The sequence below is a fragment of the Mesorhizobium sp. B3-1-7 genome, from assembly GCF_006439385.1.
GTDB lineage: Bacteria > Pseudomonadota > Alphaproteobacteria > Rhizobiales > Rhizobiaceae > Mesorhizobium.
Genome location: NZ_VFTL01000005.1, coordinates 1 through 111,469, shown reverse-complemented (window position 1 = coordinate 111,469; position 111,469 = coordinate 1). Strand labels below are relative to the sequence as shown.

General features: G+C 63.4%; 107 protein-coding genes and 1 tRNA gene (1 of these 108 cut by a window edge). 58 read left to right on the top strand and 50 right to left on the bottom strand.

Going from position 1 to position 111,469, the window contains the following annotated elements; genetic code table 11:
- Positions 1 to 454: the 3' portion of a chloramphenicol phosphotransferase gene (locus tag FJ417_RS05865; RefSeq protein ID WP_140782813.1), read on the top strand. The gene continues 173 nt to the left of window position 1, outside the view; 454 of the gene's 627 nt are visible here — the last part of the coding sequence; the start codon falls outside the window, past its left edge; it ends in the stop codon at positions 452 to 454.
- A 12-nt stretch (positions 455 to 466) separates the two neighbouring features.
- Here FJ417_RS05865 and FJ417_RS05860 read toward each other — a convergent pair whose 3' ends face one another.
- From FJ417_RS05860 to FJ417_RS05850, 3 genes are all read right to left on the bottom strand, one after another.
- Entirely contained in the window at positions 467 to 895 is a 429-nt protein-coding gene (locus FJ417_RS05860) for an HIT family protein (protein ID WP_140653083.1), read from the bottom strand.
- A gap of 65 nt (positions 896 to 960) precedes the next feature.
- Positions 961 to 1,866 (bottom strand): sulfatase-like hydrolase/transferase, encoded by a 906-nt coding sequence (locus tag FJ417_RS05855; RefSeq protein WP_181183159.1) that lies wholly within the window; start codon positions 1,864 to 1,866, stop codon positions 961 to 963.
- A gap of 33 nt (positions 1,867 to 1,899) precedes the next feature.
- On the bottom strand, positions 1,900 to 2,634 hold the full coding sequence (locus FJ417_RS05850) for a hypothetical protein (protein ID WP_140782811.1): 735 nt from the start codon (positions 2,632 to 2,634) through the stop codon (positions 1,900 to 1,902).
- A 317-nt stretch (positions 2,635 to 2,951) separates the two neighbouring features.
- Here FJ417_RS05850 and FJ417_RS05845 point away from each other — a divergent pair, with 317 nt between their 5' ends.
- Positions 2,952 to 3,116: a cytochrome oxidase subunit III gene (locus FJ417_RS05845; protein ID WP_140708788.1), complete on the top strand. Its 165-nt coding sequence runs from the start codon at positions 2,952 to 2,954 to the stop codon at positions 3,114 to 3,116.
- A 10-nt stretch (positions 3,117 to 3,126) separates the two neighbouring features.
- Here FJ417_RS05845 and FJ417_RS05840 read toward each other — a convergent pair whose 3' ends face one another.
- The 3 genes from FJ417_RS05840 to FJ417_RS05830 all read right to left on the bottom strand — a co-directional run bounded on the left by FJ417_RS05840 (position 3,127) and on the right by FJ417_RS05830 (position 5,706).
- Positions 3,127 to 4,341: a GNAT family N-acetyltransferase gene (locus FJ417_RS05840; protein ID WP_140782810.1), complete on the bottom strand. Its 1,215-nt coding sequence runs from the start codon at positions 4,339 to 4,341 to the stop codon at positions 3,127 to 3,129.
- A gap of 163 nt (positions 4,342 to 4,504) precedes the next feature.
- The gene (locus tag FJ417_RS05835) at positions 4,505 to 5,233 is read right to left on the bottom strand and encodes a glycerophosphodiester phosphodiesterase (RefSeq protein ID WP_140782809.1); all 729 of its coding nucleotides are present in this window, start codon (positions 5,231 to 5,233) and stop codon (positions 4,505 to 4,507) included.
- Between the two features lie 8 nt (positions 5,234 to 5,241).
- Positions 5,242 to 5,706 carry a RidA family protein gene (locus tag FJ417_RS05830; RefSeq protein ID WP_140653090.1) on the bottom strand — a complete coding sequence of 155 codons (465 nt, stop codon included), beginning with the start codon at positions 5,704 to 5,706 and terminating at the stop codon, positions 5,242 to 5,244.
- A 140-nt stretch (positions 5,707 to 5,846) separates the two neighbouring features.
- On the opposite strand from FJ417_RS05830, the gene FJ417_RS05825 reads away from it, so the two are divergent.
- The 4 genes from FJ417_RS05825 (at position 5,847) to tsf (ending at position 9,059) form a co-directional block, all read left to right on the top strand.
- Positions 5,847 to 6,677: a cell envelope integrity EipB family protein gene (locus FJ417_RS05825; protein ID WP_140642714.1), complete on the top strand. Its 831-nt coding sequence runs from the start codon at positions 5,847 to 5,849 to the stop codon at positions 6,675 to 6,677.
- Positions 6,678 to 6,759: 82 nt separating this feature from the next.
- Entirely contained in the window at positions 6,760 to 7,038 is a 279-nt protein-coding gene (locus FJ417_RS05820) for a DUF4031 domain-containing protein (protein WP_140708794.1), read from the top strand.
- Between the two features lie 201 nt (positions 7,039 to 7,239).
- The gene (rpsB, locus tag FJ417_RS05815) at positions 7,240 to 8,019 is read left to right on the top strand and encodes a 30S ribosomal protein S2 (RefSeq protein WP_140653092.1); all 780 of its coding nucleotides are present in this window, start codon (positions 7,240 to 7,242) and stop codon (positions 8,017 to 8,019) included.
- A 119-nt stretch (positions 8,020 to 8,138) separates the two neighbouring features.
- A complete protein-coding gene (gene tsf / locus FJ417_RS05810) occupies positions 8,139 to 9,059 on the top strand; it encodes a translation elongation factor Ts (RefSeq protein WP_140708796.1) in 921 nt (306 codons plus the stop codon).
- A gap of 54 nt (positions 9,060 to 9,113) precedes the next feature.
- Here the strand turns inward: tsf and FJ417_RS05805 are convergent, their stop codons facing one another.
- Entirely contained in the window at positions 9,114 to 10,040 is a 927-nt protein-coding gene (locus tag FJ417_RS05805) for a LysR family transcriptional regulator (protein WP_140708798.1), read from the bottom strand.
- Between the two features lie 114 nt (positions 10,041 to 10,154).
- On the opposite strand from FJ417_RS05805, the gene FJ417_RS05800 reads away from it, so the two are divergent.
- From FJ417_RS05800 to lpxB, 13 genes are all read left to right on the top strand, one after another.
- Positions 10,155 to 10,682: a nuclear transport factor 2 family protein gene (locus FJ417_RS05800; RefSeq protein WP_140782808.1), complete on the top strand. Its 528-nt coding sequence runs from the start codon at positions 10,155 to 10,157 to the stop codon at positions 10,680 to 10,682.
- A 19-nt stretch (positions 10,683 to 10,701) separates the two neighbouring features.
- A complete protein-coding gene (locus FJ417_RS05795; RefSeq protein WP_140782807.1) occupies positions 10,702 to 11,811 on the top strand; it encodes an aldo/keto reductase in 1,110 nt (369 codons plus the stop codon).
- Between the two features lie 182 nt (positions 11,812 to 11,993).
- The gene (gene pyrH, locus FJ417_RS05790) at positions 11,994 to 12,716 is read left to right on the top strand and encodes a UMP kinase (protein WP_095765617.1); all 723 of its coding nucleotides are present in this window, start codon (positions 11,994 to 11,996) and stop codon (positions 12,714 to 12,716) included.
- Positions 12,717 to 12,800: 84 nt separating this feature from the next.
- Positions 12,801 to 13,355 carry a ribosome recycling factor gene (gene frr / locus FJ417_RS05785; RefSeq protein ID WP_140642694.1) on the top strand — a complete coding sequence of 185 codons (555 nt, stop codon included), beginning with the start codon at positions 12,801 to 12,803 and terminating at the stop codon, positions 13,353 to 13,355.
- A gap of 30 nt (positions 13,356 to 13,385) precedes the next feature.
- The gene (locus tag FJ417_RS05780; protein ID WP_140653097.1) at positions 13,386 to 14,105 is read left to right on the top strand and encodes an isoprenyl transferase; all 720 of its coding nucleotides are present in this window, start codon (positions 13,386 to 13,388) and stop codon (positions 14,103 to 14,105) included.
- Positions 14,106 to 14,117: 12 nt separating this feature from the next.
- Entirely contained in the window at positions 14,118 to 14,933 is an 816-nt protein-coding gene (locus tag FJ417_RS05775; RefSeq protein ID WP_140782806.1) for a phosphatidate cytidylyltransferase, read from the top strand.
- A gap of 104 nt (positions 14,934 to 15,037) precedes the next feature.
- Entirely contained in the window at positions 15,038 to 16,180 is a 1,143-nt protein-coding gene (rseP, locus tag FJ417_RS05770; protein WP_140782805.1) for an RIP metalloprotease RseP, read from the top strand.
- A gap of 218 nt (positions 16,181 to 16,398) precedes the next feature.
- Positions 16,399 to 18,762, top strand: coding sequence for an outer membrane protein assembly factor BamA (gene bamA / locus FJ417_RS05765; RefSeq protein ID WP_140782804.1), 2,364 nt, complete (start codon positions 16,399 to 16,401; stop codon positions 18,760 to 18,762).
- Between the two features lie 78 nt (positions 18,763 to 18,840).
- The gene (lpxD, locus tag FJ417_RS05760) at positions 18,841 to 19,896 is read left to right on the top strand and encodes a UDP-3-O-(3-hydroxymyristoyl)glucosamine N-acyltransferase (RefSeq protein WP_140782803.1); all 1,056 of its coding nucleotides are present in this window, start codon (positions 18,841 to 18,843) and stop codon (positions 19,894 to 19,896) included.
- The gene (gene fabZ / locus FJ417_RS05755) at positions 19,889 to 20,350 is read left to right on the top strand and encodes a 3-hydroxyacyl-ACP dehydratase FabZ (RefSeq protein WP_140642679.1); all 462 of its coding nucleotides are present in this window, start codon (positions 19,889 to 19,891) and stop codon (positions 20,348 to 20,350) included. The genes lpxD and fabZ overlap by 8 nt, the downstream gene beginning before the upstream one ends.
- Before the next feature lie 15 nt (positions 20,351 to 20,365).
- Entirely contained in the window at positions 20,366 to 21,202 is an 837-nt protein-coding gene (gene lpxA / locus FJ417_RS05750) for an acyl-ACP--UDP-N-acetylglucosamine O-acyltransferase (RefSeq protein WP_140782802.1), read from the top strand.
- Complete coding sequence (lpxI, locus tag FJ417_RS05745) at positions 21,189 to 22,106, top strand: UDP-2,3-diacylglucosamine diphosphatase LpxI (RefSeq protein ID WP_140782801.1); 918 nt, start codon at positions 21,189 to 21,191, stop codon at positions 22,104 to 22,106. Before lpxA ends, lpxI begins: the two co-directional genes overlap by 14 nt.
- Entirely contained in the window at positions 22,096 to 23,283 is a 1,188-nt protein-coding gene (gene lpxB, locus FJ417_RS05740) for a lipid-A-disaccharide synthase (RefSeq protein ID WP_140782800.1), read from the top strand. Before lpxI ends, lpxB begins: the two co-directional genes overlap by 11 nt.
- Before the next feature lie 53 nt (positions 23,284 to 23,336).
- On the opposite strand, the gene gltA is transcribed toward lpxB, so the two are convergent.
- Both gltA and gltX read right to left on the bottom strand, forming a co-directional pair.
- Positions 23,337 to 24,665 carry a citrate synthase gene (gene gltA / locus FJ417_RS05735; RefSeq protein ID WP_140653109.1) on the bottom strand — a complete coding sequence of 443 codons (1,329 nt, stop codon included), beginning with the start codon at positions 24,663 to 24,665 and terminating at the stop codon, positions 23,337 to 23,339.
- Between the two features lie 179 nt (positions 24,666 to 24,844).
- Entirely contained in the window at positions 24,845 to 26,269 is a 1,425-nt protein-coding gene (gene gltX / locus FJ417_RS05730) for a glutamate--tRNA ligase (RefSeq protein WP_140653111.1), read from the bottom strand.
- A gap of 103 nt (positions 26,270 to 26,372) precedes the next feature.
- Here gltX and FJ417_RS05725 point away from each other — a divergent pair, with 103 nt between their 5' ends.
- Positions 26,373 to 28,829: a ComEC/Rec2 family competence protein gene (locus FJ417_RS05725; RefSeq protein WP_140782799.1), complete on the top strand. Its 2,457-nt coding sequence runs from the start codon at positions 26,373 to 26,375 to the stop codon at positions 28,827 to 28,829.
- Between the two features lie 40 nt (positions 28,830 to 28,869).
- On the opposite strand, the gene lexA is transcribed toward FJ417_RS05725, so the two are convergent.
- Positions 28,870 to 29,604: a transcriptional repressor LexA gene (gene lexA, locus FJ417_RS05720; protein ID WP_140642666.1), complete on the bottom strand. Its 735-nt coding sequence runs from the start codon at positions 29,602 to 29,604 to the stop codon at positions 28,870 to 28,872.
- 449 nt (positions 29,605 to 30,053) lie between these two features.
- On the opposite strand from lexA, the gene kynU reads away from it, so the two are divergent.
- Together kynU and FJ417_RS05710 are read left to right on the top strand one after the other, a co-directional pair.
- Complete coding sequence (kynU, locus tag FJ417_RS05715; protein ID WP_140782888.1) at positions 30,054 to 31,301, top strand: kynureninase; 1,248 nt, start codon at positions 30,054 to 30,056, stop codon at positions 31,299 to 31,301.
- 54 nt (positions 31,302 to 31,355) lie between these two features.
- The gene (locus tag FJ417_RS05710) at positions 31,356 to 32,186 is read left to right on the top strand and encodes an alpha/beta hydrolase (protein WP_140782798.1); all 831 of its coding nucleotides are present in this window, start codon (positions 31,356 to 31,358) and stop codon (positions 32,184 to 32,186) included.
- A 63-nt stretch (positions 32,187 to 32,249) separates the two neighbouring features.
- Here the strand turns inward: FJ417_RS05710 and glp are convergent, their stop codons facing one another.
- From glp to FJ417_RS05685, 5 genes are read right to left on the bottom strand one after another with little or no spacing between them, the layout of a single operon-like run.
- On the bottom strand, positions 32,250 to 33,455 hold the full coding sequence (glp, locus tag FJ417_RS05705) for a gephyrin-like molybdotransferase Glp (RefSeq protein ID WP_140782797.1): 1,206 nt from the start codon (positions 33,453 to 33,455) through the stop codon (positions 32,250 to 32,252).
- The gene (gene moaC / locus FJ417_RS05700; RefSeq protein WP_140653117.1) at positions 33,455 to 33,931 is read right to left on the bottom strand and encodes a cyclic pyranopterin monophosphate synthase MoaC; all 477 of its coding nucleotides are present in this window, start codon (positions 33,929 to 33,931) and stop codon (positions 33,455 to 33,457) included. The genes glp and moaC overlap by 1 nt, the downstream gene beginning before the upstream one ends.
- Before the next feature lies 1 nt (position 33,932).
- The gene (trpC, locus tag FJ417_RS05695) at positions 33,933 to 34,745 is read right to left on the bottom strand and encodes an indole-3-glycerol phosphate synthase TrpC (protein WP_140782796.1); all 813 of its coding nucleotides are present in this window, start codon (positions 34,743 to 34,745) and stop codon (positions 33,933 to 33,935) included.
- 4 nt (positions 34,746 to 34,749) lie between these two features.
- Positions 34,750 to 35,760, bottom strand: coding sequence for an anthranilate phosphoribosyltransferase (gene trpD, locus FJ417_RS05690; RefSeq protein WP_140782795.1), 1,011 nt, complete (start codon positions 35,758 to 35,760; stop codon positions 34,750 to 34,752).
- Positions 35,757 to 37,652: a peptidylprolyl isomerase gene (locus FJ417_RS05685; RefSeq protein WP_140782794.1), complete on the bottom strand. Its 1,896-nt coding sequence runs from the start codon at positions 37,650 to 37,652 to the stop codon at positions 35,757 to 35,759. The genes trpD and FJ417_RS05685 overlap by 4 nt, the downstream gene beginning before the upstream one ends.
- 143 nt (positions 37,653 to 37,795) lie before the next feature.
- Here FJ417_RS05685 and tpiA point away from each other — a divergent pair, with 143 nt between their 5' ends.
- The 5 genes from tpiA (at position 37,796) to FJ417_RS05660 (ending at position 42,951) form a co-directional block, all read left to right on the top strand.
- Positions 37,796 to 38,563 carry a triose-phosphate isomerase gene (tpiA, locus tag FJ417_RS05680; RefSeq protein ID WP_140709754.1) on the top strand — a complete coding sequence of 256 codons (768 nt, stop codon included), beginning with the start codon at positions 37,796 to 37,798 and terminating at the stop codon, positions 38,561 to 38,563.
- A gap of 149 nt (positions 38,564 to 38,712) precedes the next feature.
- Positions 38,713 to 39,198, top strand: coding sequence for a preprotein translocase subunit SecG (secG, locus tag FJ417_RS05675; RefSeq protein ID WP_140782793.1), 486 nt, complete (start codon positions 38,713 to 38,715; stop codon positions 39,196 to 39,198).
- 212 nt (positions 39,199 to 39,410) lie between these two features.
- Entirely contained in the window at positions 39,411 to 40,538 is a 1,128-nt protein-coding gene (locus FJ417_RS05670) for a L,D-transpeptidase (RefSeq protein WP_140782792.1), read from the top strand.
- A 206-nt stretch (positions 40,539 to 40,744) separates the two neighbouring features.
- Positions 40,745 to 42,382 carry a CTP synthase gene (locus FJ417_RS05665; RefSeq protein ID WP_140642644.1) on the top strand — a complete coding sequence of 546 codons (1,638 nt, stop codon included), beginning with the start codon at positions 40,745 to 40,747 and terminating at the stop codon, positions 42,380 to 42,382.
- A 23-nt stretch (positions 42,383 to 42,405) separates the two neighbouring features.
- Positions 42,406 to 42,951, top strand: coding sequence for a DUF1697 domain-containing protein (locus FJ417_RS05660; RefSeq protein ID WP_140782791.1), 546 nt, complete (start codon positions 42,406 to 42,408; stop codon positions 42,949 to 42,951).
- A gap of 61 nt (positions 42,952 to 43,012) precedes the next feature.
- On the opposite strand, the gene FJ417_RS05655 is transcribed toward FJ417_RS05660, so the two are convergent.
- A complete protein-coding gene (locus FJ417_RS05655) occupies positions 43,013 to 44,470 on the bottom strand; it encodes an NCS1 family nucleobase:cation symporter-1 (RefSeq protein ID WP_140782790.1) in 1,458 nt (485 codons plus the stop codon).
- A 295-nt stretch (positions 44,471 to 44,765) separates the two neighbouring features.
- Between FJ417_RS05655 and FJ417_RS05650 the strand changes: the two genes are divergently transcribed.
- Positions 44,766 to 45,068 (top strand): DUF982 domain-containing protein, encoded by a 303-nt coding sequence (locus tag FJ417_RS05650; protein WP_073986813.1) that lies wholly within the window; start codon positions 44,766 to 44,768, stop codon positions 45,066 to 45,068.
- Between the two features lie 206 nt (positions 45,069 to 45,274).
- Entirely contained in the window at positions 45,275 to 46,282 is a 1,008-nt protein-coding gene (gene dusA, locus FJ417_RS05645) for a tRNA dihydrouridine(20/20a) synthase DusA (RefSeq protein ID WP_140782789.1), read from the top strand.
- An 87-nt stretch (positions 46,283 to 46,369) separates the two neighbouring features.
- Here the strand turns inward: dusA and FJ417_RS05640 are convergent, their stop codons facing one another.
- Positions 46,370 to 47,074 (bottom strand): TIGR02281 family clan AA aspartic protease, encoded by a 705-nt coding sequence (locus FJ417_RS05640; RefSeq protein ID WP_140782788.1) that lies wholly within the window; start codon positions 47,072 to 47,074, stop codon positions 46,370 to 46,372.
- A gap of 10 nt (positions 47,075 to 47,084) precedes the next feature.
- The gene (locus FJ417_RS05635) at positions 47,085 to 47,315 is read right to left on the bottom strand and encodes a DUF1289 domain-containing protein (protein ID WP_140642628.1); all 231 of its coding nucleotides are present in this window, start codon (positions 47,313 to 47,315) and stop codon (positions 47,085 to 47,087) included.
- A 165-nt stretch (positions 47,316 to 47,480) separates the two neighbouring features.
- Between FJ417_RS05635 and FJ417_RS05630 the strand changes: the two genes are divergently transcribed.
- Positions 47,481 to 48,476, top strand: a complete 996-nt coding sequence (locus FJ417_RS05630) for a nicotinate-nucleotide--dimethylbenzimidazole phosphoribosyltransferase (protein WP_140782787.1) — start codon at positions 47,481 to 47,483, stop codon at positions 48,474 to 48,476.
- Positions 48,477 to 48,493: 17 nt separating this feature from the next.
- Here FJ417_RS05630 and FJ417_RS05625 read toward each other — a convergent pair whose 3' ends face one another.
- Positions 48,494 to 50,017, bottom strand: coding sequence for a HAMP domain-containing sensor histidine kinase (locus tag FJ417_RS05625; protein ID WP_140782786.1), 1,524 nt, complete (start codon positions 50,015 to 50,017; stop codon positions 48,494 to 48,496).
- A 76-nt stretch (positions 50,018 to 50,093) separates the two neighbouring features.
- Here FJ417_RS05625 and FJ417_RS05620 point away from each other — a divergent pair, with 76 nt between their 5' ends.
- The 4 genes from FJ417_RS05620 to FJ417_RS05605 all read left to right on the top strand — a co-directional run bounded on the left by FJ417_RS05620 (position 50,094) and on the right by FJ417_RS05605 (position 52,618).
- Positions 50,094 to 50,717, top strand: coding sequence for a thermonuclease family protein (locus tag FJ417_RS05620; RefSeq protein ID WP_140782785.1), 624 nt, complete (start codon positions 50,094 to 50,096; stop codon positions 50,715 to 50,717).
- Between the two features lie 44 nt (positions 50,718 to 50,761).
- Entirely contained in the window at positions 50,762 to 51,373 is a 612-nt protein-coding gene (locus tag FJ417_RS05615) for a glutathione S-transferase (protein ID WP_140782784.1), read from the top strand.
- Positions 51,374 to 51,383: 10 nt separating this feature from the next.
- A complete protein-coding gene (locus tag FJ417_RS05610) occupies positions 51,384 to 52,019 on the top strand; it encodes a uracil-DNA glycosylase family protein (protein ID WP_246687399.1) in 636 nt (211 codons plus the stop codon).
- Between the two features lie 107 nt (positions 52,020 to 52,126).
- Positions 52,127 to 52,618, top strand: a complete 492-nt coding sequence (locus FJ417_RS05605) for an Lrp/AsnC family transcriptional regulator (protein WP_140642616.1) — start codon at positions 52,127 to 52,129, stop codon at positions 52,616 to 52,618.
- 45 nt (positions 52,619 to 52,663) lie between these two features.
- Here FJ417_RS05605 and FJ417_RS05600 read toward each other — a convergent pair whose 3' ends face one another.
- The 13 genes from FJ417_RS05600 to moaA form a co-directional block, all read right to left on the bottom strand.
- On the bottom strand, positions 52,664 to 53,236 hold the full coding sequence (locus FJ417_RS05600) for a DUF3299 domain-containing protein (RefSeq protein WP_140782783.1): 573 nt from the start codon (positions 53,234 to 53,236) through the stop codon (positions 52,664 to 52,666).
- A 64-nt stretch (positions 53,237 to 53,300) separates the two neighbouring features.
- A complete protein-coding gene (locus FJ417_RS05595) occupies positions 53,301 to 53,879 on the bottom strand; it encodes a GNAT family N-acetyltransferase (RefSeq protein ID WP_140782782.1) in 579 nt (192 codons plus the stop codon).
- Entirely contained in the window at positions 53,839 to 54,543 is a 705-nt protein-coding gene (locus FJ417_RS05590; RefSeq protein ID WP_140782781.1) for a DNA alkylation repair protein, read from the bottom strand. The genes FJ417_RS05595 and FJ417_RS05590 overlap by 41 nt, the downstream gene beginning before the upstream one ends.
- Before the next feature lie 8 nt (positions 54,544 to 54,551).
- The gene (locus tag FJ417_RS05585; protein ID WP_140782780.1) at positions 54,552 to 55,421 is read right to left on the bottom strand and encodes an NAD(P)-dependent oxidoreductase; all 870 of its coding nucleotides are present in this window, start codon (positions 55,419 to 55,421) and stop codon (positions 54,552 to 54,554) included.
- Between the two features lie 109 nt (positions 55,422 to 55,530).
- Positions 55,531 to 56,355: an ABC transporter permease gene (locus FJ417_RS05580; RefSeq protein WP_140782779.1), complete on the bottom strand. Its 825-nt coding sequence runs from the start codon at positions 56,353 to 56,355 to the stop codon at positions 55,531 to 55,533.
- Entirely contained in the window at positions 56,352 to 57,068 is a 717-nt protein-coding gene (locus FJ417_RS05575) for an ABC transporter permease (protein ID WP_140642603.1), read from the bottom strand. Before FJ417_RS05575 ends, FJ417_RS05580 begins: the two co-directional genes overlap by 4 nt.
- A gap of 78 nt (positions 57,069 to 57,146) precedes the next feature.
- On the bottom strand, positions 57,147 to 57,932 hold the full coding sequence (locus FJ417_RS05570) for an ABC transporter substrate-binding protein (RefSeq protein ID WP_140657866.1): 786 nt from the start codon (positions 57,930 to 57,932) through the stop codon (positions 57,147 to 57,149).
- 151 nt (positions 57,933 to 58,083) lie between these two features.
- Positions 58,084 to 58,599: a molybdopterin-guanine dinucleotide biosynthesis protein B gene (mobB, locus tag FJ417_RS05565; RefSeq protein WP_140782778.1), complete on the bottom strand. Its 516-nt coding sequence runs from the start codon at positions 58,597 to 58,599 to the stop codon at positions 58,084 to 58,086.
- Complete coding sequence (gene mobA, locus FJ417_RS05560; RefSeq protein WP_140782777.1) at positions 58,596 to 59,228, bottom strand: molybdenum cofactor guanylyltransferase MobA; 633 nt, start codon at positions 59,226 to 59,228, stop codon at positions 58,596 to 58,598. The genes mobB and mobA overlap by 4 nt, the downstream gene beginning before the upstream one ends.
- A 4-nt stretch (positions 59,229 to 59,232) precedes the next feature.
- The gene (locus FJ417_RS05555; RefSeq protein WP_140782776.1) at positions 59,233 to 60,153 is read right to left on the bottom strand and encodes a DMT family transporter; all 921 of its coding nucleotides are present in this window, start codon (positions 60,151 to 60,153) and stop codon (positions 59,233 to 59,235) included.
- 124 nt (positions 60,154 to 60,277) lie between these two features.
- Positions 60,278 to 60,634, bottom strand: coding sequence for a hypothetical protein (locus FJ417_RS05550; protein WP_140782775.1), 357 nt, complete (start codon positions 60,632 to 60,634; stop codon positions 60,278 to 60,280).
- Between the two features lie 113 nt (positions 60,635 to 60,747).
- On the bottom strand, positions 60,748 to 61,242 hold the full coding sequence (locus FJ417_RS05545) for a hypothetical protein (protein WP_140782774.1): 495 nt from the start codon (positions 61,240 to 61,242) through the stop codon (positions 60,748 to 60,750).
- Positions 61,243 to 61,297: 55 nt separating this feature from the next.
- A complete protein-coding gene (gene moaA, locus FJ417_RS05540; protein WP_140672919.1) occupies positions 61,298 to 62,293 on the bottom strand; it encodes a GTP 3',8-cyclase MoaA in 996 nt (331 codons plus the stop codon).
- 196 nt (positions 62,294 to 62,489) lie between these two features.
- On the opposite strand from moaA, the gene FJ417_RS05535 reads away from it, so the two are divergent.
- Positions 62,490 to 62,843 carry a DUF971 domain-containing protein gene (locus tag FJ417_RS05535; RefSeq protein ID WP_140782773.1) on the top strand — a complete coding sequence of 118 codons (354 nt, stop codon included), beginning with the start codon at positions 62,490 to 62,492 and terminating at the stop codon, positions 62,841 to 62,843.
- On the opposite strand, the gene FJ417_RS05530 is transcribed toward FJ417_RS05535, so the two are convergent.
- Positions 62,840 to 63,295: a nuclear transport factor 2 family protein gene (locus tag FJ417_RS05530; protein ID WP_140782772.1), complete on the bottom strand. Its 456-nt coding sequence runs from the start codon at positions 63,293 to 63,295 to the stop codon at positions 62,840 to 62,842. The two genes, FJ417_RS05535 and FJ417_RS05530, sit on opposite strands and share 4 nt — an antisense overlap.
- A gap of 147 nt (positions 63,296 to 63,442) precedes the next feature.
- On the opposite strand from FJ417_RS05530, the gene FJ417_RS05525 reads away from it, so the two are divergent.
- Positions 63,443 to 64,054 carry a pyridoxamine 5'-phosphate oxidase family protein gene (locus FJ417_RS05525; RefSeq protein WP_140782771.1) on the top strand — a complete coding sequence of 204 codons (612 nt, stop codon included), beginning with the start codon at positions 63,443 to 63,445 and terminating at the stop codon, positions 64,052 to 64,054.
- A gap of 12 nt (positions 64,055 to 64,066) precedes the next feature.
- Here FJ417_RS05525 and FJ417_RS05520 read toward each other — a convergent pair whose 3' ends face one another.
- Entirely contained in the window at positions 64,067 to 64,519 is a 453-nt protein-coding gene (locus FJ417_RS05520) for a MarR family transcriptional regulator (RefSeq protein ID WP_027169363.1), read from the bottom strand.
- A gap of 47 nt (positions 64,520 to 64,566) precedes the next feature.
- Between FJ417_RS05520 and FJ417_RS05515 the strand changes: the two genes are divergently transcribed.
- Positions 64,567 to 65,475, top strand: a complete 909-nt coding sequence (locus FJ417_RS05515; RefSeq protein ID WP_140672923.1) for an alpha/beta hydrolase — start codon at positions 64,567 to 64,569, stop codon at positions 65,473 to 65,475.
- A 100-nt stretch (positions 65,476 to 65,575) separates the two neighbouring features.
- Here FJ417_RS05515 and plsY read toward each other — a convergent pair whose 3' ends face one another.
- Positions 65,576 to 66,265 carry a glycerol-3-phosphate 1-O-acyltransferase PlsY gene (gene plsY / locus FJ417_RS05510; RefSeq protein ID WP_140782770.1) on the bottom strand — a complete coding sequence of 230 codons (690 nt, stop codon included), beginning with the start codon at positions 66,263 to 66,265 and terminating at the stop codon, positions 65,576 to 65,578.
- 37 nt (positions 66,266 to 66,302) lie between these two features.
- Positions 66,303 to 66,704, bottom strand: a complete 402-nt coding sequence (locus FJ417_RS05505; protein ID WP_140642578.1) for a rhodanese-like domain-containing protein — start codon at positions 66,702 to 66,704, stop codon at positions 66,303 to 66,305.
- A gap of 282 nt (positions 66,705 to 66,986) precedes the next feature.
- On the opposite strand from FJ417_RS05505, the gene FJ417_RS05500 reads away from it, so the two are divergent.
- Positions 66,987 to 68,873: a murein L,D-transpeptidase gene (locus FJ417_RS05500; protein ID WP_140782769.1), complete on the top strand. Its 1,887-nt coding sequence runs from the start codon at positions 66,987 to 66,989 to the stop codon at positions 68,871 to 68,873.
- Between the two features lie 64 nt (positions 68,874 to 68,937).
- Here the strand turns inward: FJ417_RS05500 and FJ417_RS05495 are convergent, their stop codons facing one another.
- The 3 genes from FJ417_RS05495 to FJ417_RS05485 form a co-directional block, all read right to left on the bottom strand.
- Positions 68,938 to 69,423 (bottom strand): hypothetical protein, encoded by a 486-nt coding sequence (locus tag FJ417_RS05495; RefSeq protein ID WP_140782768.1) that lies wholly within the window; start codon positions 69,421 to 69,423, stop codon positions 68,938 to 68,940.
- A 100-nt stretch (positions 69,424 to 69,523) separates the two neighbouring features.
- A complete protein-coding gene (locus FJ417_RS05490) occupies positions 69,524 to 70,108 on the bottom strand; it encodes a hypothetical protein (protein WP_246680745.1) in 585 nt (194 codons plus the stop codon).
- 234 nt (positions 70,109 to 70,342) lie between these two features.
- Positions 70,343 to 70,600, bottom strand: a complete 258-nt coding sequence (locus FJ417_RS05485; protein WP_140657845.1) for a PepSY domain-containing protein — start codon at positions 70,598 to 70,600, stop codon at positions 70,343 to 70,345.
- Between the two features lie 416 nt (positions 70,601 to 71,016).
- On the opposite strand from FJ417_RS05485, the gene FJ417_RS05480 reads away from it, so the two are divergent.
- Together FJ417_RS05480 and FJ417_RS05475 are read left to right on the top strand one after the other, a co-directional pair.
- Positions 71,017 to 72,798, top strand: a complete 1,782-nt coding sequence (locus FJ417_RS05480) for an adenylate/guanylate cyclase domain-containing protein (protein ID WP_140782766.1) — start codon at positions 71,017 to 71,019, stop codon at positions 72,796 to 72,798.
- Between the two features lie 117 nt (positions 72,799 to 72,915).
- On the top strand, positions 72,916 to 77,142 hold the full coding sequence (locus FJ417_RS05475; protein ID WP_140782765.1) for a cytochrome P450: 4,227 nt from the start codon (positions 72,916 to 72,918) through the stop codon (positions 77,140 to 77,142).
- A 120-nt stretch (positions 77,143 to 77,262) separates the two neighbouring features.
- On the opposite strand, the gene FJ417_RS05470 is transcribed toward FJ417_RS05475, so the two are convergent.
- Complete coding sequence (locus FJ417_RS05470; RefSeq protein ID WP_140657839.1) at positions 77,263 to 77,946, bottom strand: Crp/Fnr family transcriptional regulator; 684 nt, start codon at positions 77,944 to 77,946, stop codon at positions 77,263 to 77,265.
- A 589-nt stretch (positions 77,947 to 78,535) separates the two neighbouring features.
- On the opposite strand from FJ417_RS05470, the gene FJ417_RS05465 reads away from it, so the two are divergent.
- The 4 genes from FJ417_RS05465 (at position 78,536) to FJ417_RS05455 (ending at position 84,180) form a co-directional block, all read left to right on the top strand.
- Positions 78,536 to 82,213, top strand: a complete 3,678-nt coding sequence (locus FJ417_RS05465) for a S8 family serine peptidase (RefSeq protein ID WP_140782764.1) — start codon at positions 78,536 to 78,538, stop codon at positions 82,211 to 82,213.
- Positions 82,206 to 83,723 carry an MBL fold metallo-hydrolase gene (locus tag FJ417_RS05460; RefSeq protein ID WP_181183158.1) on the top strand — a complete coding sequence of 506 codons (1,518 nt, stop codon included), beginning with the start codon at positions 82,206 to 82,208 and terminating at the stop codon, positions 83,721 to 83,723. Before FJ417_RS05465 ends, FJ417_RS05460 begins: the two co-directional genes overlap by 8 nt.
- 99 nt (positions 83,724 to 83,822) lie before the next feature.
- Positions 83,823 to 83,993, top strand: coding sequence for a hypothetical protein (locus FJ417_RS33030; protein WP_181164840.1), 171 nt, complete (start codon positions 83,823 to 83,825; stop codon positions 83,991 to 83,993).
- A 112-nt stretch (positions 83,994 to 84,105) separates the two neighbouring features.
- Positions 84,106 to 84,180: transfer RNA gene (locus FJ417_RS05455), tRNA-Val, on the top strand.
- An 87-nt stretch (positions 84,181 to 84,267) separates the two neighbouring features.
- On the opposite strand, the gene FJ417_RS05450 is transcribed toward FJ417_RS05455, so the two are convergent.
- Positions 84,268 to 84,948: a phosphoglycolate phosphatase gene (locus tag FJ417_RS05450; protein WP_140657833.1), complete on the bottom strand. Its 681-nt coding sequence runs from the start codon at positions 84,946 to 84,948 to the stop codon at positions 84,268 to 84,270.
- 160 nt (positions 84,949 to 85,108) lie between these two features.
- On the opposite strand from FJ417_RS05450, the gene rpiA reads away from it, so the two are divergent.
- The 4 genes from rpiA to FJ417_RS05430 all read left to right on the top strand — a co-directional run bounded on the left by rpiA (position 85,109) and on the right by FJ417_RS05430 (position 89,136).
- Positions 85,109 to 85,804, top strand: coding sequence for a ribose-5-phosphate isomerase RpiA (gene rpiA / locus FJ417_RS05445; protein ID WP_140657831.1), 696 nt, complete (start codon positions 85,109 to 85,111; stop codon positions 85,802 to 85,804).
- Positions 85,805 to 85,825: 21 nt separating this feature from the next.
- On the top strand, positions 85,826 to 86,443 hold the full coding sequence (locus FJ417_RS05440; RefSeq protein ID WP_140782762.1) for a DUF2059 domain-containing protein: 618 nt from the start codon (positions 85,826 to 85,828) through the stop codon (positions 86,441 to 86,443).
- A 117-nt stretch (positions 86,444 to 86,560) separates the two neighbouring features.
- Positions 86,561 to 87,949, top strand: a complete 1,389-nt coding sequence (gor, locus tag FJ417_RS05435) for a glutathione-disulfide reductase (protein WP_140782761.1) — start codon at positions 86,561 to 86,563, stop codon at positions 87,947 to 87,949.
- Positions 87,950 to 87,975: 26 nt separating this feature from the next.
- Positions 87,976 to 89,136, top strand: coding sequence for a serine hydrolase domain-containing protein (locus tag FJ417_RS05430; RefSeq protein WP_140708963.1), 1,161 nt, complete (start codon positions 87,976 to 87,978; stop codon positions 89,134 to 89,136).
- Between the two features lie 152 nt (positions 89,137 to 89,288).
- On the opposite strand, the gene mgtE is transcribed toward FJ417_RS05430, so the two are convergent.
- The 5 genes from mgtE to FJ417_RS05400 all read right to left on the bottom strand — a co-directional run bounded on the left by mgtE (position 89,289) and on the right by FJ417_RS05400 (position 96,731).
- Positions 89,289 to 90,653 (bottom strand): magnesium transporter, encoded by a 1,365-nt coding sequence (gene mgtE / locus FJ417_RS05425; RefSeq protein ID WP_140657823.1) that lies wholly within the window; start codon positions 90,651 to 90,653, stop codon positions 89,289 to 89,291.
- A gap of 279 nt (positions 90,654 to 90,932) precedes the next feature.
- Entirely contained in the window at positions 90,933 to 92,825 is a 1,893-nt protein-coding gene (locus tag FJ417_RS05420; protein WP_181183157.1) for an ABC transporter ATP-binding protein/permease, read from the bottom strand.
- A 356-nt stretch (positions 92,826 to 93,181) separates the two neighbouring features.
- The gene (locus FJ417_RS05415) at positions 93,182 to 93,679 is read right to left on the bottom strand and encodes a DUF6252 family protein (RefSeq protein ID WP_140782759.1); all 498 of its coding nucleotides are present in this window, start codon (positions 93,677 to 93,679) and stop codon (positions 93,182 to 93,184) included.
- A 510-nt stretch (positions 93,680 to 94,189) separates the two neighbouring features.
- Complete coding sequence (locus FJ417_RS05405) at positions 94,190 to 94,870, bottom strand: DsbA family protein (RefSeq protein WP_140782758.1); 681 nt, start codon at positions 94,868 to 94,870, stop codon at positions 94,190 to 94,192.
- Positions 94,871 to 94,910: 40 nt separating this feature from the next.
- Complete coding sequence (locus FJ417_RS05400) at positions 94,911 to 96,731, bottom strand: extracellular solute-binding protein (protein WP_140782757.1); 1,821 nt, start codon at positions 96,729 to 96,731, stop codon at positions 94,911 to 94,913.
- A gap of 295 nt (positions 96,732 to 97,026) precedes the next feature.
- Between FJ417_RS05400 and FJ417_RS05395 the strand changes: the two genes are divergently transcribed.
- Positions 97,027 to 97,647: an invasion associated locus B family protein gene (locus FJ417_RS05395; protein WP_095765425.1), complete on the top strand. Its 621-nt coding sequence runs from the start codon at positions 97,027 to 97,029 to the stop codon at positions 97,645 to 97,647.
- A 97-nt stretch (positions 97,648 to 97,744) separates the two neighbouring features.
- On the opposite strand, the gene hspQ is transcribed toward FJ417_RS05395, so the two are convergent.
- Positions 97,745 to 98,068 carry a heat shock protein HspQ gene (hspQ, locus tag FJ417_RS05390; RefSeq protein WP_181182136.1) on the bottom strand — a complete coding sequence of 108 codons (324 nt, stop codon included), beginning with the start codon at positions 98,066 to 98,068 and terminating at the stop codon, positions 97,745 to 97,747.
- Positions 98,069 to 98,281: 213 nt separating this feature from the next.
- On the opposite strand from hspQ, the gene FJ417_RS05385 reads away from it, so the two are divergent.
- Positions 98,282 to 99,244, top strand: a complete 963-nt coding sequence (locus FJ417_RS05385; protein WP_140782756.1) for an AEC family transporter — start codon at positions 98,282 to 98,284, stop codon at positions 99,242 to 99,244.
- Here the strand turns inward: FJ417_RS05385 and FJ417_RS05380 are convergent.
- Entirely contained in the window at positions 99,221 to 100,432 is a 1,212-nt protein-coding gene (locus FJ417_RS05380) for a UbiH/UbiF family hydroxylase (protein WP_140782755.1), read from the bottom strand. The genes FJ417_RS05385 and FJ417_RS05380 overlap by 24 nt on opposite strands.
- A 101-nt stretch (positions 100,433 to 100,533) precedes the next feature.
- Here FJ417_RS05380 and FJ417_RS05375 point away from each other — a divergent pair, with 101 nt between their 5' ends.
- From FJ417_RS05375 to FJ417_RS05340, 8 genes are all read left to right on the top strand, one after another.
- A complete protein-coding gene (locus FJ417_RS05375; RefSeq protein WP_140782754.1) occupies positions 100,534 to 101,424 on the top strand; it encodes a DUF2182 domain-containing protein in 891 nt (296 codons plus the stop codon).
- A 13-nt stretch (positions 101,425 to 101,437) separates the two neighbouring features.
- Positions 101,438 to 102,052, top strand: a complete 615-nt coding sequence (locus FJ417_RS05370; protein ID WP_140782753.1) for a DUF1326 domain-containing protein — start codon at positions 101,438 to 101,440, stop codon at positions 102,050 to 102,052.
- Positions 102,049 to 102,867 (top strand): phosphatidylcholine synthase, encoded by an 819-nt coding sequence (pcsA, locus tag FJ417_RS05365; protein ID WP_181167066.1) that lies wholly within the window; start codon positions 102,049 to 102,051, stop codon positions 102,865 to 102,867. The genes FJ417_RS05370 and pcsA overlap by 4 nt, the downstream gene beginning before the upstream one ends.
- A 130-nt stretch (positions 102,868 to 102,997) precedes the next feature.
- Positions 102,998 to 103,975: a quinone oxidoreductase gene (locus tag FJ417_RS05360; protein WP_140782752.1), complete on the top strand. Its 978-nt coding sequence runs from the start codon at positions 102,998 to 103,000 to the stop codon at positions 103,973 to 103,975.
- A 244-nt stretch (positions 103,976 to 104,219) separates the two neighbouring features.
- Entirely contained in the window at positions 104,220 to 105,797 is a 1,578-nt protein-coding gene (locus tag FJ417_RS05355; protein ID WP_181182730.1) for an ABC transporter ATP-binding protein, read from the top strand.
- Positions 105,794 to 106,924 (top strand): ABC transporter permease, encoded by a 1,131-nt coding sequence (locus FJ417_RS05350; RefSeq protein ID WP_140782750.1) that lies wholly within the window; start codon positions 105,794 to 105,796, stop codon positions 106,922 to 106,924. Before FJ417_RS05355 ends, FJ417_RS05350 begins: the two co-directional genes overlap by 4 nt.
- On the top strand, positions 106,924 to 107,844 hold the full coding sequence (locus FJ417_RS05345; RefSeq protein WP_140782749.1) for an ABC transporter permease: 921 nt from the start codon (positions 106,924 to 106,926) through the stop codon (positions 107,842 to 107,844). The genes FJ417_RS05350 and FJ417_RS05345 overlap by 1 nt, the downstream gene beginning before the upstream one ends.
- Positions 107,845 to 107,895: 51 nt before the next feature.
- Entirely contained in the window at positions 107,896 to 108,963 is a 1,068-nt protein-coding gene (locus FJ417_RS05340; RefSeq protein WP_140782748.1) for a BMP family ABC transporter substrate-binding protein, read from the top strand.
- An 80-nt stretch (positions 108,964 to 109,043) separates the two neighbouring features.
- On the opposite strand, the gene rimO is transcribed toward FJ417_RS05340, so the two are convergent.
- Positions 109,044 to 110,357, bottom strand: coding sequence for a 30S ribosomal protein S12 methylthiotransferase RimO (gene rimO / locus FJ417_RS05335; protein ID WP_140782747.1), 1,314 nt, complete (start codon positions 110,355 to 110,357; stop codon positions 109,044 to 109,046).
- Between the two features lie 180 nt (positions 110,358 to 110,537).
- A complete protein-coding gene (locus tag FJ417_RS05330; protein ID WP_140782746.1) occupies positions 110,538 to 111,224 on the bottom strand; it encodes a TerC family protein in 687 nt (228 codons plus the stop codon).
- Positions 111,225 to 111,469 lie beyond the last annotated feature (245 nt).

Sequence of the window (111,469 nt, the reverse complement as noted above, 5' to 3'; positions counted from 1 at the left end):
CGAACGCCCCGACATCGAGGCTTTCGTGCCGCTGCTTTACGCCGCGCTTTACGATTCGATCGCCGCTCACAGCCGGCTGGGACTCAATGTCGTCGTCGATATCGGTCATCACGACGCCTATTCCAGATCGCTGAACATCCTTCCCCATTGTGCGCGACGCCTGGCCGGCCTGCCGGTGCTGGTCGTCGGCGTCCGCTGCCCGATCGACGAGGTGTTGCGAAGGCGCGCAGCAGGTGGGGAAGGTACGCCATATGTCATTGGAAGGGACGACGATCCCATACCGTTGCCCGTCCGCCGCTGGCAGGAAGAGGTGCACAAGCCCGGCCTCTACGACCTGGAAGTCGATACGTCGCTGCTCAGCCCGCGGGCATGCGCGGGGTCGATCCGCGAGAGGCTCATCGCGGGACCGGCGCCAATGGCTTTCCACACATTGGCGAATTTGCCGACCGCCTGAGCGCCGGTCCGTTCAGCTTCCCAGCGCTGCCCGGATCTTGCCGGCGTTCTCGGCCAACACCTCCGGCTTCTCCATCTGGCCCGAATGCGGCTTCAACGGTATGCCCTCGAAGCGCGGGACGACATGGACATGGAGATGATAGACGGTCTGCCCGGAGGCCGGCTCGTTGAACTGCATCAGAGTGACGCCGTCGGCGTTGAAGGCCTTTTTCACCGCGACCGCAACTTTCTGCGCCACGCCGAACAATGGGCCGAGCGTTGCCGGATCGGCGTCGAGCATGTTGCGCGACGGCGCCTTGGGCACCACCAGCGTGTGGCCCATGCCTTGCGGCATCACATCCATGAAGGCGACGACCGCGTCGTCCTCGTAGACGCGGTGCGAGGGAATCTCGCCGCGCAGGATTTTCGCGAAGATGTTGCCGGGATCATAGGCTTCGGCCATGGGGTGACACTCCCAATTGCATTCGCCGTCCGGTGTAGCGAAGCCGCCGATGGGCGGCAAGGCGCTCAGGCGAGATCGACCATGCCCGCTTCGACAAGAGCCCGGTGGAAGCGCTTCTTGCGCACGGACTCGCTTGCGAAATAGCGAGCGGCACAGTCAGCCAGAAGGGCCGTCCTGGTCGCGAATACCGGATCGAGCGGCAGACGCGCGGCGGACATGGTCAATGTCGACAGGAATGCCGCGTCGAGCATGGCGGGAGCGGCCAGGTCGGCGGGCAGAGCGCTGTTGATCGCCTCGATCGCGTAGAAGGTCTTGTGCAAAGCTCTGTCGGAAGGCGGCAGGCCGGTGAGGACGGCTGTGAATGACGGCTGGTGATCGCCATAACGCACGACGATGGCTGGCCGGCCATTCAGCGCGGTTTCGAGTTGTCCGCGAAACGCGGCATAGGCCTCGACGCTTTCTGCCAGCCGCACGGCATATTCGCCGTAATTCTCATTGCCGGTCAGCGCGACGGCTTCACGGCGGATATCGGCCTGAAGCTCGGGCGGGAAGATGCGGCGACGGTGATCGCCGTGGTTCATCAGCGTCATTATCGAGAGGAAACAGGGCCTCTCGCTTCCCAAGCGGTCCGCAATCCGGTTCAGAGCATGGCTGTAAAGCTGTTCGTCATGGCGCTCGCGACGCCAGCGCTCCAGATCGAAGGGCGGCGGCAAGGTCGCGGCATAGGCGACCTCCTCGAACCCGATCGATTTATAGAAGCGATCGCAATTGACGAAGTTGGGACGATCGCAGCTCACATGCGACACATGGTACCCCATGCCTGAAAGCACCGAGGGCAATGAGTGGCGCACCCGCCCAGCCAGCAGATGAAAGACGAAGCGGCTGTCGTTGCCGAAGGAAAGCGAGGACAGGCCGGTCAGCACCGAGAATTCGGTCTGCAGCGTGCTGCCGCCGAAAACATCGACATGCAAAGCCCCAGACAGACCGTTTGCGGGCGAGAAGAATTACTCGAAAGCACGGTTGATCGGCACGCCATGGTGCCTCGGATCAAATGTCGATTCGTGCAGGACCATGAAGATGTGCGGTCGAGCCTCGCCGTTATCCCGCTTAGCCGGCACAGGCGGCAGAAACGGCAGCGGATCGTGAGCGATGTCAACGAAGCCCGGCCGTTGCGAAGGTCCCGCGCCGAGCCACGACGCCACGAAGGCGGAGAGATGCGCGCGATCCCTGGTGAGCAGGTCGAAGCGGAAACGAGGCGCTCCGCCGCTCAACCGATAGACTGCCACGTAGATCAGCACGGCTACGGCGAAAATCGCGAGGCGCAGCGAGAGCGATGTCGCCTGTTCCACCAGAGTTATGTCGACAAGCATGGCGACCGCAACGATCGCCGCTCCGGCGAAGAGGGCCGGGATCGCCATTCGGGCATTGTCGACAAAGACGCTGCGCCAACTGCTCGCGGCCAGATGATAGAGATCTCCGGCCAGAAGATTGAAGCCGAGATAGCGGTATTTCAGCTTCGAGGCGATACCGATGATGGCCGTCAGCATGAGCGTCATCCAGAGCGCGACGATCGCGCCTGGAAAAAACAGGTGCAGGAAAGCAAAGAGAAGGAAGAAGGTGGAAAAGCCGAGAGGCCAGGTTCCCGGCTTGCCTTCGAGCCGGACGGTCAACAGCAGCGCGGCCGCAAGCCCCGCCACACCGAGCCATTGCCCGACGCCCCAAGATGCCCAAAACAGCATGCCAACCCCAAGGTGCTCGCGCACCAATGCCCCTGGCGATGACTTAGCGGATTCCACCAATCCGGTAAACAGCAGGCGTTGAGCCGGCTTCGTTGCTTAGCCAATATTATAGGCAGCTCTCGACGGCAGGCTCTGCTATTGCTTGAGAGCCGACATTTGTCGTCTGATGCGGCAATCTAGAGCGTTTCGCCGTTTCACGAAAACGGCGAAACGTCCCATCTCTTTGTTTTTACGCAATTCCGGGCGGGAGGTTACGGCGAAGGCGCCGAACTTAACCGCTCACACTTTTCCTGGAATTGCATTAGGACGGAGCAATCATGAAGTGGGTCGTCGCCGGTTGGCTGCTGTTCATCGTGTCGGCGCTGTTTTTCATCGCCGCGGCATGGCGCGCGGGCGATTTGCTGGCGCTTGCCGGCGCGGTGCTGTTCCTGGTCGCCTGCTTTTCGTTCCTGGTTCCGATCGCCGCCCGAAAGCCGCACTGACCGCGAGACCTTATTCTGCGAGGTCCTTGCGGAAGGGCGTGTGCTCTTCGAGATATTCGCCCATGCGTTCAACCTCGCGCCGCTCCCGCCTAAGATAGTCGGCGACGGCATTGCGCAGACCGGGATGCGAAATGTAGTGCGCCGAATGCATGGTCACGGGCCGGTAGCCGCGCGCCAGCTTGTGCTCGCCCTGTGCGCCGGCCTCCACCACCGTCAGCTTGCGCTCGATGGCGAAGTCGATTGCCTGATGATAGCAGACCTCGAAATGCAGGAAGGGGTGGTCCTCGATGCAGCCCCAGTTGCGCCCATAAAGCGCGTCGGAACCGATGAAGTTGATGGCGCCGGCAATGTAGCGGCCGTTGCGCTTGGCCATCACCAGAAGAATGTCATCGGCCATGCGCTCGCCGATCAGGGAGAAAAACTGCCGGTTGAGATAGGGCCGGCCCCATTTCCTGCCGCCGGTATCCGTGTAGAAGGCGAAGAAATCGTCCCAGGCGCTTTCGGTGATGTCCTTGCCGGTCAACCAGTCGATCGAGATGCCATCGGCAAGCGCCTCGCGACGCTCCTTCTTCATCGCCTTGCGTTTGCGCGAGGCAAGTGTGGCGAGGAAGTCATCATAGTTCGAAAAGCCTTCGTTGAAGAAATGGAACTGCTGGTCGGTGCGATGCAGGAAGCCCGCCGCTTCCAGCGTCGCGACATCAGGCTCGTTGGCGAAGGTGACATGCGCGGAAGAGACGCCGAGCTTGTCGGTCACGAGTTTCAGGCCTTCCGCCAGTCCGGCTCTCACGGCACCTACATTCTCGCCTTTGCCGACCAGAAGGCGAGGGCCGGTGACCGGCGTGAACGGCACCGAGCATTGCAGTTTGGGATAGTAGCGGCCACCGGCGCGCTCGAAGGCGTCCGACCAGCCATGGTCGAAGACATATTCGCCCTGGCTGTGTGATTTGAGATAACAGGGGACGGCGCCGAGAAGCCTGCCTTGCGCGGTTTCCAACCGCAGGTGATGGCCCTGCCAGCCGGTGCGCCGGATGGCGCAGCCGGAATCTTCCAATGCGCTTAGAAAAGCGAATGAAACCAGCGGGTTGTAGCCGTTTTCTTTGTCGCCGCGCGTGGTTCCGGCAAAGCCGTCCCACTCCTCGCAGGTGAAGGCGCCGATGCCCGCCGCGACGCGGATCGCATAATCCGCGTTCGCTGCCCGTCCATCGTCGTCGTCGCCCTGATCCATGGGGCTTATTTAAGCGTCCTCAGGGCTGCTACAAGTCACGTTTTCGGGCATTCCCGAGAGCATGATGCCGAAAAGTGTCAAGCGGTTTTCGGACGACATCATGCTTTCTCTTTAGATTGATTCGGATCGGATTTCAGGTCGTTTGACCTGAAATCATCCGGCTCTAGGCGACCTTGACCAGATCGGGTTCGAAACCCTCGAAGGTCATCTGATCGGCATATTTGAAGGTGAGGTCGACCGCCGGCTGGTCGTGCACGGTCCAGGTGATGACCGGCATTTTCAGCTTTTCGCGCACGAAGCTGACGAAGGGGTTGGGCAGGTCGCCAGCGGCGTAAGAGGTGAAGGCGAGGCCGTGCGCGAGCATGGCGAAATGCGCCTCGATCAACTGGTTGTCCCTGCCATAGGCGGTCAGCCCGCCGGGGATACCCGGCGCGTCCTTGGCGAAGTCGCGGATCAGCCAGTGATCGAACGACATGATCGCCACCTTGCCCTTGTAGCGCTTGAGCAGCCGACCGACGCTCGCCACCAGCCCGGCATCGTGGCCAGGAACGCCTTTCAGCTCGACCACCAGCGGCACGCGGCCGTCGATCAGGTCGAGCGCTTCCTTGAGCGTCGGCACGTGGTCCTTGGTGCCGCCGATCTTGAGCGTCGCCAGTTCGGCCGCGGTGCGCTGCCAGACGAAGCCGTCCTGGCCGGTCAGGCGTTTCAGATCGCCGTCGTGGATGATGACCGGGACGCCGTCCGACGAGATATGCACGTCGCATTCGATGGCATAGCCGCGCTCGGCCGCCGCGGCGAAGGCCGACAGCGTGTTTTCCCAGCGCGTCTTGTTCATGTCGTGGAAGCCGCGATGCGCGACAGGCTGCGCGATCAGCCAGGAAAGATCGGTCATCTTGAACCTCACTCGACTTCGAAGATCGCTTCGATCTCGACCGCGGCGTTGAGCGGCAGCGAGGCGGTGCCGACGGCGGAACGGGCGTGCTTGCCGCGCTCGCCGAGTACCGCGACCAGGAAGTCGGAGGCGCCGTTGGCGACAAGATGCTGTTCGACGAAATCCGGCGCGGAGGCGACGAAGACGGTGATCTTGACCAGGCGGCTAATTTTTTCGAGGTCGCCGAGTGCTGCCTTGGCCTGCGCCAGGATGTTGATGGCGCAGAATTTCGCGCCTTCCTTGCCGGCGGCCGTGTCGATGTCGCGGCCGAGCAACCCGCTTGCCTGCAACTTGCCGTCCTTCAGCGGCAGCTGGCCGGCGGTGAACAGCGTGTTGCCGGTGCGGCAATAGGGCACGTAGTTGGCGGCGGGCGCGGCGGCGGCCGGAAGGGTGACGCCAAGATCGCTTAGCCGCTTTTCGATTGTTTCGCTCATTGGTTTTCCCTATTGCTGGAAGACGCCGCGTTGGCGGGGGCCGAAATTGCTATTTTTGCCTCGCTTCCGCCACGACTTTTTTTAAGCTGGACCATCTTTCCCTGCGGCCTGCCCCCCGGCTGCGACGATCGGAGTAACGCATGCGCGCAACGCGCCTTTTCCTCGCCGCCGCCTGTTTTTCGGCGGCGCTTCCGATGGCGCCGGCCTTTGCGGTGCCCGCGCTGCAGGCGCATCGCGCCGTCTACGATCTCACGCTCAGCAAGGCCTCCGACCGTTCAGGCATTACCGGCATCACCGGCCGCATGGTCTACGAGTTCAACGGCTCGGCCTGCGAAGGTTATACGGTCAAGTTCCGCTTCGTCACGCAGATCGTCACCAACGACAACACCAGGCTGACCGACCAGCAGACGACGACTTTCGAGGACGCCGAAGGCAAGACCTTTTCCTTCGTGACGAAATCCTTTGTCGACCAGAACCTCGACAAGGAAGTCAAGGGCACGGCGACCAGGGAAGCGAAGGGCCTGAAGGTCGATATCGACAAGCCGGAGAAGAGCAGCCTCGATCTCGCGGCGACGCAGTTTCCGACCCAGCATCTGGTCGAGCTGATCGGCAAGGCCGAGAAGGGCGAGAATTTCTACCAGACCAATCTGTTCGACGGTTCAGAGGATGCCAACAAGGTGATGACCACCACCGTCATCGTCGGCAAGAAGACGGACGCAGAAAAGACGGATCCGGAAGCGCCGGCGCTGGCCAAGCTCGCCTCCGACAAATACTGGCCGGTCGACATTGCCTATTTCGACGATACCGACAAAAGCGGCGAGGAGGTGCCGGAGTACCGGATCAGCTTCAAGCTGCACGAGAACGGCATCACTCGCGACCTCGTCATGGACTATGGCGACTTCTCGATGACCGGCAAGCTGGTGAACCTGTCGTTGTTCGACCAGACCAAGCCTTGCCCGGCGTCGAAATAGCAGCGCTTCGACGGTAGCCGTCCAGCTTGCAGGCCTGGCTTGTGAACGCCATGTGTGAGGCTCACCAAATGCGGCGAGCCTGATGGCGGTCTATGTCGATGCGGCGATCTGGAAATGGGCCGGCCACCGCTGGTGTCATCTCCTTGCCGACGAGACGGACGAGCTGCATCGCTTCGCCACCGAACTCGGCCTCAAGCTTTCCTCCTATCAAGGGCCGCCCAAGACGTCGGCGCCGCATTACGACATCACCGGCTTCGAGCGCGATCGCGCGGTTCGGCTTGGCGCCATCGAATGCAGCCGCGAGGAAATCGTCGCGATCTTTCGCCGCGTCAGGGTGCCGAACGGCAAGGTAAAACGCTGAGATTTGGGCGGATCGCCGCAGGTAAGGGCGTTTTCCGGGACCCGGCTTGCGTTTATGAGACTTCCCCTCTATATGCGCGCTCATTCCACACACGGACTTTGGTGTCTGCCCGGGAGAAATCCGGCTGAAACCTCCGGTGGCATCAGGACATATGTCCGAAATGCCTGTGTCCGTGGAGGCCAACCGGAAAGGAACTAAAGAATGGCTCTGCCAGATTTCAGCATGCGCCAGCTTTTGGAAGCTGGCGTTCACTTCGGCCACCAGACCCACCGCTGGAACCCGAAGATGGCGCCTTACATCTATGGCGCCCGCAACAACATTCACATCATCGACCTGTCGCAGACGGTGCCGCTGCTGCACCAGGCTCTGAAGCAGGTGTCCGACACTGTCGCCAAGGGCGGCCGCGTGCTGTTCGTCGGTACCAAGCGCCAGGCGTCCGACATCGTTGCCGACGCCGCGCAGCGTTCGGCCCAGTACTATGTCAACTCGCGTTGGCTGGGCGGCATGCTCACCAACTGGAAGACGATCTCGAATTCGATCCAGCGCCTGCGCAAGCTCGACGAGACGCTCGCCGGCGAGGCCCAGGGCCTCACCAAGAAGGAGCGCCTGAACCTCGATCGCGAGCGCGAGAAGCTCAACAAGGCTCTCGGCGGCATCAAGGACATGGGCTCGACGCCGGACCTGATGTTCGTCATCGACACCAACAAGGAAGCGATCGCGATCCTCGAGGCCAAGCGCCTGGGCATCCCGGTCGTGGCCATCATCGATTCGAACTGCGACCCGGACAAGATCGACTTCCCGATCCCCGGCAATGATGACGCGGCCCGCGCCATCCAGTTCTATTGCGACCTGATCGCCAAGGCCGCCATCGACGGCATTGCCCGCCAGCAGGGCGCGCTCGGCGTCGACATCGGCGCTTCGGCCGAGGCTCCGGTCGAGCCCGCGCTCGACACTCCGGCTGCCGAAGCTCCGGAAGCTTGATAAGGAAGGCCGGGTCCCGGCCTTCATCTTTCCAATAAATTGGCGCGCTAAAGCGCTTTTGCCGAGCGCATCATCGAGTCCCGATGGTGCGTCGGCGCATTTGAAACAAAGAGGCGACAATGACGATTTCGGCTGCACAGGTCAAAGAACTCCGCGACTTGACCGGCGCGGGCATGATGGACTGCAAGGCGGCGTTGAACGAAACCAACGGCGACATGGAAGCGGCCGTCGACTGGCTGCGCAAGAAGGGTATCTCGAAGGCCGACAAGAAGGCCGGGCGCACCGCCGCTGAGGGCCTGATCGGCGTCGATGCCGGCGTGCGTGAGGCCGCGGTTGTCGAAGTCAATTCCGAGACCGATTTCGTCGCCCGCAACGAGCAGTTCCAGGAACTGGTCCGCAATGTCGCGAAGGTCGCGCTCGCCTATGGTGCGACCGAGGCGGTTGCCGCGGCCAAGTATCCGGGCTCCGACAAGACTGTCACCGAGACCGTCAAGGACGCGGTCGGCACCATCGGCGAGAACATCAATTTCCGCCGCTCGGCGAAGCTCGCCGTGCCGCATGGCGCGGTGGCGACCTATGTGCACAACGCGGTTGCCGATGGGCTGGGCAAGCTCGGCGTGCTGGTCGCGATCGAGACCACCGGCAACGAGCATGCGGCCAACGCCTTTGCCCGCCAGGTGGCGATGCATGTCGCCGCCAGCAACCCGGTCGCGCTGAGCGCCGAGGAAGTCGACCCGGCGCTGGTCGAGCGCGAGAAGGCGATCTTCTCCGACCAGGCGCGCCAGTCGGGCAAGCCGGAAGCCATCATCGAGAAGATGGTCGAGGGCCGCCTGCGCAAGTTCTACGAAGAGGTGGTGCTTTTGAAGCAGGCCTTCGTGCTCAATCCCGACATCACCGTCGAGAAGGCGCTGAAGGATGCCGAGAAGGAGATCGGCGCTCCGGCGAAGATCACCTCCTATCTGCGCTTCGCGCTGGGCGAAGGCATCGAGAAGGAAACGACCGATTTCGCGGCGGAAGTCGCGGCCGCGGTCAAGAAATAGCTCCGATCCGAGGGGGAGCGCGCAGCGTTTCCTTAAGGTGAAGAGCTCACGAGCTCAGGCAACTCGGCCGGGTGTCCGCATGGATGCTCGGCCGATTTCTTGTGCGGTGTCGATAAAGGCCCTGAGCTTCGGCGCCATCGATGCGCGACGCGGAAAGTAAAGGAAAAGACCGGGCTCCTCGATCGCCGTCCGCGGCAGGATCTGGACGAGACGGCCGGCTGCCAAGTCGGCGCGCACCAGCGGCTCGAAGACGTAGGCGAGCCCGAGGCCGGCCAGCGCCAGATCGATGGCGCCAAGCGAATCCGTGACGATGGCCGTGCCGCGCGTTTCGACGACGACATCCTTGCCGCTGTCGTTCAAATCCCAGCGGTAAAGCGCGCCCGATCGGACCAGCCGGTAGCCGACGCAGTTGTGATTGGCGAGATCGGCTACGTCGCGCGGACGGCCGTGCTTGCCGACATAGGCGGGAGAGGCGACGATCACGGCCTTGAACGGCGGCGTCATCCTGACGGTGACCATGTCCTGCGCGATCATCTCGCCCAACCGGATGCCGGCGTCGAAACCTTCGCCGACGATATCGATAAGTCCCTGGTCGGCAACGATCTCGACCGTCACGTCGGGATAGCGTTCGGCCATGGCCGCGACCACCGGCGTCACCGCCAGGGGGATCGCTATGTTGGAGGCGTTGATCCTGAGCAGGCCGGCCGGCCTTCCCTTCACGCCGCGGATGCGGTCCATCCGCTCGGCGATGTCCTGCAGGGCGGGGGCCGCCGTCTCCACCAGCGCCTTGCCTGCCTCGGTCAGCGAGACGCTGCGTGTCGTGCGCGCAAACAGCGGTTGGCCGATGCGCTCTTCCACCAGCCGCACCGCGTGGCTCACCGCCGAAGCGCTCATGCCGAGCTCGGCCGCGGCAAGCGCAAAGCCGCCGCGTCGCGCGACAGCGACGATGACCGGAAGATGGCTAAGCAGGTCGCGATCCATTCATGAACGATATCGCATGGTCCATGCGAACAATGCAATCTTATCGTTGCTGGCGCGCCGGTCCACATTGTCGCCAGATGTCGGCGGCGGGCTGATGCACAAGGGAGAAAAAAGATGAATGCGTTGAGGCACATCACTTTCGCGGCAGGCATGGCGCTGGCCCCGATCGACGCCGGCGGGGCAGAACCGTCCGACTGGCGGGCGCTCGCCGATGAGCGCGCCGTCATCCGCATTGCCGATGCCATCGACCGTGCCGTCGACGCGCAGGACTGGACGCTTGCCCGCAGCTACTTTGCGGATCGAGTGACCGCAGACTTCAGCACTCTGTCTGGAAAGCCTGCGGCCAACATCGCCTCGGACGACCTGATCGGCGCCTGGGCGGGCAACCTCAAAGGCAGCAAGACCAGCCTGCATCTGCGCACCAACCATCAGGTGTCCTTCGACGCCGGTGCGGCGACGGTCCGCTCCAACGGTTATGCCTGGAACCGGATGGAAGGCAATGGCGACCCGCTCTGGGAAGTCTGGGGCACCTACGAGCACCACCTGACGCGTTCCGGTACCGGCTGGAAGGTCGACGGCTTCACGTTCCGGATGACGCATGAGCGCGGCAATCCCTGGGTCAAGGCGACTCCCGGCCAATAAGCAGACACGATCGGAGAACATGAGCATGACCTATTACACGCTTGGCAACAGCGGGTTGCGCGTCAGCCGGCTGGCTCTCGGCACCATGACCTTCGGCACCGAATGGGGCTGGGGTGCTGACAGGGACACTGCCCGCGCGATGTTCGACGCCTATGTCGAAGCGGGCGGCAACTTCTTCGACACGGCTGATCTCTACACCGGCGGCACCGCCGAGACCTGGCTCGGCGAGTTCGTCGCCGAGCGCGGCCTGCGCGACAGGGCAGTGATTGCCACCAAATTCACCTTCAACTCGGAACCGGGCAATCCGAATGCCGGCGGCAATGGCCGCAAGAACATCATGCGGGCCGTCGAAGCCTCGCTGAAACGGCTCGGCACCGACTATATCGACCTTTACCTTCTGCATGTCTGGGACAGGATCACCCCGGCCGAGGAGGTGCTGCGCACGCTTGACGACCTCGTTCGCGCCGGTAAGGTGCGCCATATCGGCCTCTCCGACGTGCCGGCTTGGTATGCCGGCCGCGCCCAGGCGATCGCGGAACTGCGCGGCTACGAACCGGTCTCGGCACTGCAGCTCGAATATTCGCTGGCAGAACGCACGATCGAACATGAATATGTGCCCTTTGCCACCCGTCACGGCGCCGGCATCATGGTATGGAGCCCTCTGGCCAGCGGCCTGCTGAGCGGAAAATACAAGCCGACACAGGACGGCAATGCCGGCCGGCTCGACGGTTTCCGCAACACCACGCATCCCGGCTTCCAGAAATTCAGCGACCGCAACTGGGCGATCGTGGCGGAGCTCGAGAAAGTGGCCGCCGAGCTCGGCCGCAGCATGGCTCAAGTCGCGCTCAACTGGGCGGCGACGCAGCCGGGCATCGCTTCCGTCATCCTCGGAGCGACGAAGCTTGCGCAGCTCGAGGATAATCTCGGCGCGCTCGACTTTTCGATTCCTGCAGAACTTCGCGCGCGGCTGGAAAAGGTCAGCGCTACGCCCGCGCCGTTCCCGCATTCCTATTTCGGCTCGGAAATCCAGGTCCGAGTGACCGGCGGGGCCGTGACTGGCGACAAGCCGGCCGGTTATTCGCCTGCGGTCATGATCGAAGGCGAGGCGGTCAGCATCTCAAGCAACTGAAGAGGCGGCAACTGATCAAAAGGCGGCAACTGACCGAAAAAGCCTGGGATTTTGCACGAGGGCGCGGCGTGACATCGCCGCGCCCTTCGTGTATCGGGTCAACCCGTCATGACAGCATCGCCGGATGAAGCGGGGGCGGTTTTGCCTCCAAAATTGCCGCGCCGAGATATTCGAGGATCCAGATGACGGTGAAGCCCCTCTATCGACGTGTCGTGCTGAAAGCTTCCGGCGAAGCGTTGATGGGCGAGCAGCATTTCGGCATCGACGTCTCCGTGGTCGACCGCATCGCCGCCGACATCGCCGAGGCGCGCGCGCTGGGCGTCGAAGTGGGCGTCGTCATCGGCGGCGGCAACATCTTCCGCGGCGTCGCCGTGGCCTCGAAGGGCGGCGACCGCGTCACCGGCGATCACATGGGCATGCTCGCCACCGTCATCAATTCGCTGGCGCTGCGCACCTCGCTCAACAAGATCGGCGTCGACGCCGTCGTGCTTTCGGCGATCGCCATGCCGGAACTCTGCGAGAGCTTTTCGCAGCGCCAGGCGACCGCCTACATGAACCAGGGCAAGGTGGTCATCTTTGCCGGCGGCACCGGCAATCCGTTCTTCACCACCGATTCGGCCGCGGCTCTTCGCGCCGCCGAGATCGGCGCCGATGCGCTGTTCAAGGGCACGCAGGTCGACGGGGTCTATTCGGCTGACCCCAAGAAGGACCCGAACGCGGTCCGTTTCGACCGCATCAGCCACGCGGAGGTCATCAAACGCGGGCTTGCGATCATGGATACCGCCGCGATTGCACTTGCGCGTGAAAACAACATTCCGATAATCGTCTATTCGATCCACGAAAAAGGTGGTTTCGGCGATATTCTGAGGGGCGGCGGCCATTGCACGGTCGTCGCGGACAAATAACCGAGGCCGGGATCCGTCAGACGGAACCGCGGACGGGACGACGGCACAAGCAGTGAACCCGGCGAACGGGTCGAGGAGATGATCATGAGTGGCGAGTTCGAAGACCTGAAGCGACGCATGGACGGGGCGATCGCCGCCTTCAAGCACGACCTGGCCTCGCTGCGCACCGGCCGCGCGTCCAGCAACCTGCTCGATGCCGTCCAGGTCCAGGCCTACGGCACGACGATGCCGATCAACCAGGTGGCCAATGTGACGGTGCCGGAGCCGCGCATGATTTCGGTCTCGGTCTGGGACAAATCGATGGTCAGCGCCGTCGACCGCGCCATCCGCGAAGCCAATCTCGGCTTCAACCCGATCGTCGACGGCACCAATCTCAGGATTCCGCTGCCGGAGCTCAACGAGCAGCGCCGCAAGGAACTGGTCAAGATTTCGCATGGCTACGCCGAGAACGCCCGCGTCGCGGCGCGCCATGTGCGGCGCGACGGCATGGATTTCCTCAAGAAGGCGGAGAAGGACGGCACCATCAGCGAGGACGATCAGCGCAAGCGCTCCGACCAGGTGCAGAAGCTGACCGACGAGACGATCAGCACCATCGATCACCTGCTTTCCGATAAGGAAGCTGAAATCATGCAGGTTTAGGGTCGGGTTTTCCGGCCCGAAAGCGAGACCATGGCAACGCCCGCGCATGTCGCCATCATCATGGACGGAAACGGACGCTGGGCCAAGGCGCGCGGCCTGCCGCGCCTTGCCGGGCACCGCGCCGGCGTCGAGGCGCTGCGCAAGACGGTTCGCGCCGCGCCTGGGCTCGGCATATCCTACCTGACCGTCTACGCCTTTTCCTCGGAGAACTGGTCGCGGCCGAAATCCGAGGTCAGCGACCTCATGGGGCTTTTGAAGCTGTTCATCCGCCGCGATCTCGCGGAACTGCACCAGAACGGCGTGCGGGTGAGGGTGATCGGCGACAAAGAGGGGCTGCAGCCCGATATCAGAGGGCTGTTGCAGGAGGCCGAATCGCTGACCGCCGACAACGAATCGCTGACGCTGGTGATCGCCTTCAACTATGGCGGCCGCGACGAGATCGTCCGCACGGCGCGCAGGCTGGCGGATGCCGTCGCGCGCGGCGACATGGCGAGCGACGCGATCACGGCGGAAAGTTTTGCCGCGTCGCTCGACACAAAGGGCATTCCCGATCCCGAGCTGGTGATCCGAACCAGCGGCGAGCTCAGGCTGTCGAACTTCCTTCTCTGGCAGGCTGCCTATAGCGAGCTCATCTTCCTGCCTTGCTATTGGCCGGACTTCAGCCGCGAGCACCTGGCCGACGCCTTGCGCGACTTTGCCGGCCGAGAACGACGCTTCGGCGGGCTTGCCGCCCGCGACGTCGCGCTTTAGGCGCCGCCACGCATGAGCAATCTCAAGCAGCGCGTCATCTCGGCAATCGTGATGGCGGCGCTGACGCTTGCGCTCACCTGGCTCGGCGGATTGCCGTTTCGGCTGTTCTGCGCGGGAATAGCGGCGCTTATCTTCTATGAATGGACGCGCATGGCGCGCCCCGCGAGCGGTGCGGCTCTCGGTTTCCTGCCGGAAGCGCTGATTCTGGTTTTCATCGGCGCGCTGATCGCCGGCGTGCCGGCTTTGTGGCTGCTCTTGCTTGTGGCGATCCTTGTGGCGGTCGCGGCCATTGCCGCCCGCGTGGGAGGGCCTGCGCCGTGGGAAGCCCCTGGACTGGCCTATGCGGCTCTTTCCGGCTTTTCGCTCGCCTATGTCCGTGACGACAATCATTCCGGACTGATTGCGATTCTCTTCCTGTTCGCCGTGGTCTGGGCGACCGACATTGCGGCCTATTTCGTCGGCCGCGCGGTCGGCGGCCCGAAGCTCGCGCCTTCGATCTCGCCCGGCAAGACGCAGAGCGGCGCGCTGGGCGGCGCGGCCGGCGGCGTTGTCGCCGGCTTGCTGCTGGCGGTTGCGGCCGGGGCCGGCAATCTCGTCCAGCTTGGCCTCGTCGCCCTGACGCTTTCGATCGTTTCGCAGATCGGCGATCTGTTCGAATCATGGGTCAAGCGCCGGCACGGCGCCAAGGATTCCAGCAATCTCATTCCCGGCCATGGCGGCGTCATGGACAGGGTGGACGGGCTTGTCGCGGCCGCGTTCGCGCTGTACGTCTTGGGCTGGATCGCGGCGGGCGCCGAGCATCCGGCACTGGGGCTGTTTCCGAACTGAACGACGCAGCAGTCAGGCGAAAAATGGCGCGCGCCACGGATTCGCCCGGATTGATGCCACAGTCGCGGCGGAGTGTCGCGTGCGGGCGAATTTGAGGGCATGACTTGAACGACATCTTTCACGCGGTCTTCAGCGCACAAGGCTTCGTCCTTGGCACGCTGGTGCCGTTCCTGTTCGTGCTGACCGTGGTCGTGTTCGTCCATGAGATGGGCCACTATCTGATCGGCCGCTGGTGCGGCATCGGCGTGAAGGCTTTTTCCATCGGCTTCGGCCCTGAGATCTTCGGTTTCTACGACCGCCGCGGCACGCGCTGGAAGCTCTGCGCCATTCCGCTTGGCGGCTACGTCAAATTTGTCGGCGACATGAACGCGACATCGAGCCAGCCGAGCACGGAAGAGCTCGAATCGCTGACGGAAGCCGAGCGCGAGGTCGCCTTCCACACGCAACCCATCTGGAAGCGCGCCGCAACCGTCGTTGCGGGGCCGCTGTTCAATTTCCTGCTGACGATCGTCGTGTTCGCGGTGCTGTTTTCGCTTTATGGCCGTCCGGTCCTGGAGCCGACAGTCGCCGAAGTCACCAAGGGCAGCCCAGCGGAAAAGGCTGGAATCCAGCCAGGCGACCGATTCGTCAAAGTCGACGGCAGCAAGGTGGAGACCTTCGCCGACGTGCAGCGGCTGGTTTCGGGCCGGGCGGGCGACGCCATCACCTTCACCATGCTGCGCGACGGCAAGGAAATCGACGTTACGGCCACGCCGGAGCCCATGGAGCAGCAGGATGCGCTGGGCAACAAGATCAAGGTCGCAGTTATCGGCGTCGTCAACAACGCCGAGCTCGGCCAGCCGCGCCTGATCTCCTATACGCCGGCCGGCGCCGTGGTGGCGGCGGTGGAGGAAACCGGGTATGTGATCGAGCGCACCGGCCAGTTCCTGCAACGTTTTGCGCTTGGACGCGAGGACAAATGCCAGCTGGGCGGTCCGATCAAGATCGCGAAGATGTCGGGTCAGGCAGCCAAGCTCGGCTTCGAGTGGCTGGTGCAGCTTGTTGCATTTCTGTCAGTCGGGATAGGATTTCTCAATCTCCTGCCGATTCCCCCTCTCGACGGCGGCCACCTCTTGTTCTACGGCGTGGAGGCCATCATACGGCGGCCCGTTTCGGAACGAATGATGGAGATGGCCTACCGGGCCGGGTTGTTCCTGGTGCTCGGCTTCATGGGCTTCGTGTTTTGGAACGATCTGTTTGGGTGCTGAAATCATGAAGAAATTTGGCTTCAGACCCGGTCATATTGAGATGCCGTTTACCATGCGTGGGGATATGCGTGACGCGAAAGCCACGCGGTACGGTTAAGTAAATACAAATTAACCGGGAGCCTTGCGTGTAGGGAAAATCCGGTTAATACGGTAAGGGAAAATACCGCACGTCCGGTTTTCTCGCCGTGGGGACTACGAGAAAAAGGTACAAAAGCCCGATGAAGGCAGCATCCAAGTTTCTGAGCGCCGCTTCCGCGGCGGCTTTGTCCGCCGCTCTGGTCGTGCCAGGCGCGCTCGCAGTGCAGTTCGCCGCCACGTCGGTGGCCGAGGCCGCGGTCATTTCGCGTGTCGAGGTCAGCGGCAACCAGCGGGTCGATGCGGAAACCATCCGCAATTACATTTCGATCAAGCCGGGCAAGCCTTTCTCCAGCTCCGATATCGACGACGCCGTCAAGGCGCTGTTCGGCACCGGTCTGTTCTCGGACGTTCAGATCAACCAGGTCGGTTCGAGCCTGGTCGTCAAGGTTTCGGAATACAAGGTCGTCAACCAGGTCCTGTTCCAGGGCAACAAGAAGCTGAAGGACAACGCGCTCCAGGCCGCCATCCAGCTGAAGCCGCGCGCGACCTTCTCGCAGCAGGCGCTCGATGCCGATGTCGAGTCGGTCAAAGCCGCCTACAAGCGCATCGGCCGCGACGACGCCGCGGTGACCACGCAGATCATGGATCTCGGCGACAACCGCGTGAACGTGGTCTTCAACATCAACGAAGGCGGCCGCACCCAGATCGCGGCGATCAATTTCGTCGGCAATCACGCTTATTCCAGCCGCCGCCTGTCGGACGTCATCAACACCAAGCGCTCGTCGTGGCTCTCCTTCGTGCTGCGCGACGACGTCTATGACGAGGACAAGCTGCGCGCCGACCAGGAGCTGCTGCGCCGCTTCTACTACAATCACGGCTATGCCGACTTTCAGGTCGTCTCGGCCGTCGGCGAGCTCGACGATACCACCAACAAATACACGGTCACCATCACCGTGCAGGAAGGCGATCGCTATACGTTCGGCGACGTCAGCGTGGAAAGCACCATTCCCGAGGTTGACTCGAAGTCGCTGGAATCCGCGGTCGAGACCCACAAGGGCGACGTCTACAACGCCAAGGACGTCGAGGATTCGATCGTCGCCTTGACCGAGAAGGTCGCGGGCTCGGGCTATGCCTTCGCCCAGGTGACGCCGCGCGGCGACCGTAATTTCGAGAACCACACCATTTCGGTCGTATACACCATCGACCAGGGCACCAAGGCCTATGTCGAGCGCATCGAAATCCGCGGCAACGACCGCACGCGCGACTATGTCATCCGTCGCGAATTCGATGTCAGCGAAGGCGACGCCTTCAACCAGGTTCTCATCCAGCGCGCGAAGAAGCGCTTGGAAAACCTTGATTACTTCCAGTCCGTGGACATTTCGACGGTTCCGGGCTCTGCCCCTGACCAGGTCGTGCTCGTGGTCACCGTGGTCGAGAAGTCGACCGGCGAGTTCTCGGTCGGCGCCGGCTATTCGACCGGCGGCGACACGCCCGGCCCGTCCATCGAAGGCTCGATCACCGAACGCAACTTCCTCGGCCGTGGCCAGTACATCAAGCTGTCGGCCGGCGGCGGCAAGAATTCGCGCGACTTCGCCCTTTCCTTCACCGAGCCCTACTTCCTCGGCCGGCGCATCGCGGCGGGCTTCGACATCTACAAGTCGACCCGCGAATACGATCACTACGATACCGACACCACCGGCGCGACCGTTCGGTTCGGCCTGCCGATCACCGACAATATCTCGACGCAGCTCGCGTACAATATCTCGCAAGAGAAGTACTCGCTTGCAGACGATTGCACGACCAACGGGATCTACGATTCAACCAAGTGCACCATCTCTCAGGCGATTCGGGATGGTGTTGCGGAAAGCCCTTGGCTCAAGTCCTCGGTCAGTCTCGGTCTGGTCTACAACACAATCGACGATATGAAGAACCCGCATGAGGGCCTTTATATCACCGGTACAACCGAGTTTGCCGGTTTGGGCGGCGACGCCAAGTGGGTCAAGCTTACGGGACGCGCAAGCGTCTACCAGACCTTGTCCGAGCAGCTTGATATCGTCGGCCTTGTTTCGGGCGGAGCAGGCTACATCGCGGGCTACGGCAGTGGCGATCTTCGCATCTTCGATCTCTTCCAGAGCAACGATCGCATGATCCGCGGCTTCGAGTATGGCGGCATCGGTCCGGTTGCCGGTGACGGCAGCGGTGATCACCTTGGCGGCACGACGTATTTCAATGCCTCCGCAGAAGCCCAGTTCCCGCTTCCAGTCATTCCGGAGAGCTTCGGTCTGCGTGGCGCCGTCTTTGCGGATGCGGCCACGCTTTATGGCAACAACCTTGTCGGCGTTAGCACAGACTCGGCTGGCATGAAGCTGCGTGCCTCGGTCGGTGTCGGCCTGATGTGGGCCTCGCCGTTCGGCCCGATCCGCATCGACTATGCGATCCCGGTCAAGAAAGAGTCGACCGACAACGTGCAGGAATTCAACTTCGGTATCGCCACCCGCTTCTAATTTCGTGGTTGCGATGGTTCCGGGCCGGCTGACGGCCCGGAGTGGACCGATCCGACCCAGCTGGATATAGCTTCTGGAATGACCGATCCGGTGTTCTTCGCGCCTTCACGCCGGTATACGGCTGGCGAGGTCGCGAATCTGACCGGCGCCAGCCTGCTCGATTCCGCGCAGGCCGAAATTGCCATCGAGGCGCTGGCTCCCGCCAACGAGGGTGGCAATGGCGCGCTCGTCTTTGTCGACGGCAAGCGCAATTTCGCCCTGATGCAGTCGCTCAGGGCGGCCGCAGTGCTGTGTCCTGCCGATTTTGCCAGCAAGGCGCCGCCGGGCATCGCGGTGCTCATGCATCCGCGTCCGCAGCAGGCTTTCGCGATGGTCGGGCGCCTGTTGTTTCCGCAGGCCGCGACTCCGGGGCCAATGACCGGAGAAACCGGCATCTCGGCGCATGCGTTTATCGATCCATCCGCGCATGTCGAGGGCGGGGCGATCGTGGAGGCTGGTGCCGTGATCGGTCCCGGCGTATCCATCGGCAGCGGCACGGTCGTCGCGCCCCACGCCGTTATCGGCCGTTCCTGCCAGATCGGCCGCGACGGCTTCATCGGCCCCGGTGCCAGCATTCAATATGCGCTTGTCGGCAACCGCGTCATCATCCATGGCGGCGCCAGGATCGGCCAGGATGGTTTCGGCTTCGTCGGCGGCGCCAAAGGACCTGAACGCGTGCCGCAGATCGGCCGCGTCATCATCCAGGACGATGTCGAGATCGGCTCCAATTCGACCGTCGACCGCGGCGCCATGTCCGACACCATCATCGGCCAAGGCACCAAGATCGACAATCTGGTGCAGATCGCCCACAATGTTCGCATCGGCCGCAATTGCATTATAGCCGGGCTTTCGGGTATTTCCGGTTCCGTCGTCGTCGGCGACAACGTTACCATGGGCGGCGGTGTCGGCCTTGCCGATCATCTGACCATCGGACCAGGGGCCAAGCTTGCTGCGAGAAGTGGATTCATGAACAACGTGCCGGCAGGCGAGGTCTGGGGAGGTTACCCGGCGCAGCCCATGGCGGAAGCCATGCGCGAGATAGCGATGCTGCGCAGGATGGCCAGGACGCGCAAGCAAGGCGACGGAAATGGCTGATATGGTGGCAACGACACTCGACGCGGTCGATATCATGGGGCTTATGAAGCTCCTGCCGCATCGCTATCCATTCCTGCTGATCGATCGCATCGTCGACATAGACGGTGACGAGTCCGCTGTCGGCATCAAGAACGTGACCATCAACGAGCCGCATTTCCAGGGTCATTTCCCCCAGCAGCCGGTCATGCCCGGTGTGCTCATCATCGAGGCCATGGCCCAGACCGCGGGCGCGATCTGCATTCGCAGCCTCAACACCGAGAAGCCGTCGCTGGTTTATTTCATGACCATCGACAACGCGAAATTCCGCAAGCCGGTCGTTCCGGGCGATCAGCTCAGGATCCACGTCAAAAAGATCAAGAAACGCGGCAACCTGCTGAAATTCGCCTGCGAGGCGATGGTTGACGGCGCGAAAGCCGCTGAAGCCGAGGTTTCGGCCATGATGGTTACCGGCTGACGGTTCGAAATGCTCATGAAAGTCTCGACATCCATTCATCCTTCCTCGGTCGTCGAAGAAGGAGCCCGGCTCGGCGAAGGCGTCCGCATCGGACCCTTCTGCCATATCAGCGCCGATGCAATCATTGGCGATCGTGTGGAACTGGTCAGCCATGTGTCGGTGATGGGCGCCACGACCATTGGGGCCGGGACAAAGGTCTATCCAATGGCGACGCTCGGCGCGCCGCCGCAGAACACCAAGCACAAGGGCGGTCGCACCACCCTGGTCATCGGAGCGAACTGCACCATTCGTGAAGGCGTCACAATGCATGTCGGCACCGACACCAGCCGTGGCGAGACAACTGTCGGCGACAACGGCAACTTCCTCGCCTACGCCCACATCGCCCATGATTGCGTCGTCGGCAAGAACGCTACCTTCGCCAATGGCGCGACGCTCGGCGGACATTGCGAGATTGGCGACAACGTCTATATCGGCGGCCTAAGCGCGGTTCACCAATTCGTGCGTGTCGGCGACAACGCCTTTCTCGGCGGCTGCTCGGCTTTTGTCGGCGATGTCATTCCCTACGCCATTGCCGTCGGCAACCGCGCCAGCCTGCGCGGCTTGAACATCATTGGTCTCAAACGCTCCGGTCTGCCGCGTTCCGAGATCTACCTGCTGCGCAAGGCTTATAGGACGATTTTCGATCGTTCCCGCACCGTCGGTGAGAATGTGGAACTCGCCAAGGCCGGGTTCGCCGGGTCGCCAACGGCCATGAAGATCATCGATTTCATCACCAGTCGCGACAAGCGACACTTTGCCGTCCCATCGCTCAAAGGTGGCGGCGACGATGACAGCGGCGATGACGAGGTCTGAGCGCGCCGCATCAGCGTTCCAACTCGCGCCGGGCTCGAAGGTCGGCATTATTGCCGGCGGTGGCAGCCTGCCCGTCGAAGTCGCCGATGGCCTAGTCAAGCACGGTTTTGTGCCCTTCATCATCATCGCCGCCGGTGAGGTCGACCGCGAGGCGGACTTCGCGGCCTACGATCAGGAAAAACTCGCGCTGGAAGACATCGGACTGCTGTTTCCGTTGCTGAAGCGCCGGGGCATCACGCACCTTGTCCTGGCCGGCGAGATCAAGCGCAGGCCGCGGCTGAGCAGGATAAAGCCGACATTTGGCCTGCTGGCGATAATTCCCTCCGTGGTCAGAGCGTTGCGACGCGGCGACGACGGCCTGCTGAAGGTGTTGACCCGAGGCCTGGAAAAGCGAGGCGTCAAGGTCGTCGGCGCGCACGAAGTCGTTCCGGAACTGACGGCTGGCGAAGGTCCATTGACGGTGACCGGGCCAAACCAGTCCGACTGGCGTGACATCGAAGCCGCCCGTAAGGCGGCCAAGGCCATCGGCGCACTCGATATCGGACAGGCTGCGATTGCGATTGGAGGTCGAGCCGTCGCCCTCGAAGGCATTGAAGGCACCGCCGGCCTGCTCGACAGAACGCGGGAATTGCGCGGCCACGGCAGGCTGGCCGGCAAGGCGCGCGGCGTGCTGGTCAAATGCGCCAAGCCGGGCCAGGAATTGCGCGCCGACTTGCCCACTATCGGCCCGCAGACCATCGAGGCCGCGCATGCGGCAGGCCTTGCCGGCATAGCCGTCGAAGCCGGCCGTTCGCTTATCCTTGAAGGTCCGACCACGCTTGCTCGCGCCAATGCGCTTGGCCTGTTCATTGTCGGCCTGCCCGCGACGAAAATGGCCAATGGGGAGCCGGCTAATGGTCGCTGACAAGCCGCTCAAGATCGCGATCGTCGCCGGCGAGGAATCCGGCGATCTGCTCGGCGCCGACATCGTGCGGGCGCTCGAACGCACGACCGGCCGCAAGGTTCAGCTCGTGGGCATTGGCGGCAGGCACTTGCAGCAGCTGGGACTGAACCCGCTCTTCGACGGCGGCGAGATCGCGCTGATGGGTTTTAGCGCGGTGCTGCGCGACCTGCCGCGGCTGATGCGCCGTATCGGCCAGACGGCGGCGACAATCGCGGCCGAGCGGCCCGATTGCCTGGTCACCATTGACAGTCCGGACTTTTCGCTGCGCGTCGCGAAGAAGGTCCGCGCAACGGCGCCGGCCATCCCGATCGTCCACTATGTCTGCCCGAGCGTATGGGCCTGGCGGCCGGGCAGGGCGGTGGCGATGAAGCCCTATGTCGATCACATCCTCTGCATCCTGCCCTTCGAGGTGAAGGCGCTCGCCCGCCTTGGCGGGCCGCCCGGCACCTATGTCGGACACCGGCTGACGCAGGATTCGGGCGTGCTTGGCGCCGCCAAGGCGCAGGCGATGCCGCGCGACCTGTCCGGCGATCGCGTCAAGACGCTGCTGGTGCTGCCCGGTTCGCGCCGCGGCGAGGTGAGGCGGCTGATCGAGCCGTTCGGCAAGACGATGTCGGTCCTGCGCCAGCGCGGCCATCGTCTGCGCTTGCTGTTGCCGACGGTGCCGCATGTCGCTGAGCCGGTGAAGGCCTCGGTCGCCAGCTGGGACGACAAGCCGGAAATCATCACCGAGCCGGAGCGCAAATGGCAGGCTTTCGGCAAGGCCGATGCGGCGTTGATCGCGTCTGGAACGGTTTCGCTGGAACTGGCGCTCGCAGGCGTTCCGATGGTTTCCTGCTACAAGCTCGACCCGATCGCGCGCCAGATTCTGCAGCATATGGTGACGACGTGGTCGGCACTGCTGCCCAATTTGATATCCGACCGCGCGCTGGTGCCGGAATTCTACGATCAGTATGTCCGGCCGGAAAACCTAGCCCGGCAGCTGGAAGCCCTGTTTGCCGACACCGGCATGCGCGCCTGGCAAAAGGCGGGCTTTGCCGAGATCGCCCGCCGCATGGCGACCGAGCGGCCCTCGGGCGAGATCGCCGCCGAGGTGGTGATGGGGTGCATCAGGAAGGCAGTAGGCAGTAGGCAGTAGGCAGTAGGCAGTAGGGGCTCTCTTTCTACTGCCTACTGCCTACTGCCTATTCCCTATCTCTTGGCAATCGGCACGTAATCGCGTTCCGTGGCGCCGGTGTAGAGCTGGCGCGGGCGGCCGATCTTCTGGTGCGGATCCTCGATCATTTCCTTCCACTGCGCGATCCAGCCGACGGTGCGGGCAACGGCGAACAGCACGGTGAACATGGTGGTGGGGAATCCCAACGCCTTTAGCGTGATGCCGGAGTAGAAGTCGACATTCGGGTAGAGCTTCTTTTCGATGAAGTAGGCGTCGGTCAGCGCAATCTTTTCCAGCTCCATGGCGATGTCGAGCAACGGATCGTCCTTGATGCCGAGTTCGCCCAGCACCTCATGCGCCGTCTTCTGCATGATCTTGGCGCGCGGATCGTAGTTCTTGTAGACGCGGTGGCCAAAGCCCATCAGCCGGAACGGATCGTTCTTGTCCTTGGCGCGGGCGATGAATTCCGGGATGTGGTCGACATGGCCGATCTCGCCCAGCATGTTGAGCGCTGCTTCGTTGGCCCCGCCATGCGCCGGACCCCACAGGCAGGCAATGCCGGCGGCGATGCAGGCGAACGGGTTGGCGCCCGAGGAGCCGGCGAGGCGGACGGTCGAGGTCGAGGCGTTCTGCTCGTGGTCGGCGTGCAGGATGAAGATGCGCTCCATGGCGCGCGCCAGCACCGGATTGATCTTGTATTCCTCGCACGGCACGGCAAAGCACATGTGCAGGAAGTTGGCGGCGAAGTTCAGCTCGTTCTTCGGGTAAATGAACGGCTGGCCGATGTGGTATTTGTAGGCCATCGCCGCGATCGTCGGCATCTTGGCGATCAGGCGCATCGAGGCGACCATGCGCTGGTAGGGATCCGAGATGTCGGTGGAGTCGTGATAGAAGGCCGATAGCGCGCCGACCACGCCGCACATGACGGCCATCGGATGCGCATCGCGGCGGAAGCCGGTGAAAAAGCGCGACATCTGCTCGTGCACCATCGTGTGGCGCGTCACGCGATAGTCGAAATCCTCCTTCTGCGCCTTGGTCGGGAGTTCACCGTAGAGCAGGAGGTAGCAGACCTCGAGGAAGTCGCCATGTTCGGCAAGCTGGTCGATCGGATAGCCGCGATGCAGCAGGATGCCGGCATCGCCGTCGATGAAGGTGATTGCCGACTCGCAGCTTGCCGTGGAGGTGAAGCCGGGGTCGTAGGTGAAGACGCCGGTCGTGCTGTAGAGCGCGCCGATATCGATCACGTCAGGCCCGGTCGACCCGCTTCGCACCTTGAATTCATGGGTCTTGCCGGCGAGTTCGAGCCTGGCGGTCGACTCATGCGCCTTGCCGCTCGGTTCCAGTTTTGTCGCAGCTTCGCTCATTGCAAACTCCTTTATGTTCCTCATGCCGGCAAGGCAATTCCTGCAAACGACACGTCGAAATCACCGGAATGCGCGAACTTGCCATCGCATTTTAGGAGGTGCGTGCCAGATTGGGCCAAGCCTAATGTTGCACTGCGAAACACACCTTTCAATGCCAATCTTCTTGGGCCAGTTCGCTGCTAATCGATTTGATCTCCAATCCTCGCCAGGCTTTCCTGGCGACCCAACACGGCAAGCACGTCGAACACGCCGGGCGAGGTGCTGCGGCCGGTCAGCGCGGCCCGAAGCGGCTGTGCCACGGCGCCGAGCTTGTGCCCACCGGCCTGCGCAAAGTCGCGGATCGAAGCCTCGGCCGAGGCGGCGCTCCAGTCGCCCTCGACGGCAGACAATGCGCCATGCGCGCCGCGCAGAATCGCGCGCGCATCCGCGTTGAGCAAGCCGGCCGCCTTCTCATCCAGCGGCAACGGCCGCTCGGCGAACAGAAACGCCGCTCCGTCGACCAGCTCGACCAGGGTCTTGGCCCGCTCCTTGAGACCGGGCATGGCGGCAAGCAGTTGCGCCTTGCGCCTGTCGTCGAGCTTTGCCGCGAACGTCGGGCCGCCTTCGAGATAGGGCAAGGTGGCGACGAAGATGTCGAACAGCGCCTGGTCATCCATCTTGCGCATATGGACGCCGTTCAGCGCCTCGAGCTTGGCGAAGTCGAAGCGCGCCGCGCCCTTGTTGACGTCGCCGATGTCGAACCACGCGACCATGTCCTTGACCGACATCACCTCGTCGTCGCCATGGCTCCAGCCGAGCCTGGCCAGATAGTTCAGCAGAGCCTCGGGCAGATAACCCATGGCGCGATAGGCTTCGACGCCGAGCGCGCCGTGCCGCTTCGACAGCTTGGCGCCGTCAGCGCCGTGGATCAGCGGGATGTGCGACATCGACGGCACATCCCAGCCCATGGCGTCGTAGATCACCGTCTGGCGCGCGGCGTTGGTCAGGTGATCGTCGCCGCGGATGATGTGGGTGACGCCCATGTCGTGATCGTCGACGACGACGGCATGCATGTAGGTCGGGACGCCGTCGGAACGCAGGATGATGAAGTCGTCGAGATCCTTGTTCGGGAAGCGCACCTCGCCCTGCACGCGGTCGTTGACGATCGTCACGCCTTCGGTCGGCGCCTTGATGCGGATCGCACCCTTGACGCCTGCCGGCGCCTCGGAGGGGCCGCGGTCGCGCCACTGGCCGTTGTAGCGCGGCGGCAGACCCTTGGCGCGGGCCGCCTCGCGCATCGCCTCCAGCTCGGCCGGCGTCTCATAGGCGTAATAGGCCTTGCCCATGCGCACGAGCTCCTCGGCCACCTCGCGATGACGCGGCGCGCGCTCGAACTGCGAGACGGCCTCGCCGTCCCAGGAGAGGCCAAGCCAGGTCAGCCCGTCGAGAATGGCGGCGGTGGCAGCTTCGGTGGAGCGCTCGCGATCGGTATCCTCGATGCGCAGCAGCATCGTGCCGCCGGTGTGCCTGGCATAGAGCCAGTTGAACAGCGCCGTACGCGCCCCGCCAATATGCAGGTAGCCTGTGGGCGAGGGGGCAAAACGGGTGACGACCTTGTCGGACATGGAACTCTCGAGGAAGCACTGAAAAAATGCATGTTTCGCGCGGACTTCCACGCGACCGGCGTTCATGTAGCATAGGCGGTCTGGGGCGCAAGGGGCAGACCCGATGGCTGGACATGGCCGGGGCGCGGAGGAGGGCGGGGGAACGACAGCTGGCGTCAGCGAACGCCTGATGTTTGCCCATGCCGCGCCCGAAGAGGGAGCGCCGGTTTCGCTTCCGGAGCCGCGGGCACCTACCGAGTTTATGCCACCCGGTGACGGTGCAATACAGCCGGTCTCGCCAACGGCGAGCGTCGGCCGAATCCGCAAACAGCTTGGCCGCGCCTCGCTTCCCGCACTGCGCCGAAGCATCGGCACCGCTGCCGCCACCGAGCTCGACCGCGGCATCGGCTTCCTGCTGGTGCCGGTGTTTTTGGCCGCCGGCGTCATCTATTACTTCTCGCTGAGCGTCGAGCCGGATCTCTACAGGCCGCTTGCGGCAGTGGCCCTGATGGCAGTCTGCGCGGCGGTCTCACATTCCCGGCACAGAACGCACCTTGTCTTCATGGCGGCGTTTTTCTGCGCCTTGGGCTTTCTCGCGGCCAAGGTCGAGACCTGGCGGATGGCAACCCCGATGCTGGGTTCGGAAATCCAGACACGGCTGACGGGCCGCCTCGTCACCGCCGAGGCGATGGCCAATGGCCGTGTCCGGCTGACCATCGACCTGATTTCCACGGAACATCCGAAGCTGCGCTACGCGCCGGACCGCGTCAGGTTGTCGGCCCGCAGGATCCCGTCCGGCATGACAGCCGGGTCGATGCTGACCGGCTATGCCAAGCTGCTGCCGCCGACAGGTCCGGTTCGGCCGGACAGCTACGACTTTTCCTTCGACAGCTATTTTGCCGGCATTGGCGGCAGCGGCTTTTTCCTGGGTGATCCAAAGCTGATTGCGCCGGTGGAGGCGCCCTTTGGCGCCCGCATCGCATCGGCGGTGGAAAACGCGCGCGAAGGGATCGCCGATCACATCAGGAGCGCCATCGGCGGATCCGAAGGCGAGATCGCAGCGGCACTGATCGTCGGCGTTCGTGCCGGCATTCCGGAGGCGATCAACGAGTCGATGCGACGGACCGGCATCTACCACATCATTTCGATCTCCGGCCTGCATATGGCGCTGGTCGCCGGCACGATCATGGTCCTTTTGCGCGGCGCCTTCGCGCTGTTTCCGGATTTCTCGTCGCGCCGACCGGTGAAGAAATATGCCGCTGGAATCGCGCTGCTCTCGATCGCCGCCTACCTCGTGATCTCCGGCATCGTGGTGGCGGCCGAGCGGAGTTTCATCATGCTGGCCGTGATGCTTGCCGCCGTGCTCTTCGACCGCGCGGCGCTCACCATGCGCAACCTGGCGATCTCGGCCATCGCCGTTATCCTTGTCTCGCCGCACGAAGTGGTCGGCCCAAGCTTCCAGATGTCCTTCGCCGCCACCGCCGCGCTGGTCGGCGCCTATGCCGGTTTTGCCGACTATCGCGCCGGCAAAACGACCGCGCCGCCGGCAAAGCGTTCGTTCCTCGGCTTCCTATCGCGAAAACTGGCGATCGGAGTGGGTGGTGCCGCCGTGACATCGCTCATCGCGGGCAGCGCGACATTGTTGTTTGCGATCTGGCACTTCCAGCGGGTGTCGCCGCTCAGCCTGCTGGCCAATCTGGCGGTCATGCCGATCGTCTCACTGATCGTCATGCCGTTTGCCGTGTTGAGCGCGCTGGCCATGCCCTTCGGCTTCGACGGCCCATTCCTTTATGTGATGGGCAAGGGCCTGACGGCGATGATCGCCATTTCGGCGTGGATCTCCGAGCGCTCACCGGTCGACGCCGTCGGGCTGATCTCGATCCAGTCGGTGCTGCTGGCGACGGTCGCGCTGGTCATCGCGACGATGGCCACCACCTGGCTGAGGCTTGCCGCCGTACCCTTCGCGCTCGCCGCGCTGCTGGCCATTCCGCATGTCCGCGCCCCGGATGTGCTTGTCTCGGAGGACGCGCATCTGGTGGCGATGCCGATCGGCGGCGGCGAGCTTGCCATCAACCGCACGCGCTCCAACGAGTTCACCACGGACAACTGGAAACGGGCGCTGAAAGCCGAGGAAATCGTACCGCCGGAGACGTTCGCTAAAGACGCCCTCGACATCGCCGATCCCGTCGACCTGCCGCCCGGCTCGCCCTTCTACTGCATCGGCGACCTCTGCATCGGCCGGCATCCTTCCGGCGCCATCGTCGCGCTCACCGAGAATCGCGCCAGCGCCCGGCCTGCTTGCGGTTTCGCCGACCTCATCGTCATCGACGACGCCACGGCCTACAACCCATGCCGCGATCCGCGCGTGCTTGTCGTCACCAAGCGGCAACTGGCACGCGACGGCAGCGCCGCCATCTTCTTCGATCCGCAATCGGCAACCGCGCGGCCAATCGTTCGCTACGCGGTCGAAGAACCGTACCGACCCTGGCACGAGCAGCGGAAATACGCGCGTGAGGCGAGGGGGCTGCCGCCCTATCAACGACCGGAAAAGCCGGCGGTCGCGCCGCAGCCTACAGAATAGGTGGCACGCAGTTCCGGCGAAGACCGCCGCGCGGTTCTGCTCAGTAACGGCGGATGAGTCCGACGAGCTTACCCTGAACCTTGACCCGGTCCGGTCCGAAGATACGGGTCTCATACGCCGGGTTGGCGGCTTCGAGCGCGATCGAGGCACCCTTGCGGCGGAAACGCTTCAGGGTCGCCTCCTCATCGTCGACCAGCGCCACCACGATCTCACCCGGGCTTGCCGTGTTGGCATTGCGGATGATGACGGTATCGCCGTCGAAGATGCCGGCCTCGATCATCGAGTCGCCCTTGACCTCCAACGCGTAATGCTCGCCGCCCATGATCATGTCCGGCGGCACCGAGATCGAATGCGTCTGGTGCTGGATAGCGTCTATCGGCACGCCGGCGGCGATGCGGCCCATCACCGGAATGGACACGGCCGAAACAGCGTCGTCGTCATTGCTGGGTGTCGGCGTGCGAGAGGGCGCCGCCGGCTTGACCTGGCGGCCAAGATTGCCCTGGCCGCCCTGGATGACGCTCGGCGAAAACTTTCTCGCGGCATTCAGGCCAGGCGCGATCGAGTCGGGCAGCCGCAGCACTTCAAGCGCGCGCGCCCGGTTCGGCAGCCGGCGAATGAAGCCGCGTTCTTCCAGCGCCGTGATCAGCCGATGGATGCCCGATTTGGAGGCCAGATCGAGCGCTTCCTTCATCTCGTCGAAAGACGGCGGAATCCCGCTCTCCTTGAGGCGTTCATGGATGAACATCAGCAGTTCATGTTGTTTGCGCGTCAGCATGGCGGCCCCCTTGGGTTCTGAAACCGGAATCAGAAAAACAAACCCAGAACAAACACTATCTGTTCCAGTTGTGTTCCGCAACCGTTTAAAGTTTAGTGAATTTGTTGAGGCTTCGGAAACAATGTTGCATCCAAGGGATACCTGGCCGAGTCAGGTCAGCGGTGTCATTGATTCCGCTCGATTATGCGGCCCTCCTTAAGCTGAAGCGCGGTCCAACACCATCACAAAGGCGCGGGCGGGATTGCTTCGGCTCTTGCGCGAACGTGCTTCACCGTGAACGAAACGGACCCAAAATGCCAACTTCGGCAATGATTCCGATCCATGGTCTTCGCCGTCTATGGACCAGCTAACATAGCGCAGAAGGTTCTTGCCGTGGCACGGACGGTGGTGAGACAACCGTCCTTGGCCAGCCGTGAGAGGCGCCATGCCGAAATGGAGGCGGCAGCATGATGGGGGGAATTCCTGATCTCGCCGAGACCGAGGCGATGGATGCAGCGGATCCGCTGCGCGCCCTGCGCGATCGCTTTGTCCTGCCGGAGGGGGTGATCTACCTCGACGGGAATTCGTTGGGAGCGGCCTCGCACGCCGCATTCGACGAGTTGCGCAAGGCAGCTGCCGAGGAGTGGGCGCATGACCTCATTCGTGCCTGGAACAAGGATGGATGGTTCGACATGCCGGTCGAGCTGGGCGACCGGCTCGGACGCCTGATCGGCGCGGCGCCGGGCCAGACCGTGGTCTGCGACACCACGTCGATCAACATCTACAAAGTGCTGCACGCGGCGATGGCGATGCGGCCGGACCGAACCGTGATCGTTGCCGAGGGCGACAGTTTTCCGACCGATATCTATATGGCCGAAGGGGTGACCTCGACCGGAAAGAACACTGTCCTGCGCCTGGCTGGCGTGGACGCGCCGAGCATCGAGGAACTGATCGACGAACGCGTGGCGGTGGTGTTGGTCAACCACGTCAATTACAAATCCGGCGAGTTGCGCGACATGGCGGCGCTTACGCGCATGGCGCATGACGCCGGTGCGCTGATCGTATGGGATCTCTGCCACAGCGCGGGCGCCATGCCGGTAGAACTTGACAGGGCAAGCGCCGATTTCGCCGTCGGCTGCACCTATAAATATCTCAATGGCGGGCCAGGTTCTCCTGCCTTCATCTATGCGGCCGAGCGGCATCTTGCCGATGTGCGGCAGCCGCTCAGCGGGTGGTGGAGCCATGCACGGCCGTTCGCCTTCGAGCAAGCCTATGCGCCAGGCACCGGCATCCGCCGATTTCTGTGCGGCACGCAGCCGGTCCTGTCGATGCGGACGCTGAAAGGCGCGCTCGACATCTGGAACGGCGTTGACCTGGCGACGGTGCGGAGGAAGAGCATTGCGCTGGCCGATCTGTTCATCGAACTCGTCGAGGCACGGTGCGGCGGTTACGATCTTACGCTGGAAAGCACCCGCGACGGCGCCAAACGCGGCAGCCAGATTTCCTTCATTCACCAGCATGGCTACCAGATCATGCGGGCCCTGATCGAACGCGGCGTGATCGGTGATTTTCGGGCGCCGTCGACCATGCGCTTCGGTTTTACCCCGCTCTATGTCGGCTACAGGGATGTCTGGAATGCCGTCGAAGTGCTCGAGGACATCTTGCGGACCGGCGTCTGGCGAGAAGCCCGCTTCGCGGTCAAGACAACCGTTACCTGACCGCGGCGATGCCAATCAAAACCACTCGACATTGAGCTGATCGTGGAGGGGCCGTTGCTCGGACACCGTATTGCCGACTGGGACAACGCCTATGCCAACGGCGCGAACATCGCCGGCGGCGACCGCTGGCCCGCGGCTTGGGATCAACCGGCGCGGGCCTTTCGGGAAAAGCTGCTGGCGCAAGGCAGGGCGCGGTTCGATATCGTGTACGGCGAAGCGCCGCGCAACCGGTTCGATCTGTTTCTCCCACCTGCTGCGCCAAAGGGGCTCGTCGTGTTCATCCATGGCGGTTACTGGATGGAATCAGACAAGACCTCCTGGTCGCATCTGGCTGGAGGTGCGGTCGGCCACGGTTTTGCCGTCGCCATGCCCTCTTACACGCTTTGCCCGCAGACCAGGATCAGCGGCATCGTCAACGAGGTTGCGGCAGCGATCGAGAAGGCGGCAGCGATGATCGATGGTCCGCTGGTGCTGACCGGGCACTCGGCCGGCGGACATCTCGTCAGCCGGATGGTGACCGCGGCCTCGCCGCTGTCGTCCGATGTGTCGCGGCGCATACGCCAGGTTGTTTCGATCTCAGGCCTGCACGACCTTCGGCCGCTGATGTTCACCGCACTGAACGAGACCCTGAACATCGACGAGAAGGAAGCGTTGAGCGAAAGCCCGGCTTTGCTGCGGCCTCGGCGGGGAGCCCGCATCACCTGTTGGGTCGGCGGCGGCGAGCGTTCGGAATTCCTGCGCCAGAGTACATTGCTTGCCAACATCTGGACCGGGCTCGGCGCCACCACCGGTTCAGTGGTCGAGCCGGACCGGCATCATTTCAACGTTGTCGATGGGCTCGGAGATCCGGATCATCCCCTCACTCGGGCACTGATCGCCGAATAGAGCAATTCGGCGGTGTGAATGGTTTCGGTCGAGAATTGCGTTAAAACGGCGGGATAGACCGGCTCAGCGCAGCATCAGAACGTTGCATTCGGCGCCGGCCTGCGCGGCGGGCGCGAAGGGCTGGCGCACGATCAGGCCGTTGGCGTCGGCAAGCATGCGCAGCATCGAGGAGTCCTGGATGCCGAAAGGCATCGCGACCAGGGTGCCGGCGTCCTCGCGCACAACGGCGCGCACGTAGTCCTGCCTTAGATCGTTGGCCTGCATCGCAGCGCCCAGCCGGGCCGTTCGCACGTCCTGCCGGTGATCGCGGCCGCCGAGCCTGGCAAGCAGCGGCTTCAGGAAGAGTTGCGAGCAGACGATGCTTGCCACCGGATTGCCGGGCAGGCCGATGCAACGGACATTGCCAAGCCGGCCAAACATCAGCGGTTTGCCGGGGCGCATGGCGATCTTCCAGAAGTCGAGCTTCATGCCTTCGCCGGTCAGCACGTCATGGATCAGGTCGTGGTCGCCGACCGAGGCGCCGCCGAGCGTGACGATGACGTCGGCGTTCGCCTCGACCGCTTTCCTGACCAGCGCGGCGATCGCCTCCTGGCGGTCGGCGGCGATGCCGAGATCGAGCGCGCGCGCGCCGACCGACTGGGCGGCGGCGACGACGCCATAGGCGTTGGACGAAATGATCTGGTCGGGGCCGAGCGCGCTGCCTGGCGGCAGCAATTCGTCGCCGGTGGCGATGATCGCAACCAGCGGCCGCCGCACGACGTTCAAGGCGGGGTGGTTGGCTGACGCCGCCAGCGAAAGGGCCGCCGCGTCGAGCGCGCGGCCTTTTTCGAGCAGCAGGTCGCCCTGGCCGAAGTCGAGCCCGCGGCGACGGACATTGCGTCCTTCGGCGGTCGGCTCCGTCACTTCGATCTGGCGGTTGCCAAGGTCGCGGACGTTTTCCTGGATGACGATGGTGTCGGCGCCTTCAGGCAGCGGCGCGCCGGTAAAGATGCGCACGGCCTGGCCTTTGCCGACGGTTCCGGAGAAACCGCGCCCGGCGGGCGCCATGCCTATGACCTCGAGTTCAGCCGGCGCTGAAGCGACATCGGCGGATCTTGCGGCATAGCCGTCCATGGCCGAGGCGTTGAACGGCGGCTGCGTGCGTAGCGCCACGACCGGCTCCGCCAGGACCCGGCCGGCCGCGTCAGCCAGCGGAATGCTTTCGCCGGGTAATGGCGCAGCACCGTCCAGCAGGCGTTCGAGCGCTTCGGCGACCGGGACCAAGGCCATCAGGCATCCACCTTGTAGTCGCCGGACTTGCCGCCTGTCTTCTCGACCAGCCGGATGCCGGAAACCACCATGCCGCGGTCCGCCGCCTTGGCCATGTCGTAGATGGTGAGGCAGGCGACCGACGCCGCGGTCAGCGCCTCCATCTCGACGCCGGTCTTGCCGGTGACGCGGGCAAGCGCGGTGACCCTGAGGCCAGGCAGCGTGCGGTCCGGCTCGATCTCGACGGCAACTTTTGTCAGAAGCAGCGGATGGCAGAGCGGGATCAGCTCATGCGTTTTCTTCGCGGCCATGATACCGGCGATGCGGGCTGTGCCCAGCACATCGCCCTTCTTGGCATCGCCTGCGAGAATCATCTCCAGCGTTTCCGGCCGCATCGAGACAAAACCTTCGGCGATCGCCGTGCGGATCGTCTCGGCCTTGTCGCCGACATCGACCATATTGGCTTCGCCCTTGGCGCCAAGATGGGTGAGGGCCATCTCAGATGGCCTCGGCCGCTGCCTTGCCTGTCAGCAGAAGCTCGGTCGCCGCGGCCACGTTCGCTTGCCGCATCAGGCTCTCGCCGACCAGGAAGGTGCTGATGCCGGTCTTCTGCATCCTGAGGCAGTCGCCGTGGGTGAAGATGCCGCTCTCGCTGACCAGCAGGTAGCCGCCCGGCACCATTCGCGCCAGCCGCTCGGAAGTCTCAAGGCTGGTCTCGAAGGTCCGCAGATTGCGGTTGTTGATACCGATCAGTTGCGACGACAATTTTAGCGCGCGCTCCGTTTCGGCCTCGTCATGCACCTCGATCAGCGCGTCCATCCCGAGTTCGAAGGCGATAGCTTCCAATTCGCTCGCCAGAGCATCGTCGACGCTTGCCATGATGATCAGGATGGCGTCTGCGCCCCAGGCTCGTGCTTCGTAGACCTGGTAAGGGTCGAATAGGAAATCCTTACGCAATGCGGGCAGGGACACCGCCTTGCGCGCCTTGGTGAGAAATTCCGGCGCGCCTTGGAAGGATGGCGCGTCGGTCAGCACCGAAAGGCAGGTCGCGCCACCTTTCTGATAGGCCTTGGCCAAGGCTGGCGGGTCGAAATCGGCGCGGATCAGCCCCTTGGAGGGGCTGGCCTTCTTGATTTCGGCAATCAACGCGAAGCCGCCGCCCCGGCGCTTGGCCTCGAGCGCAGCAAGGAAGCCGCGCGGCGGCTCGGCGTCCCTGGCCTTCGCCTTGATCTCGGCGAGCGGCATGGCGAGCTTGGCTGCCGCGATCTCGTCGCGCTTGTAGGCTTCGATCTTGCGCAGGATGTCCGACAAGGCCTTATCCGTTCGAAATCTCGACGAGCTTGTCCAGCACGCCAAGCGCGCGACCGCTGTCGATCGCTTGCGCCGCCGCCGCGATGCCGTCGGCAAGCGTCGTCGCCTTGCCGGCCACGACCAGCCCGGCGCCGGCATTCATCAGCACCGTGTCGCGATAGGCGCCGGCGGCGCCGCCCAGCATATCGCGCAGTTCCTTGGCGTTGTAGGCGGCGTCGCCGCCGCGCAGCTCTTCCTTGGTGTGCCGCTTCAGTCCGACGGCTTCCGGCGTCAGGGTGAAGCTGCGGATCTCGCCGCCGACAAGCTCCGCCACCTGGGTTTCACCCGTCGTGGTGATCTCGTCATAGCCGTCGCCATGGACGACCCAGGCGTGGTCGGCGCCCAGCGCTTTCAACGTCTCGGCCACCGGCATGATCCACTCCGGCAGGAAGACGCCGACCATCTGGCGGCTGACGCCGGCGGGATTCGACAAAGGCCCGAGCAGGTTGAAGATGGTGCGCGTGCCGAGCTCGACGCGGGTCGGCCCGACATGCTTCATCGCCGGATGATGCGCCGGCGCGAACATGAAGCCGACGCCGGTCTCATGGATGCAGCGGCCGATCATCTCCGGCGGGATGTCTATTCGGACGCCCAGCGCCGTCAGCACGTCGGCGGAGCCGGTCAGCGAGGACAGGCCGCGATTGCCATGCTTGGCGACCGGCACCCCGGCGGCGGCAATAACGAAGGCCGAAGCGGTCGAGATGTTGACCGAATGCGAATTGTCGCCGCCGGTGCCGACGATGTCGATGGCGCCTTGCGGCGCCTCGACGCGCAGCATCTTAGCGCGCATCGTGGCGACCGCGCCGGAAATCTCGCCTACCGTCTCGCCGCGCACGCGCAGCGCCATCAGGAAGCCGCCGATCTGGCCGGGCGTCGCGTCGCCCGACATGATGATGTCGAACGCCTCGCGCGCTTCCTCGAAGGAAAGCGCGGTGCCCGTGGCGACCTTGGCTATGTGTGTCTTCAGAGCGCTCATCGTGTCTGTGCTTGCGAAACGGCGTTCGGATCGATGCGAACGTCATATTGCGACTGCAACTGCGCCACCAACTGGTCGAGCAGATCGTCGGACATGCCGGCGCCGAAGGATTTCTGCGCGTCGTCCGGCACCGCGCTGCCATCGGCGCCTGCCGGCTCGAAGACCTCGGCGACCTTGAACAGGATCTGGCCGTCGCCGGTGGGCGAGGCGATCAAACCGGTACCGCCTTCGCCGACGCCGAACATGGCCGCCGCGCCTTCCTTGCCGAAATCGGCATCGTCGGCTTCGCGCTTCAGGCCGCGCTTGGTCTGCTTGTCGAGCTTAAGCTCGCCGGCGATGACGTCGAGCGTGGTGCCTGCCTTGAGGCGTTTTTCCAGCTCCTGAGCCCTAGCGTCGAGCCGCTTGTCGGTCTCGGCCTCCGTCCAGTCGGCGACGACCTTCTTGCGGACTTCATCCAGCGTGCGGTCGCGCGCCGGCGTGATCGACTGCACTTCGTAGAAGACGAAACCGTTGTCGGCAGTCGTCAGGCCCTCGTTCTCGGTATTGGGCTCCGCCGTGAACACCGATTTGATCAACTCGGCCGATTGCGGCAGGTCGTTGACGATCGTGCCGTCCGGCCGCTGGCCGGTACGGTCGATGGCGTCGATGGCGACGACCTTGAGCTTCAGCTTGTCGGCGGCCTGGGCAAGCGAGGCGCCCGAGGCACGGGTGTCCTCATAGCTGTCATGCACGTCGAGCAGGATGCGGTTCGCTTCGCCGAGCGCCAGGTCCTTGCGGATCTGGTCGGACACTTCCGAAAGCGGCTTCACCACCTGCGGCTTGATCTCGGTCACGCGCAAGAGCACGGGACCGAAGGCGCCCTGGATGACCTGGCTGACCTCGTTGGCATTGAGCGAGAAAGCCGCATCGGCCACCGCCTTGTCGGCGATCTTGTCCTTGGCCAGCGTGCCGAGCAGCGTGTCGGCCTGCGTCTTGCCTTCGGCGGTGACGAGCTTGTCGAAGGTAGCGCCAGCCTTCAGCGAATCCAAAGCGGCCTTGGCCGCATCCGGCGTCTTGAACACCAGCTGCTCGATGGTGCGCATCTCGGGCGTCGTGTAGCGCGCGATATTCTTGTTGTAGTCCTCGCTGACCTGCTGGTCGGTCACCGCGGACGGATCGGCTATGTCCTGCGGCTCCAACCTGACATAGGAGAATTTGCGATATTCCGGCGCGGCATAGTTCTTCTTGTTGGCGTCGAAATAGGCGTTGAGGGCGCTGTCCGACGGCGCCTCGATCGGCTGCACCAGCGTCTTCGGCAGCACGAGATAGTCGATCGTGCGATCCTCGCCGCGATAGAGAGAGACCGCCTTCAGGAAGGTCTGCGGAACCTTGAGGCCGTCGGAGATCGCCTCGACGATCTGCTGGCGCACGGCCACCTGCGAGCGGTTCCTGAGGTAGTCCTCAGGCCGCATGCCAAGCTCGCGCAGCAGATACTCGAAGGTCCGACGATCGAACTGGCCGCCGGGGCCTTTGAAAGCCGGATCCTCGCGCGTCAGTTCGGCCAGCCGATCCTTGGAGAGGCCGAGCCCGAGCTTGCGCGCCTGTTCGTCGAGCACGGCGCCCGAAACGAGCTGCGCCAGCACCTGGTTGTCGACACCGAGCAGCTTGGCCTGTTCGTGGGTGACGCGCTGGCCATATTGCTGCGACAGAAGGCTGAGCTGGCGGTCGTAAGCGAGGCGGTATTCGTTGATCGAGACCTCCGTGCCGCCGGCCGTGATCACCGCGTGATGGCCGCCCAGCACGCCACCCACCATGCGTGTGGTCGCGCCCCAGGCGAGGAAACTCACCACCAGCAAGGACAGCAACGCCTTCGCGACCCAGGTGCCTGCCGCGCTTCTCAATATACCAAGCATGCATACTTCCGATTTTTGCGCATTTTCGCGTGCGCCGAGTCTGAAACAAGCGCAATAGCGCCCTTCCAGTCCACTGTCGATTGCTTTGTGACCTGATTTTGGTAGTGAGGGCGCTGCTTAATGTCGCTCGGAGAACGCGCCCCATGACCCCTGGAATCCGCCCGCTTGTCGCCGGCAACTGGAAAATGAACGGCACCAGCGCCTCGCTCAACGAGCTGCGGTCGATCGGCAACGGGTTCATGAGCGGGCTCGACGCGGAGACCGAAGCGCTGGTGTGCGTGCCGGCGACGTTGCTCCAGCGCGCCGCCGAGATCCTGTCGCGCACGCCGGTGCGGGCCGGTGGAGAGGATTGCCATCCCAAGGAGAGCGGCGCCTTTACGGGCGAGATTTCGGCCGAGATGCTCAAGGATGCCGGCGCGAGCCACGTCATCGTCGGCCATTCCGAGCGCCGCGAACTGTTCGGCGACGACGATGCAATGGTCCATGCCAAGGCATCGGCGGCCTGGCGGGCAGGACTGGTGGCCATCATCTGCATCGGCGAGACGCGCGCCGAGCGGGAGGCGGGCGCCACGCTCGATGTCCTGTCGCGCCAGCTTGACGGTTCCGTACCGGCGAGCGCCACCGCCGCCAACACCATCATCGCCTACGAGCCGGTCTGGGCCATCGGCACCGGCCTGACGCCGACCGCCGCCGACGTCGCCGACGCGCACGCGCATATCCGGGGCAAGCTGACGGCGCTGCTCGGCGATGCCGCGGCCAGGATGCGCATTCTTTATGGCGGCTCGGTCAAGCCTTCCAACGCGGTGGAACTGCTTGGCGTCGAGAATGTCGATGGCGCGCTGGTCGGCGGCGCCAGCCTGAAGGCGGCCGACTTCCTGGCTATCGCGGAAGCATACATGAACATGGCTTAGGCTCATGCAGCATAAATCGTTGTAATGGCCGCATTGCTTCCCATATTCCCGGCCACGGGCTTGGAAATGCCGCCAAAGCATTGTAAGGAGCCGCCTCCAAATCATCGGTCGTATGCGCGGTCGCGCGCAAGGCCTCGCCAGGATAAATTATGGAAACCGTACTGATCGTCGTCCACCTCATGGTCGTGCTTGCCCTTGTCGGCGTGGTGCTGCTGCAGCGCTCCGAAGGCGGCGGCCTGGGCATCGGCGGCGGTTCCGGTTTCATGACCGCGCGGGGCGCTGCCAACGCGCTGACCCGCGCCACCGCCATCCTGGCGGCGGCCTTCTTCGTGACGTCGCTGGCGCTGTCGATCATTGCCCGCTACGGCGAAAAGCCGATCGACATCCTCGACCGTCCGGCAACGTCGACCTCGGGCAACGGCGTGCTCAACCAGCTGCCGGGATCGAATGGACCGGTGGGCAGCTCGCAACCCGCGGCCCCGGCCGGCGGTGCGACGACCACCACGCCGCTTGCCAATGGCACCACCGCGCCGGCCCCGGCCGCAACGCCTGCTCCGGCGCCCGCGAATCCGACCACCGCGCCGGCGGCCAACGGCGTCACCTTGCCGGTCACCCCTCAGGTTCCGAACCAGTAGCCGGACAGGCTCGGCCGCGATCTGTTGTTCTTTGAACACAGTCGCGGCAAATGCGCGCCCGATCACGAAGATTCAATCGGGCGTAGCGCCTGCCTCAGCTTGAGGCGATGACGGCTAATCGATTATAGATTGCGCGCGGCACTTTTCGGCGTCCTTGGGGGGCGCCGGGCGACGCCGTGGGCAACTTGCATTTGAACGATCGGATCTTCGCCATGCAGCTTCGCAGCTTCATCATTTTGGGAGTCTGTGCCGTCCTCGGCATGGGTTCCGCGGCCATCGCCGGACCGGCAAACATGGTCTCTTCACCGTCGGTAGAGAAGACCGACGCAATTCCTGTCGCCGCCAAGAGCGACGCATCGCAGTTGAAGCTTCTCAAGAAGAAGAAAAATCCGACCTCTGACGATCTCGCGCAGATCGGCAAGCTCGAGGCCAAGATCGCCGCCGACAAGCAGGCGGCAAAGGATAAGGCGCTCGAGGCTCGCAAGATGGCAATGCGCGAGGCCGCCAAGGCCAAGGCTGACGCGGCGCGCCAGGAATGGCTTGCCAAGAAGGGTACGGCCGCGCCGGCTGAAGTCGCCGACGCCAAGCCGGCCAAGAAGACCACCAAGATCATCTCGCTGCTGGAGCCGGTCGCGCCGATCATCCCGGCCAAGGCCGAGGAGCCTATCCCGGCTGAGGCCATGAACATCGCCGCCACCGGCAACAACGGTGAACTGCGCAGTGAGCAGCCCGGCCAGAAACAGGCGAGCAGCGGCGGTCTGTTCGACGGCCTCTTCGGCGGCGGCGTACAATCGACTTCGATCAGCTACCTGCCCGAGACCCGCGCGCTCGATTCGGCGCTGGCCAAGAAGGACGCCAAGCGACCTTTCAAGGTGAAGCCGGAATTCGTGCCGCAGGACGTTGCGTTCTCGGGTTATGAGCCGGGCACCATCGTCATCGATACCACTGCTCGTCGCCTTTACCTCGTCGAGAGCTTTTCGACGGCGCGGCGCTATGCCATCGCGGTCGGTCGCGAAGGCCTGCAGTTCAAGGGCACCGTGGCTGTCGGCGACAAGCAGGAATGGCCGCGCTGGATCCCAACGCTCGACATGCAGAAGCGCGAGCCGAAGCATTACGGCCAGTACAAGGACGGCATGAACGGCGGCGGCCAGAATCCGCTCGGCGCGCGCGCCATCTACCTCTATGACGGCAAGAAGGACACGCATCTGCGCATCCATGGCACGATTGCTCCCCAGTCGATCGGAACCAGCGCCTCGAACGGCTGCTTCCGCATGATCAACGAGCACGTCATGGACCTCTACAGCCGCGTCAGGATCGGCACCAAGGTCGTTATCATCTAACGATTTCCATCAAACTGCCCAAAGGGCCGGCGACGCCGGCCCTTTTGTTTTGAATCTTTGCCTTGAAGCATGTCGTTCCCCCAAACCGTTCCATGCTTTTGGGCGACATGCTTCGGGAAAGGCTCTTTGCGAGCACCCGCGCCATTAGGGAAAAAGCCTTCGCGGCGGTTTTTTCTCTGGCGGAATCAATCAGGCCGCGTTAAGCGATGACTCCCATGGCGCGATATGTATTCATCACAGGCGGCGTGGTTTCCTCACTCGGAAAAGGCATCGCCGCAGCAGCTCTTGGGGCTCTTCTGCAGGCGCGAGGCTATCGCGCGCGGATCAAAAAGCTCGATCCCTACCTCAATGTCGACCCCGGGACGATGTCGCCGTACCAGCACGGCGAAGTGTTCGTGACCGACGACGGCGCCGAGACCGACCTCGATCTCGGCCATTACGAGCGCTTCACCGGGCGCTCGGCGAACCAGCAGGACAACATCACCACCGGCCGCATCTACAAGAACATCATCGAGCGCGAGCGGCGCGGCGATTATCTCGGTGCCACCGTGCAGGTGATCCCGCACGTCACCGACGAGATCAAGCATTTCGTGCTGGACGGCAATGACGACTACGACTTCGTGCTGTGCGAGATCGGCGGCACGGTCGGCGATATCGAGGCGATGCCGTTCCTGGAAGCGATTCGCCAGCTCGGCAACGACCTGCCGCGCAACAATGCGGTCTACGTGCATCTGACGCTGATGCCCTACATCCCGACCGCCGGCGAATTGAAGACCAAGCCGACGCAGCATTCGGTCAAGGAACTGCGCGGCATCGGTATCGCGCCGGACATCCTTCTGGTGCGCGCCGACCGGCCGATCCCGAAGGAAGAGCGCCGGAAACTTTCGCTGTTCTGCAACGTGCGCGAAAGCGCCGTCATCCAGGCGCTGGACGTGCCGCATATCTACGACGTGCCTCTGGCCTATCACCAGGAAGGCCTCGATTCGGAAGTGCTGGCGGCGTTCGGCATCGACCCGGCGCCGAAGCCGCGCATGGAGCCGTGGCAAAAGCTTTCCAACCACATCCACAATCCGGAAGGCGAGGTGACGATCGCCATCGTCGGCAAATATACCGGCCTCAAGGACGCCTACAAATCGCTGATCGAGGCGCTGTCGCATGGCGGCCTCGCCAATCGCGTCAAGGTCAAGCTCGACTGGATCGAAAGCGAGATCTTCGAGAAGGAAGATCCGGCGCCGTGGCTGGAGAAGGTGCATGGCATCCTTGTTCCCGGCGGCTTCGGCGAGCGCGGTTCGGAAGGCAAGATCCTGGCGGCAAAGTTCGCGCGCGAACGCAAGGTGCCTTACTTCGGCATCTGCTTCGGCATGCAGATGGCTTGCATCGAGGCGGCCCGCTCGCTGGCGGGTGTCGACCATGCATCGTCGACCGAGTTCGGCCCGACCGACGAGCCCGTCGTCGGCCTCATGACCGAGTGGCTGAAGGGCAATATGCTTGAGAAGCGCAGGGTCACAGGCGATCTCGGCGGCACGATGCGGCTTGGCGCTTATCAGGCCGAACTCGCCAAGGGCTCGAAAATAGCGGATATCTACGGCGACACGCAGATTTCCGAGCGCCACCGGCACCGCTACGAAGTCAACATCGACTACAAGCAGCGGCTCGAGGATTGCGGCTTGGTGTTTGCGGGCATGTCGCCCGACGGCGTGCTGCCGGAGACGGTCGAATATCCTGACCATCCCTGGTTCATCGGCGTGCAGTATCACCCCGAGCTGAAGAGCCGCCCGCTCGACCCGCATCCGCTGTTCGCGAGCTTCATCTCGGCCGCGGTGGATCAGTCGCGGCTGGTCTGAGCGATCGGCTGGCGAACCGTGCCATGCAGACTTACGTCGCGCTGCTTTACAGCATCATCCTCGGCGAGGGACGGCGGGTCGTCATGTCGGACCTCAAGGCGATGGCCGAAAGGATCGGCCTGAAGAACGTCCGAACGCTGGTGGCGACGGGCAATCTGGTCTTCGAGGCGCGGACGGCCAGAATTTCCGATCTCGAGCATCGGCTGGAAAAGGCCTTCGAAGAGACTTTCGGCCGCCATGTCAATATTATCGTGCGCGGCGCGGAGGATTGGTTGAAGCTCGCGGCCGGCAATCCATTCCCGGACGATTCCGCGGACGCCGCCGACCAGGTGGCGGTGCGCGTCATGCGCAGGCCGGCGCCCGTCGAGGCCGCCGCAGCGCTCCAGGCCTACGCTGCCGAGGACGAGAAGGTGCTTTTGGTCGACGGCGATATCTGGGTGGTCTTTTCCCGCGAAAGACCGAGCTCGCGCCTGCTCGCGGCAGCAAGCCACAAGCGCATGGGCATCGGCACGTCGCGCAACTGGAACACGGTGCGGCGCTTGGCGGAGATGGTAGGCGGTAGGCAGTAGGCAGTAGGCAGTAGGCAGAGTGTTCTCTGTTGCCTAGGCCCTACTGCCTATTGCCTCATTTTCAAGCCTTCGCCACCTTCGCACCTGCTCCGAGCGCCATGGTGCGCAGCACGTAATAGACGGCGCCCGCGATCGCCACGCCGAAGAACCAGCCATAGACGCCCCACCAGGACGGCAGCCAGTTGGTGAAGTTGGGCAGGATCGAGGAGAAGATGGCGCCGATGCCGGCGGCGATGAAGGCGTTGACATGCCAGCCGCTCTGGAAACGGAACTCGCCGTCCTCGCGATAGAGCGCCTCGACGTCGACCTCGCTTTTGCGGATCAGGTAGTAGTCGACCATCATCACGCCGAAGATCGGTCCCATCGTCGCGCCGATGATGTTGACGAAGGAAGCGGCGCTGCCTTCCCATGGCGCGAAGGGATAGAGCACCAGGGCGATCAGCGCCGCGATGTAGCCGCCCTTCTTGAAGTCGATCTGGCGCGGGAAGACGTTGGAGAAGTCGAACGCCGGCGAGACGAAATTCGCCACGACGTTGATGCCCAGCGTCGCCACCGCGAAGGTCAACGCGGCGAGGGCGGCCAGGAACCAGCTGTCGAACTTGGCCGAGATCTGGTCGGGATGGAGCAGCACCTCATGGTAGACGTCATAAGCGGCGATCGTCGTGACGCCGGCCACCAGCGAGAACAGGATGAGATTGACCGGCAGGCCCCAGATGTTGCCCTTGCGCAGCGCCGCCTTGTCCGGCGCATAGCGGGCGAAATCGCAGAAGTTGAGGTAGAGCGCCGAGAAATAGGTCACCCAGATCGCCGCCACCGCGAACAGCGCGGTCCAGGAACCGGGCTCGCCCGGAACGCCGGCGTCCTTGGTCTTGTCCAGCAGCACATCCGTCGGGATGTCGCTGGTGAAGGCGAAAGTGCCCGACTTGACGCAAAGATAGATAGCCAGGATCAGCATCATGATCCACACGGCCGGGCCGGCCCAGTCCTGGAAGCGGCGGACGGTTTCCATGCCCTTCTGGATGATCAGCAACTGCAGCGCCCAGATGATGACGAAGCAGATCACCTCCAGGGTCGAATGTCCCAGAAAGTGCGAGCTCTTGTTGAACTCGTCGAACCATTGCAGGCGCGTCAGCAGCGCCACAATGGCGCCCGAAGCCGCGGCTGTCTGGGCGCCGTACCAGAAGCAGGCGACGATCGCGCGCACCAGAGCCGGGACGTTGGCGCCCCAGATGCCGAAGGAGGCGCGGGCAAGCACGGGGTAGGGCACGCCGGTCTTCACGCCGGCATAGCCGACCATGTTCATCAGCGCGTAGATGATCAGCGAGCCGATGCCGATGGCGATGATGAAGTTGACGAAGCCGCCGCAGAACAGAAACAGGCTGGCCGCCAGGTAGTAGCCCCAGAGGCTGTGGACGTCCGAGGTCCAGACGTTGAAGATCGAAAACGGTCCCCAGTTCCTGACCGTTGCCGGAGCCAGATCCTCGTTGTAGAGGTCAGGCGATGCGCCTTGAATGGTCATTGCAAGTGTTCCCCTTGTTGCAAAACGCGCCGTCACGCGTTTGGCTGTAGAGGTTAAGCCTGACGCTGGGGAACCGGCAAGCAACCCATTTGCCGGCTTTCGCCTTAAAGATATTCAATGAGAATCGCCGTTATCCGACGGCTTCGGACTTGAACCGAGCTGAGTCGCCAAGCGGTTCGCGCAGGCTAGCCGGTTCCGAATTTTTTCCGACAGCAACCAAATTTGTTTGGAACCGATCCATAAGACGTGCGTTTAAAGAAGTTCGGCTGCTCTGCGGCCGACCGGGAGGAAAACTATGGATCGCTTGCATTTCTTTACCCCAGTGCGAATTGCGCGTGGGCAGGGATACCCTGTGGAGGAAGTCGATAGCGTCTCCGAGGCGATGGTGTTCCTGCGGAAGTGGCCAACGGGCAGACGCGGCCCGGTTTATCAATGCGCCCTGAATTGCTGCGCGGCGGCTGTGTCGGGCAAGATGTCGGCCGAGGAAGCGCGCAAAGCCTTTGTCGGCTTTGCCCGCATCACCCGGCTGCTAGACGACGACATGGCGCTGCCGCTGGGTGGCGCGTCGATGGACAATGTCTACGCCCTGAGGCGGTAGGCTAAGCCGGTATTTGGCAAATAGAGAACGCCGCGCCTACTCGGCGCGGGGAGTTTGTCGTTTTGCATCGGTCCCGACACGGCCGAGATGTCTTCCCCTTTGTCCGTTCCGCGCAGTTCTGGGGCACCCGGTAGGAAATCGTCGCGAAATCGCTTATGTGAGCGCGATGCCTCGTTGATCGAGGATCAGAGAATCCGCCGGACGTGATGGAAAAGAGCAGCGATTACAAAAAGGTGCGGCTTGCCATAGCTCCAATGATGGACTGGACGGATCGGCATTGCCGGTTCTTCCACCGCCAGTTGACGTGCCGGGCTCTGCTCTACACCGAGATGGTTGTGGCCGATGCCGTCATCCATGGCGCTCGCGAGCGGCTGCTCGGCTTCGATGACGCTGAGCATCCGGTTGCCCTGCAGCTTGGCGGATCGGATCCGGCAAAACTCGCCGAGGCGGCGCGGATCGGCGAGGCCTTCGGCTATGACGAGGTCAACCTCAATGTCGGCTGCCCGTCCGACCGCGTCCAGTCGGGCACGTTCGGCGCCTGCCTGATGAAGACGCCGGTTCTGGTCGCCGAATGCGTCGCGGCGATGAAGGCCGCGGTGAAAGTCCCCGTCACGGTCAAATGCCGCATCGGCGTCGACGATCAGGACCCGGAGCCTGCTCTCGATATGCTTGCCGACAGCGTTCTCGCCGCGGGCGCCGACGCGCTCTGGGTGCATGCCCGCAAGGCCTGGCTGGAGGGGCTGAGCCCCAAGGAGAACCGGGAAATTCCACCGCTCGACTATCCGCGCGTCTACCGGCTGAAGGCCAGAAAGCCGAACGAATTCATCGGCATCAATGGCGGCATTCAATCGCTCGCCGAGGCGTCGGCTCATCTCGGGCATGTCGACGGCGCGATGCTCGGCCGCGCGGCCTATCACACGCCCGGCATCCTTGCCGGCGTCGATGCCGCCTTCTACGGCGAGGCGGCAACCACCTTCGACCACGCGGCGCTGATCGACGCCATGGCCGGCTACGCGGCGCGCCATATCGAGCGGGGCGGGCGGCTCGGCCACATTACGCGACACATGGTCGGACTGTTCCACGGCTTGCCTGGGGCGCGCCGCTTCCGGCAAATCCTGTCGACGGATGCGAACAGGCCTGGCGCCGGGGCGGAGGTGTTGAAGACCGCGTTTTCCGCAATCGATTTCGCGGCGGCGGAAGCCGAGGCAGCCTGACCTTCGGTTAAAACGCGTTGCGTTTTAAGTCATTTTCCTATGCATGTCGTGGTCCCAGAACCGCTACGCACTTCTGGGCGACATGCATTAGTCCCGCAGGATCATGCGGTCGCCGCGCACGTCGAAGCCCGACAATGAACCGATGAAGTTCATGCCGAGCAGGCTTTGGTCCAACATGCCGGGCGCAGCGACCATCACCGATATGTCCTTGCGCACGATGCCGCCGATCGCCACCTCGTCGGTCTTGACCGTCGCCGCGCGCGCCATGCCGTTGGCGGTGGAGACGTCCACGCTGTAGCTGAGCGCCGCCGGGTTGAACCCCGCGGCTTGCGCATCTTCGGACGTCAGCACCGTGCTCGTCGCACCCGTGTCGACCACGGCGCGCACCGGCGTGCCGTTGACCAGGATGCGGGCCTCGAAATGGCCGTTGTCGGCCTTGTCGAGCGTGACGGTCGGGCGGCCATTCTCCACGCCGAGCGCCAGCGGGCTGCCCGGGACGAGGCCGGCGGTCACGCGGCTCGCGACGTCCTGCAGTTCGTAGCGATACTGGTAGCCGGCGATCAGCACGAGCACGAACGCGGCCCAGACGCCGAGATTGCGCGCCATGTCGCCCATCGGCCGGCCGGAGCGGAGCAGGCTCGCGCCGATCACCATGACCAGCACGCCGACCCAGATCAGCCGGCCGAAATCGTTGTTGGCCATGCCGAAGGTGTGGCCGGCTGAATTGTTGAGCATCAGCATCACCAGCCCGACGCCGATCACCGCTATGACGATCCAGAACAGCCGGTTCATCGGTTTCTTCTCACAAGACGCCGCGCTCGCGCGCCATGCGGCTGCGCCGGGTTTCACGACGCGGCCGCCGCTCGACTGTTTCGAGCCGCGCTGGCAATTCGGACATCACCGCCCGGCGCGTTTCGGGGGTCATCGTCAGCCAGCCGGAAATCTCGTCGCGCGTGCGGCCGCAACCGAAGCAGAAGCCGGTTTTCATATCGATCGAACAGACCAGGATGCAGGGGGATTCGATGGCGGACATGCTGTTCTCTTGCCTTTATTCCACATGGTGCAACCGCCGGAGCAATGCAAGCCCTTCGCAATGCGCCACAGGGCAACGCGTTCGCGGCATCGTCAGGCGGTTGTGCCGGCTGGAGAAGGCGGCTATGCCGCTTGCGATTTCCGCAACGGACCGCGACCGACATAAATGACCGCAACGCCTTTCGACGATTTCCGAAGCCTCCTGGCGGCGTTGCCGCCTGCCGATGACGCGGCGGCGGCCCGTGTCCGCGCGCTGTTCGCCAAAGCGGACAAACCGAAGGAATCGCTCGGCCGCATCGAGGACATCGCGACCTGGATTGCCGCCTGGAGCGGACGCGCGCCACCGGCGATCAACCGGCCGCTGATGGCGATCTTCGCCGGCAATCACGGCGCCGTCAGGCACGGCATTTCGCCGCGTCCGGTGGCGGCGACCGCCAACGAGGTCGAACTCTGCGCCGCAGGCGGCGCCGCGATCAACCAGGTCTGCGTCGCCAACGATCTCGGCCTGAAAGTCTTCGACCTCGCCTTGGACATTCCTACGGGCGACTTCACCGAGGAAGCCGCGCTCGACGAACGCGGCTGCGCCGCGACCATGGCCTTCGGCATGGAGGCGGTGGCGGGCGGCGCCGATCTTCTGTGCCTTGGCGATCTCGGAGTCGGCAATTCGACGATCGCCGCCGCGCTTTGCGCCGCGCTGTTCGGCGGCAACGGGGCCGATTGGGTCGGGCCAGGGTCGGGCGCCGACGCTGCGATGACCGCGTGCAAGGCCGAGGTCGTCGATCGGGCGCTGGCATTCCACGGTTCCGGCCTGGACGATCCGCTCGAGGCCTTGCGCAGGGTCGGCGGACGCGAGTTCGCGGCGATCTGCGGCGCCATTGTGGCGGCGCGCATGGAGAAGATTCCTGTTCTGTTCGACGGGTTCGCGGCGACCGCGGCGGCCGCTGCCCTTTACGCGGCCAATCCTGGCGCGCTCGATCACTGCCTGCTTGCCAGCCTATCGCCGGAGCCCGGCCACGCCAAGGCGGCCGAACGGCTCGGACTGCGGCCACTGCTCGATTTCAGCATCAGCCATGGCGAAGGGGTAGGGGCCGCTCTCGCCGCCGGAATCGTCAAGGCCGCGGCGTTGACCAGTTCCGGCATGGCGATGGCTATCCGGCTTTAGAGCCGACAGGGATTGCCTCAGCGGCGCCCCCGCGCCGCAACGGTCTTGGTCGGCAAAGCCGGCAATTCTTCCATCACCCGGCTCAACGGGAAAATGGCGATCGCCTCGGTGCCCTCACGCAGCTTGGAATGCAGCTCGAACTCGCCGCCATGCATGGCGAGCAGGCCCTGCACGATCGGCAGGCCGAGGCCGGTTCCCTGTTCGGCGCTCTTGATGGCGATGGAGCCCTGGCCGAAAGCGGAAAGCACCACCGGGATTTCCTCCTCTGGTATGCCCGGTCCGTTGTCCTTGACCGAGATGTACTGACCGCCGCCGGCGGTCCAGCCGACGCGTACGCGCACTTCGCCGCCGGACGGAGTGAACTTGATCGAATTGGACAGGAGGTTGAGCGTGATCTGCCTGACTGCGCGCTCATCGGCGAAGAGCCGCGGCAAGGTCTCCTCGAATTCCTGGATGACGCGGATGTCCTTGTTGCGGGCACGCAGCTCCATCATGTGGCAGCAATCCTCGACTATGGTCACCAGCACGACCGGCTCCTCGTTGAGCTGGTAGCGGCCGGCCTCGATGCGCGACAAATCGAGGATCTCGTTGATCAGGTCGAGCAGGTGCTGTCCGGACTCGTGCACGTCATGGGCATAGTCGCGGTAGGTCGGATTGTTCATCGGCCCCAGCACTTCATTGGCCATCACTTCGGAGAAGCCAAGGATGGCGTTGAGCGGCGTCCTGAGTTCGTGGCTCATGGAAGCGAGAAAACGCGATTTCGCCAGATTGGCGTCCTCGGCGCGCCGCCTTGCCTCGTCCGACATCGATTTGGCCGTCTCCACCTCGGCGATCAGCGCGTCCTTCTCCGAGCGGAAGGAGAGCAGCATCAACGAAGCCCGGTTGAGATGACGCGCGACGTAGCCGAAGAAGGGAAGCGCGGCGATAAGCAACGCCGCCATCGTGGCTTCGATCGGCGTCCACAGGCGCAGGATGGTGTAGACGTAAACGGCAACGGGAATTGTAAAGGTGGCCAACAGCGCACCGCCAAGCGAGGAGGCCATCACGGCGGTCGTCGCCATGGCGACCAGCAGCACCATGGCCTTGGCGACATGGAACTGGTCGATCTGGCAGGTGTCGCAGCCGATCCAGGCGAACCACGCCCAGCCAAGGCCGCACAGGAAGTGGCCGATCAAGAAGTCGCGGTGCGTCTGCGCCGGGTCGAGTTCGGCTGCGTCGGTTCGCTCCACGCGACGCGCCATGAAAGCGACGATCGCGTAGCAAAGCAGCATCGACAAGGCCCAGATGGTGACTTGGCTGTCCATTCCCGCCAGCCGACCAACGGCCGCCACGGCGAGCACGAGCAGCGGGATCGCGACCGCGCCGACCACCATGGCGCGCGCATGCAGTTTCAGCAGTTCACGATCGAAGTCGAGGCTGCCAGCCTGCTGCGAGAGGCGGTCGCGCGTCTTGCGCACCGCGCGCGCCACATCGCTGTTGCGGTGCGGTTTACGGCGGTCCACAATAAATTTATCCGCTGTGTTCGAGCGTTGCAAAGGCATACAGACTTCAATTTCTGCGCGCAGCGACTGTCAGTTCGTTAAGCTACGTTCGAATGATTAAGAGACTGTTTGCCATATGAGCCGTTTCGGGCCGCGAGGACCGCGCCGACGCTACGCGGCAAGTTCGCCGCGAAGCCTCTGGCGCAAGCTGTTGGACTATGGGCTGGCCTTCCTGTTGCTCGGATTGCTTATCCTGGTGGCGGCGCGCCTCGACCGCTTCGAAACACGCAAGGAGCAAGGCACGGCGATCGTCAATGACGGCGATTCGATCACGCTCGGGACCGAGCGCATTCGCATGCGCGGCATCGACGCTCCGGAATATCAGCAGACCTGCCAGAAGGCCGGCGCCGACTATCCCTGCGGCAAGCTGGCGCGGCAGGCGCTGGTACGCCTTATCGCCGGCAGGCCTGTTTCCTGCAGCGGCTGGCAGCGCGACCGCTACGGCCGCCTGCTCGGCGATTGCAGGGCAGGAGACGCCGACCTGAACCGGGCCCAGGTGCAGGCCGGATGGGCGGTTGCCTTCGGCGACTTCGAGACCGAGGAAGTGGTGGCGAGAGCGGCCAAGGCCGGCATCTGGGCAGGCACCTTCGAGGAGCCGCAGCAATGGCGTGACAGCCATCACAATGCGCCGGTCGAGAGAACGCACGGCATGCTGGCCTCGTTCGGCGACGTGCTGCGCGAATTTGTTCGCTTCTGGTGATGGGCGGAGCCGCCTATGATCCGATGGAGAAGCTGGAGGATGGAATGAAGTTGTTCGATGGCGGCCGCGCGCCCAACCCCCGGCGCGTGCGCGTCTTCCTTGCCGAGAAGGGACTGACGGTGCCGCTGGTGCCCGTCGACATGGGCGCGATGGAGCATCGCGGCGAGCAGGTGGCGCAGCGCAATCCGCTGCGGCGCCTGCCTGTGCTCGAGCTCGACGATGGCACCATCATCACCGAATCGATCGCCATTTGCCGCTATTTCGAGGAGTTGCATCCCAAGCCCGCGCTGTTCGGCACGGGCGCGCTCGGCAAGGCCATGGTGGAGATGTGGCAAAGGCGCATGGAACTGAACCTGATGGCCAGTGTCGCCGCCGCGTTCCGGCACATCCATCCTGCGATGAAGGAGTGGGAAGTGCCGCAAATCCCGGAATGGGGCGAGGCCAACAAACCGAAAGCGATCGAATTCCTGCACCTCCTCGACCACGAACTGGCGGAGCGCGAATTCGCCGCCGGCGATAGCTACTCGGTCGCCGACATCACCGGGATGATCGCCATCGATTTCATGAAGCCGGCACGCATCAGGGTGCCGGAGGAGTGTACGAATGTGCTGCGCTGGTATGCAGCGCTTACAAGCCGGCCGAGTGCAGGCGCCTGAGCGACAACAATTGGATAGTCAGCCTGATAGGAGAGAAGCGCTGGAGCGCCTCACCGCCAGGGTGCGGACCTGCCGCATCTGCGTCGAGGAGCCGCTTGGGCGGCCTTTACCGCATGAGCCGCGGCCGGTGCTGCAGCCGTCCTCCACCGCGCGGGTCCTGCTTGCCGGCCAGGCGCCGGGCACAAAAGTGCATTTGTCGGGCGTGCCGTTCACCGACGCCTCCGGAGACCGGCTGAGAAGCTGGCTCGGTGTGAGCAGCGATGAGTTCTACGACACCGAAAAATTCGCCATCGTTCCGATGGGCTTTTGCTTTCCCGGACAGGACGCCAAGGGTGGCGACTTGCCGCCGCGCCGCGAATGCGCGCCAGTCTGGCGCGCTCAATTGATGGCGCTGATGCCGCAGATCGACCTGGTTCTGACCATCGGCGGCTATGCGCAGGCCTGGCATATGGGCACGACACGCCTGCCGTCGCTGACCGAGACAGTCAGGAACTGGCGTGCCATATGGGATGGACCGGCCGTCCCGAAAGTGCTGCCGCTGCCGCATCCATCCTGGCGAAACATCGGCTGGCTGAAGAAGAATCCCTGGTTTGAAATGGATTTGCTGCCCTTCCTGAGGTCGGAAATCCGCTATCGCATCGATTAGGCATCTTGCAAGAAATCACTCGCTTTTGCCGCCATCGGCAGAATTTCTTTCTTGTGAAAGGCTTGGATAAAAGGGATTATAGCCAAACTATTCCCCTGGAGCTTCCCATGGATCGTCTCGACAGAAAAATTCTCCGCCTCCTGCAGGAGGACGCGACGCTCGCGGTCGCCGATGTCGCCAAGAAAGTCGGCCTGTCGACCACGCCGTGCTGGCGGCGCATCCAGAAACTCGAGGAGGAGGGCGTCATCCAGCGGCGCGTTGCCATTCTCGACCATGTGAAGGTCAATGTGCGCGTCACCGTCTTCGTGTCGATCCGCACCAATTCGCACAGCCATGAATGGCTGCGGCGCTTCTCCGAGGTCATCCAGGAATTCCCGGAAGTGGTCGAGTTCTACCGCATGAGCGGCGATGTCGATTACCTGCTGCGCGTGGTGGTTCCGGATATCGCCGCCTATGACGCTTTCTATAAGCGGTTGATTGCCAAGATCGAGATCCGCGACGTCTCCTCGTCCTTCGCCATGGAGCAGATCAAATACACGACCGAGATCCCGCTCGACTACATGGTGCTGGACAAGGAATCGGGCGCGAACGCGGCGTGATCAAAGGGTGCTCGCCGATTCCCGCACTCGAGTGGGGCGGCGAGCTTAGTTCTTCCTTTTGTTGAGGAAATTCCACGGCGAGTTGACCGGCAGCGTGACCGTGTCCGGCACGCTGTCGACGCTTGCCACCTCGGCCCTGCGCACCGTGTAGCCCGACTGGACGATCGAGACGCCGTCGAGGATGAAGAGCTGGCTCTTCTCCATGCCGGGCTTCAGCACACCGGTGACGGCGACCGGCTCGTAGGTCTCTTTCATCTTGTAGGGATGCGCCGGCGTCACCAGCACGATCTGGTTCGGCGGCGGCGTCGGCATGTGGCTGCAGGCGCCCGTCCACGGCACCAGCAGGAACTGGTAGACAAGGTCGCCATCGCGATCGACTGGCAATGCATAGCCGGCTAATTGTATCGTCTTGTCCTGCAGATTGAGCGACAAGGTCTCACCGTGGTCTGGCAGTTTTGCCGCGATCATCGGCAGGTTCGCGTCCTCGGCAACGGCTTGCATGGCTGGGCGCAGATCCTTCCACAGGATATGCGCGACATCGGCCGCGGCATCGGCTCCCGAGGCAGCGAACAGCAGCACGGCCGCCAACATCGCGCACGATCTGAAACGCTTGTTCATGGCCGCTCCATCCTCCGCCAGTCGATTTGCGGAATCGAGTAAAAGCGTCGTGAGCGGTCCAGGCTCAACGGCTCAACCGCATCACATGCCGGCGCGTGCCGGCGGTGCCGATTTCATGGAAGCCCCGCGCGACGAACATGTCGCGAAAACCCATGAAGCGATAGCTGGGCGCCGCCTCGTCGACGGGATAGGCCTCGATGATGCGTGCGCCTTTGCGGAAGGCATGGTCGATCGCCGCATCGAGCAGGGCGGAAGCCAGCCCGCCGCCGCGCAAAGCCCTCGGCACATAGAAGCAGACGATCGACCATATGCCGGTTTCGGTGTCGTCCTGCTGCTTCGAAAGTTTCCGGTAGGTCTCGCGCGGCGCGACCGAGCACCAGCCGACTGGTCCGCCGTCCAACTCGGCGACGATGCCGACCGGGGTGCCGGCATCGATGAGCGCCATCATCATGCGCTTCTTCTCATCGTTCTCACTGTGTTCGCGGCTGGAATGGCGCCAGGCCATGCACCAGCAATATTTCGGCGCGCCCGGCTGCTCGAACAGGTTCTCGAAGCCGGCCCGCGTCTCCGGCGTCACCTCGACGAAGCGAATCCCGGCAAGGTCAGGCTTTTGCGGCTGCGAGCCTTTCGAGCTGTCTGGCATCGGTCAGTTCCTTCACCGCATCCTTGCCGATCCAGCGTGCCGTCTTGTCGGACGATGCCGCCAGTTTTTCTGCGAGCGCAAGGGCAGGGGCGTGCAGGCTCATCGACCGCTTGCCGATCTGCCGCAACGCCCAATTGACCGCCTTGCGGACGAAATTGCGCGGGTCGCCGGCATGTCTCTCGATCAGCGGCAGATAGGCAAGGAAGGTCGCGTCCGGCTCTTTCTTGAGATGCACCGCGCTCCAGGCCAGCATGGCGAAGGCGGTGCGGCGGACGAATTCGCGTTCGTCTTCGGCAAACTCGTCGATCAGTTCGCGCCAGAACGGCGTTTCGGCGAACAGGTCCGCGACGGTGTCGACGATCTCCCAGCTGTCGAAATCCGCCGCCCAGCGCCGGCATTGATCGATGCCGACCTTGTTCGGCTCGCCGGTGAAGGCCGCCATCAGCCGCGCTTCGCGGACACCGCTGTCCCACAGCAGAAGCGATCGCTCGTGGTTCTTCTTCAGTTTGCGCGCCAGCGGCCGCAATTCGGAATTGCCGACGCCGAGCGCGCTCGTGGTGTTGATGCCGAAGCGCGCCATGCCTGCCCGGTTCGCCTCGGTGCCGATCGCGCGCAAATGAGCGACGATGTCGTCGGCGCTCCAGCTCGGATCGGGCAGGGGCATTGCGTCGCCTATTTTTCGAGGCGCGCGAGCAGCGAGGACGTGTCCCAGCGCCTGCCGCCCATGTCCTGCACATCCTTGTAGAACTGGTCGACAAGCGCCGTCACCGGCAGCTTGGCGCCGTTGCGGTTGGCCTCCGCCAGGCAGATGCCGAGATCCTTGCGCATCCAGTCGACGGCGAAGCCGAAATCATATTTGCCGGCATTCATCGTCTTGTGGCGGTTTTCCATCTGCCAGGAGCCGGCCGCGCCTTTGGAGATCACCTCGATCACCTTCTCGATGTCGAGCCCCGCCTTCTTACCGAAATGGATGCCTTCGGCCAGCCCCTGAACGAGGCCGGCAATGGCGATCTGGTTGATCATTTTCGTCAGCTGGCCGGCACCCGCCGATCCCATCAGGCCGACCATGCGAGCGTAGGCGTCGATGACGGGCCTCGCCTTGTCGAAGGCGGCCTCATCGCCGCCGACCATGACGGTCAGCACGCCGTTCTCGGCGCCGGCCTGGCCGCCGGACACCGGCGCGTCGAGGAAGAAGAAGCCCGCCTTGCGCGCGGCTTCGTCAAGCTCACGCGCGACCTCGGCCGAGGCAGTGGTGTTGTCGATGAAGATGGCGCCTTTCTTCATCGCGGCGAAGGCGCCGTTCGCACCTGTGGTGACCGAACGCAGATCATCGTCATTGCCGACGCAGGAGAAGACGAAGTCCTTGCCTTCGGCCGCTTCGGCCGGCGTCAGCGCCAGTTTGCCGCCATGCTGGGCCACCCACTGCTCGGCCTTTGCCTTGGTGCGGTTGTAGACGGTGACGTCATGGCCGCCCTTGTTCCTGAGGTGCCCGGCCATCGGATAGCCCATGACGCCAAGACCGAGAAATGCCACCGATGCCATGAGCTACCTTTCGCAAACGAATTTCAGTTGCGGAAGCTCTATGCCCTGCAGCGGATTCGTCAAGGCGCGGGGAGCCGCATCGACTGGCCCAGGCCCACGCGATTTCGGCCTAGCGGTGCAGGTGGACAGTGATGCGGCGCTCGATCCATTCGACGCCGTGGCGCAGGATCTCGACCATCACCAGATAGACGATCGCCACCCAGATATAGGCTTGGATGTCGAAGGATTTTGCGTAGGCAAGCTTGGCGTTGCCCATCAGGTCGTAGACCGTGATGATGGCGACGATTGCCGAAGCCTTGATCATCAGGATGAGTTCGTTGCCGTAGGGTCTCAGCGCGACGATGATCGCCTGGGGCAGGACGACTTTGCGCAGCGTCTGCAATTTGTGCAGGCCGAGCGAGGCTGCACCTTCCCATTGGCCGCGCGGCACGCTTTCGATGGCGCCACGCAGGATTTCGGCCTGGTAGGCGGCGGTGTTGAGCGAGAAGGCAAAGACACCGCAATAGAAAGCTTCGCGGAAGAACCACCACAGCCCGACCGTCTCAAGCTCCGGCCGGAACGAGCCGACGCCGTAATAGACCAGGTAGGTCTGCACGAGCAGCGGCGTGCCGCGGAAGAAGTAGACATAGCAATAGGCAAGCCCGGACAGGATCCTGTTCTTCGACATGCGGCCGTAGGCGACGGGAAGCGACAGGATTGCGCCAAGGACCATCGAGATGGCGACCAGCGACAGCGTGGTGCCCAAGCCTTGAAGATAGGCTGGCGCGTACCTGGCGAAGAACGCGGCGTTCCATGCGTAGACCAGATAGGCAACGATGCCGACGCCGAACAGAATCCAGATGCCGACCAGCGCGGAGCCAAGGATGCGGGCTCGCGGCCAGCCGCGCGCTTGCGGCGGCGGCTTGTCGATGGCGATAGCCTGGCTGACGCTCATCGCGCCTCCCTCCGTCCGAGGTGGCGCAGGATGTAGCTCGTGGCGATCGACGACAGGACGGCCAGCGCCAGGAAGATCAGCGCCGCAACGCTGTAGAACAGGAAGGAATGCTTGGTGACGCGCGCCGCGACGCCGGATTGGCGCAAGGTTTCGGCCAGATTGACCACCGAGACCAGCGAGGTGTCCTTGAGCAGGCTCAGCCAGCAATTCTCCAGGCCCGGAAAAGCGATGCGTATCAGCTGCGGCAGGACGATGAGCCGCATCGTCTGCCATTTCGACAGGCCAATGGCGTAACCACCCTCATACTGGCCTTTCGGAATGGCACGAAACGCGGAGAGAAAGACCTCGCTGGCGTAGGAGGAGAAGATCAGCGACAGCACGATCATGCCGGCGATGAAGCTGTTGACGTCGATCGTCGCGTCGGGATTGAACAGCCGCACGACATGTTGCAGGAGAAGCGGCATGCCAAAGAAGAACAGGAACAGCGTCACCAGTTCGGGCAGACCGCGAAAGACGGTGGTGTAGATATTGCCGGCCAGGCGCAGCGACGGCTCTTCATGCTGCTTGGCGAAGGCGACGAAAAAGCCGATCACCAGGCCAATCGGCAGTGTGGCAAGCGCCAGCGCAATGGTGACCAGAACGCCAGACGCAATGTCGTCACTCCAGCCATCCGGTCCCCAGCTGAGAAGTGTCCAAATGCTTTGGGCCGGCATTGACGGGTCGTGTCTCCGTGGCGATCCCGGAAGGATTTAAGGGCGGCAAGGGATGCCTCACCGCCCTTGGCTTGTCGATCAGGATTCGGCGCCGTAAACGTCGAACTTGAAGTACTTGTCGTTGATTTCCTTGTACTTTCCGTTCTTGCGGATGGCGTCGATCGCGGCATTCAGCTTGTTGACCAGATCGGTCTCGCCCTTGCGCACGGCGATGCCGGCGCCCGGTCCGAAGATATCGACCGGCTGCGGCGAAGGCTGACCGAGGATCTTGCAGCAGGCGCCGTCCGGCGAATCCAGCCACTGCTGCAACACGACGATGTCGTCCTCGATGGCGTCGAGACGGCCATTGGCGAGGTCGGCCTGTTCCTCGGGGCTGCTCGGATAGCCCTTGATGGTGCTGTCGGTGTAGGTCTTCGAAGCATAGTTGTAATGCGTGGTCGTGGTGGCGACGCCGATGTTCTTGCCGGCGAGGTCTTCCTTGGTCACGCCCTTGAGCGGCGAATCCTTCGGCACGGCGATGGCCGACGGGGTGTTGTAGTATTTGTGGGTGAAGTCGACCTTCTCGGCGCGCTCGGGCGTGATCGACATCGAGGCGACGATGGCGTCGAACTTGCCGGCCTGGAGCGCCGGGATGATGCCGTCCCAATCCTGCGCGACGAAGGTGCACTTCACCTTCATCTCGTCGCAGAGCGCCTTGGCGATATCGATGTCGAAGCCGACCAACTGGCCGTCCGAGGTCAGGTTGTTGAAGGGCGGATACGCGCCTTCGGTGCCGATCCTCAGGGTCTTTTCCTGAGCCTGGGCGACGCCAAGTGTCAGCAGCGCGGCCGAAGCGGCAAGCGCGATACGCAGTGCAATACGCATGATAATCCTCTCATATTGTCATGGCCGCTGTCCCGTGCGGCTCTTGTGGGCGGAGCTTCTTTACCGCCCGCTGAGGCGGATACTCCCACTCTTTCCAAGAAAAAAGCAACTGCAAATCAACGCCAAACGACAATCAGGATGTGCCGCTGCGTTACTTGGTTTGAGCCACGAGACCTGTGCTGCGCTCGACAAAGTCGGCTATCGATTTCGTGTCATTGAGATCGAAAACCGGCAACGTTTCGCCTTCGACTGTAAAGTCGGCGGCAATGGCGACAATGTTGGGATCGTTGGCCGAAAGCGGCGTCCGGTCCTTGGCCTCGAGCCGCCTTGCCTCGATCTTCTTATGCGCTTGGCGCTTATAGCCTTCGACCAGCACGATATCCGAGGGCGCCAGGCGCGCCAGGATGTCGTCCAGCGTCGGTTCGTTCTCTCCGCGCAATTCGTGCATCAGCGCCCAGCGCCGGCCGGAGACGATCGCGACCTCGGTGGCGCCCGCCTGCCGATGGCGGAAGCTGTCGGCGCCCGGCTTGTCGATGTCAAAATCATGGTGGGCGTGCTTCACCGTCGAAACCGTCCAGCCGCGCGCCACCAGTTCGGTGACCAGCTTTTCCGTCAGGGTCGTCTTGCCGGAGTTCTTCCAGCCGGTGATGCCGAATACGCGTCTCATGGCCCGAGGCTTTGCAACAGACGCTCCGCCGCCGCAAGGTCGTCCGGCGTATTGACGTTGAAGAACGGATCGATCTTCAGGTTGCCGGCCTCGATCATGGGGAATTCGACCTCGACATAGCCTTGGCGCTCCATGAAGGCCGAAACCCGCCGGTTGTCCTCGTCGACCATGTAATGACGCAAAGCGTCGCGCAGGCCGAGCGGCCAAAGCGCGAAGGTCGGGTGCCATCTGCCGCCCGAACTGGCGACGGCGATCGCGCCAAGCCGGTCGTGAACTGCCGAGACCAGGCGCTCGACAAGGTCGTCGGGGAAGAACGGCGTGTCGCCGGCGGCGCTCATCAGCCACCGGCAGCTCGTTTGCGTCGTCGCCCATTCGAGGCCGGTGAGAATGCCAGCCAGCGGCCCGGCATGGCCCGGCACCGTATCCTCCAGCACCGGCAGGTCCAGGGCGGCAAACCGCGCCGGATCGCCATTCGCGTTGAGCCCCAGGGTCGCGACCTGCGACTTCAATCGGCGGGCGACATGATCGATCAGCCTGCCATTACCCAGCGAGAGCAACGGCTTGTCGCCGCCGCCCATCCGGCGCGACTGGCCTCCCGCCAGAATGATCCCCGCAACATGTCGGTCCATCGGCCTATATGCCGTCCGGCGCCATGTCGGGTCCAGCGCTTTCGGCGGCAGGTTGCCGCCTGCCGACGATGCGCTCGCGGTAGAGCGCGTAGAGGCCGGAGCCGATGATGATGACTGCGCCGACGATCATGGGCAGGTCTGGGACGTCGCCGAAAATGACGAGGCCGAGCAGGATGGACCAGAGCAAGGCAGTGTAGCGGAAGGGCGCGATGAAGGAGATGTCGCCCGAGCGCATCGCCATGATGATGAACTGATAGCCGATGAGCACCAGCACCGCCGCAAGCGCCAGAAGCGCGGTCGCTCGGCCGCTCATCGGCGTCCAGCCGCCCATTGGCGACAAAAGCAGCGCACCGAGAACCGTCATGGCAAGCGCGGTCGCCGTCGACACCAGCATGGTCGGGATCGCCTCGGGAATGCGCTTGGTGGCGAGATCGCGCACAGCGCAGCAGGCGACGCTGGCCAATGCCACCAGCGAATAGACGCTGAACCCATCGAAGCCCGGCCGCACGATGATCATCACGCCGGCGAAGCCGACCGCAATGGCAAGCCAGCGCCGCCAGCCGACGCCTTCGCCAAAGAACAGCGCCGCGCCCATGGTTACCGCCAACGGCAGCGCCTGCAGCACGGCCGAGACGTTAGCGATCGGCAAATGCGCAAGCGCGATCAGGAACGATACCGTGGCGCCGGCTTCGGCCGCCACGCGCGTCGCCACCATCGGCTGCAGCATGGCCGCTGGGTTGGCAAGCGCGCCGCGCCGCCAGGCGAGCAGGCCGACGAACACGGATGCAAAGGCGCCGCGCACCAGCATGACCTGCGCCATGTTCATCGATTCGGAAGAGAATTTGGTGATCGCGTCGTTCAAGGTGAAGCCGACCATGGCCACGATCATGAACAGCGCGCCGCGCAGATTTGGCGAGAGGGGCAAGGGCGTTTCCGGATTCTATTTTAATTCAGCCGTCTAGCAGGCAGCCGGAAGACAGCAACGGCAAAGAAATGGGCCACGAATTTCTGCGTGGCCCATGAGATCGATTTGCGGAGGCTCCGAAGACTTACTTCGGCGTCAGCACCTCGGTGCCGTTGCCGTTCTGGCCGGCGATGGTCCACAGCCCGTGCAAGGAGCCGTCCTTCTCGATCTTGTAGACGACGAGACCGATTTCCTTGCCCATCGCGTAGCCGGCGGAAAATGCATTGTCGTTGCGCATGCAGATGCCGTTCGAGGTCGAGCCGCCGGTTTCCCAGTGGATCGTGCAGGTCGTGTCGCTGGTCAGCGTGATGGTTGCCTCGCCGCCATATTTCGAGCCGTCGAAATTGGTGCCGGCGACGGTGTAGGTGCCGCCGATCGACTGAGCCGCGGCCGATACGGAAGCAACCCCAAGCATTGCAAGTGAAAGCATGAATGTGCGCATGTGCACCCCCCCCTAGAGCGAAAATCGCGCGGGAAGGCTAGGCTGGAAAAGGCCGGCGGTAAATCGGCGGGAAGGTCGTGCGGGCGCTTTATTTTCAGGGCAGCCGGCTGGCTTCAAGGGCCGCGGAGGCTCTTGGCGATGGCGCCGACCAGCGGGTCGTATTTTGCCTTGAGCGCGGCGGGATATTCGATCCAGACGGTGCGGATGATGTCGTCCTTCCCGAACAGGCGTCGTTCGTAGAAGATGTTGCCATCCTTGGTACCGGAAAGCGCCGCCCAATTCTTGCCGGTCTTGCTGTAGGTGACCTTGTAGCCTGGTTCGGTGCTGGCTTTCTGCTCATCGACGAAACCCTTCGGGGTGTCGTTGTCGACATTGTAGATGCCGGAACAGGTCAGGCTGGCGCCATCGGCGCTAAGCCATTGCTGCCCGTCGCCATTTTCCGGCTCGGGCATCGGTTTGTCGAAGATGTCGTCGGGAAAAGTGCAGGACTGGCCGAACCGCGCATTCACATAGGTGAAGGGCTTGGCGGTTGCCGCCGTCGTCATGATTGCCGACAGGGACAAGATAACCGCCAATGATGACCAGCCGATACGATGCAGATGTTGCATGATCCCCCCTTTGGTCGATGATCGGGAGCGATCATGCATCAAGCCGGAGAAAAAATCAGCCGCCGGTGACGCTCATATGCCGCGATACCGAAGGACGGCTGGTGCGGCGGTCGATGATGAAATCATGGCCCTTGGGCTTGCGGCCGATGGCTTCGTCGATTGCCGCGTCGAGCAGCTCGTTGCCTTCGGAGGCGCGCAGCGGCGCCCGGAGATCGGCCGCGTCTTCCTGGCCGAGGCACATATAGAGCGTGCCGGTGCAGGTCAGGCGCACGCGGTTGCAGCTTTCGCAGAAATTATGCGTCATCGGCGTGATGAAGCCGAGCCGGCCTCCGGTCTCCGTGACATGGACATAGCGGGCGGGACCGCCGGTCTTGTAGGGGATGTCGGCGAGCGTGAACTGGCGCTCCAGCGAGGCGCGCAGCAGCGACAGCGGCAGATACTGGTCGGTGCGGTCGGCCTCGATCTCGCCCATCGGCATCGTCTCGATGAGAGTGAGATCCATGCCGCGGCCATGCGCCCAGCGCATCAGCTCGGGAATCTCGGCGTCGTTGAAGTCGCGTAGCGCAACCGCATTGAGCTTGATCTTCAGCCCGGCCTTCTGCGCGGCATCGATGCCTTCCATGACCTTGCCGAGATTGCCCCAGCGCGTGATCTGGTGGAATTTGCCGGCATCGAGCGTGTCGAGCGAGACGTTGATGCGCTTGACGCCGCAGTCGGCGAGCTCGGCGGCGAAGCGCGAAAGCTGCGAGCCGTTGGTGGTCAGCGTCAGCTCTTCCAGAGCGCCGCTTTCCAGATGCCGCGACAGCTGGCGCACCAGATGCATGATGTTCTTGCGCACCAGCGGCTCGCCGCCGGTCAGCCGCAGCTTCTTCACGCCTTTCTCGATGAAAACGGTGCAGAGCCGGTCGAGCTCTTCCAGCGACAGCAGATCCTTCTTCGGCAGGAAGGTCATGTCCTCGGCCATGCAATAGGTGCAGCGGAAATCGCAGCGGTCGGTAACCGACACGCGCAGGTAGCTGATCGTGCGACCGAAGGGGTCGATCATGTCCATTTGCAAGCGTTTCCCATGGCCTGAGCGGCTTCGTTATATACAGCTATGTGATACGATCCAATGCCGCATTCAAGATAGAAGGTCTCGATCTTTGGTAACATTCCCCGACCGACATCGCGTGTCGGCTGCTTCCTAATGATCCTTTTCGGATCGAGCGAAGCGGCGTAGGGAAGGGCGCAACCCAGACAGGACAGCCATGACCGCGCCAAAGGAACTCAGGGTCTCGAAGGACCGCAAGCTCTTGACCGTGACCTTCCCCGGCCACCAACCGTTCGAATTGCCGGCGGAATTCCTGCGCGTGGCCTCGCCGTCGGCGGAGGTGCAGGGCCATTCGCCGGAGCAGCGCGTCACCGTGCCCGGCAAGCGCAATGTCGCGATCCTCAAGATCGAGCCGGTTGGCAACTATGCGGTGCGCATTACCTTCGACGATTTCCACGACACAGGCATCTTCACCTGGAACTATCTGCACACGCTCGGCCACGAAAAGGACGAGCGCTGGAATGCCTATCTCGCGGAACTCCAGGAGAAGGGGCTGAGCCGCGACCGCTAGGCCATCCTGTCCGCGTCTTTCGGCTTGGCCAGGGCTGCCAGGATCTCGCTGGTGTCGTAGTAGAAGGGTGTGCCTTCAATCAGCCGACCATTCCTGAAGCGCAGGACTTCGGCAAACGGCTGCTTTATCGTCACGCCGTTGGCTCGCGCCGTCAGCGAAAGCGTGCAGCTCATAAAGACGACGTCATCTTTTTGCGCCGCCTGAAGGTTCTCCACCGCAACACCGCTCCAGCTTTCGTGCATCGTCTGGAAAAGAGTGGCGATGCCTTCAAGGCCGTTCCAGTCGCCGGCATAGGGCAGTGAGCGCGGTTCATGCACGACGACATCCCTGTGGAAGGCGCTGGTCAGCATCTCGATGTTGCCCGACTCCGATTGCAGGAATCGCATTTCAACGTCGAACATGTTTTCGAGAAGTTCCATGGCGGTGCTTTGCCGCTCAACTGCTTTGTCCATGTCGATCTCCGTGTCCGTTTTGTACGGTGAACAGGGTTTGCGCCGGAAATCATTGTGTCGACACCCGTTTCCTGATTGTCAGGTTTGGCACGTCGCGAGGACGTCATAGAGTTGGGGTAACGCCGGCAAAGGTTCGGAGGCGGGAAAATGTCTGAGATTACCACGGTCGAACAGCTCGAAGCGCTCTATGGGCTGCCCGGCGAAGCTTCGACGGTCAAGGAACTCGACCATGTGATACCCGAATATGCCGCCTTCATCGAGGCATCGCCCTTCGTGGCGCTGGCGACCAGCGGGCCGGAAGGGCTGGACTGCTCGCCACGCGGCGATCTCGGGGGCTTCGTACGCATCGTCGACGACAAGACGCTGATGATGCCGGACAGGCGCGGCAACAACCGCGCCGATTCGCTGAAGAACATCATTCGCGATCCGCGCGTCGGGCTGCTCTTTCTGGTGCCGGGCTCGGGCACCACGCTGCGCGTCAACGGCCGCGCTCATATCACAACCGATGCCGGGCTTTGCGCGTCCTTCATGGTCGACGGCAAGCCGGCTCGCTCGGTCACCGTCATCGATGTCGACACGGTCTATTTCCAATGCGCCCGCGCCATCGTGCGCTCCGAACTTTGGAACCCGGCCAGGCATGTCGACCCGAAGTCGCTGCCAACGCCCGGCCAGATCCTCGAGGTCACAAGCCGCAAGAACATCGATGCCGAGGCCTATGACAAGGAATGGCCGGAGCGGGCGAAGAAAACCATGTGGTAATCGGAAGCCGGCTCAGGCTTCCTTCAGCACGTCGGCGATCTTGCGCATCTGCTCGCCGATCATATCGCACTGCTCCGGCGTCGATTGGCTCATCGCCTTCTCGATCAGCGCCATGTGAACCTTCAGCGCCTTCATCAGCAGGGCTTCGCCCGCCTCGGTGAGGTTCAGCCTCAGCACCCGCTTGTCCTTCTCGTCGCCTTCGCGCCGCAGCAGGCCGCGGGCTTCCAGCTGCGGCAACAGCATGGTGATGTTGGAGCGGCCGACGAGCAACTTGCGGGCAAGGTCGTGCTGCGACATGCCGGGGTGGCGATAGAGGTTCATCAGCACGTCGAGCTGCGCCGGCTTGAGGTCGAGCGGGGCGAGCTTCACCGCCAGCGTGCGCTCCAGCACATGGCAGGCGCGCGCCACCGCAACCCAGTTGCGAAAGCGAGGATTGTCCCAGGGCAGCTCTTGTTTAATGTTCATGTTTGAACTATTATGTTCATGCTTGAACGAATGGATGGATCGCCAATATGGCATCATTTGGATTGAAGGTCATCCGCGGCGTCTTTGGCGCGGCCGAGCATGTCATGCCGCGTCTCGGCGGCCGCGCCGCATTCGAATTGTTTTGCCGCACACCCAATGTCAAATCCTTGAGCGACGGTGAGCGTCGCGCTGTCGAACGCGCCTCGGATTTCATGGCCGAGGCGCGCCACCACCGGCTGAAGACCAGAACGGACTGCGTGGCGGTGCATGAATTCCGCCCGGAGCCGGGCAGGGAGCCGCGCGGAACGGTGCTCGTAATCCATGGCTGGCGTTCGCGCACCGAATATATGCGCGCCCTGATCGAAGGGTTTTGCGGCGCCGGCTACAAGGTCGTCTCGCTCGACCTGCCAGGGCATGGCCATTCGCTCGGCCGCCATCTCAACATGGTGACAGCCGTGGACGCGGCGCGGGTCGCCGGCGAATGGTTCGGCCCCTTTGCCGCCGTCGTCGGCCATTCCTTCGGCGGCGCGATTGCCGCCAATGCCGTTGCCGCATCGGTCAAGGACATGCCGCCGCTTGCGGCGCAAAAGCTGGTGCTGATTGCCGCGCCGAGCTCGCTGCCGGCAATCTTCGACGACTTCAGCGATATGATGAATGTCGGGCCGCGCTCCCGCGTCGCCATGGCGGATCGGGTAAAGCATCTGTCGGGCCGGCCACTCAGCGAGTTCACCGGCGACCGCCAGCTCGTGGAGGCGTCGGTGCCGACATTGATCATCCACGCTTCGGACGATCGTGAAGTCCATGCCGAGCATGCGAAGCGTTACGCGGGCGCCGGCGAGCATGTCCACCTGCATTGGGCCGACGGGCTTGGCCACCGCCGTATCCTCGCGGACAAGGATGTGGTCGCGCGCGCAGTGGGTTTTGTGACCGGGCAGCGGGAAGCGACCCTGCACTAAAGCGCGTCGCGCTGAAACGGATTCAGGCGACGCGCTTTAGGTCTTTGTTTTGATGCATGTCGTTGTCCCAGAACCGCTGCACACTTCTGGGCGACATCCACTAGGGGATTTGCGGGCCTGCGTTCGGTCCCGGGCCGCCGCCGCCAAGGCGTGGCTCCGTTCCCGCCAGCAGCCGCTGAATGTTGGCGCGGTGGCGCAGGATCACGTAGAGGCTGCCCGCGATCACCAGCAACCGATAAGGCAATGGTTGCTCCAAGCCGCAGACAAGCGCGACCGACGTCAGCGCCGCCAGCATCGAGCTCAGGGAAACGATCCGGAAAAGAGCGAGGGTGACCGCAAATGCCGTGACGGCACCCAATCCTACAGGCCACGACATCGCCAGCAGCACGCCAAGTCCCGTCGCGGCGGATTTTCCGCCCGCGAAATTCAGCCAGATCGACCGGCCGTGCCCCAGCAGCACGGCAAGTCCGGCCAGGCAAACGAGCCAGGGAGCCAAGGTCTGCAGTTCTAGCGCCGTCGGTGGCGTGGCGGACGATATCGCGTAGTACCAGGGATAAAACCAGCGAACAAAGACGATCGCCGCCACGCCTTTCAGCACATCGACAAGCAGAACCGCCAATGCCGGCCATTTGCCCAAGGTTCTGAGCACGTTGGTCGCGCCGGTGGATCTGGAGCCGTGCTCGCGTATATCGATGCCCTTGAGAAGTTTGCCGGCCAGGTAGCCGGTGGGCGTGGAACCGAGGAGATAGGCGACCGCCAATCCAACCGCGCTTGCTATCCAGAAAACCATTGGGTCGATTGATCCCAGACGTTGCGGAAAACTGTGATCAGTCGGCTTTTTTCTTCTGGCCGGGCTCGATCGGCAGGCCGGCCGCTTTCCAGGCGGTGTAGCCGCCGAGGATGTGCTTGACCGGTGTCAGGCCCATGTCCTGCGCCGTCTTGGTGGCCAAAGCCGAGCGCCAGCCGCCGGCGCAGAAGAAGACGAAGGTCTTTCCGCTGGCGAAGAACGGCTTGTGATAGGGGCTTTCGGGATCGATCCAGAATTCCAGCATGCCGCGCGTCACGTGCTTGGCGCCGGGGATCTTGCCATCGCGCTCGACCTCGCGCGGATCGCGCAGATCGACGAAGATGGTGTCTTCGTCCTCCAGCAATCCGGCCGCTTCCTCGGGCGACACAACCTCGATCTCGGCATTCGCCTCGTCGAGCAGCTGGCGATAACCTTTCTTCACGGCAAATCCTCCCCGGATTTCCAGCATAACGGCCGGAGCTTATCACGTCCGGGCCAGTTTCCGCCGATGTCTGGCGCAACGCCGCAAGCATGGCGCGAACCGAGGCAGGTCACACCGTCTCACAATGATGTGAAACTGTTCTGCAACACGGCTGCGAAAATTTATGAAAGCTTAACGAAATCGGTATGAATCGGTATAGTCACGTCATACATCCGCCATGCGGAGGGCGGGACCGTCCAGCGGCGCGGAACGGGAACCGGTTGCAACCGGTGCGGGTGAAGCATGAAAGTCCTCGGGAACAAGAAAACCCTCCTGCCGATCGCGATCGCGGCAACGCTGGCCTTCGGACAACAGCCGGCAAGCGCGCAAGGGCTGTTCGACATGCTGTTCGGCGGCGGTATCCGGCATAACCCGCAAGGTGAATTTCCGCCGCCGCCGAAGCCACGCAAGATACGGCCGGCAGAGCCCGACGGAGGCGGTGGTGGCAGTGTCAGGATCAGCAGCCCGACCTATAACACCTACAGGGCCGACAAGCTCGTTCGCGTCGATTTCAAGTCGCTGCTGCCGACGCCGCAGCCGGCGACCGCGCAGGATGCCGCCTATGTGCCGTCCGTGACGGGCAACAGCTTCCGCGACGCCGCGGCTGGCTTGAGCGAGTACGAGCTGTTCGCCGAGCCGGATATCGCCAAGGCACTGATCGCCTATTATTCGGCCAATCCGGATTTCATCTGGGTGAGCGACAACGTCCCCAACAGCCGAGCGCAGGATGCGGTGCGCGTCCTGGGCGAGGCGGCAAGTTACGGCCTGACGCCGGCCGACTATTCCGTCGATGTTCCGGCTGCCGCGACTTCCGCTACGCCTGAAGAGCGGACCAAGGAACTGGTCCGCTTCGAGATGGCGCTGTCGGCGCGCGTGCTGCGCTATGCGCAAGATGCCCAGAGTGGCCGCATCTACCCCAACCGGATGACCGGTTACTACGATTTTCCGGCCAAGCCGTTCGATCTCGAAGGCGCGCTGAAGACGCTGGCGCATACCCAGGAAGTCCGCACCTATCTCGAATCGCGCCACCCGCAGAATGCCGAGTACCAGGCGCTGCGCGTCGAATTGGAAGCGCTCGAGGCGAGCGAGGAAAACGAGATCGTCGTCGATCCGAAGCTGTTGCTCAAGCCCGGCGAGAGCAGCCCGGAACTGCCGAAGTTGCTGACGCTTATTTCCCGCAATCTCGATGATGAGATGGGTGGCAACTATGGCGAGGTGCTCGCCAGGCTGGGCAAGAGCGAGCTCTACGATCCCGAACTGGTGCCGGTGATCAAGGCCGTGCAGCAGCGCGCCGGCATGAAGGGCGACGGCGTCATCGGCCCGCGCACCGTGGCCTCACTGGCCGGCGCCTCGAAGGCCGACAAGATCGAGAAGGTCAAGGTGGCGCTCGAGGAACTGCGCTGGATGCCGTCGGATCTCGGCAGCCCGCGCGTCTTCATCAACCAGCCGGCCTTTACCGCCAGCTATATCGACAATGGCGAGGAGAAGCTGAAGACCCGCGCGGTCATCGGCCGGGTCACCAACCAGACCGCCTTCTTTTACAACCAGATCAAGCAGGTCGACTTCCACCCCTATTGGGGTGTGCCGCAGTCGATCATCGTCAACGAGATGCTGCCGAGGCTGCGCAGCGACCCGGGCTATCTCGACCGCGCCGGTTATGAGGTGACGGATTCGCGCGGCAAGCGCATCCCGTCCTCGGCGGTCAATTGGGGTGCCTATGGCGCCAACATCCCCTTCAACGTGCGGCAGCAGCCGAGCGAAGCGAATGCCTTGGGCGAATTGAAGATCCTGTTCCCCAACAAGCATGCCATCTACATGCACGACACGCCGCAGAAGTCGTTCTTCGCACGCGACATGCGCGCGCTCAGCCATGGCTGCGTGCGGTTGCAGGATCCGCGCGGCATGGCCGCCGCCGTGCTCGGCACCTCCGTCGACGATATCGCCGAGAAGCTGAAGCATGGGCATTCGACCGAGAATGTCACGCGTGTCATCCCGGTCTATGTCGCCTATTTCACCGCATGGCCAGACATGTCCGGCAAGGTCGAGTATTTCGACGACGTCTATGACCGCGATTCCAAGCTGATGCAGGCGCTCGACGCGACCGAAGCGGTGCGCACGCCGTCAAGCTGAGCGCTGTCTACTTTCAAGCAATTCCGGACGGAAGGCCACGGCGAAGCCGCCGAACCCGACTGCTTCACACGTTTCTTGGAAGTGCCTTGATGAGCGGCCGGCGGAAGCCGGCGTCGCGCCCCGCGATAAGCCAGTAGACCAGCCCGGCCACGACGCCGGCGGCGGCGATGATACCCATGTCGGCCCAGCGTTCCGGATCATCGGCGGCGTCCGGCCAGATCAACATGAAACCGGCCGCCGCTGCGGCAGCGCCGAACAGCATGTGCAGCCAAAGGCTTCGCAACGAAAGGAACTCGGCGATCAGGGCGAAGACCAGCGTCTGCATTCCGGTCAGGATGATCGCCAGGAAGTAGACGAACATGCCGAGAGGCGGCACCACCAACACGGCGACTGGCGTGAACTCCATAAGCTCGAAGTAGCCCGGCGCGTTGGGCAGCGAACTCAGTATCGCGTAGATCACCACCACTGCGATCAACCCGACAAGCACCGCGACCAGATAGCCGACAAGCACCATCAGGATGCGCTTCAGGACGTAGCCGATCATTGCCATGCACCCCCGTGCCCGCAATCATGGCGGGCAGTCAGCCACCAAAGTTGTGACGATGCAAGGGCGTCCATAGCGCTGGTTCCGCAACGCGGCGTCAGGGTTCTCAGGCGCCGCCGCACAGATGCTGGGAGTCGGGCAGGGCCCATGCGCCTTTGGCGGCGAGGTCGACGGCGTAGTAGACCCTGCCGCGCAGATCGTCTTTCGGACAGTCGCGCGGGATAGCGATCAGGCATATGACGACCGGATCGCCGACCTTGGAACTCGCCAGTCCCGGTTCGCGGTCATAGGAGACCGCCGTGCCGCCGTTGGTAAATCTCGCCGCGCTGCCGGCTTCCGGGCTGGCGGTTTCCAGCGGGTCGTCACCCAGCCTCGTCGTCAGCACCGATATATGGGTGAAGCCGCATTTTCCGATCGATACGGCCAGGGGCTGATCGGTCGGCTGCCGCGTTCTTACCGCAAGGTCGAGCGCCTTCTTGCCGATGAGCGCGATATTGTAGTCCTGCACCCATTGCGGTGCATTGCCGTAAGTCTGCAGCGCATTGTTCTGCGCGCTGACGATGCAGGCTGCGTCCGTCTTGCAGGCATTCCGATCGGCGACCAGTTTCCTGGCGATCCCGCGTTTGTCGCCGCCGAAGGCGGGTTCGAAACCGGCATAGGCCTTGGTGACCAAAGCATCGATGGCCGACATTTGTGGGTCGGCGCAGATCGCTATCTCGGCTGGCAACTGCGCCTTTCGGCAGTCGAAAGAGGGGCCATCCGCGAGCGCCTGGCCCGATGTCCCAAGCATCGATGCGGCTACCAGCAGGACGTGAGCGCAGATGTGAAGCCGCATGTCTGTCCTCTGGTCCGGCCTGTTTCGACAAGCAAATCTATGCCGAACGCAGGCCTTGCGGAATGGCGGAGGCAGGCAACCGAACGAGGCCTATTTGGGTTCGCCGGTCACGGGATCGTAGGTGATTTGGACCTTGGCCTTGTCCGTGGTGTAGTAGGTGACGGTGTAGCCGTCGCTATCCCAATCGACCTCCTTCACATAGCGGAAGTCGGTGCGGTGCTCGACCTTGGCGACAATCTCGGACAATTTCTTTGCATTTTGCGGCGGCAGCGGCTGGTCGTCTGCTGCGAAGGCTTGTCCACTGACAAGCAGGAAAGCGATACAGGTTGCTAAAACAACAGTGCGCATGAGAGCCCTCAAATCTCGTCGGCGTAAGTGCCGTCAGAAACTCGCACGCAGGCGGGTTGGTTCCGCAGCGCCGCAATAGCGGGTTTTTGCAGCGCATGCCTCGATGTGACCGATCCTTGCCGGCGGAAACAGGGTCAGTATTGTTCGGCGGAGAAAATATAATAATTTCAAATGGTAAAGTCGCGGTTCGGATGTGTCTCCTGACGTAACGAACGACTAACCATGCCCCGGACGATGAATTCGTCATATTAGCCGTTCGTGGTAGAGCTTTCGGCAAGACCCTGATAGAATTCCGGTCATAACAGGGTGGCAACAGTGCGCCGGGCCTGCCGAGGATTTCCGTCGGCAGACGGCGACGCGTTTTTTTGAGCGCAGGTCACCTGTTCTGGACTGAAACGGGGACTGGGGGCTCGATCATGGCTGAACGGAATTATACCCGTCAGCTTGCGACAATCATTTCGATCGACGCCGTGGGATTCTCGAGGCTTATGGGCATCGACGACGAGTCGGCTGTCGCCGCCTTCGAGGAAAGGCGCGACATCATCGCTGGCAGTTGCGGCGCATTTGGCGGGCGCACGTTCGGCGATGCCGGCGACAGCATCATGGCCGAATTCGGCAACCCGATCGAAGCCTTGCGCGCGGCCTTCGATTTCCAGGCCCGGATCGTGGCGCTGAATACGGCAGTCGCCGAGGACATGCGCATGCCGTTTCGCGCCGGGATCAACACCGGCGACGTCATCGTCCGGGAGGGCCGTCTTTACGGCGACGACGTCAATATCGCAGCCCGCCTTCAGGAATTCGCGCCGCATGACGGCGTCGCCATCTCGGCGACGACGTGGCATCACGTGAAGGACAAGACGGCGGCGGTCTTCACCGATCTCGGCGAGTTCAGCCTGAAGAACATCGCCCTGCCGGTGCAGGTCCTGATCGCCGGTCGCGGCGGCAGCGGCCCTGTCGCGACGGCGTCCTTCGCTTCCATTCCCACCACGCCCAGTCGTTCCAGGCCGATCGCCAAGGGGCCCCCGGCAATCGCCGTGCTGCCGTTGCAGGGCAACGGAAGCGAACCCGATGTCGGCTATATGGCCGACGGTATCGCCGAGGACATCATCTACGGTCTCTCCAACACGCGCTGGCTCTCTGTCATCGCCAAGGGCTCGAGCTTCCAGTTTCGCGACGACAGCCTCGGCACGAGGCTCATCGGCAACGCGCTGGGCGCTCGCTACATCGTCAGCGGTACGCTGGCGCGCTCCGACAGGCAGATTCGTCTCAACGCGTCGCTCACCGACACCTCGAACGGGCGCCTGGTCTGGTCGCAACGCTTCGACCGCGACCTCGTCGATATCTTCAGCCTGCGCGACCAGATCGGCAGCGAGATCGTTTCCATCCTCGACAAGGAGGTCGACCGCGCCGAGCAGGCTCGCACGTTCCAGGTGCCGTGGGAAAGCCTCGAAACCTGGCAACTGGTCAGGCGCGGCCGTTGGCACATGAACAGGCGGACACGTCGCGATACCGAAATCGCGCTCGACTTCTTCGACAAGGCCTACCAGGAAGATCCGAACTCGAGCGCCGTGCTCAATGAGCTCGCATGGTGGTATTTCTGGCGGGCCTGGCTGCGTTTCGGCGACAGCGACGATCTGGAGAAAGTCGAGACGCTTGCGCGCAAGGCGCTTCTGATGGACAGCCTCGATGCGCGCCCGCATGCCTATCTCGGCGCGGCCGACATCATGCGCGGCCTTCCGGCGTTGGCGGCCGAGCATCTTGCCGAAGCGATCCACATCAATCCGAGCTTCGCCTTCGCCCGCTCGGCCATGGGCAGCGCGTATCTTCTGCTTGGCGATGCGACCGGCGCGATACCGTTCTTCCTCGATACCGAGCGGTTGAGCCCGTTCGACCTCTATCGCTTCCACAATCTGGGGGAACTGGCCGCGGCCTATTGCTTCGTCGAGGACTGGGAGGCCGCGATCGCCAACGCCGAGCGCTCGCTCAACCTGTCGCCAAGTTACTTCTACGCGAGGTTCCTGAAGACAGGCGCCCTGATGAGAAGCGGGCGGCGCGACGAGGCGGCGCATGAGCTTGCGATTTTCATGACCAGGCATCCCGATTTTTCCGAGCAGAGGATACGCTGGATACCGTTCGTGGATCCGGCCAAGAACAATTTCCTGATCGGCAATTTCGATCGGGCCAAGTCCGCCGCATGATCGCCGGGGCCGACAACAAATGACTGTGATCGAATTCACATACGCCGGACCGATGCAAACCTAGGCCAGACAATGCCGGCATCGCATTGACGTGGATGGCCGGGGGGCTTGAACGCGATGATCACTTTGAAGTACTTCGCCGCCGTCCGCGCCGCTCAGAAGAGCCAGCGTCCGCTCGCCGAAATGCCACCGTTCGACATCAATCGGCTGCGTTCCAAGAGCGGCTTTGCTTCCCGCATCGCCGGTTTTCTTCTCGGCGATCCGCGCTGGCTGCTGGCGCTGCTGCGCCGTTTCTGGCCGAATCTCGGCTTCGGCAATTTCCTGCTCGTTACCAAGGGCGCGGATGTTCGCGACATATTGGAGCGGGGCGACGAGTTCGAAACGCCTTACGGCCCGGAAATGGCCGAACTCGCCCGCGGCTCGAATTTCATTCTAGGCATGCAGGACGGCGCCGCGTACCGGCAGATGAAATCGGCGGTGCTGAGCGCTTTCCCGCCGGCGGAGGTCGAAGCCGCCGTCAGGCCGATCGCCGAGCGCCATTCGCGCGACATCATGACCCGCGCCAGTCCCGGCTTCGATGCCATCGCCGGATTGATGAAGATCTTGCCGGTGCGTATCTGCCGCGATTATTTCGGCCTTGAGATCGACGACGAAACCGAGTTCGCCGACTGGTCGATCGCGCTCAGCGCGCTGTTCTTTTCCGACCCGACGGCAAATCCCGCCACGCGCCAGCTTGCCGTGGTCGGCGGCGATCGGCTGATCAAAATCATAGACCGCTCGATTGCCGCGGTCAGGGAAAGAGCGGGCAAGGACGACCGGCCGCTTGCCCGCCTCGTCGCGCTGATGGACCAAGGGCGCCTGTCGTTGCCCGACATCCATTCCATCATGCTCGGCATGGTCGCAGGCTTTGTGCCGACCAATGTGCTTGCCGGCAGCAATTGCCTGGATGTGATCCTGTCGCGATCCGATGCGCGGCGGGCCGTGGATGAGGCCATCGCGGCCGGCGATACCGGCAAACTCGACCGGGCGATCATGGAAGCCATGCGGTTCAAACCGATCTGGATCGGGCCATGGCGCTATACCAGACGTGACGCAATCATCGGCAAGGGCACGCGCCGCGAGCGGCTGGTCAAGGCCGGAACGGTGGTCATGCCGGCGACGCTTTCGGCGATGTTCGATCCGGAGATCGTGCAGCGGCCGAACGAGTTCGATACGTCGCGCCCGCATCGCGATTACATGGTTTTCGGCTACGGCATCCATTTGTGCATCGGCGCCGAAATCGCCCGCATCCAGATCGGCGAATGCATCCGCGCCCTGTTCAGCAAACCGAAGCTCGCCCGCGCGCGGGGCAGGGCCGGAAAGATGGCCAATGTCGGCGCCTATCCGGCAAGCCTCAAGGTCGACTTCGAGCGCTCGCCGCTTTGCCGTACCGCCGACCAGTCGATGGTGACGGTTGTTTGCCCGATCACCCGCTCCATGCCGCTCGATGCGGTGCGCGACAAGGTCGCCGACCTCGGCAATCCCGCGATCGGCGAGCTTAGCGACGCGCTCGACAAGGTCGGCACCATACATTTCACCAGCCTGGCGGTCGCTCCCACCGGCAAGGATGAAAAGACGGGGATGGAGGCCGGCGCGCTGGTGTTCGAAATCTCCGGCGACGGCAGCACCGACGATGTCATAACCGCCATCGCGCAATCGATCGGGCACCGGCTGCGGCCGATCTTCAGGGATGTCTGCGGCCTGCCGGACGGCGGCTCGCTGGAGGATTTCCTGAAGAGGAACCACATAGAGATATCGCCGTCCTTCGGCAGCGCCGCGGGGCTCGTCTTCTCCGGCACGCCCGGCCATTCCGTACGCCGCATTCTTGCCGAGGCACGGCTCGCCGACAGCGTGCGCGAGATCGCCGAAAAGCCACGCGCGGGCGCCGGCAATGCGATGGATGTGCTCGCCGAGGCGCGCCGGCATGTCCGCTGCCTCGGGCAATTCGGCTGGGCGTTCGAGCCCGCCGAAAGCCTGCTGGAAAGACCGCCGGGTCACTGGGCGCGCGCGCTGACGACGACGCTGCTGACGCCGGCGATGTTCGTCACTGTCGCGATCGTCGTTCTAGCCTTTTGGCGCATGACCTATGTGCTGGTGTTCGGAAACCCGCATGGCGTCACCTTTGCCAACATCGCGATCGCCGGCGCCGCGCTTCTGCTTACGGTGCTCGGTCTGCTGGCTATTCTGGCTCTGTTCATGGTCCTTTGCTTCCTGGCGTTGCGGCGGCTGGAGGACAAGGACCGGCCGGCGAACACGCCCGTCGACATCGGCGCGCTGGAAAAGATCCTCGCCAATGAGGACCACTGCGCGCAGAACAACCTGACGGCGATCTCGACGATGAAGCCGGGCATCCTGCGGCGGCTGGCGCTGCGGCTCTCCTTCTATCTGATCTCGATATCGGCGCAGAAAGTGTTCAGGCCGGGCTTCCTCGCCACCATCAACACCATTCATTTCGCCCGCTGGGTGCTTTTGCCCGGCACCGACAGGCTGATGTTCTTCTCCAATTACGGTGGCAGCTGGGAAAGTTATCTGGAGGATTTCATTGCCAAGGCCTCAGCCGGTCTGACCGGCGTTTGGAGCAACACCGAAGGCTATCCGCGCACGCGCTGGCTGTTCCTGGACGGCGCGCGCGACGGCGATCGTTTCAAGCGCTGGGCGCGGCGCCAGCAGGTGCCGACGCTGTTCTGGTACAGCGCCTATCCGCACCTCAACACACCGCGCATCCGCATCAACTCCAGGATCAGGCGCGGCATCGCATCGGCCACCGGCAACGAGGCGCGCGACTGGCTGAGCCTGTTCGGTTCGCTGCCGCGCCCGCAAGCACGGCCGGCGGACGCGACCAGCCTGCCTGAACCGCCGTCCGCGCCGCTCGAAGAGCTGGAATCCGGGGAAATCCAATCCATCTTCTTTGGACCCTTCGGCGCGCTCGGCCACGCGCATATGCTTGCGATCCAGGTGCCGGAAGGGTTGCCGGCAACCAAGCGCAAGGCGTGGCTCGATTCCGTCATCGACAGAACCAGTTTCGGCGACGGCGTGCCGGCCGGCCGCGCCATGACCGTGGCGTTCGGCCCCAACGGGCTGCGCCGGCTCGGACTGGAAGGTGGCGTCGACGACGAGCCGCTGGACACGTTTCCTGTCGCCTTCCGGCAAGGCATGGGAACGCCCGAGCGCAGCCGCATTCTCAACGACACCGGTCCCGACGCACCCGACAAATGGCAGTGGGGGTCGTCCGCCAAGCCCGTCGACGTCGTCATCGTCTGCTATGCCGGGACGCCGGCGGCGTTGAAGGCAGAAATCGCGGCCATGAAGCGACAGACGACAGGCGCAGGGATGTCCGTGGCCGCCGAACTGCCGCTGATGGTGCGGCGCGACGGCAAGCGGGCGGTCGAGCATTTCGGCTTCGTCGACGGCGTCTCGCAACCGATCGTCCGGGGCACGCAGCGCGCCGCCAAAGGAGCGGCGCCCATGCATCTGCTGGCGCCCGGCGAGTTCCTGTTCGGCTATCGCGACGAGCATGGCTTCTATCCGGCTTCGCCGTCGGTGGAGGCGGCGCTGGATCGCACCGGCATCCTGTCGCAGGTGCGGCGCAACCGTCAGATACCGGGGCAACCGCCTCCACCGCGCGATTTCGGCCGCAACGGCACCTTCCTCGTCGTGCGCCAATTCGAGCAGCATGTCGAATTGTTCGACGATTATTGCAGGAAAGCCGCGACGCAGGCTGCCGATGAGACCGGCGACCCCGCCATCGATCAGCGCTGGGTGGCGGCAAAGATGCTCGGCCGCTGGCAGGACGGCAGCTCGCTGGTGCGCAATCCGAACGGTCGCCCGGGCCGCGGCATCGACAATGATTTCGCGCTCGGCGCCGAGGACCCGCAAGGACATGCCTGTCCGCTCGGCTCGCACATACGCCGGTCCAACCCGCGCGATTCGCTCGGCGAGGACCGCGAGACGCAGATCAGGATCGGCAAGCGCCACCGCATCCTGCGCGTCGGCCGCACCTACGAGAAGAAGGACAGGGGCGGAAAGACCGAGAAGGGCCTGCTCTTCATGTGCCTCAACGCGGATATCGAACGCCAATACGAGTTCATCCAGCAGACCTGGGTCTCGTCGAACTCGTTCCAGGGCCTTGTCGGCGAGACGGATCCGACGATCGGCGCACGGGGCGGCGGCGGCCGGTTTTCGATCCCTTCCTGGGAAAAGGTCACCGTCTTGAAGGATGTGCCGCAGTTCGTCACCACCAAGGGCGGCGGCTATTTCTTCATGCCAAGCCGCTCGGCAATGCGCTATCTGATCTCGCGGCTCTGACCGGATGCGGCGAAACGACGGAGCTGTGGCGCAGTCGCCGAACGGGCTACGGCGAAGTGGCCGAGCCAGCTACGGCGAAACCGCCGAGCCTGCTACGGCGAAACCGCCGAGCCTGATTGCTCAGTCGTCGTCCTGGGAATCGGCGATGTGGTTCAGCGCGGCGGCGTTGGTGATGCGCAAGCCACCGCGCTTGATGGCGATCATCTGCCGGCTGCGCCAGTCGTTCAGCGTCTTGTTGACGGATTCGCGCGTCGCGCCGAGGAATTCGCCGAGCTCCGACTGCGAAATCGGAATCCAGCCGGCAGTGTCCGCCATGACGCCGCTCAGGAACACCAGCCGCTTTGCCAGCCTGGCCTCGATGCCGAAAAAGGCCTGGTCGCCCAGCTCGCCGCTGACCCAGCGCAGCCGCGTGCACAGCAATTCGATCATCGCGCGGGCAAGGGGCGGGTTTTTCTCAATGCGGTCAAAGAGTTGCGTCCGGCTCAGCGAAACCAGCTCGCAGGGGGTGAGGCAGATGGCGGTTGCCGTGCGCGGGCGCCCGTCCAGCGCCCCGATCTCTCCTACGAGGCTGCGCGACAGCTCGATATTGGCCACCAGCTTTTGCCCGCCGGGTGAATAGATCGAAATCTCGACGGTGCCGCTCATCACGCCATAGATGCGGTCGGACGCATCCTCCTGGACGAACAAATGCTGGCCGGCCGCATAGCGCTCCAGCTTGCAGCCGCCGAACAGCAGGTCGAACTGGCGCGGGTCGATGCGCGCCAGGCGCGGCAGGTTCCTGTCGTCCGCGCCATTTGTAGCCATGATACGATTCCGCCTCTCGTTAGACGGAAATTGTAGGATAAGTGCGTGCTCGATCAAAGCGTCGTCTCCTTCTGTGGTGGCTTGCCGCATTCTCGGGGTGACGGACGGAAGACCAAAGTCACGTCTGACGCGCCGAAATCGGATAAGCCGGCAAACTGTAAGGAGACCGGGCGCACTGGCGGTTGCGGGCCGATCCTTGGAACGCCGTCCGCGCGCTTGGGTGGGAGGTGCCCATGCGCGCAGACAGCAAACCTGAAAATGGCTAGGTGATCGAAATTTCTCCTCGATAACCGCATCCAATCGCAGTCCGGCAGCAGCTTCGGACGCCGCAGTCAGCTAGGGCCGTCGATGCCGCCGTTGCAACATCCGAGCGCAAGCCCTGTCCGAAGTATGTGAAGATGCTCACAGATATGCGCGCCGGGCGGACCGATGGTTATTTTGGAATGCATGGTTCACGCTTGGATCAATCTTTGCCTTGCAGCCGGCATGATTGCCTAGTCGGCAAAGAGATCAGTCGAAGCGTGGTTGGAACCTTGGCTTGACTGTAGCGGACGGTCGGCGCCATGGTTCATCTTGGGGGAGGGACGCCGTGGCAGCCGCGAAGGGACTCCTTGTAAAGGTTCGTGGCGACGGCGCGGGGCTCTCGGTGCGAGGCGGGCCGCCGCGGATTGGCGGGATCGAAGCCGAGCCGATCCTTACTCTCCCGCCTGGCGCTGTAAGCGCCGGTACGGCCGCGGCCGCGGACCGCGGCGCCACCTGGCTCCGCTTGGCCACGGATGCCGCCGAAGCAGACAATCCCTGGGACCAGGCTCACGATCTTGTCGCCCGGACTCCGGCGCTGGCCGCCGCAGGGAGCGAGGTGCTCGCGGTCGAGCCCGATATCATGCAGCAATGGGATTACAGGAACAGCGCCGGCGATCGCGGCATGGCGGCAAGCGCGGCTCCGACATGTACGTTCGACGACCAGGATCCGAGCGGTGGACAAGCGACGGTGTCAGGCCGGGTCGCATGGAATGCCGCGCCGGACTTCAGCCAGTTCAAGGCCGCGCGCGAAAGCGTCGGCGCCAAGCAGGCCAACATCACCATCGCCCATCTCGATACCGGTTTCGATCCCGCTCACGAAACCCTTCCAGCAGGACTTCTTACAGCGCAGCAGCGCAATTTCGTCGACGACGGGACCGGCCCGAACAACGCGACCGACCACGCTCCGGCCGGCACGCTGACCGGCAATCGCGGCCATGGAACCGGCACGCTCAGCCTGCTGGCCGGCAACAAGCTCGACGGCACGTCGCCGCACTGGCCGGGCTTCACCGACTTCGTCGGCGGCGCGCCACTGGCGAAGATCCTGCCGGTGCGCATCGCAGACTGGGTGGTGCGGCTGACCACCGGCACCATGGTGCAAGGCATCGACTATGCGCGCCAGCAGGGCGCGCAAGTATTGTCGATGAGCATGGGCGGCCTCGCCTCGCAGGCTCTGGTGGATGCCGTCAACCTTGCCTACGACCACGGCGTGGTCATGGTCACGGCGGCCGGCAACAATTTCACCATCACGCCGGGCAGCATCGTTTATCCCGCGCGCTACAACCGGGTGCTTGCGGCCTGCGGCGTGATGAGCGACGGGCGCGCCTATGCCGGGCTCGCCTTCGGCACCATGCAAGGCAATTACGGGCCGCCTTCGAAGATGAGCACGGCGCTGGGAGCCTACACACCGAACGTGCCCTGGGCCGAAATCGATTGCCGCAAGGTGGTCGACATGGACGGCAACGGCACCTCGGCCGCCACCCCCCAGGTCGCTGCCGCGGCCGCTCTGTGGCTGGCCGAGCATTGGGACGTGGTGAAGAATTATCCCCAGCCATGGATGCGGATCGAGGCGGTCCGCAAGGCGTTGTTCGCGAAGGCCTTGAAATCGACGGCCAAGATGAATGCGGCGGAGACGAAGGAGAAGATCGGGCAGGGCGTCTTGCGGGCCTTCGATGCGCTGGGCTTCCCGCCGCCGGCGGCGAACAGCCTGACGAAGCTCGCTCGAGCCACCTACACATGGAGTTGGCTCGACCTTTTGACCGGCGGGAACTCGTTGGCGGCGCTCCCGCCTGCGACGCTTCGGCAGCGAATGATGTTTGCGCTGGAATTGACGCAGATGGCGCAAGGTGCGGCGACAATCGAGCAGGCGATCGCCGACCCGGACGGCGATCCGGGCAATATTTCGGCCGCGGCCCGCAACCGCTATCTCGAAGCGGCGCTCGACCAGGGCAACCCGTCGAAGCCGCTGAAGGCGTTTCTGGAAGGTTTGCTCGGACGGCCGGGCGCCAGCGCGGCGGTTCCGGCGCCGGTCATGGGCCCCGCGCCGGCTATCAAGCGCAAGCCGCGGCCGCTGCCACCGCCGCAACGGCGCCTGCGCATCTACGCGCTCGATCCTTCGGTGGCGAAACGGCTCGATTCGGTTTCGGTCTATCAGGCGATGCTTTCCGTGCCCTGGGACGACGAACCGGCGACGGACAGGCCTTTGCTGCCGGGGCCGATCGGCGAATATCTCGAGGTGGTCGATGTCGACCCCGCGTCCGACCGCGTCTACGATCCGGTAGACCTCAACGACAAGGTGCTTCTGGCGCAGGACGGCCTGCCGCCTTCGGAGGGCAATCCGAAATTCCACCAGCAGATGGTCTACGCCGTCGCCATGACCACGATCGGCCATTTCGAGCGCGCTCTTGGCCGGCGGGCGTTGTGGGCGCCGCATTATGCCGAGGCTCCCGGCCGGACCGGCGACATGACTGTGAAGGCGCATTACGTGCCGCGCCTGCGCATCTATCCGCATGCGTTGCGCGCCGAGAATGCCTATTACAGCCCGGAAAAGAAGGCGCTGCTGTTCGGCTATTTCCCGGCGATCAGCAACGAGGGCGACGTCACCACGCCCGGAACGACGGTGTTTTCGTGCCTGTCCAGCGACATCGTCGCGCATGAGATGTCGCATGCGCTGCTCGACGGGCTGCACCGCCGCTTCCAGGAAGCGTCCAACCCGGACGTGCCGGCCTTCCACGAGGCCTTCGCCGACATCGTCGCGCTGTTCCAGCATTTCACGCTGAAGGAACTGGTCAGCTTCGAGATCGGCAAGGCGAGGGGCGAATTGTCGGCCGCCTCGCTGCTTTCCGGTATCGCCAAGCAGTTCGGCGAGGGCAGCGGCCGGGCCGGGCCGTTGCGCGAGTATGGCGGCGCCGGCATGGCCGATCTCGACTACGACAAGACCTTCGAGGCGCACGACCGCGGCTCGATCCTGGTTTTCGCCGTCTACCAGGCCTTCTTGGCGATCGCCGACCGGCGGACCGACGACCTGATCCAGCTTGCCACCGGCGGCTCCGGCATCCTGCCGGCCGGAACCTTGCATCCGAGCCTGGTCGAACGCCTGACCGACGAGGTCGCCAAGACCGCCAGGCAGATGCTGACCATGTGCATCCGCGCGCTCGACTATTGCCCTTCCGTCGACATCACCTTCGGCGAATATCTGCGCGCGCTGATCACCGCCGACCGCGACGCCTATCCGGACGATCCGCTGCACTACCGCCTGGCTTTCCTGGAATCGTTCCGCAAATGGAAGCTGTTGCCGCGCGACGTGCGCACCGTCTCGGAGGAGACGCTCGCCTGGAGCGCGCCGGAAGATCCTTCTCCGACCTGGCTGAAAGGCCTGCTCAGCAGGATCGACCTCGGCTGGAACCAGAAATTGAAACGGGCCGAGATCTTCGCGCTCAACGACAAGAACCGCTACACGCTGTGGAAGGCGATGCACAAGACCTTCGCCTCCAACCCGGACCTCTACAAGCAGTTCGGCCTGCTGCCGGATCTGCCGCGCTACAATGAGGACGGGACGGTCATGCACGCGCCGAAGAAAGGCGAGACGACCTTCGACATCTACAGCGTGCGCCCGACGCGCCGCGTCGAGCCGGACGGCTCGTTCCGCGTCGAGGTCGTGGCGGTCATCCAGCAGCGGATTCCGGTCGCGCTCGACGGTACGGCGATGCCGCAAGGCATGGCCGAGGGCGACGGCTTCTTCTGGTTCCGGGGCGGCGCCACCATCATCATAGACCCGCGCGAGGGATTCGAGGAGATCCGCTACTCGATCATCAAGAACACCGGCAGCGCGGACCGGCAGAAGCGTCAGGCCGGGACTATGGCCGCCAATTACCTGTCGCCGCTCAGAGCGCTCTATTTCGGCGGCGAAGTGTCGGAGCCCTTTGCCCTGCTGCATGCCAGCGATGGAGACGACGACCATGTCTAGAAAGCCGGCGACGAGGACAAGGCCGGCAAAAGCGGCTGCTGCGCCGGCATCGGGCGCCACTGTCCGGCATTACTGCCAGGGCATCGGCGACTGCCATCTGCTTACCTTCAAGAAGGCAGATGGAAAGCCATTCCGCATGCTCATCGATTGCGGCATCCATGTCTCGATCGCGGGCGGTCCGGCGCTGGTCGGCGACATCGTCGCCGACATCAGGAAGGAGACCGGCGGCAAGATCGACATCCTCGTCGTCACGCACGAACACTGGGACCATGTCTCCGGGTTCCTGACGGCGAAGGATCTTTTCAAGGATTTTGTCGTCGCCGATGTCTGGATGGGGTGGACCGAAAATCCCGCCGACGCGGAGGCCGCGGAACTCGACAAGTTCAAGGGCCAGGCAATCGCCGCGCTGCAGGGCGTGGGCCAGAAGCTCGACGGAATGCAGGGGCTCAGTTCCTACATGGCCAGCGTTCGCGACGGCCTGCAGTCCGTGCTTGGCTTCCAGTTCGGCGTCGCCGGCGAGCGGGTGCGTTCGGCCCGCGACGCGGCGGCAAAGCTGTCGCAGAAACCGTCGCCGACCTATTTCGAGCCCGGCGGGTCGCCGGTATTGATCGACGCATTGCCCAACCTTCGCGTCTATGTGTTGGGCCCGCCGCGCGACAAGGCGGCCCTGCGTCTGGAGGAGAAGGCGAGCGAGATGTTCCCGCTGGCCAGCGGCGGCCCGTTCGCGCGGGCGCTGGCCAGCGGCCTCAAGATGAACGAGGCGGCAGACGCTAATTATGTCGACGAGCTCAGTCCGTTCGAGCGCAATGTCGGCGCGCCGCTTTCCACGGCGCTCAACGGCGACAAGGGCAGCGACCCGGCCGTCGATGTCGCCACCTTCGTCCGCAAGCATTATTCCGGGCCGGTTTCGGCTGCTGCATCCATGGAAGACCGCGACCAGTCCTGGCGGCGCATCGACGCCGACTGGATGGGGATCGCCGCCGACCTTGCCCTGCAGCTCGACCGCGGCGTCAACAACACCAGCCTGGTGCTGGCCTTCGAGTTCATCGACAGCGGCCGGGTGCTGCTGTTCCCCGGCGACGCCCAGATCGGCAACTGGCTGAGCTGGAAGGATCTGAAATGGCCGGTGGGGCAGGGGACCGTCACATCGGCCGATCTTCTGGCGCGCACCGTCTATCTCAAGGTCGCGCATCACGGCAGCCAGAACGCCACGCCGGAGAAACAGGGTTTTGACCTGCTGACGAGCAGCGACCTGTCGGCTTTCATTCCGACCAACAAGGTCGACGCCTTGAAAGTGCACTGGGGGGAGATGCCCTATGACGGTATCCTGACCGCGCTCGAGACAAAGACCAAGGGCCGCGTCATCCGCGCCGACGATCCATGGCTGGCCGACAAGAACGGAAAGCCCGGTTTTTCCGCGCCGTCCGGCTCGATCCAGGCGATGCGCAGTCTGCCGCGCGATGCTGCCCGGGGACCGGGCGGGCTCTGGGTCGAGGTGGATTTGGCCTGAGAGTTCGCCACCGAGCAGATTGCGAAAAATCGAAAACCGCTCTATGGAGCGATCGGCTGAATGAGGGCGGCTACTCGACACATTGCACAAGGTCGCCCCATGCCCGATGCATTCTCACGCGTCATCGCCTTCCTTGCCGTGGTCACGGCCCTTTTGTTTGCCGGGCTGCATTTCCATCAAGGACACATCATCGCCACGCTCTATTTCATGACCGGCGCCATTCTGGTGACGGCTGTGACGCGCATGAATGTGAGGCGGGGGTTGATTTAGAGCCTTAACCGGTTCAGCTCGGCAGTCGTTCGAAGATCGTCGGCACATCGCCTTGACTTCGAGAGCTTGCCTACCTTATATCGCGGCTCGCTTCGGCCTTCGGGCAAAGAGCGGGCGATTAGCTCAGCGGGAGAGCACACCCTTCACACGGGTGGGGTCGCAGGTTCAATCCCTGCATCGCCCACCATCCAACAGCTTGATAGTGTTGGATGAATGGCCCGACGAATTCTTCTACATCTTCTACAATTGCACTGGGGAAGACGGGTCTGCGCGCTCAGCGTGCCGCCGCGATCAACCGCTCGGCCAGTTGCGGCGTCAGCGTGTCGAAATGCGAGATCACCAGGGTCGGCTCGAATTCGCGCACATGGCGGTCGGTGTAGCCGAAATCGACCGCGACCACCGGAATGCCGGCTGCTTTGGCGGTGTCGATGTCGGTCTGCGAATCGCCGACCATCAAGGCGTTCTCCGTATCGCCGCCGGCCAGCCGGATCGTCTCGGTGAGATGGCGCGGGTCGGGCTTGCGGAAGGCGAAGGTGTCCTGGCCGCAGATCGCGGCAAAATAGTTCGACAGGCCCAGCGCGCCGATCAGCGCCACGGAATTGGCCTCGTATTTGTTGGTGCAGACCGCCATCAGATAGCCGGCGGCCTGGAAACGATCGAGCGCGGCAACGACGCCAGGATAGGGGCGGGATTTGCCGGGAATGTTCAGCGTGTAATGGTCGAGGAACAGGTTCAGCAGCCGGTCGTGCTCTTCCGCCACCAGCGCCTTGTTCTGCGCGGCATGCGCGCGTTCGATCATGACGCGCCCGCCATGGCCGACGAAGCGCCGGAAACCGGCTTCGTCGACAGCGGCGAGGTCGCTTGCCGCCAGGCTGTGATTGAGGCTGTCGAGCAGGTCCGGCGCCGTATCGACCAGCGTTCCATCCAGGTCGAAGACGATGATCGGGCTCGGCATGGCGCGTTCCTGTAGCGATTGAATTGCCGCAGCCGATACAGGTTGGGCCGGGTTCAAGCAAGAAGCCTCGATCGGTCCACAGAGCCTTTGAGAGCGGCCCTTTGACGGGACAGGCAAAAATGCTAGGAGGCGCGCGAAACTGGCGAAATCGGGGCTCCCCATGGATGCAAGGCAGTTGAAGGTCGAAGCCGCGCGGGCCGCGCTCGCCCATGTCGGCGACGGCATGCGCCTCGGCATCGGCACCGGCACCACGGCGGAAGAATTCGTGCGGTTGCTGGCCGAGAAGGTTGCGACCGGCCTCAAGGTCATTGGCGTGCCGACTTCCGAGCGCACCGCGGCGCTCTGCCGCGAACTCGGCGTGCCGCTGTCTACACTGGAAGAAACGCCGGAACTCGACCTCACCATCGACGGCGCCGACGAGGTCGATCCGGACCTGACCCTGATCAAGGGCGGCGGCGGCGCACTGCTGCGCGAGAAAATCGTCGCGGCGGCGTCCGATCGCATGATCGTCATCGCCGACAAATCCAAGATGGTCGGGACGCTCGGCCGGTTCCCGCTGCCGATCGAGGTCAACAAATTCGGCCTGCGCGCCACCGAGATCGCGGTTCGGGCCGCCGCGGTAGGGCTCGGTCTTTCCGGCCCGGTTACATTGAGGATGACGGGGGGCCAGCCATTTGTTACAGACGGCGGCCACTTTATCCTCGATGCATCTTTTGGCCGCATTCCGGATACAAGAGCGCTGTCGAATGCTCTCTTCGCCATTCCAGGCGTTGTCGAGCACGGTCTATTCATCGGGCTGGCGTCAACGGCCATCATCGCCGGCGGCGACGGTATCGAAACCGTCCATGCAGCCTGAAACCAGGGAGTTCTATCGACCATGATGTTGCCTAAACGAGTTCGCCGCTTTTCGATGCTTCTGGCGGCCTCGGCCGCCCTTGCGCTGTCTTCGCCGGTGTTTGCGCAGGATGTCAGCGAATCGCATCTGAAGGCGGCGCGCGCGGCCGTCGCGGCGATCCATGCCACGGACACGTTCGACAACATCCTGCCGCAGGCGGCCGGCGCGCTCGAGGCGCAGCTCATCCAGAAGAACCCCGACATGCAGGAGCTGATCGGCAAGACCGTGGCCGAGAAAGCACTCAGCCTCGCCTCGCGGCGCGCCGATCTCGAAAAAGAAGCAGCACTTGCCTATGCCAAGGTGTTTTCCGAGCAGGAGCTCAACGACATCGCCACCTTCTACAGCTCGGAAGCCGGCAAGAAGCTGCTGGACAGCGGTCCCGCGGTGACGCGCGACCTCGTGAAGGCCGCCGACATCTGGCAGAACGGCGTCGCCCGCGACCTCGCCCAGCAGGTCGGCGAAACGATCGCCGCCGCCGCCAAGGCCGCGGCGCCGGCAGCACCGGCTCCGGACGCCACCGCGCCCGCGGATGGTTCCGCTCCGGCGGACAATTCGGCTCCCGCCGACAATTCGGCCCCGGCGGACGACTCGCAGAACTGATCCCAGTCAATCCGCCGACCGCGGCTGGACCACAAAGCCCGGGTTTGCCCGGGCTTTTCTTTTGCCGCTTTGCAGCCTACCTGTGACCCGTCTTTCTCATCCGCAGGAGCCCACCCGATGGCCGGTTATGACTATGATCTGTTCGTCATCGGCGGCGGCTCCGGCGGGGTGAGGGCGGCCCGGGTGGCGGCGGCTGTCGGCAAGCGCGTCGCCGTCGCGGAGGAGTACCGCTTCGGCGGCACCTGCGTCATCCGCGGCTGCGTGCCGAAGAAGCTCTATGTTTATGCCTCGCAATTTCCCGAGCATTTCGCCGACGCCGCCGGCTATGGCTGGACGGTGCCCGAGGCAAGCTTCGACTGGCAGACGCTGGTCGCCAACAAGGACAAGGAGATCGCGCGGCTCGAGGCGATCTACAAGAGGAATGTCGAGGGCTCCGGCGGCGAGACCTTTCATTCGCGTGCAGTGCTCGTCGACCAGCACAGCATTTATCTGGTTGCCGAGGACCGCACGGTCAGCGCCGACCAGATCCTGATCGCGACCGGCGGCCGGCCTGCACCGCATCCGGCGCTGTCAGGCCACGAATACTGCATCTTCTCCAACGAGGCCTTCGATCTCAAGGAGCTGCCGAAGACGATCATGATCGAGGGCGGCGGCTACATCGCCGTCGAATTCGCCAACATCTTCCATGGCCTGGGCGTCGACACCACGCTGGTCTATCGCGGCCAGGAGATCCTGAGCCGCTTCGACATGGATTTGCGCCGCTCGCTGCATGAGACAATGGAGAAAAAAGGCATCAGGATCCTCTGCCCCACCGTTTCGGAATGGGTGCGCAAGACCTCGGAGGGCCGGCTCGACGTGCTGCTGTCTTCTGGCCAAACCCTGACGGTTGATCAGGTCATGCTGGCGATCGGGCGTATTCCCAATACCGAGAATATGGGCCTGGAGGGCGTCGGTATCGAACTCAGCAAGACGGGCGCGATCGTGGTCGACCAATATTCGCGCACCAATGTCGACAACATCTGGGCGATCGGCGACGTCACTCATCGCGTGCAACTGACGCCGGTCGCCATCCACGAGGCGATGTGCTTCGTCGAGACGGCCTTCAAGGACAACCCGACCGCGCCGGATCACGACACCATACCGACCGCGGTGTTCTCGCAGCCGGAGATCGGCACCGTCGGCCTGTCGGAGGACGACGCGATCAAGCGCTATCCCGATGTCGAGATTTATCGCGCATCGTTCCGTCCGATGCGGCACACGCTGTCCGGCCGCGACGAGAAGATGCTGATGAAGCTGGTGGTCGACGGCGCGTCAAGGAAGGTGATCGGCGCCCATATTCTAGGCCCCGATGCCGGCGAGATGGCGCAGCTTCTCGGCATTCCGCTGAAGGCAGGCCTGACCAAGGACGATTTCGACCGCACCATGGCCGTGCATCCGACGGCGGCCGAGGAACTGGTGACGATGTACAAGCCGACCTATCGCGTGAAGAACGGCGAACGCGTCTGACATTTCAGGATTTCAGGGAGCCTGCGATGTCCGCCACCGCCGCGCCGCTGGACCGCAATTTCGCCCGGCGCGTCGATCAGGTCGTGGATGGCGCGATCGAGGAGCGCCGTATCGTCGGCGCGGTCGTTCTCGTCGCCCGGCGCGGCGAGATCCTTTATGGCCGCGCAGCCGGCGTCGCCGACCGCGAGGCGAACAAACCGATGCGACAGGACGCGATCTTCCGCCTGGCCTCGGTGACCAAGCCGGTCGTCGCCACCGCGGCGCTTGCCTTGGTCGAGGCCGGCGTGATCGATCTTGCCGATCCGGTGACGAAATTCATACCCGAGTTCCGACCGAAGCTTGCCGACGGCAGCGAACCCGCCTTGACCATCCGGCATTTGCTCACCCACACGGCCGGCCTCGATTACGGCTTTCGCCAGCCCGCCGGCGGTCCCTATCAACGGGCCGGTATCTCGGATGGCCTCGACCAGCCGGGCCTTTCCATGACCGAGAACCTCCGCCGCATCGCGTCGGTGCCGCTGTCCTTCGCGCCGGGCGCGGGCTGGGGCTATTCGGTGGCGATGGACGTCCTGGGCGAGGCGATGGCGAGAGCCACGGGCGAGACCTTGCCGGACCTTGCCGAGCGTCTGGTCGCCAGGCCTCTCGGTATGAGCGACACGGCTTTTGCCGTCCGTGACCGGGCCCGGCTAGTGACGCCTTACGCGGACGGCCCCGGCGGGGCAGTCGCCATGGGCGAGCATCATCTCGTGCCTTTCGGCGATGGCGCCATCTCGTTCACGCCCGGGCGCATTTTCGATCCTGCCTCCTTCGCATCCGGCGGCACCGGCATGAACGGAACGGCCGGCGATGTCCTGAAGCTGCTCGAAGCGCTGCGGCGCGGAGACGGGACGGTCATCCGCCCCGAGACGGCGGCGGCAATGACCAGGGATGCGATCGCAGGTCTGGAGACGACCATGCCAGGCTGGGGCTGGGGTCTGGGATTTGGCGTGTTGCGCGACCCGGTCGCGGCCGCAACGCCGCAGACTCCGGGCACCTGGCGATGGGGCGGCGTCTACGGCCATTCCTGGTTCGTCGACCCGGCGCTCGAGCTGACGGTGGTGGCGCTCACCAACACGGCGATCGCCGGCATGATGGGCGCCTTCCCGGACGCGATGCGTGACGCGATCTACGGCCGCCAGGCCGGATGACGGAGACAACCCGCCGCCGATAAATACCGGCGGCGGTAAAGTTTTCAGGCCTAAAGCGCGTCGCGTCGAAACGGATTCACGCGACGCGCTTTAGGCCGTTGCTTGATGCATGTCGTTGTCGCAAAACCGAGGTCACTTTTGCGCGACATGCATTAAAGCAGCGTGCCGCGCAGGATCACCAGCGCCACCGAGAAGTAGATGACCAGCCCGGTGACATCGACCAGCGTGGCGACGAACGGCGCCGAGGCGCTTGCCGGGTCGAAGCCGATGCGCTTCAGCGCGAAGGGCAGCATCGATCCCGACAGCGAGCCGAAGGTGACGATGCCGACCAGCGCCGCGCCCACCGTCGCCGCGATCAGCATCCAGTGCGGGCCGTAGTCGTAGAAGCCGAAATACTGCCAGAGCGCGATGCGGCAGATGCCGACAATGCCGAGGATCGAGCCGAGCACCACCCCAGTCGGCAGCTCGCGCAGCGCCACCCTCCACCAGTCGCGCAGCCCGATCTCACGCAGCGCCAGCGCGCGGATGACGAGCGACGTCGCCTGCGAGCCGGAATTGCCGCCGGAGCTCATGATAAGCGGGATGAACAGCGTCAACACGATCGCCTTTTCCAGCTCGCTCTCGTAGCTCTGCATGGCGTTGGCCGTAAGCATCTCGCTGAGGAACAGCGCGCAGAGCCAGCCGGCCCGCTTCTGGATCATGGCGAGGAAGCTCATCTTCATATAGGGCTCGTCGAGCGCCTCCATGCCGCCGAAACGATGCACGTCCTCGGTCGTCTCCTCGATCATCGTGTCGATGATGTCGTCGACGGTGACGATGCCGAGGATCCTGCCATGGTCGACCACCGGCAAGGCGAGCAGGTCGTATTTCGAGATCGTCTGCGCCAGGTTCTCGCGATCGGTGAGCGGCGTCACCGTCACCGGCACGCGATCGGGCGCTACCGACAGGATCGGATCCTCCGGGTTGCCGGTGATCAGCCGGCGCAGTCCGGTCGAACGCAGCAGGAGCTGCGTCTCCGGATCGACGATGTAGATGGCGTAGATGGTTTCGCGGGTGCGCTCGACCTTGCGGATGTAGTCGAGCGTGCGCCCAACGGTCCAGTCCGAAGGCACGCTGACGAATTCCGTCGTCATGATCGAGGCAGCACTGCCTTCCGGATAGCCAAGGATGGATAGCAGCGTCGCGCGCAGCGGCGTGGCCAAGGCGCCGAGCAACTCCGAGCGGGCCGGCTCATCCAACTCGCGCAGAATGTCGGCCGCGCGGTCGACCGACATGGCGGTCAAAAGCTTGCTTGCCTTGGGGCGGGGCAGGGCTTCGGCGAGCTCGGGCGCTGCTTCGAGCTCCGGCTGGTCGAAAATCTCGACCAGCCGCTCGAACGGCACGGCGCAAAGCAGCTCGATGGCCGTCTCGCGGGGTTCGTGGTTGAGGGCTTCGACGACGTCGGCGACGTGATCGTTGGCAAGAACACGGGCGACGGCGGTTGCTTCGTCGTCCAATACGGGGGCGAATTCGTTCATGGCTCACTCCTTGCCGTCCGGCAGGACGTGAGCCATCAGGTCACGTCAGGGCGGACGGCGGTTGCGTTCGACTGTGACTGTCGCCAGGCATGGCGGGTTGACCTTTCTGCTCGCCGGGTTCGAGTTTGAATTTGGCGAGCGGGCGCAACATAGGAGCGCTTTTTGCCGAGTCAATTGGCAAAAGCTCGGAAATCGGGTGAGGGGAGGTCGGATCGCGAGACTGTGATCGGCAGCCGCAGCAGCCAAGCCATGGAAGCAGGTAAAAGCTTGGCCTGACTGCTATTTCTGCTTCAGCCGGCGGAACCGCAGCCATTTGTCCTCGGCCGGCCGCGGCGGCTGGGTGAGGATGGTGGTGAGCTCGCGCGGCAGGCTGGGAGCGAGCGGCTTCTTGGTGGCGACGCCGTCAGCGATCGCGACCACGCTGTGGTAGAAATCCTCGCCCGTAAGCGAGCGCGGTGGCACTGCCTCATGCATGACGCTGATGACGGTGACGTTCGCGCAATTGTCCTTGATCGCCTGGTGGAAGGCGATCTTGCCTTCGGGATCGAGCGCGCCGGTCGCCTCGTCGAGGAACAGAAGTCCGGGCTGCCGCAGGATGATGCGGGCGACCACCAGCTTCTGCTTCTGGCCGCCCGAAAGCACCTGGTCCCAGACCTTGCCCTCACGGCTCTCGTCGGCCAGGTGCCCGATGAAGTCGCCGAGACCGGCCTTGTGCAGGGCTGCGGCGACCTGCGTGTCGCTATGGTCGTTCTCGGAACCCGGCAGGCAGACGAGCTGCTTTAGCGAGACCTGCTGCAGCTTGACCTCCTGGGCGGCGTAGAAGCTCGTCACGCCTTCCGGGAAAACGATGGTGCCGCGGCCATATGGCCACAAGCCATTGATCGCCTTGATAAGCGAAGTCTTGCCGCAGCCGGACTCGCCCTTGAGGAAGGTCCATTCGCCGCGACGGAAACGCAGATTGGCGGCGCTGAGGAAGGGCGTCGCATCTTCGCCCTGATGCGCCAGCTCGAGCTTCTGGATGGTGAGGCCGAACACGGGATTCTGGGTGGCGTAGCTGAAGTCGGAGCGGCCGGTCTGTTGATAGAATTCCTGCGGGTGCTGGACGTTCTCGATGGCGTTGGCGAGTTCGGTGACGCGCTGGCTGTTGGCCCGCAGCGTGGCAATAGCCGGCATCACATGGATGAACCACGAACACTGGCTGATCAATTGGGCGACCATTTCGGAGCCGGTGATGTAGCCCTTGTAATCTAGGCGGTTGTGGATGAACGACACGAGGCCGGGCGAGTAGGCAACGATGCGGGCGCCGACGAAATTGTAGATCAGCTCGAACGACGTGTAGCTGGTGTTGACGATGTTGAGCCGCCCCCATGTATTGTCGATATCGACATAGAGCCGGTCATGCATCGACTTCTGTACGCCCTCGCCATGCGAGGCGGCGACGTGGAAGCTGCGGCGCAGGAATGTCGTCAGTTCGCTGCGGTAGCTGCCCTCGGCCTGCTGCATGCGCACATTGAGCCGCTCGAGCAGGCGCCCGAGCTTGACCGCGATCCAGGTGTTCAGCGGCACATAGATGGCGACGGCAAGGAATGCCAGCACCGCGGTGCCGTAGCTGCCCAGGAATTCCAGGCCCTTGACCTCGACCGAGGACCCAATCAGGTTTTCACCGATGAAATAGAGCGAAGTCGCGACACCCAGCACGCCCATGGCAAGCCCGATGGCGCCGCCGGTCATGTCCTTGATCGATTCCTGGATACGCTGGTCGATGTTGTCCGGAGCGACGATGCCGCCGGCCGCCGAACCGTGCTGGGCGTGGAAATGGGTATGGTTGCCGTCGAGCAGGGCCTGGTTGAACTGGTTGTCCAGCCAACCCCGCCATTTGCGATGCAAGGTCGTTGAAACGAGATTGCGCACGCCGGTGAAGCCGGCATCCTTCAGCACGACCAGCAGCACCAATATGCCGGCATTGGTCAGGATGGTCTGCAACGGATGGGTGTTGGCGGCGTCGTGGAGGAAGGCGATCGAATTGCCCAATTCGCCCAACGCCACGGCAAACCAGACGCCAGCCTTGCTGGACAATGCCGTCAGCAGCGCAATGACGACGGTGAGGGTCCAGGCTTCCTTCCACCGGTTGGAGAACCAGTAGGCTCGCATCAGCCCCCAGAATGTACGCATCGACGATACCGGCGTGAGGGACGAGGTCTTTGCCTCGCTGGATGTTTGCTCCGGTAATGTACGTTGCGGTCTACCGACCCAAGTCACGATCCCGCCCAAACCTTTCTAGTTTTGTTACACATGGTAACACCAATTGATCATTTTCCATTAATTTTCTGCCGGCGAATGTGAACAGGGTTACCCGCCGTGGCCCGAGGGCAACAGAAAGGCCACGCCGAGGGGGCGCCTATCGAGCTGATTTCGTCTTTTATTCCAGCGCGTTAAAGACGATTGCGCCAGCCGGCGGCAACCTTCCCTTGGGGAAGCGGAAAACACGGGTTTGTGAATGGAAAAGAGGTATCCGCAGGCCGGGATGGCTACTGGGCGGTGACCGGAATGCCCGAAAATCTACCGTCAATGAGATCTTCGCGCTTGCCCGATTCGTCTTTTCCCGACGCGCTGAAATGACCGGAAACGGTCTTCGCGGCGGGATCGTATTTGTCGACGACGATCTCGCCGCTGGCGAAGCGGACATGGCCGACCATGGCGCCGGAATCGAGAATGTTGAAGCTGGCGCTGTTCGCGGACGACCCGGTCTTGAGCGGATAGGTGCCGGCAAAGTCGTTCGGATCTTTCAAAACCAGCATCGAATTGAAGGTCATGGTCGGCGAGCCCTGTTCTGTTCCCGACAGGTTCAAAACCGGCTTGCCGCCCATCTGCATCGTCTGGGCCAAGGTAAAGGACGCCGTCCAGGGTTTGCCTTCGAAGGTCGCCGACATAACGGCTTCCTCGGCCGATACGCGCTGCAACGACAATGGGAGCCCCAGGGCAAAAGGCAAGGAGAGCAGCAACAATGCGCCACGCCTGACTGCCATTTATGTCGCCCTCAAATCAGCCAAACCCCTCTCAATCCTAGCCCAGCGCCGTGTCCGAGGCGATTCACCAGATCGTGTTCGGCCAGGACGGGCATGATTTTGACAACACGCCGTCCGGCAACATCGGGTGCATTTATACGCCGAAGGGCGGCACCAGCACCTGCCAGCCGTAGGATGGCGGCCGGAGCTTTCCTGCTTACGCGTCGAGCCCAGCTACGTCACCGTAATCCTGGGGCCGAAAGGGCCGGCGACACTGATCAAGAATCCCGGCGAGCAGGGCTGTTGCAGCGAGGTGACCAAGCTTGGCTACGGCAACAGCTGGAGCAGGGGGCCGTTTTCCTGCCAGTCGTCGACGAAGGGCTTAAGCTGCACGGGCAGCAATGGCCATGGCTTCTTCCTGAGCAAGGCCAATGCGACCGCGAAGTAGGAGCACGATTCCAGGAAAAGCGCGCGGCGTCAGGTTGGGCGGCTTCGCGGCAGCCTTCCGCCCCGATTGCGCGGAAGGAGCATTCAGTTCGCGGTTTCGAGCTCGCCGCGCGCCTTGGCCTGGGCCACCTGGCGGATCGCGTCGGCAAGCGTGTCGGCATCCTGCGCGCCCATCACCGCGTATTTGCCTTCGAGCAGGAAGCAGGGAACGCCGGTGATGCCCATGCGCGAAGCTGTGGCGATCTCGTTGCGGACGGCCTCGACATCGGCATCGGTCGGCAGCAGCGTTTCGACCACAGACGCATCCATGCCGGCCTCGCCGGCGGCCTTTATCAGCACCGCGTGGTCGCCGATGTTCACGCCTTCCTCGAAATTCAGCTGGAAGAGGCGGCGCACCAGCCGGTCCTGCACATCTTCACCCGCGGCGCCCGCCCAGCGGATGACGCGATGCGCGTCGAGCGTATTGGCCGCGACCTTGATGGCGCCAAATGCAAAATGGATGCCCTCGGCCTCGCCGAGCGGCTCGATGCGCGCGTGGATCTGTTGGATGCGTTCCTCGCTGCCAAACTTGCCGAGCATGTATTGACGGCGATCCATGCCCGCCGACGGGATGGTCGGATCGAGCTGGAACGGCCGCCAGCTGACATGCACGTCGACATCGCTTGCAGCAGCAATGGCCTTGTCCAGCCGCTTCTGGCCGATGAAGCACCAGGGGCAGACAACATCGGACACGACATCGACGGTGATGGAGTTCTCGGCGCTCATGCTCGTTTCCTTTTTGGTCCCGATTATGGCTGGGCTTGCCTCAGTTGGGCTTTCGCCACCAGGTCGGCAGCTGATAGCCGAATATGGGGGTCTTTTGCGGATGTTCCAGATAACTCCAGTAAGCAAGCCATTGCTGCGTGTTGTATTGCATCGGCACCAGGTAGTTGCCCGAGATCAGCAGCCGGTCGAGCACGCGCACCGCCGCGACATAGTCTTCCTTGGTGCGGCCGTTCAGCATGGCGTCGATCGCGGCGTCGATCGCCGGATCGGCGACGCCGGCGAGATTGAACGATCCTTCTGTCTTCGCGGCGATCGATCCCCAACGGCCGAGCTGCTCGCTGCCGGGCGACAGCGAATTGCTGAAGCCGCTCGTCCCTATCAGAACCTCGAAGTCGAAACGCTGCTTGCGCGACTGGATCTGGTCGCCGTCGAGGGTGCGGATGCCGACGTCGATACCGATCTTCTCCAGCGTGCGCTGGTAGACGGCCGCCAGCCGCTCTTCGTCCTGCGATGAGGTCAGGATCTCGAAGCCGAACGGGTTTCCTTGCGCGTCGAGCATCTTGCCGTCCTGCACGTGGAAGCCGGCGCTCTTCAACAATTCGAAGGCCGCTTTGAGCACCTTGCGGTCCTGGCCCGAACCGTCCGTCACCGGCGGGCGCCAGGTGCCGTCCATCACATCTGGCGGCACGCGGCCGGGATAGGGTGCAAGCAGCGCCTTTTCACGATCGTCGGCCGGGTGGCCGAGCGCCGAAAGCTCGGAATTCTGCCAGTAGCTCATGGTGCGGTTGAACTTGCCGCCGAACAGGTTCTTGTTCGTCCATTCGAAGTCGTAGAGCATGCCGAGCGCGCGGCGGACAACGGGATTCTCGAACTTCGGTAGCCGGGTGTTGAACAGGAAGCCGGTCACCACCGGGGGAATGCCGGTGTTGAAATATTCTTCCTTCACATCTCCCTTTCGGAAGGCCGGAAAGTCGATGTCGCGCTCACGCTTGACCGGATCGGTCTCGTCATCGAGGGCGCAGATTCCTTTCTTGAACGCTTCCGTCTTGGCGTTGGCGTTGAGAAAATACTCGATGGTGATCCGGTCGAAATTGTCGAAGCCGCGTTTCGACGGAATGTCCTTGCCCCAATAGTCCGGGTTGCGCTTGAAGACGATGCGCTGCCCCGGCAACACCTTGTCGACGGTGTAGGGCCCGCTGCCGATCAATGGCTTCAGTGTGGTTCTGTCGAACGTGTCCTTGTCGAAGGCGTGCTTAGGGACGATCGGTGTCAGCGCGACGATCATCGGGAATTCGCGGTTGGCCTTGTCGTTGAAGGTGAATTTCACGCTGTGGTCGCCGGTCTTTTCCAGCTTGGCGATCATGCTCATGCGGTCGCTGTAGGGCGGGCGGCCCTTGTCGGTGAAGACGTCATAGGTGAACAGCACGTCCTCCGGAGTCACCGGCTGTCCGTCCGACCATTTTGCGTTGGGGTTGAGATGGAACTCGATCGACTTGCGCTCCGGATCCATGTCGGCGCTGTCGGCAAGCAGTCCGTAAAGACTGAAGGGCTCGTCATAGTTGCGCTGCATCAGCGGCTCGAAGACGAGATTGCCGTAAACGGTATCGATCATGCCGCGCGCCGTCGTGCGCAGGCTTTTCAGGATGAAGGGGTTGAGGTTGTCGAAGGAGCCGACGACGCAATAGGTGACGCTTCCGCCTTTCGGCGCGTCCGGATTGACGTAGTCGAAATGCTGGTAGTCGGGCGGCAGCGCCGGCTCGCCTTGCATGGCAATGCCGTGCTTCGGCCCCGACTGTGCCGGAAGGAGCGAAAGAGCCAGAAACGAGGTCGCGGCGATCAGCCGAACGAGAACGCGGTCCATGACCGTCTCCTTGCCGGGCGGCTTTGTGATTCGCCATGCACCGTAGAGCATTTCGCCACCCGATTGAATCGGTGCCCGATTGGGAATCGGGTTCGGCGGCTCGAGCGCCGATCGACGCTCGCCCCCGGAAGAGGAAACCGCGAAGAAATCGCGGAAACCGGGCTGGATTCGACGCCGCTGGCAGTGTAACACGCGCTCCGAAGTCATCCTGTTGCCTCATTTGGGCAACAGGTAGCTGGACCACACGGCACGAAGAAGCCGGTCCCCGGGATCATTTGAGAGGAAAGTGCACCATATGACGATCAACGCGTACCGCCTTTCGGTGCTGGCCGCAGGCGTGGTCGGCGTTCTGGGCGCCGGGCTTTTCACCGCCTCGGCTCAACAGCAGCCGCAGATCCCGCAGGGCTGGTTCAAGGCCTGCACCAAGCAGGAAGACGTCGACATCTGCAATGTGCAGAACATCGTCACCGCCGGCAACGGCCAGCTCGTCACCGGCGTCAGCCTGATCGAGCTCAAGGGCAAGGTGAACCGCAAGGTCTTCCAGGTTACGGTTCCGACCGGCCGCCTTGTGCCTCCGGGCATTGCGCTCCAGATCGATGCCGGCAAGGCGCAGAAGCTCGACTATGTGATCTGCTTCCCGGATCGCTGCGTCGCGGAAGTGCCGCTGAGCGACCAGCTCGTCGCTTCCTTCAAGAAGGGGCAGGGGATCACGCTCACGTCGATCAACTTCCAGAACCAGCCGAACCCGATCAAGATCGCGCTCACCGGCTTCAGTGGCGCCTATGACGGCCCGCCGCTGCAGCAGTCGGACATCGAGGACCGGCAGAAGAAGCTGCAGGACTTCGTCGCCAAGAACAATCAGGACTTCGCCAAGAAGCTCAAGGACGAGCAGGACAAGGCCAAGACCGCGAACTAATCGCGGAAGCGTGTTTCTCGGAAAACAAAAAAGCGGGGCAAATGCCCCGCTTTTTTGTTGTCGCCGCGCGGCGCGCGTTGAGCAACATTCGTTGGCTTCAGTGCCTCGACTGGTGCTTTGGCTCGTAGCGGCCGTCCGGCAGCTTGTCGAACATCTCGCCGATCTGCGGATGCCGCACCGGCTCGCCCGACCGGTCCTCGAGCAGGTTCTGCTCGGACACATAGGCGATGTATTCGGTCTCCGAATTTTCCGCCAGAAGATGGTAGAAAGGCTGGTCCTTGCGCGGACGCGCGTCGGCGGGAATGGCCTCGTACCATTCCTCGGTGTTGGCGAATTCGGGATCGACATCGAAGATCACGCCGCGGAACGGAAACAGCCTATGGCGAACCACTTGTCCGATCGAGAATTTGGCCGTTTTCATCACGTTCACCACTTAGGTTCCGAGGCGCCTGTCGTGGCTGCGCGCAAGGCGCCTAAGACCTTGAATTTACACGTCACCCGGCCAAAAATCGACCCCGACTTTCGGCTTGGTGCCTATTTGGCGCAGACGCTGCGGCAATTCAATAGCCGAACTCCTTGACCTCAGCCGAAGCAACGGGTTAGCCCGCACGGGAGTTTTCCCGCCCGAGCGAAAATGTCTGACATCATCGGTCTCGTTCTTCCATTCTTCGGCATGATCTTTGTCGGTTTCCTGGTGGCGCGCATCACCAAGCAGCCGCTGGAGGCGCTCGGCTGGATGAACATTTTCATCGTCTATGTCGCGCTGCCGGCTTTGTTCTTCCAGTTGCTAGCCAAGACGCCGTTCGAGCAGTTGACGGAGTGGAGCTTCATCCTCGGCTCGCTGATCGCCACCTACGCGATCTTCACGCTGATGTTCGCCTGGTCGGTCTTCGTTTCCCATGACGGGATCGCGCCGGCGACGATCACCGCCCTTGCAGCCGCTTACGGCAATATCGGCTATATGGGACCGGGCCTTGCTTTGCTGGCGTTCGGCGAGCAGGCGGCGGTGCCAGTGGCGCTGATCTTCTGCTTCGAGAACATCGTGCATTTCACCGTCGCGCCGATGATGATGGCGTTGTCGGGCAAGGAGAAAGCGCCGCCGCTCCAACTGGCGTTCGGCGTCGTGAAGAAGATCGCGCTGCATCCCTTCATCATCGCGACGGCCCTTGGCGTCGCCGCCGCCTATGTGGAATTCCGGCCGCCGCTGCCTGTCGATCGCTTCCTCGACTATCTTGCCCGCGCGGCCGCGCCTTGCGCCTTGTTTGCGATGGGGGTGACGCTGGCGCTCAGGCCGCTCAACCGCGTGCCGAACGAGCTTGCATTGATCGCCGGGCTGAAGCTGGTCGTCCACCCGCTGCTTTGCTATGTCGTGCTGAGCTGGATCGGCAATTTCTCGCCGACCTGGGTCTTTTCCGCCATGCTGCTGGCGGCTCTGCCGACGGCGACCAACGTCTTCGTGATCGCGCAGCAATACGACGTGTGGGTGCAGCGGGCTTCGGCCAGCGTGCTGATCACGACATGCCTTTCGGTGGTGACGGTGACCTGTCTGCTCTACGCGATCCGGCACGGAATCCTACCGGCCGACCTCTTTCCTTAAGCCGCCCGCAATCGCGCGAAAACCGCTGCCGGGCCGCAGTCCCTCGCGCATGAAGAAGGCGCGCAGCGGGGCGAAGCCGCCCAGCGCGTTGAGGCCGGCGCTGCGCGCCAGCTGCGCCGGTAGCATGTCGGACAAGAGCGACATGTTGAGCAGGTTCACCGCGCCGCTGCGCGCCCATATGTCGGGCCGGCGCCTCGTGTCATAGGAGGCTAGGCTTCGGCGTGATCCGGGATCGCTGCTGTTTTCACTCGCGATTCCAACCAGATCGTCGATATCCCTGATGCCGAGGTTGAGGCCTTGGGCGCCGATCGGCGGAAACACATGCGCTGCCTCGCCGACCAGCGCCACGCGGTTTTGCGCGAAGCGACCGGACGAGGCCGCCGACAAGGGATAGACCTGGCGGCCCGGCTCGACCGAGACCCGGCCAAGCATCGATTGCATCTGTTCCTCGACACGCCCCGACAAGGTTGTATCGTCGAGCGCGGCAAGCTCCTGCGCCGTTTCCGGCTTGACCACCCAGACAAGGCTCGAGCGCCTGCCGGGCAGCGGAACCTGCGTGAACGGCCCTGTTTCGGTGTGGAACTCGGTCGAAACGAAGCCGTGCTCGCTGCGGTGGCTGAAATTGAGCACGAGCGCCGATTGCGGATAGGGCCGCGCAGAGGCGCGAATGCCGGCGGCTTCCCGCGCCGGGGACAGGCGACCGTCGGCGGCGACCGCCAGGGACGCGGAGATTTCGCTGCCGTCGGCCAGCCGGGCGCGGGCCTGATTGGCGTCGAGGCGCCATGACTCGACAATGGATTTCAGCCATTCGACGCCGCGATGGGCTGAAACGGCCTTGGCGAGGAGGGGGATCAGAACCTTGTTCGGCAAATTGAGTCCGAACTGTTCCTCGCCGATCTCGCTGGCGCGAAAGGTCACGGTCGGGCTTCGGATCAACCGGCGGGTTGCGTCGACGATGCGCATCACCTTGAGCGGCGCGGCCTGCGGCTTCAGTTCGGCAAGGATGCCCAGCCGGTCAAGAACCTTAAGCGCTGGATTCATCAGGGCGGTGGTGCGGCCGTCGGCGGTATTGGCCTCGGGGCCGACCAGCGTCACATGAAAACCGGCCTCGGCAAAGCCGGGCGCCGCGATCAAGCCGGCCGGACCGCTGCCGGCAACCAGGATGCGGGCTTTGTCGTTGTGCTCCACGCCAAGCTTCCACAATGCGAGGCGACCCGTCGGGCCTTTATGCGGATATAGGGCAGATCAGCCGGCTTGATCAACGCGGCGATTCAGCCCATTCGATTGTCATGAGCGGCGAGCAGCATGATTTCAGCCATCTCGACCGCGCGGGCCGGGCGACGGCGGGCGTGGCGCGCAGCCCGCGCCGCGCTGTCATGCTGACGATCGGTATGGGCGTCGCTCTTGCCTGGCTCCTGCTCGGCGCGATGGCGATACGCGGCGCTGAAAGCAGCCCGGCCGGCGTCCCCGGCGACATGCTGCTGAAGAATCTGCCGACCCTGCCGTTGCCGAGTATTCTGGACCGGTTCTTCGCTCTTTGCCTCGCGCCCGCGCCGCTTGCCGGCCCGGCCGGCCTGCAGGCGTCGGCGCTGGTGCTGATGTGGTTCCTGATGGCCGTGGCGACGATGCTGCCTTCGGCGGCACCCTTGATCCGCACCTATTGCGAAATCGCCGACACGGCGAGAATCAAGGGCGAACCCGCCGTTCATCCGCTGGTGCTTGTCGCCGGATACCTTACCACATGGCTTGGCGCATCCGTGGGCTTCACGCTGTTGACGCTTGCGATCTACGCCTTTGCCGGTTCCGGCCGGATGCTCGATCCCGCCATCGGCATTGCCGGCGCCGCTGCTCTGCTTGTCGCCGGCCTCTATCAGTTCAGCGGCCTGAAACAGGCATGCCTGGAAAAGTGCCGCAACCCGTTCTCGATCCTGTTCGCCAACTGGAGCGCCAAACCAGCCCGCATCTTCCGTTTGGGGCTGGAGCAGGGCGCCTGGTGCCTCGGTTGCTGCTGGGCGCTGATGCTGGTGATGTTCGCCGTCGGCGCGATGAACGTCTTCTGGATGGCGTTGATCGGCCTGTTCACCCTGATCGAAAAACAGATCACCGGCAGGGTGGTCAGCCGGGTTGCCGGTGCGATACTGCTTGTGTGGGCGGCTGCCCTGCTATTAGTTTCGGCGTGAGGGGGAGAATTCGATGAGCGACCAAAGCTGGGCAATGAAAGGGGAGTTGGTACTCTCCTGCAATTGCACGGTTTTCTGTCCCTGCGTGCTGTCGCTCGGCAGCCATCCGCCGACCGAGGGTTACTGCCAGACCTGGGCCGGCTTCCGCATCGACGCGGGCCATTTCGGCGATGTCGACCTGTCGGGCCTCAATCTTGGCCTGATCATGGAAATCCCCGGCTATATGAGCCGCGGCAACTGGACGGCCGGACTGTTCATCGACAAGCGCGCCTCGGTCTATGCGGTGAAGGCGCTGACGAAGATCTTCACCGGCAGGGCCGGCGGCACGACATCGCTGCTGTCGATCCTGGTCGGGAAATTCCTCGGCGTTGAGCAGGTACCGATCACCTACGAGACGCGCGACAAGACGCGCGTCTTCCAGATACCGAAGATCATAGACGGTGCGGTGACGCCAATTCCCGGCAAGGATCGCGAGAAGGATACGGTGATCACCAATTCGGAATATTGGATCGCGCCGGAAATCATCGTGGCGAAGTCCGACAAGAGCAAGATGCGGGCCTTCGGCCGCAACTGGAATTTCGCCGGCCGCTCGGCCGAAATCTGCAAGCTGGACTGGCGGGGACCGTGAGCAAGAACACAGCGGCCAGGAAGGCAGCCAAGAAGATCGCGGAGCGGCTTCCGCTGCCGAAAAAGAAGGTGACGTGGCCGCAGGCGCGCGCTTTCTCGGTTCATCTGCTCACCGCATCAGGATCGTTCCTTGCCTTCCTGTCGCTGGTGGCGGCGAGCGAGGAACGCTGGACGGCGATGTTCTGGTGGCTGGGGCTGGCGCTTTTCGTCGACGGCATCGACGGCCCGATCGCCAGGAAGCTCGAGGTCAAGGAGATCCTGCCGACGTGGTCGGGCGAGCTCCTCGACAACATCATCGACTATGTCACTTACGTGCTCATACCGGCCTTCGCGCTCTATCAGCGCGGCTTCATGGGTGAGAACCTGTCCTTCCTGTCCGCGGCCATCATCGTGGTCTCCAGCGCGATCTACTATGCGGACACCGGTATGAAGACGAAGGAGAACTTCTTCAAAGGGTTCCCGGTTGTCTGGAACATGGTGGTGTTCACGCTCTTCGTCATAGAGCCGGGCCAATGGGTGTCTTTTGCAGTTGTGGTGGTCGCAGGCATTTTGACCTTCCTGCCGATCAATTTCATCCATCCGGTGCGCGTCGTGCGGCTGAGGCCGGTCAATCTCGGCATGACGCTTTTGTGGTGCGCCTTCGGCGCGCTGGCGCTGGCGCAGGCAGCACTTGCCGCCTTCTACGACAAGATCGGCGTGCTGGGAGAGCAGGTTAACAGCTTCACCAAGATCGGCATCACGATCACCGGCCTCTATCTCGCCTGCATCGGAGGCGTCATGCAGATGTTTCCCAATCTGGGCACCAAGAAGTCCTGATCCTGGATCTGGATGACATTTGTTGAATGGTCATCCTGAACTTTTGTTGGAGCATGGTCTTCCCCGACGACAGGCGCGCGGTCATGCTCCAGATCCTGTCCATATCCCATATCCTTCAGAGAGTTGAGCGATGTCCAAGGCAATCCGCATCCACGCCAATGGCGGTCCCGAAGTCCTGGCCTATGAAAATGCCGATCCGGGCCAGCCGGGAGAAGGCCAGATCCTGATCCGGCACACGGCGATCGGCCTCAACTTCATCGACGTCTATCACCGCTCAGGGCTTTACCCGCCACCCGGCGGCTTTCCGCTGATCCCGGGCGGCGAGGCGGCAGGGGTCGTGCTGGCGCTCGGTATCGGCGTCGACTGGCTGAAGCCCGGCGACCGCATTGCCTATGCGGTCAATGTCGGGGCCTATTGCGAGAAACGGGTGATCGCCGCCGACCGTGTGGTCAAGGTGCCGGACGGCATCAGCGACGAACAGGCGGCGGCCATGATGCTGAAGGGCATGACGGCCGAATACCTCTTGCGCCGCACCTTTCCCGTCAAGGCCGGCGACACGATCCTCTATCACGCCGCCGCCGGCGGCGTCGGCCTAATCCTCGGCCAATGGGCAAAGCATCTCGGCGCGACGGTGATCGGCACCGCGAGTTCCGCCGACAAGATCGAACTCGCACGGGCGCATGGCTTCGATCACGTCATCAACTACAAGGATCAGGATTTCGTCGCCGGCGTCGCGGCGCTTACCGGCGGGAAGAAATGCGACGTCGTCTACGATTCCGTCGGCGCCGACACCTTTCCGGCATCGCTCGATTGCCTGCGGCCGCTCGGCATGTTCGTCAGTTTCGGCCAGTCGTCCGGGCCGATCCCGCCTTTCTCGATGTCGCTCCTGGCGCAGAAGGGCTCGATCTATGCGACCCGGCCGACGCTGTTTGTCTACAACGCCAAGCGCGAGGATCTGGTGAAGTCGGCCGAAGCGCTTTTCGACGTGGTCGAGAGCGGCGCCGTCGAGATCAAGATCAACCAGCGCTATGCGCTGAAGGACGCGGCAAAGGCGCAAGCGGATCTCGAAGCGCGCAAGACAACGGGAACGACTGTCCTCATTCCCTAGAGCGCTTTACACTTCGGCATCATGCCTTAGCCGGCTGCCCTGTTTTTCGGCGACTTGCCGTCCCCAAAGGCAGGGCCTTGCTCGAAAAGCGTTGTTGATTTGCTGTCGTTCTCTACGGGTCTATCTTAGCCCTTGAGTTTCCGCTGAAATTCTTGAAGCTCTTTCAAGTCGGGTGCTGCTTTCCGACTGGAGCCGGCCGCGCATACCATGCTTTCGGGAACACAGAACATATCTGGGAAACCAGATGGGAGGCACTGTGAGTGCAAATCATGACAGGGCGAACCTGCTTGAGGTTCGTGGTCTAACCAAGATTTTCGGCACGCTGACGGCGTGCGATCACATCGATCTCAATATCGCAAAAGGCGAGATCCACGCGTTGCTCGGCGAGAACGGCGCCGGCAAGTCGACGCTGGTCAAGATGCTGTTCGGATCGCTCGAGCCGAACTCGGGCGAGATCTTCTGGGACGGCAAGCCGGTCAAGATCACCAGTCCGGGCGTGGCCAAGAAGCTCGGTATCGGCATGGTGTTCCAGCATTTCTCGCTGTTCGAAGCGCTTACTGCGGCCGAGAACATCGCGCTTTCGCTCAATGACGGTTCGCCGATCGGCAGCATCGCGGCGAAGGCGAGGGCGCTGTCTTACAGCTACGGCCTGCCGCTCGATCCGGATTCGCTGGTCGGAGACCTCTCGGTCGGCGAACGCCAGCGCATCGAGATCATCCGCTGCCTGTTGCAGACGCCGCAGCTCATCATCCTCGACGAGCCGACCTCGGTGCTGACGCCGCAGGAAGCCGACAAGCTGTTCGAAACGCTGGAGCGGCTGCGCTCGGAAGGCAAGTCGATCCTCTACATCTCGCACCGGCTGGAAGAGGTCAAACGCATCTGCGACCGCGCCACGGTGCTGCGCCACGGCAAGGTCGTCGGCCATTGCAATCCGCGCCAGGAGACCGCCGCGTCGCTCGCCCGCATGATGGTCGGCAGCGATGTGAAGGCCGTGGTGCGCGCGCCGGCTGAAGGCATCGAGACGGCGCCGGCGCTGCTGGAAATCCGCGGACTTACCCGCAGGCCGGCGACCCCTTTCGCCATTCCGCTCAAGAACATCAACCTCACCGTGCGCGCCGGCGAAGTGATCGGCATCGCGGGCGTGGCCGGCAACGGCCAGGGCGAGTTCTTCGAATCCGTCTCCGGCGAAGTGCTGCAGCAGGATGCCGGCTCGGTCCGCATTCGCGGCAAGGACGCCGGAGGCCTATCGATCACCGGCCGCCGCCTGATGGGCGCCGCCTTCGTGCCGGAAGAGCGCCTCGGCCATGGCGCGGCACCGCGCATGAAGCTTTCGGAGAACCTGCTGCTCTCGCGTCACGCCACCGACGGCAAGGCTTTCGTCGGCTCAGGCGGCATGGTCAAGAACGGCGCGGTGTACAGCGCCGCGCAGCGCATCATCACCGCCATGGACGTGCGCAAGAGCGCGCCTGATCCGGAGGCGGCTGCGCTGTCGGGCGGCAATCTGCAGAAATTCATCGTCGGCCGCGAGCTCGACCGCAAGCCGAGCGTGATGGTCGTCAACCAGCCGACCTGGGGCGTCGACGCGGGTGCGGCGGCGCACATCCGCCAAGCGCTGATCGAGCTTGCCCGCAGCGGATCGGCGGTCCTCGTCATCAGCCAGGACCTCGACGAGTTGTTCGAACTGTCGGATGCGATCGCCGTCATGCACAACGGAGAACTGTCGGTGCCGCTGCCGATCGCCGAGGCGACGTTCGAGAAGATCGGCCTGTTGATGGGCGGCGCCGAGCCCGGCCACGCCGAACACAGCCTGGAGGTGGCATGATGCGCATCGAACTCGTCAAACGCCCGCAGCGCTCGGCGCTGTTCTCGATGCTGTCGCCCTTCATCGCCTTCGCGCTGACGATCATCGCCGGCGCCATCATGTTCGCCTTGCTCGGCGTCAATCCGCTCAACGCCTTCCAAATCTATTTCGTCGAGCCGATCAGCCAGGTCTGGCAGCTGCACGAGCTGGCGATCAAGGCAGCACCGCTCATCCTGATCGCGGTCGGCTTGTCGGTCTGCTACAAGGCCAACATCTGGAACATCGGCGCCGAAGGCCAGTTCATTTTCGGCGCGATCTTCGGCTCGATCATCCCGGTGCTGTTCCCGCAATTCGAAGGCCCGCTGGTGATTCCGCTGATGCTTCTGCTCGGTATGGTCGGCGGCGCGTTCTACGCTTCCATCCCGGCGTTGTTGAAGACCCGCTTCAGCACCAACGAGATCCTGACCAGCCTGATGCTGGTCTATGTCGCGCAGCTCTTCCTCGACTGGCTGGTGCGCGGTCCATGGCGCGATCCGCAAGGCCATGGCTTCCCGCAGACGATCCAGTTCGGCGATTCCGCTGTGCTTCCCGAGCTGATGCCGGATGCCGGCCGCGCCAATTGGGGCTTCGTCTTCGCCCTGGTGGCCGCCGTGCTGGTCTGGCTGATGATGAGCCGCATGCTCAAGGGTTTCGAGGTGCGCGTGCTGGGCTCCAGCCCAAGGGCAGGGCGCTTCGCCGGCTTCGGCTTCAACCGGATGGTGTTTTTCACCTTCCTTCTGTCCGGCGCGCTGGCCGGCCTTGCAGGCATCTCGGAAGTCTCCGGCGCCATCGGCCAGTTGCAGCCGGTGATATCGCCCGGCTACGGCTTCACCGCCATCATCGTCGCCTTCCTCGGCCGGCTCAATCCGCTGGGTATCGTGGCCGCGGGCCTGGTGCTGGCGCTGACCTATCTGGGCGGCGAGGCGGTTCAGAGCGCCCTCGGCATTTCCGACAAGGTGGCGCGCGTCTTCCAGGGCATGCTTTTGTTCTTCGTACTCGGCTGCGACACGCTCATCCATTACCGCATTCGCCTGATCGGCATGGCACTGACGAAGCCGAACGGCGCGGCGCAGCTCGAAGCGGCGCCCAAGCTCGAGGAGGCCCGCTGATGGACATCGCCGTCAACATCCTTTTGACCATTGCGACCGCGGCGACGCCGCTTTTGATCGCGGCGATCGGCGAGCTGGTGGTCGAGCGCTCCGGTGTGCTCAATCTCGGCGTCGAGGGCATGATGATCATGGGCGCCGTCGGCGGCTTCGGCGCCGGCTACCTCACCGGGTCGCCGTGGATCGGCCTGCTTGCCGCTATCATCGTCGGCGCGCTGTTCTCGCTGCTGTTCGCCGTCATGACGCTGTCGCTCGCGACCAACCAGGTGGCGACCGGCCTGTCGCTGACGCTGCTCGGTCTCGGCCTTTCGGGCATGATCGGCACCAGCTTTGTCGGCCAGCCGGGCGTGAGATTACCAAATCTCGACATCCCGGGGATCAGCTCGATCCCGGTCGTCGGCAGGCTGATCTTCGGTCAGGATCCGGTCTTCTACATCTCGATCGCGCTCACTGCGGCCGTCATGTGGTTCCTGTTCAAGACGCGCACAGGGCTTACGCTGCGCTCGATCGGCGACAGCCATACGTCGGCGCACGCGCTCGGCATCAAGGTCATCCGCTATCGCTACCTGTCGGTGATCTTCGGCGGCGCCTGCGCCGGCCTTGCCGGCGGCCACCTGTCGCTGGTCTACACGCCGCAGTGGGTGGAGAACATGAGTGCGGGCCGTGGCTGGATCGCGCTGGCGCTGGTGGTGTTCGCTTCCTGGCGCCCATGGCGGGTGCTGGCGGGCGCCTATATCTTCGGCGCGGTGTGGATCGGCCAGCTTCATGCACAGGCTTTTGGCATTCCGGTGCCTTCGCAGTTTCTTTCTTCGCTGCCCTATCTGGCAACCGTCGTGGTTCTCGTTCTAATCTCGCGCAACAAGCGGCTGACGATGATGAACACGCCGGCTTCGTTGGGGCAGCCATTTGTTCCGGATCGTTGACAACAACAAAAAGACGGGAAGCTCCAAGGCTTAACTCAGAGAGGTAACACAATGAAAAAACTGCTTATTGCGTTGATGACCACGACCGCGGCCCTGTCGCTGGCGGCAACCGCCGAGGCCGCCGACAAGCTCAAGGCGTGCTGGGTCTATACGGGTCCGATCGGCGACTTCGGCTATTCCTACCAGCACGACCAGGGCCGCCTCGAGGTCGAGAAGGCGCTCGGCGACAAGGTCGAGACCGCCTATCTCGAAAACGTGTCGGAAGGCCCGGACGCCGACCGCGCTTTCGAGCGCCTGGCGCGCGAGAACTGCAAGATCATCTTCGGCACCTCCTTCGGCTTCATGGATGCCGAAGTGAAGGTCGCCAAGAAGTTTCCCAAGGTGATGTTCGAGCATGCTACCGGCTTCAAGACCGGCGACAATCTCGGCATCTACAATGCGCGCTTCTATGAGGGCCGCTATGTGCTCGGTCAGATCGCGGCAAAAGAATCGAAAAAGGGCCTCGCCGGCTACATCGTTTCCTTCCCGATCCCGGAAGTGGTGATGGGCATCAACTCCTTCATCCTCGGCGCCCAATCGATCAATCCCGACTTCAAGGTGAAGATCGTGTGGGTGAACTCCTGGTTCGATCCGGGCAAGGAAGCCGATGCCGCCAAGGCGCTGTTCGACCAGGGCGCCGACATCATCGTCCAGCACACCGATTCAACCGCCGCGCTGCAGGTCGCCGAGGAGCGCAAGCTGCATGGTTTCGGCCAGTCGTCCGACATGATCAAGTTCGCGCCGAACGCGCAGCTGACCTCGCTGACCGACGAATGGGGCCCATACTATATCAGCCGCGTCCAGGCGGCGCTCGACGGCAGCTGGAAGCCGGACAATGTCTGGCTCGGCATCAAGGACGGCGCGGTCAAGCTCGCGCCCTACACCAACATGCCGGACGACGTGAAGGCGATGGCCGAGGCGACCGAGAAGAAGATCGCCGGCGGCTGGAACCCCTTCACCGGACCTGTCTCCAAGCAGGACGGATCGCCCTGGCTGAAGGACGGCGAGGTCGCCGACGACGGCACGCTGCTCGGCATGAATTTCTACGTCAAGGGCATTGACGACAAGCTGCCGCAGTAAGCGGCAAGCCGCGGAACCGAAACGAAAAGGGCGCCCCGGGCGCCCTTTTTCTGTGAAACTGCGAAGGTTCGCGTGGGCTGTCAGACCGCCGAGCCATAAAGGTCATACGCGTCGGCGCGGTCGATCTTGACCGTGACGATCTCGCCGGCGCGCAGCGGCCGCCGCGACTGGATGTGCACCGAGCCGTCGATCTCCGGCGCGTCGTATTTGGTGCGGCCTTTGCCGGATGTGCCGTGCGCCTCGTCGATCAGCACCGGCAGGCGCTTGCCGACTTTCCTGGCGAGCTGCGTTGCCGAGATTTTCTGCTGGCGCTGCATGAAACGGTGCCAGCGCGCTTCCTTGATCTCCTGCGGCACCTGCTCCAGCCCGAGGTCGTTGGAGCGCGCACCCTTTACCGGCTCATATTTGAAACAGCCGGCGCGGTCGATCCTGGCTTCGTCCAGCCAGTCGAGCAGCATCTCGAAATCGTCTTCGGTCTCGCCGGGAAAACCGACGATGAAAGTCGAGCGGATGGCGAGGTCAGGGCAGACCTCGCGCCAGCCGCGGATGCGGTCCAGCGTCTTTTCGCCATGCGCGGGACGGCGCATGTTCTTCAGCACCTGCGGCGAGGCATGCTGGAAGGGGATGTCGAGATAGGGAAGGATCTTTCCCTCCGCCATCAGCGGAATGACGTCGGCGACATGCGGGTACGGGTACACGTAATGCATGCGTATCCAGATGCCGAGCTTGCCGAGCTCCTCGGAGAGGTCGAGGAATTTCGCCCGCACCTCGCGATCGCCGAACATCGACGTCTGGTATTTGATGTCGATGCCGTAGGCGCTGGTGTCTTGCGAGATGACGAGGATCTCCTTGACGCCGGCCTTGGCGAGCTTTTCGGCTTCGCGCAGCACATCCGCGGCCGGGCGCGAGACGAGGTCGCCGCGCAATGCCGGGATGATGCAGAAGGTGCAGCGGTTGTTGCAGCCCTCGGAAATCTTCAGATAGGCGTAGTGGCGCGGCGTCAGCTTCACGCCCTGCGGCGGCAACAGGTCGACATAGGGATCGTGGCTGGGCGGGGCCGCCTCGTGGACCGCGGCCATCACGCTCTCATAGGCCTGCGGGCCGGTAATCGCCAACACATTGGGGTGCTTTTCGCGGATGACTTCCGGCTCGGCGCCGAGGCATCCTGTGACGATGACGCGACCGTTCTCCGACAGCGCCGAGCCGATGGCGTTGAGCGACTCGTCGCGCGCGGAATCGAGGAAGCCGCAGGTGTTGACCACGACGAGGTCGGCGCCGTCATGCTTGCGCGCGATCTCATAGCCCTCGGCACGCAGCCGCGTGATGATGCGCTCGGAATCGACCAGCGCCTTCGGGCATCCAAGACTGACGAAACTGACGCGTGGGGCGGACATGAATTTTGTTTTCCAAGAGATGAGAGCGAGATCGAGGATTGAGCCTCAGGCTCCGGAGATCGATCTACGCGCGCGGCTTTGAGCCATTTCGCGCGGCGCAATAGCACGCTTCGGCAGAGATGCAAACCTGCCAGCCGGCCAGGAAAACGGCGATGCGGCAAACGCTCGCCTGAAAGGGCGTCAGTGGCCGTCCGGCCCGAACCATGGCGCCAGGAAGGCAAAATGGTCGGGAAACTGCTGCACGGCGCCTCCCAGAAGCATGTTCACCGCGACATAGAGGATGATCAGCAGGCCGACATAGGCGATCCAGCGGTACTTGTGCAGCAGGCGCGCGACGAAGGATGCGGCAAAGCCCATCAGTGCGATCGAAAGGACCAATCCGATGATCAGCACCGTGGGATGCTTCATGGCCGCGCCGGCAACGGCGAGCACGTTGTCGAGCGACATCGAAACGTCGGCGATGACGATCTGCCAGGCGGCTTGCGAGAAGGTCTTGCGCGGTGCTTTGCCAGCGATCCTGCCGTCCTTGTTGTAGTCGCCGTTCGACAGCGCTTCCGTCGCGTCGCGCTCATCCTCGTGGCTGACGCGCAGCTCGCGCCACATCTTCCAGCACACCCACAGAAGCAGGAGCCCGCCAGCGATGAGCAGCATCGGGCCGATGCTCAGCAGCCATTGCGTGATCAGGGCAAAGATTATGCGCAGGACAGTGGCTGCCGCGATGCCGACCAGGATGGCGCGCTTGCGCTGATCCGCGGGAAGCCCGGCCGCCGCCAAGCCGATCACAATCGCGTTGTCGCCCGCGAGCGCGAGGTCGATTGCGACGACCTGGAGGAGAGCTGAAAGGCCTGCGGCAGTGAATATTTCCATCGACTAGAAATCCTTGCCAGAAATCAGCGTAGCCCTTTATCGAGACGGCCCTAAAGGCATGGTCCATCGGCGTCAAGGCGCAGGTTTGGACATCGCCGGAAAACAACGCCGGCGGCGCAAGCCCTCAAGGATTTCGGGTGGTCGCCGGCAAGGCGGACACAACCGAAAGCTAAAGCGCGTCGCGCTGAAGCGGATTCAGGCGACGCGCTTTAAGGCTTTGTTTTCATGCATGTCGTTATCGCAAA

Excerpts from the sequence above, each read along its gene's own strand:
- FJ417_RS05860 (WP_140653083.1), bottom strand. The coding sequence starts at position 895 with ATGGCCGAAGCCTATGATCCCGGCAACATCTTCGCGAAAATCCTGCGC.
- FJ417_RS05850 (WP_140782811.1), bottom strand. The coding sequence starts at position 2,634 with ATGCTGTTTTGGGCATCTTGGGGCGTCGGGCAATGGCTCGGTGTGGCG.
- FJ417_RS05845 (WP_140708788.1), top strand. The coding sequence starts at position 2,952 with ATGAAGTGGGTCGTCGCCGGTTGGCTGCTGTTCATCGTGTCGGCGCTG.
- FJ417_RS05840 (WP_140782810.1), bottom strand. The coding sequence starts at position 4,341 with ATGGATCAGGGCGACGACGACGATGGACGGGCAGCGAACGCGGATTAT.
- FJ417_RS05835 (WP_140782809.1), bottom strand. The coding sequence starts at position 5,233 with ATGACCGATCTTTCCTGGCTGATCGCGCAGCCTGTCGCGCATCGCGGC.
- FJ417_RS05830 (WP_140653090.1), bottom strand. The coding sequence starts at position 5,706 with ATGAGCGAAACAATCGAAAAGCGGCTAAGCGATCTTGGCGTCACCCTT.
- FJ417_RS05825 (WP_140642714.1), top strand. The coding sequence starts at position 5,847 with ATGCGCGCAACGCGCCTTTTCCTCGCCGCCGCCTGTTTTTCGGCGGCG.
- FJ417_RS05820 (WP_140708794.1), top strand. The coding sequence starts at position 6,760 with ATGGCGGTCTATGTCGATGCGGCGATCTGGAAATGGGCCGGCCACCGC.
- rpsB (WP_140653092.1), top strand. The coding sequence starts at position 7,240 with ATGGCTCTGCCAGATTTCAGCATGCGCCAGCTTTTGGAAGCTGGCGTT.
- tsf (WP_140708796.1), top strand. The coding sequence starts at position 8,139 with ATGACGATTTCGGCTGCACAGGTCAAAGAACTCCGCGACTTGACCGGC.
- FJ417_RS05805 (WP_140708798.1), bottom strand. The coding sequence starts at position 10,040 with ATGGATCGCGACCTGCTTAGCCATCTTCCGGTCATCGTCGCTGTCGCG.
- FJ417_RS05800 (WP_140782808.1), top strand. The coding sequence starts at position 10,155 with ATGAATGCGTTGAGGCACATCACTTTCGCGGCAGGCATGGCGCTGGCC.
- FJ417_RS05795 (WP_140782807.1), top strand. The coding sequence starts at position 10,702 with ATGAGCATGACCTATTACACGCTTGGCAACAGCGGGTTGCGCGTCAGC.
- pyrH (WP_095765617.1), top strand. The coding sequence starts at position 11,994 with ATGACGGTGAAGCCCCTCTATCGACGTGTCGTGCTGAAAGCTTCCGGC.
- frr (WP_140642694.1), top strand. The coding sequence starts at position 12,801 with ATGAGTGGCGAGTTCGAAGACCTGAAGCGACGCATGGACGGGGCGATC.
- FJ417_RS05780 (WP_140653097.1), top strand. The coding sequence starts at position 13,386 with ATGGCAACGCCCGCGCATGTCGCCATCATCATGGACGGAAACGGACGC.
- FJ417_RS05775 (WP_140782806.1), top strand. The coding sequence starts at position 14,118 with ATGAGCAATCTCAAGCAGCGCGTCATCTCGGCAATCGTGATGGCGGCG.
- bamA (WP_140782804.1), top strand. The coding sequence starts at position 16,399 with ATGAAGGCAGCATCCAAGTTTCTGAGCGCCGCTTCCGCGGCGGCTTTG.
- lpxD (WP_140782803.1), top strand. The coding sequence starts at position 18,841 with ATGACCGATCCGGTGTTCTTCGCGCCTTCACGCCGGTATACGGCTGGC.
- fabZ (WP_140642679.1), top strand. The coding sequence starts at position 19,889 with ATGGCTGATATGGTGGCAACGACACTCGACGCGGTCGATATCATGGGG.
- lpxA (WP_140782802.1), top strand. The coding sequence starts at position 20,366 with ATGAAAGTCTCGACATCCATTCATCCTTCCTCGGTCGTCGAAGAAGGA.
- lpxI (WP_140782801.1), top strand. The coding sequence starts at position 21,189 with ATGACGAGGTCTGAGCGCGCCGCATCAGCGTTCCAACTCGCGCCGGGC.
- lpxB (WP_140782800.1), top strand. The coding sequence starts at position 22,096 with ATGGTCGCTGACAAGCCGCTCAAGATCGCGATCGTCGCCGGCGAGGAA.
- gltA (WP_140653109.1), bottom strand. The coding sequence starts at position 24,665 with ATGAGCGAAGCTGCGACAAAACTGGAACCGAGCGGCAAGGCGCATGAG.
- gltX (WP_140653111.1), bottom strand. The coding sequence starts at position 26,269 with ATGTCCGACAAGGTCGTCACCCGTTTTGCCCCCTCGCCCACAGGCTAC.
- FJ417_RS05725 (WP_140782799.1), top strand. The coding sequence starts at position 26,373 with ATGGCTGGACATGGCCGGGGCGCGGAGGAGGGCGGGGGAACGACAGCT.
- lexA (WP_140642666.1), bottom strand. The coding sequence starts at position 29,604 with ATGCTGACGCGCAAACAACATGAACTGCTGATGTTCATCCATGAACGC.
- kynU (WP_140782888.1), top strand. The coding sequence starts at position 30,054 with ATGGGGGGAATTCCTGATCTCGCCGAGACCGAGGCGATGGATGCAGCG.
- glp (WP_140782797.1), bottom strand. The coding sequence starts at position 33,455 with ATGGCCTTGGTCCCGGTCGCCGAAGCGCTCGAACGCCTGCTGGACGGT.
- moaC (WP_140653117.1), bottom strand. The coding sequence starts at position 33,931 with ATGGCCCTCACCCATCTTGGCGCCAAGGGCGAAGCCAATATGGTCGAT.
- trpD (WP_140782795.1), bottom strand. The coding sequence starts at position 35,760 with ATGAGCGCTCTGAAGACACACATAGCCAAGGTCGCCACGGGCACCGCG.
- FJ417_RS05685 (WP_140782794.1), bottom strand. The coding sequence starts at position 37,652 with ATGCTTGGTATATTGAGAAGCGCGGCAGGCACCTGGGTCGCGAAGGCG.
- tpiA (WP_140709754.1), top strand. The coding sequence starts at position 37,796 with ATGACCCCTGGAATCCGCCCGCTTGTCGCCGGCAACTGGAAAATGAAC.
- secG (WP_140782793.1), top strand. The coding sequence starts at position 38,713 with ATGGAAACCGTACTGATCGTCGTCCACCTCATGGTCGTGCTTGCCCTT.
- FJ417_RS05670 (WP_140782792.1), top strand. The coding sequence starts at position 39,411 with ATGCAGCTTCGCAGCTTCATCATTTTGGGAGTCTGTGCCGTCCTCGGC.
- FJ417_RS05665 (WP_140642644.1), top strand. The coding sequence starts at position 40,745 with ATGACTCCCATGGCGCGATATGTATTCATCACAGGCGGCGTGGTTTCC.
- FJ417_RS05660 (WP_140782791.1), top strand. The coding sequence starts at position 42,406 with ATGCAGACTTACGTCGCGCTGCTTTACAGCATCATCCTCGGCGAGGGA.
- FJ417_RS05655 (WP_140782790.1), bottom strand. The coding sequence starts at position 44,470 with ATGACCATTCAAGGCGCATCGCCTGACCTCTACAACGAGGATCTGGCT.
- FJ417_RS05650 (WP_073986813.1), top strand. The coding sequence starts at position 44,766 with ATGGATCGCTTGCATTTCTTTACCCCAGTGCGAATTGCGCGTGGGCAG.
- dusA (WP_140782789.1), top strand. The coding sequence starts at position 45,275 with ATGGAAAAGAGCAGCGATTACAAAAAGGTGCGGCTTGCCATAGCTCCA.
- FJ417_RS05640 (WP_140782788.1), bottom strand. The coding sequence starts at position 47,074 with ATGAACCGGCTGTTCTGGATCGTCATAGCGGTGATCGGCGTCGGGCTG.
- FJ417_RS05635 (WP_140642628.1), bottom strand. The coding sequence starts at position 47,315 with ATGTCCGCCATCGAATCCCCCTGCATCCTGGTCTGTTCGATCGATATG.
- FJ417_RS05630 (WP_140782787.1), top strand. The coding sequence starts at position 47,481 with ATGACCGCAACGCCTTTCGACGATTTCCGAAGCCTCCTGGCGGCGTTG.
- FJ417_RS05625 (WP_140782786.1), bottom strand. The coding sequence starts at position 50,017 with ATGCCTTTGCAACGCTCGAACACAGCGGATAAATTTATTGTGGACCGC.
- FJ417_RS05620 (WP_140782785.1), top strand. The coding sequence starts at position 50,094 with ATGAGCCGTTTCGGGCCGCGAGGACCGCGCCGACGCTACGCGGCAAGT.
- FJ417_RS05615 (WP_140782784.1), top strand. The coding sequence starts at position 50,762 with ATGAAGTTGTTCGATGGCGGCCGCGCGCCCAACCCCCGGCGCGTGCGC.
- FJ417_RS05605 (WP_140642616.1), top strand. The coding sequence starts at position 52,127 with ATGGATCGTCTCGACAGAAAAATTCTCCGCCTCCTGCAGGAGGACGCG.
- FJ417_RS05600 (WP_140782783.1), bottom strand. The coding sequence starts at position 53,236 with ATGAACAAGCGTTTCAGATCGTGCGCGATGTTGGCGGCCGTGCTGCTG.
- FJ417_RS05595 (WP_140782782.1), bottom strand. The coding sequence starts at position 53,879 with ATGCCAGACAGCTCGAAAGGCTCGCAGCCGCAAAAGCCTGACCTTGCC.
- FJ417_RS05590 (WP_140782781.1), bottom strand. The coding sequence starts at position 54,543 with ATGCCCCTGCCCGATCCGAGCTGGAGCGCCGACGACATCGTCGCTCAT.
- FJ417_RS05585 (WP_140782780.1), bottom strand. The coding sequence starts at position 55,421 with ATGGCATCGGTGGCATTTCTCGGTCTTGGCGTCATGGGCTATCCGATG.
- FJ417_RS05580 (WP_140782779.1), bottom strand. The coding sequence starts at position 56,355 with ATGAGCGTCAGCCAGGCTATCGCCATCGACAAGCCGCCGCCGCAAGCG.
- FJ417_RS05575 (WP_140642603.1), bottom strand. The coding sequence starts at position 57,068 with ATGCCGGCCCAAAGCATTTGGACACTTCTCAGCTGGGGACCGGATGGC.
- FJ417_RS05570 (WP_140657866.1), bottom strand. The coding sequence starts at position 57,932 with ATGCGTATTGCACTGCGTATCGCGCTTGCCGCTTCGGCCGCGCTGCTG.
- mobB (WP_140782778.1), bottom strand. The coding sequence starts at position 58,599 with ATGAGACGCGTATTCGGCATCACCGGCTGGAAGAACTCCGGCAAGACG.
- mobA (WP_140782777.1), bottom strand. The coding sequence starts at position 59,228 with ATGGACCGACATGTTGCGGGGATCATTCTGGCGGGAGGCCAGTCGCGC.
- FJ417_RS05550 (WP_140782775.1), bottom strand. The coding sequence starts at position 60,634 with ATGCGCACATTCATGCTTTCACTTGCAATGCTTGGGGTTGCTTCCGTA.
- FJ417_RS05545 (WP_140782774.1), bottom strand. The coding sequence starts at position 61,242 with ATGCAACATCTGCATCGTATCGGCTGGTCATCATTGGCGGTTATCTTG.
- moaA (WP_140672919.1), bottom strand. The coding sequence starts at position 62,293 with ATGGACATGATCGACCCCTTCGGTCGCACGATCAGCTACCTGCGCGTG.
- FJ417_RS05535 (WP_140782773.1), top strand. The coding sequence starts at position 62,490 with ATGACCGCGCCAAAGGAACTCAGGGTCTCGAAGGACCGCAAGCTCTTG.
- FJ417_RS05530 (WP_140782772.1), bottom strand. The coding sequence starts at position 63,295 with ATGGACAAAGCAGTTGAGCGGCAAAGCACCGCCATGGAACTTCTCGAA.
- FJ417_RS05525 (WP_140782771.1), top strand. The coding sequence starts at position 63,443 with ATGTCTGAGATTACCACGGTCGAACAGCTCGAAGCGCTCTATGGGCTG.
- FJ417_RS05520 (WP_027169363.1), bottom strand. The coding sequence starts at position 64,519 with ATGAACATTAAACAAGAGCTGCCCTGGGACAATCCTCGCTTTCGCAAC.
- FJ417_RS05515 (WP_140672923.1), top strand. The coding sequence starts at position 64,567 with ATGGCATCATTTGGATTGAAGGTCATCCGCGGCGTCTTTGGCGCGGCC.
- plsY (WP_140782770.1), bottom strand. The coding sequence starts at position 66,265 with ATGGTTTTCTGGATAGCAAGCGCGGTTGGATTGGCGGTCGCCTATCTC.
- FJ417_RS05500 (WP_140782769.1), top strand. The coding sequence starts at position 66,987 with ATGAAAGTCCTCGGGAACAAGAAAACCCTCCTGCCGATCGCGATCGCG.
- FJ417_RS05495 (WP_140782768.1), bottom strand. The coding sequence starts at position 69,423 with ATGGCAATGATCGGCTACGTCCTGAAGCGCATCCTGATGGTGCTTGTC.
- FJ417_RS05490 (WP_246680745.1), bottom strand. The coding sequence starts at position 70,108 with ATGTCGGCCATCGATGCTTTGGTCACCAAGGCCTATGCCGGTTTCGAA.
- FJ417_RS05485 (WP_140657845.1), bottom strand. The coding sequence starts at position 70,600 with ATGCGCACTGTTGTTTTAGCAACCTGTATCGCTTTCCTGCTTGTCAGT.
- FJ417_RS05480 (WP_140782766.1), top strand. The coding sequence starts at position 71,017 with ATGGCTGAACGGAATTATACCCGTCAGCTTGCGACAATCATTTCGATC.
- FJ417_RS05475 (WP_140782765.1), top strand. The coding sequence starts at position 72,916 with ATGATCACTTTGAAGTACTTCGCCGCCGTCCGCGCCGCTCAGAAGAGC.
- FJ417_RS05470 (WP_140657839.1), bottom strand. The coding sequence starts at position 77,946 with ATGGCTACAAATGGCGCGGACGACAGGAACCTGCCGCGCCTGGCGCGC.
- FJ417_RS05460 (WP_181183158.1), top strand. The coding sequence starts at position 82,206 with ATGTCTAGAAAGCCGGCGACGAGGACAAGGCCGGCAAAAGCGGCTGCT.
- FJ417_RS33030 (WP_181164840.1), top strand. The coding sequence starts at position 83,823 with ATGCCCGATGCATTCTCACGCGTCATCGCCTTCCTTGCCGTGGTCACG.
- FJ417_RS05450 (WP_140657833.1), bottom strand. The coding sequence starts at position 84,948 with ATGCCGAGCCCGATCATCGTCTTCGACCTGGATGGAACGCTGGTCGAT.
- rpiA (WP_140657831.1), top strand. The coding sequence starts at position 85,109 with ATGGATGCAAGGCAGTTGAAGGTCGAAGCCGCGCGGGCCGCGCTCGCC.
- FJ417_RS05440 (WP_140782762.1), top strand. The coding sequence starts at position 85,826 with ATGATGTTGCCTAAACGAGTTCGCCGCTTTTCGATGCTTCTGGCGGCC.
- gor (WP_140782761.1), top strand. The coding sequence starts at position 86,561 with ATGGCCGGTTATGACTATGATCTGTTCGTCATCGGCGGCGGCTCCGGC.
- FJ417_RS05430 (WP_140708963.1), top strand. The coding sequence starts at position 87,976 with ATGTCCGCCACCGCCGCGCCGCTGGACCGCAATTTCGCCCGGCGCGTC.
- mgtE (WP_140657823.1), bottom strand. The coding sequence starts at position 90,653 with ATGAACGAATTCGCCCCCGTATTGGACGACGAAGCAACCGCCGTCGCC.
- FJ417_RS05420 (WP_181183157.1), bottom strand. The coding sequence starts at position 92,825 with ATGCGTACATTCTGGGGGCTGATGCGAGCCTACTGGTTCTCCAACCGG.
- FJ417_RS05415 (WP_140782759.1), bottom strand. The coding sequence starts at position 93,679 with ATGGCAGTCAGGCGTGGCGCATTGTTGCTGCTCTCCTTGCCTTTTGCC.
- FJ417_RS05405 (WP_140782758.1), bottom strand. The coding sequence starts at position 94,870 with ATGAGCGCCGAGAACTCCATCACCGTCGATGTCGTGTCCGATGTTGTC.
- FJ417_RS05400 (WP_140782757.1), bottom strand. The coding sequence starts at position 96,731 with ATGGACCGCGTTCTCGTTCGGCTGATCGCCGCGACCTCGTTTCTGGCT.
- FJ417_RS05395 (WP_095765425.1), top strand. The coding sequence starts at position 97,027 with ATGACGATCAACGCGTACCGCCTTTCGGTGCTGGCCGCAGGCGTGGTC.
- hspQ (WP_181182136.1), bottom strand. The coding sequence starts at position 98,068 with ATGAAAACGGCCAAATTCTCGATCGGACAAGTGGTTCGCCATAGGCTG.
- FJ417_RS05385 (WP_140782756.1), top strand. The coding sequence starts at position 98,282 with ATGTCTGACATCATCGGTCTCGTTCTTCCATTCTTCGGCATGATCTTT.
- FJ417_RS05375 (WP_140782754.1), top strand. The coding sequence starts at position 100,534 with ATGAGCGGCGAGCAGCATGATTTCAGCCATCTCGACCGCGCGGGCCGG.
- FJ417_RS05370 (WP_140782753.1), top strand. The coding sequence starts at position 101,438 with ATGAGCGACCAAAGCTGGGCAATGAAAGGGGAGTTGGTACTCTCCTGC.
- FJ417_RS05360 (WP_140782752.1), top strand. The coding sequence starts at position 102,998 with ATGTCCAAGGCAATCCGCATCCACGCCAATGGCGGTCCCGAAGTCCTG.
- FJ417_RS05355 (WP_181182730.1), top strand. The coding sequence starts at position 104,220 with ATGGGAGGCACTGTGAGTGCAAATCATGACAGGGCGAACCTGCTTGAG.
- FJ417_RS05350 (WP_140782750.1), top strand. The coding sequence starts at position 105,794 with ATGATGCGCATCGAACTCGTCAAACGCCCGCAGCGCTCGGCGCTGTTC.
- FJ417_RS05345 (WP_140782749.1), top strand. The coding sequence starts at position 106,924 with ATGGACATCGCCGTCAACATCCTTTTGACCATTGCGACCGCGGCGACG.
- FJ417_RS05340 (WP_140782748.1), top strand. The coding sequence starts at position 107,896 with ATGAAAAAACTGCTTATTGCGTTGATGACCACGACCGCGGCCCTGTCG.
- rimO (WP_140782747.1), bottom strand. The coding sequence starts at position 110,357 with ATGTCCGCCCCACGCGTCAGTTTCGTCAGTCTTGGATGCCCGAAGGCG.
- FJ417_RS05330 (WP_140782746.1), bottom strand. The coding sequence starts at position 111,224 with ATGGAAATATTCACTGCCGCAGGCCTTTCAGCTCTCCTCCAGGTCGTC.